This window comes from Bordetella sp. 15P40C-2 (assembly GCF_009763235.1).
In the GTDB taxonomy this organism is placed as follows: domain Bacteria; phylum Pseudomonadota; class Gammaproteobacteria; order Burkholderiales; family Burkholderiaceae_B; genus Bordetella_A.
Genome location: NZ_WSJA01000042.1, coordinates 173015 through 288357, shown reverse-complemented (window position 1 = coordinate 288357; position 115343 = coordinate 173015). Strand labels below are relative to the sequence as shown.

Below are 115343 nucleotides of genomic sequence, written 5' to 3'. Positions count from 1 at the left end.
GGTAATCGGCACCACGTCATCGGTCGCGCATTGCACCAGCTCGCCGCGCAAGATGTGTGGCGCGGCTAGTGACAACGGCAAATAACCGCAACCCAACCCGCGTATCTGCGCTTCGATCTTGTCTTGCATCGTCGGCATCACGATTTGTGGCTGCTGCATCAATAGCCCACGCGTGCGCGCCGACAGATCGCGTGATGTATCCGCGAGCACGACGGCGCAATAAGCACCGATATCCGCCGCAGTCAGCGGGCGACCCAGCTGCGCCAATGGATGGTGAGGCGCCACGCAAAAGCCGAACTGTAGCTCACCTAATGGATGCGACCAGTATGCACCGCTCGGAACGCCACCTGCATCAGCGCCGATCACCAGATCACAGCGCGCGCTCGCCAGCGCGTCCCACGTTCCGCTCAGTACCTCCGTGGACAATCGCAGCGTCGTGACGGAAGCCAATTCCCGGAATTCGGCAATCACGTCGTAGAGCGGATCCATGGGTAATGCGGCGCTCACCGCGACGCGCAGATCCAACTCCCATCCAGTCGCCACCCGTTTGACCCGGCCCGCCAGTGCGTCCAAAGACTGCAAAACTTGGCGCCCGTCCTGTAGCAAGGTCTCCCCGGCGGGAGTCAGCTTTGCCCGATGGCCGCTACGGTCAAACAGGAGCACGTCCAGCGTGTCCTCTAGCTTGCGAACGGAGTACGTCACGGCCGAAGGGACTTTGCCCAGTTCGCGAGCGGCCTTGGCAAAACTGCCATGTCGCGCGATGGCGTCAATCATGTAAAGCAGCTCGGGCGTGATGGTGTGCATGGCGGGAAAACTCGTTCAAAAAGTTTGAATGAGTTTATCAAAACGCCTTTATCACGGCCCTCCGGTTGAGAAGCACAATGTGTTTGTCTCATTACTGGCTGAGCCCGACCATTCAAACTACCGAAAGGAGATCATCATGCTGACTCTGCGCCGCAGCGAAGAACGCGGCCATGCCAATCATGGCTGGCTCGATAGCTATCACACCTTCTCGTTTGCCAACTACTATGATCCGGCGCATATGGGATTTGGCCCGCTGCGCGTGATCAATGATGATCGTATTGCCGCGGGACGTGGTTTTGGCACGCATGGACATCGCGATATGGAGATCATCACCTATGTGCTGGACGGTGCCATTGCACACAAAGACAGCATGGGCAACGGATCGACGATCCGTCCAGGCAATGTCCAGCGGATGAGTGCGGGCCGCGGCGTGATGCACTCCGAATTCAATCCGCTCGCGGATCAAAACACGCATCTGTTGCAGATCTGGATTGAACCGAATGTCGTGGGCATTACCCCGGAATACGAGGAAAAGCAGGTTCCGGAAGCCGACAAGCGTGGTCGCCTGCGCCAAGTGGCGTCGCCAGATGGCGCGGAGGATTCAATGCGCATCCATCAGGACGCACGGTTGTATGTGGGGTTGTTCGACGGCGATGAAAACGCGCAACTGCCCTTGGCGGTGGGTCGGCGTGCATGGGTCCATGTGGCGCGTGGTGAAGTGCGCGTCAATGGCGAATGGCTGACCGCCGGGGACGCGATCGCGTTGACCGACGAGGCCAATGTCCAACTGTCAGAGGGCCGTCAAGCCGAGGTCCTGGTATTCGATCTGCCGTAAGCCCCGCAATTTCATGCCTCGGATGCTCGGGCGTCCGAGGCATAGGGGCGGCAGTGACGTTATGGGTGATGCATAACGAACATAACCGCCCGCGAATGCCGTACAACGCTATTCATACACTTAAGGAGGCCCTCATGTCCCCGATCGAAACTCTCGTCGTGCCGCGTACCAGTGATCTGGGCGACGGCGTCAAAGTCCGCCGCGCACTACCTTCGGCGCAACGCCGCATGGTTGGCCCCTTCGTCTTCCTGGACGAGATGGGCCCCGTGTCCTTTGCGCCCGGACTAGGCATGGATGTGCGTCCTCACCCGCACATCGGCTTATCGACGGTGACCTATCTTTATGAGGGTGCGATGATGCATCGTGATAGCGCCGGGCACGTGCAAAAGATACGTCCTGGTGAAATCAACTGGATGACCGCTGGACGCGGTATCGTGCATAGCGAACGCAGCCCCAACATCGCGCGGCGCGACGGCCAACGTCTGGCCGGTCTGCAAATGTGGGTGGGTTTGCCAAATCGCCACGAGGAAACGAACCCGGGCTTTGTCCACTACGGCCTAGACGCACAGCCCATCGTCGAAGGCGAGGGCGTGCGCGCACAGGTCGCGGCCGGCTCCCTGTTCGGCAAAACCTCGTCGGTGCAAACGCTATCGCCTCTTTTTCTGGGCGACATTCAGATGCGAGCCGGCAGCACGTTCGAGCTGGCGGCTGAATATGAAGAACGCGCCGCCTATCTCAGCCGGGGTAGCGTCGAAGTCGATGGCCAGGTCTATGCTCCCGGACAACTCATCGTTTTCGCAGCCGGCGTACCTGTCACGATACGCGCCGTCGATGATGTCAGGTTGGCGGTGCTGGGCGGCGAACCGCTAGATGGCCCCCGCTTTGTCTGGTGGAACTTTGTCTCCAGCAGCAAGGATCGCATCGAGCAGGCCAAGGCGGACTGGGAACGTAATCGGTTCGATCAAACGGTGCCGGGCGACGAAACGGAATACATTCCCTTGCCTGCGCCTCGCGGTTGAGCCACGCGGCTTTCTGCCATGGCACTGTCGCGCAGCGGCGTCTTGAACGCTCCTGCGTTAATCACGCCGCAGCAGCGTGAGGCGCTTTATGCCGCTGCCACGCCGTCTATGTCAGCGACCTCGCGCGTAAGCTTGCTCGCGCTGCTCAACCAACGCCTCGCGCCGGATAAAGTCGCGCACGAAATCGTTGACCGGATGATGATGCAGGTTATAGGGCGTGTCCCACTGCACCATATGGCCTTTATTCATCACCCCGATCCGGTCGGCGATGGCGAAGGCTTCCGCCTGATTGTGGGTCACCAGGATCGCCGTATGCCCCGTTGAAATCAAGATCTCCCGGACTTCAAACGCCAGGCGCTCGCGCGTGTCCACATCCAGGTTGGAAAATGGCTCATCCAGCAACAACAGATCCGGCGAGGGCGCGAGCGCGCGCGCTAACGCGACACGCTGTTGCTGCCCGCCAGACATCTCGTGCGGATAGCTATCGGCGGCCGCCTCCAGTCCGACCAGCGCGAGCATCTCCCGCACACGCTCGGCACGCTCGGCCTTCTTCATCAATTTACGCAAGCCAAACGCAACATTCTGAGCGGCCGTCAGATGCGGGAATAACGCATAGTCCTGAAACATCATGCCTACCCGGCGATGTTCCGGTGCCACCTGCACGTCCGGCGACGAAATAATGTTGCCGTCCAAGGCGATATGCCCGCCACGCACTGGCTCAAAACCCGCGATGGCGCGCAATATGGTCGTCTTGCCACAGCCGGACTGTCCCAGCAAACAACCGATGTGGCCGGAGGGCAGCGTCAACGACAGCTCATCGACCACGGCTTTCGGTCCGCGCGGCGTGTCATAGGCCAGATGGATGCGATCGAGTTCAAGCAGATCGGCCAAGATTCAATGTCCTATTTTCAGATTGGTGCGTGCCAGCAGGATCACGGGTATCAGCCCCGCCACGACGATGGCCAGCGCGGCTACGGCGCCTTCTTCATAAGTGCCGCGTGCCGCTTCCGCATACAGCCACGTCGCCAGCGTCTCGAAATTCAGCGGTCGCAGCAACAGTGTCGCCGGCAACTCCTTCATGGTGTCGACGAACACGAGCAGCGCAGCCGTCGCTAGCGCCGGCCGCAGCAAGGGGAGATGAACACGGCGCAGCGTGCCACCAGCGGTTTCGCCGAGCATTCGAGACGCCTGTTCCAACGAGGGTGGGATACGTGAAAGTCCCGCTTCGATACCGCCCACCGAAATCGCTAGAAAACGCAGGGTGTACGCGCCTACCAGAGCGCCCACGGAGCCCATGATCAGCAAGCCTTGCATGCCCAGCAGCGCGCCCAGTTGCCGGTCGAGCCAGGTCAATGGAATCAGCAAACCAATGGCCAGGACCGTGCCTGGGACCGCATAGCCCAGGCTCGCAATGCGCGCGCAAGCGCGACCTGGATTCATGCGAGCACTTTCGCGCAGCGTGCGTCCGGCCCACGCAACGATTAGCCCGCACACGAGCGTGACCAGCGTTGCTATCAAGGCCACCGTGACAGTATTTCTTAGTCCGTTGATCAGCTGGTCGGATACGCTGCCCACGAGATGCAGCCGCTTGGTGGTCTCAACCACCAAGTACCAGGCCGGTGCCACAAACCCGATCAGCACTGGAATCCAGCCCAGCACAACCGCCACGGCAGCCGCCGTACCGCGCAGCTGCTTCGGCTGCATCGGCCGCATGCGTTGCGCGTTGGCATAGCGTTGGCGTTTACGCCCATGGCGTTCCAACAGGATGAGCGCCACCACGATAGCCAGCATGGTCAAAGCGATCTGCGCGGCGCTGGCGAGATCCGAACGGGTCACCCATGTCGTATAAACCGACACGGTCAGCGTTTGCACGCCTAGAAATTCCGACGCGCCGATATCATTCAGCGTCTCCAACAGGGCCAGACTCGCTCCCACGGCGATGGCCGGCCGAGCCAGCGGCAGCGCGACCCGGAAAAACACGCCGACCTTACCCGCGCCCAGCGTACGCGCGGCCTCCAGCAAGCTCGCGGCCTGCGTCATGAACATCACGCGCGTACTCAGATACACATAGGGGTACAGTACGAACCCCAGTACGAAAATCGCCCCATAAATCGAGCGCAAATCCGGCAGACGAAACTGCCGTGGGCTGTCATAGCCGAGTAGCTCTCGTATCGCTGTCTGGATAGGGCCAATTGGATGCAGCAGATCCAGATACGCGAACGCGATGATATAGGTCGGTACCGCTAGCGGCAGCAGCAGAGCCCAGGTCAGAATCCCCCGCGTGGGAAACTGATAGGCCGTCACCAGCCATGCCGCGCCCGTGCCCAGCAGCGTGACCAGCACACCCACACCGGCCAGCAGCATCGCGGTATTGGCCAGCGCTTGCGGCAACACATACCGTGCTAAATGTTCCCAGTGAGACAGATCGGCGTCGAGGGCCTGCCAGGCTAACGCGCCCAAAGGCGCTAATACCGCGATCGCGATCAGGACCGCGCCCAGCAGCCAACCGGCCCCGCGTTCGGGGCCGCGCAGTCGCCAGGGGCGAGGCAGAGATTCAGTGTGCATACATCAAGAATCAAGCCGCCCGGACGGGCGGCTTGGGATAGACGGGGGACGGAAATCCGGCCAAACCTCGCATGATGCCCGATACGGGCCGTCACCTCAACAACGATCAGTTATCAAAGCCCACCTTGTCCACCAGTTCGCTGGCTTGCTTGCGATATTTCGCGATCTCAGCGACGGGCAGCGAGTCAATCTTGAGTTCGCCAAAGCTGGCCACCACCGGATCGAGCTTGACGCCCTTGCGGATGGGGTATTCGTAATTCGCCTGGGCATATAGCGTCTGCGCAGGCTCCGACACCAGGAACTCCAGCAGCTTGACCGCGTTTTCCTTCTGCGGAGCATGGGCGGCCACGGCGGCGCCGCTGATATTCACGTGGGTGCCGTCTCCGCCGTTCTTGAACGTCGGGCGTACCACCTTGATCGCATCGCCCCATTTACGTGCGTCCGTGCCGGGCTGGGCGTTCTTCATATGGCCCACATAATAGGCATTGGCGATCCCGATATCGCAGATCCCGCCCAGGATATCGCGCGCCACGTCACGGTCGCCACCGGCTGCCTTGCGAGCCAGATTGGCCTTGACGCCACGCAGCCATTGTTCGGTCGCCTCGGCGCCGTCGTGAGCAATCATGGCAGCGACCAGGCCGGTGTTATAGGGATGCTGCCCCGAACGGATGCAGACTTTGTTCTTCCACTGGGTGTCGGCTAGGTCCTCATAATGGAAGGAGTCGAGTTTTACATCATTGGCCACATACAGCACGCGGTCGCGTAGCGACAGCGCGTACCATTGGCCATCCGAGCCGCGCAGGTTGGCGGGAATCACCTCGTTCAGCGTCTCGGATTGAATAGGTTGCGTAATGCCGCCATCCACCAGATCGATCAGATTGCCGATATCCACCGTCATCAGCACGTCAGCCGGCGACTGCGCGCCCTCGGCTTTGACCCGCTCGAGCAGACCATCTTTGACGAAAACCGTGTTGACCTTGATACCGGTTTCCTTGGTAAAGGCGTCCAACATCGGTTGAATCAACTTCGGTTCACGCGTCGTGTAGAGACTGACTTCCTCGGCGGCGCCAGCGGGCGCAGCCAGCACAGCGCCTGCCAAGGCAAGCGCGCCTGTCAGAGAGGAAAGGGTAAAGCGTCGGTTCCACATAGTGTCAGGTTCCGTGACAGTATCTAAAGGGGACGGGATCTTTGCATGTCGTGCGTAGCGAGGAGGATGCCAGCGCCATCGACAACAGCCGCCACTTGTTAACGAAAACTATTATCATCAAGCAGGAGCGACGATAACAGGAACCTGTCAGCTTCACAACTTGCATCAATGCCCCGGCTCGTCAATCACCCATTGAGTTATAAGGGCATTACAGATTAATGAGATAAGTTATCAACTCACCTTGGTAAAATCAGGAAAAACCCTGAGCCCGCTGCGCCGACATGTCTTTGGTCGCCACGCGCGGAAACCCACTCGGCGCACCTGTTGCGTTGCATTTTCTCGACGATATGGCAGCTTTTAACACCGAACGCGTACTGAGCGTGCGTCACTGGAACGACACGCTTTTCTCCTTTACGACGACACGCGACGCCGCCCTGCGTTTCCACAATGGCCACTTTGTGATGATCGGCCTGGAAGTCGAGGGCAAGCCCTTGATGCGCGCCTACAGTATCGCCAGCGCAAACTACGAGGAAAACCTGGAGTTCCTGAGCATCAAGGTTCAGGACGGCCCGCTCACCTCGCGCCTACAGCATCTGAAAGAGGGCGACACCATTCTCGTCAGCCGCAAGCCGGTTGGCACCCTGGTGGTCGATGATTTAAAGCCGGGCAAAAATTTGTTCCTTTTCGGCACGGGTACCGGGCTTGCCCCGTTCATGAGCATCATCAAAGACCCCGCTGTCTACGAGCGTTTTGAAAAGGTCGTGCTCGTGCACGGCGTGCGCTGGGTCAGCGAACTGGCTTACGCCGACTACATTGAAAACGAGCTGCCGAACAACGAGTTCTTCGGCGACATCGTGCGCGACAAGCTGATCTACTACCCGACCGTCACCCGCGAGCCGTTCCGCAACCAAGGCCGTATCACTCAGCTCATCGAGAACGGCAAGCTATGCGCCGACATCGGCCTGCCCCCCCTCAATCCGGAAACGGATCGGGCCATGCTCTGCGGCAGCCCGCACATGTTGGCTGACATCAGCGCCATGTTGAATGACCGTGGTTTCGTGGTCTCGCCCGGCGTGGGCGAGCCGGGTGACTATGTTGTCGAACGCGCGTTCGTCGAAAAATAAACTGTGAGCCGGCGGAGCACGACTGCCGTGCTTCGTCATCGCGCGCTCGGTAGATTTGATCGAGCGCTGCTCCCCCACGCCAGCCATCAAAGACACCGCAGGCGCATTCCCCGAATTCGCACAAGCCTGCGCCCCCAACGTGCCGACGTCCGTCACAAATCTCTTCCAGATTTGCATGGCGCGCTGAATAAATATTCCCATCCTGTCGCGCGCGGGCAAGAAAAAGACCATCATGACCGTAATCGCACCGGGCCCATTCCCCGTGCGCGTCCTAGTGTCACGCCTGTCGCACGTAGTTATACGAGCTTCCCCGTCTATCTGTTGCCGTTTAAACTTCGATCATCCAGCGTTCTCAACAACAATCAAGGAATCCGCCAATGAGCAAACAAATCATTCATACCGATGCCGCACCGGCCGCTGTGGGCCCTTATTCCCAGGCCGTCGCCGTGCAGGGTGGCAAGACCGTTTATCTGTCTGGCCAAATCGGCCTCGAACCGGGCACGGGCGACCTCGCTTCCGAGAACTTTGACGCGCAAGTCCGCCAGGCCTTCGCCAATATGACCGCCGTGATCGAAGCCGCGGGCGGTACGCTGAACAACATCGTGAAGCTCACGCTGTTCCTCACCGATCTGAGCAAATTCACCGCGGCCAACGCCATCATGTCGGAGCTGATTCCTCAACCGTATCCGGCACGTTCCACGATCGGCGTGGCTAGCTTGCCCAAGGACGCGCAGTTCGAGGTCGAAGCCATCCTCGTCCTGCCCTAATTTCATAGGATCCATTCATGCCACTATCCGCCGCCACCCGTGATCGTACTGGAGCGATACGTCGTTCCAGTACGGCGTCGGCCAAGGCGGGCAGTGAGCAGCACCGTGATCCGCCGCGTAGCAAACCGGGTGGCGGTAAATCGTTGACCGAGGTGCAACGCAAACTGCATAGCTTGGGCCTGATCACGCCTAACGACTGCATTCTGCATCTGCCGTTACGCTATGAAGACGAGACGCGGGTCGTGCCTATCGGCGCGCTGCGACCCGGCGCGCCGGCGCAAGTCGAAGGCGAGATCCTGCGTAGCGAGGTGCTATACCGCCCGCGCCGCCAGCTCACGGCGGTGATGGCGGATGATTCCGGCGAGCTGCAGCTGCGTTGGTTGAATTTTTATCCTAGTCAGCAAAAGCAACTCGCTCCTGGGCGTCGCCTGCGTGCCCGGGGCGAAGTGCGTGGCGGTCTGTTTGGCCGCGAGATGGTGCATCCTCGCATGAGCAGCGCCGACGCCGCGCTACCCGAGGCGCTGACACCCGTGTATCCCAGCACGGAAGGGCTCAGCCAGATCTCTTTGCGTAAAGCGATCGCGCATGCCTTGGATCACGCCGATTTACACGACACGCTGCCCGCCGAGGCGTTGCAGCGTTATGACTTGATGTCGTTCGAGCCGGCCATACGCTTTTTGCACGCGCCTCCTCCCGGGGTATCCGAAGCGGACCTGTTAGAACGTGCGCATCCCGCGTGGCGTCGTATTAAATTCGATGAGCTCTTGGCGCAGCAGTTATCGCTTGCCGCAGCGCGCGCGGCAAGAAGGAGAGTTCGCGCCGTACCCTTGCCGTCAGATGGCGCCGAGACTTCTGATTTGGTGGCGAGACTCTATGCCGCGTTGCCATTTTCCTTAACCGGAGCGCAACAGCGTGTCGTTGCGGAGATCTCGCGCGATCTCGCGCAGCCCTATCCCATGCACCGGTTGTTGCAGGGTGACGTAGGCAGCGGCAAGACCGTTGTGGCTGCCGTGGCCGCCGCGCAGGCGATTGCATGCGGCGCCCAGGTAGCGTTAATGGCGCCCACCGAGATATTGGCCGAGCAACATTTCCACAAACTGCTCGGTTGGCTGCAACCGTTAGGGGTCACGGTCGCTTGGTTAAGCGGCAGCCAGAGCGCGCGCGGGCGCCGCGAATCTATCGCGGGCGCTGCGGACGGCAGTATTCAGTTATTGGTGGGCACGCAAGCCTTGATTCAGGACCATGTCGAATTCAAGCAGCTCGGCCTATCCATTGTCGACGAACAGCATCGGTTTGGTGTAGGCCAGCGCCTGGCACTGAACCGCAAAGGCGAGGCGGCCGACGCCGCGATGATCCCGCATCAGCTCAATATGAGCGCCACGCCCATACCACGCACGCTGGCGATGACATTCTTCGCCGATCTCGACGTTTCGGTGATCGATGAGCTACCGCCGGGTCGCACGCCCGTCGTGACCAAGCTCGTGTCAGATAATCGTCGCGACGAAGTCCTGCTGCATATCGCAAGCGCGGTGCGGCAGGGCAGGCAGGCTTATTGGGTGTGTCCGCTCGTCGAGGAAAGCGAGGCCTTGCAACTGCAAACCGCTGTCGATACCTACGAGCTCATGCGCGCGGAGCTTCCGGATATCCGCATCGGCTTGGTGCATGGCCGACTGCCTCAAACCGAAAAAGCCGCCGTGATGCAGGCATTTCGCGATGGCGAAGTCGATTTACTGGTCGCCACGACCGTGATCGAAGTCGGTGTCGACGTGCCCAACGCATCGCTCATGGTGATCGAACATGCAGAGCGATTTGGCCTCGCCCAGCTGCATCAACTGCGCGGCCGCGTCGGGCGAGGCAGCGCCGAATCGGTATGCGTATTGCTTTATCAGACGCCGCTTTCGCAGATCGCTCGCGAACGGCTACGCGCCATGTTCGAAACCAACGACGGATTCGAAATCGCGCGGCGGGACCTCGAACAGCGTGGTCCCGGCGAATTCCTTGGTACTCGTCAATCGGGTACCGCATTGTTGCGCTTTGCCGATCTGGAAAGCGACGTAGGCATCGCCGAAGACGCGCGCGATGCCGCCGTTTGGCTTAGAGCCGAACACCCCGAAGCCGTAGAAGCGCATCTGGCTCGCTGGATGCGTGGACGGGAAGACTTTCTGCGCACTTAAAGGGTGGCGGTCATGGTCTCCGTGATCAGTCACGTTCCCACATATTATTTTTGCCGTTAGTGGCGACTTTTCTTAGGTAAGACTCTCCATGACTCTGACCGAACTTAAATACATCGTCGCCGTTGCGCGCGAACGCCATTTCGGCCGCGCCGCAGAAGCTTGTTTTGTTAGTCAACCCACGCTGTCCGTCGCCATTCGCAAACTCGAGGACGAGCTGGGCGTCACCTTGTTTGAACGCGGTGGCTCCGAAGTCGGCGTCACCGCGATAGGCCAGCGCATCGTTACCCAAGCGCAGAAAGTTCTTGAGGAAAGCGCCAGCATCAAGGAAATCGCGCGCCAGGGCCACGATCCTCTGGCCGGCCCGTTGCGGGTGGGAGTTATTCATACCATTGGCCCGTACCTGCTGCCTCGACTGGTGCCAACGCAGATTGCGCGCACACCCCAGATGCCGCTGCTACTGCAGGAAAATTTCACGCTGCGTCTGGTCGAGCTGCTACGCCAAGGCGAGATCGATTGCGCGATCATGGCCTTGCCTCTGCCCGAGGCCGGGCTGGTCACCCAACCGCTTTACGACGAACCTTTCATTGTCGCGGTGCCAAAAGATCACCCCTGGGCAGAGCGCGAATCGATCAGTTCCGAGGACCTGAAGCAGCAGACCATGTTGCTGCTGGGCACAGGCCATTGCTTTCGCGATCAGGTGCTTGAGGTCTGTCCGGAGTTGTCGCGTTTCTCCGCCGCGAGCGACGGTATCCAGCGCACTTTCGAAGGCTCGTCGCTGGAGACCATTCGCCACATGGTGGCGGCGGGAATCGGGGTTACCGTCCTGCCCCAAACTGCTATCCCAGAAGTGCCTTCAGACAAAGGCCTGATCCGCTATGTGCCATTTTCGGGCCGTCCGCCCGAGCGCCGTGTGGTACTGGCCTGGCGCCGCAGTTTTCCCCGACTGGCCGCGATTGAAGCCCTCGCCAAAGCAGTCTACGAATGTCAATTGCCGGGCGTGACGATGCTCGACCACGAGGTCGCGACAGAGCACTGATTTGGTGCGCGCGAGAGGGCGTATCCACCCGACGCAACTCGGCTGAATACGCCCCTTAACAGTGGTATTCTTGTCTTATGTTCAACGTGGATAAGGAGCACTACATGTCGAAGTCGTCTAACTCGGGTCTACACATCAGCATTGGCATCTCGGATTCGGACCGCGAGGCGATCGCGGCCGAGCTCTCCAAGGTGCTGGCGGATTCCTACACGCTCTACCTGATGACGCACAACTTCCACTGGAACGTCACGGGTCCGATGTTCAGCACGCTGCATCAAATGTTCATGACGCAGTACTCGGAAGAGTGGGCGGCACTTGATGACATCGCCGAACGTATTCGCGCGTTGGGCGTGCACGCACCGGGCACCTATCGCGAGTTTTCCAAGCTGTCCTCTATCTCCGAACCGCAGGACGTTCCGGACGCCATGGAAATGATCCGTCTGCTCGTCAAGGGCAACGAGGCCGTGTCGAAAACCGCTCGCGCTGCCTTCGAGAAGGCCGATGGCGCCAACGATCAGCCGACCGCAGACCTGTTGACGCAACGTATGGACATCCATGAAAAGAACGCCTGGATGCTGCGCAGCTTGCTCCAGTAATCGTCTCGGTATTATCGACCTGACACGCTGAAGCGGCGCCAGCGAAGTGCTCGCGCCGCCAAAGTTTCACCGGCTTCCTTGCGAGGAGGCCGGTGTTGTTTCTATTGAGCCATAATCCATATGCCGCGTCCGCCCATCTCCGACTCCGTTCCCGCCTGTGTGTTGATTACCGGCGCCACTGGTGGCATTGGTGGCGCTTTGGCATGGGAATATGCACGCGCGGGTAGCACCACGTTGATTCTGCAGGGCCGCAACAAAGATAGGCTCGACGAGCTGGCCAGTGAACTAGGCGACGTCGGCGTGCGTGTGATTACACAGGCGCTCGACGTGCGCGATGAGTCCGCGCTCCGCGCATGGTTGACCGAGATGAGCGAGACCGAGGCACCCGACCTTGTCATCGCGAACGCGGGCGTCAACATCAATGTTGGTGCCGATCAGCAAGGCGAACGTTGGGAAGACATGCATCGTCTGTTCGATGTCAACGTCAAAGCCACCATGGCTACCCTCCATGCCTGCTTGCCCGCCATGCAAGCGCGTCGCGGTGGGCAGATAGCGTTGTTAAGCTCCTTAGCCGCCTGGCGCGGGTTGCCCGAAACGCCGAGCTATAGCGCCAGCAAGGCCGCCGTCAAGGTTTACGGCGAGGCCATGCGTGACCTGGTGGCGGGGCAGGGCGTGCGCATCAATGTGATCATGCCGGGCTACGTGGAATCGCAGATGTGCTTCGACATGCCGGGACCAAAGCCATTCCTCTGGCGCGCCGATCGTGCGGCGCGCGTCATTCGCCAAGGTCTCGCGCGTAATCGTGCGCGGATAAGTTTTCCGTTTCCGTTGAACCTGGGGTGTTTCTTGTTGGCGGTGATTCACCCTTCAGTGTCGGGCTGGATATTGCGACGCTTGGGCTACCGATAACCCAGACCAGCTTAGCGTCGACGCCATATTGAACGGTAGTAGGCGTAGCGCAACGCCTGACTGGAGAGAGCCTTAAGGCTGCAGGACCAGGCCGGCCTCGCGATGCCCAGACGCATCGAGCTCTGGCTGTGAAGTGGAATGCCGCTCAATCGCGCGCTGGCGAAGCGTGTTCAGACGCGCTGAGTCATCAATGAGCCCGATTATTTCTTCTACCCAAAGGTCGGGATCATTAGCTAGTAAAAGACCATCTTCTCGGTCTTCAATCGCCGTTGCGTAAGTGCTGGGGTCGGAATAGATCCCTACCGCGCCGCAGCGGGTAATATCGAAAATCTTGCTATGCGACCGCCCCATGTTGAACGGAGAGGGCAACAAAGGGGCCAGCCCAATATGAGCGTTTAGCGTTCTGCAATGGCTCACATAATTCTGCCAGGACAGCGGATGCAATACCCGCGTACGGGGCAAATTTCTAAACTGCTGATTGACGCCATGACTGCCGATCAACTCAAAGTGCGCTCTCGGCCTGGCGTTCAGCACCTCTCGCATTACCGGATACAACCAATCCATCTCGGCTTGATGCGTGGCTGAGCCGTGATAAAAGATTTGTACGGGTCCTTTGGGCGACTGGGGATGCCAAAGCTCTTGCGTTTCCGCGTCCTCGGGTAACGGCCTTGGCGCGATGACCTGCGCGGCTTGGTACGGATAACGCGCGCGTAGTTCCTCGGTTGAAAACCAATAAACAGAAGCCAGGGCCTGAATATCGGGAGCAAAGGCCGCGCAATATTTATTTAGCTTCTTGATATAGACGTTCGGTAGTCCTGCCCAGTGTTCAGGATGTAGCAAATCGTCATCCATGAAATACGCAACTTCGCTCAGCTGAGCGCGATGTTGGCGCAGCGCCTTGGCCCAGCGCGTATTCATATATCGAACAATAACTACCCCGGTTCCCGGAGCCAAATCCCCAAACTGTGGATGGTCGGTATCTAAATCCTTGTAAACCACAGGCAGGCCTGTGGACCGAAGGAACGGGCGTATGTAATAGTCAGTAGAAGGATTATCTTTTTGTTGCAGAACCAGCCACCGCTCCACCTCCCGCTCCGGCCTGTGAGGCAAAGCGCGTGAATACCGCATTCGCGAGAGGAGGCGGGATAACGGCGTTAACACTGGATACTGAGAAATATAGAATTTCCGGAGATCGCAATGTTACATTACTCTGCTGCTCGTTGATACTGAGTGTCTACGATCAGGCTTAACAAAAAATGTCCGCTGCGGCACACTATGCCGTTGGGATTGCGCACAAGATCTCAGTTGGAAGAGCAGAACGATTCGAAATGACGATATTGGTGACAGGTGGGGCCGGATTTATTGGTGGCAATTTCGTGCTGGATTGGTTGCGACAATCGGACGAGCCGGTCATCAACCTGGATAAGCTGACCTACGCAGGGAATCTCGAAACCTTGGACGCGCTGCAGGGCGACGCCAGGCATCGATTCGTACGTGGCGATATCGCCGATGGTGGCTGTATTCAGAGTCTGCTTACGGCGTATCGGCCGCGTGCCGTCATTAATTTCGCGGCGGAATCGCACGTTGACCGTTCGATTGACGGTCCGGCCCCATTTATCCAGACCAATATCCTCGGCGTGTTCTCCTTATTGGAGGCCGCGCGCGCTTATTACGACACCCTGAGCGGTGAAGAGAGGCAGCGATTCCGCGTCCTTCACGTTTCGACCGACGAGGTGTACGGGTCCCTGGCCCCGACCGATCACCCCTTTACTGAAGCGCATCCTTATCAGCCTAATAGTCCGTATTCGGCTTCCAAGGCGGCGTCCGACCATTTGGTAAGGGCATGGTGTCATACCTATGGATTGCCGGTATTAACCACTAATTGCTCGAACAATTACGGGCCCTATCAGTTCCCGGAAAAACTCATTCCGCTCATTATCCTGAATGCCCTGGCGGGCAAAGCCCTACCTGTTTATGGCGATGGGCAGCAGGTACGTGACTGGCTTTATGTCAAGGATCATTGCCAGGCGCTAGCGACCGTGTTGCGAGCAGGACGAGTAGGGGAGACGTACAACATTGGCGGTAATAGCGAGCGCGCCAACCTGGACGTAGTGCATACGATCTGTGCGCTGTTAGACGAAATGCGGCCACGTGCGGATGGTCAACCGTATGCGCAGCAAATCGCGCACGTTACGGATCGCCCTGGCCATGATCGGCGATATGCCATCGATGCCAGCAAAATTACCCGCGAGCTCGGCTGGAGCCCATCGGAGACGTTTGAATCAGGGTTACGCTCGACCGTCGCTTGGTACCTAGACCATTCGCAGTGGACCGAGAGGGTATTGAGCGGCGCCTATCGCGAGCTGGCTTCAGCCCAGACTGGTTCGCCGGAGCTGCGCGCGTGAAGATTCTACTGGTGGGCAAGAACGGCCAGGTCGGACAGGCCTTGCAACAAAGTCTCGCGGCGCTGGGTCATATCGTTGCGGTCGATCGGCAGCGATGCGACCTGGGTGATCCGCAGACCGTGTTGGCGACTCTGGATGCCGAGCAGCCGGACATTATCGTCAACGCCGCTGCCTATACCGACGTCGATCGCGCGGAAACCGAGCCGGAATTGGCGATGAAAATCAACGCGCATGGACCTCGGCTATTAGCCAAAGAGGCCGAGGCCAGCGGTGCGATGTTGATCCACTATTCGACCGACTATGTCTTCAAGGGCGATAAAGATGCGCCCTATGTGGAGACGGATAGCACTGCACCGCAATCCAGCTATGGTCGCAGCAAGCTCGCCGGCGAAGAGGCCGTTGCTCAAGAATCCTCCCGTTATCTTTTACTGCGGACGAGCTGGGTACACAGTGGGATTGGTAAAAATTTCGTCAAAACCATTTTGCGGCTGGCACAGAATCAGGCCGCTTTAAAGGTCGTCGCGGACCAGATCGGCGCGCCCACTAGCGCCGCCATGATTGCGCACGTCACCGCCGACTTGATTAGTTTTTGTCAGAAATATGCGATGGCCGGGCTGCTGCCGAATCAGAAGATTCCATACGGCTGTTATCATCTCACCGCTCTGGGTCAAACCAGTTGGCATGCGTACGCTTGTTTAATCTTGGACCTGGCTCGACAAGCCGGTATGGTGCTGAAAGCATCGCCGGAAACTGTAACGCCCATTCCTACCGCAGCGTATCCCTTACCGGCCGCAAGGCCTGCTAATTCGCGGTTAGATACTACTAAATTGCGCCATGCATTTGGAGTGTCGCTCGATCAATGGCAGGACGGTGTTCAGCAAACTATTGCGCAATTAGCGCGGTGATATGGCAAGCGAGAGTTCAACTGCATGAAGAGTCGCAAGGGCATCATTTTGGCAGGAGGTTCGGGTACGCGTCTGTATCCAGCGACCTTGGCTGTTTCAAAACAGCTGCTGCCCATCTATGACAAACCGATGATTTATTACCCGCTCAGCGTGCTCATGCTGGCGGGCATACGCGACATTCTGGTGATTGCCACGCCGCAAGATATGCCGCGATTCCAGCAGCTATTGCTCGATGGCAGCCAATGGGGCCTCAATCTGCAATACGCGATTCAACCCGAGCCGCAGGGGCTGGCACAGGCCTTGGTCATTGGCGAAGCCTTTTTGGACGGCGCGCCTTCGGCACTGGTGTTGGGCGACAACATTTTCTATGGTCATGACTTTTCCAGGTTGCTGCATAGCGTCTCGGCAAAGGAAACCGGCGCGACCATATTTGCCTATCACGTGCAGGATCCTCAGCGCTACGGGGTAGTCGAGTTCAACAAGCAGGGCAAGGCGCTGAGTCTTGAAGAAAAGCCGCTGCGTCCGCGATCCCACTATGCGGTCACCGGCTTGTATTTTTATGACGAGCAGGCGCCTGAAATCGCCGCCACGATCAAGCCATCAATACGTGGCGAGTATGAAATCACCGACCTGAATCTGGCGTATCTCAAGCAGGATTCGCTCGAAGTCGTCACGCTTGGCCGGGGTTATGCCTGGCTCGACACTGGCACGCATCAGTCCATGTTGGAGGCGAGCCAGTTCATTGCGACCATCGAGGCACGTCAAGGTTTGAAGGTCGCTTCGCCCGAGGAAATTGCCTATCGTCTCGGGTATATCGATGCGAATCAATTGTTGGCTTTGGCTGAACCGATGAAAAAAAACGGCTATGGTCAGTACCTCATGAATATTGTCACGGAACGCTGAAGTACGATGAACATCATTCGCACTGCGATTCCCGAGATATGTGTGCTAGAGCCGCGCGTGTTCGAAGACGCGCGCGGATACTTTTTCGAGAGCTTCAATCAGCGTCAATTCGAAGAGGCGACTGGCCACGCGGTCACATTCGTTCAGGACAATCAGTCGCGATCCGTTAAAGGCGTGATTCGCGGCTTGCATTACCAATTGGCTCCGCGCGCGCAGGGCAAGCTGGTGCGCGCGGTCTCGGGCGAGATATACGACGTCGCGGTCGACCTGCGACGTGGGTCCCCCACGTTAGGAAAGTGGATTGGCGTCGTGCTGTCAGCAGAGAATTGCCGGCAGTTGTGGATCCCGGCGGGTTTCGCGCATGGGTTTATCGCGCTTTCTGAGACTGCCGATGTGCTTTATAAAGCCACCGATTATTGGGATAAGGATCTCGAGCGCGCGATCCGATGGAATGACCCGCAATTAAAAATCGAATGGCCTTCTGGTTCGGATGTCATCCTGTCGGAAAAGGATCAGCAAGCGGAAACATTCGCCCAAGCGGATCTTTTTGATGATTGACGGGGCGTCATGAAACGGCCCCGCCTCATTCTGTGTACGGCGGGCGTGCGCAGACACAGCACGCTTGCCGCGCTGCTAGATGATTTCGAACTTGTATACCCGCCACCGAGGCGTCCCGAGGCAGATGATTGCGTACTTGCCTGGGGGCAGCGGCCCAGCGCGTTGAAGGCGCAACGCTATGCGCACCGTCATGGGCTGCAGGTGCGATACATCGAAGACGGTTTTCTGCGTTCAGTCGGGTTGGGGCCGGATGATCCGCCGCTTAGCATCGTCATGGACGACCAGGCGTTATACCTGGATGCTGGTCAAGCGACCCGACTAGAGGCCCTGGTCAAGCGTCAGCTTGATGCGAGCGAAGCGCGGCGGGCGATGGCCTTAGTCCATGCCTGGCGTGACGGCATGGTCTCGAAATATAACCACAGTCGCGATGATGCATGCCCAGGACTGGAGCCAGGATTTGTCCTTGTCGTGGATCAAACCTTCGGCGATGCCTCGGTTAGCGCCGGAGATGCCGCCCCGGAGGATTTCCTTCGTATGCTCGATGCGGCGCTTGACGAGCATCCGGCTCGAACCATAGTCGTCAAAGTTCATCCCGACGTGGTGGCCGGCCGCAAACGCGGGCATTTCAACCTCGACCAACTGCGGGCGGAGCCACGGGTCGTGCTGCTTGATCGGGACGTGCATCCGGCGAGTCTATTGGCCAAGGCGCATGCGGTGTACACCGTCACGTCCCAGCTGGGTTTCGAAGGGCTACTGTGGGGGAAACCCGTCCGGACATTTGGCATGCCGTTTTATGCAGGGTGGGGGCTGACATCAGATGCGAAGCCCGCGCCGGCCCGGCGGCAGACAGTCTCGCTGCCGCAGCTCGCGCATGCGGTTTTAATCGACTATTGCCGCTATGTGGATCCAGAGACTGGCCAGCGCTGTGATGCGGAGGTGGTGCTGGCGTGGCTAGCGTTGCAGCGGCGCATGCGGCAGCGTTTCCCTGAACAAATCACGGCCATTGGTTTTTCCGGCTGGAAGCATGGGTATGTGCGCGAGTTTTTTAATGGAAGTCGCGTCAAATTTTCCTGGTTTCCGCGCAGGGTGTTGCACCACGACGGACTAGCAACATGGGGATGTAAGCGAGATGCTGTCCTTTCTCAGCGCTCGCCGGCCAAGCGGGTTATCCGCGTGGAAGACGGCTTTCTTCGTTCGGTGGGCTTAGGTGCTGATTTAGTCAGGCCTGTCTCATGGGTGCAAGACGACGTAGGTATCTACTACGATGCCACTCGACCGTCGCGGTTAGAAAGGATCCTTGCTGAGACGGATTTTACGGACGAGCTACTTGCGCGTGCCCGGGCCCTGCGCGAAGCCATATGTGCAGCCGGTATTACTAAATACAATCTTTCGACTCAGCGCGATTGGACGCGGCCCTCCCAGACTGCACGCGTGTTATTAGTCATTGGTCAAGTCGAAACAGATGCATCGATTCGTTTCGGTGCTCATGGGGTCCGTCGCAATATAGATCTGTTGCGCAGCGTCCGGCAAAGTAATCCTGATGATTATTTACTATATAAACCCCACCCCGATGTATTGGCGGGGTTGCGAGAATCTGGCGAGGGTGAAAAAGAGGCGCTGCAATGGTGTGATGAAATTGTCGATAATGTTTCGATCGAGCGCCTGCTCTCGCGTGTAGATGAGGTGCATACGTTAACCTCGTTGTCGGGATTTGAAGCCATCCTGCGCGAGGTACCGGTTGTCACCTACGGGCAGCCTTTTTATGCTGGGTGGGGCTTGAGTATCGACCGCGGGCTAACTGATACTGTGCGTGCAAGGCGGCAGCGGAAGCTGTCCGTCGACCAACTCGTCGCCGGTGCGCTCATCTTTTATCCCACCTACGTGAGTCGAACCACCAGGCGGTTCACCACGCCGGAACGGGTTCTCGCTGAATTAGTTTCCTGGCGTGAACAGCCTAGTCGTATAGGCTGGCGGCACTATATAGCGAAAATTTTCCGGGAAAAATGATCAATCAGCGGGCAAAAATGCTTTAATTGAGCGTTTTGCAACGTGGAATTATTAGGTTACTAACCTGATACTCGGTTGCACCCGCTGCTGTGCGTCTAGGCACAATGGCCGCCTTGCTCCAATTTTGAAAGATTTTTCATTCTCGCGCTTTTTTTGTAGGACGCTATGAAACCGATCCGTAAAGCTGTATTTCCTGTCGCCGGGCTAGGCACGCGCTTCCTGCCTGCGACGAAGGCTATGCCGAAAGAAATGCTTCCCGTCGTCGACAAGCCTCTCATCCAATATGCTGCTGAAGAGGCAGTCGCAGCCGGCGTGACGGAACTGATTTTCGTAACTGGCCGTAATAAGCGGGCGATCGAAGATCATTTCGATTCCATGCCCGAGCTAGAGGCCGAGCTGGAGGCGAAGAACAAGGAAGAGCAGCTGCGCGCTATCCGTGGGATTCTTCCTTCGCACGTGAATTGCGTATATATTCGACAGCCCGCGCCGCTGGGCCTCGGCCATGCGGTGCTCTGCGCAGCGCCTGTCGTCGGCAATGAGCCGTTCGCCGTGTTGTTGGCCGATGACCTCATTGATGCCGACGTGCCGGTAACGCGGCAGCTGGTGCAGGTCGCGCATTCATGCGGAGGCAGCGTGCTGGGTATTCAAAACGTCGAGCGTCGCGAGACCAACAAATACGGCATCATTTCTGGAAATCAGATTAATGAGGAAACGTGGCGCCTGGACGCCATGGTAGAAAAGCCCGCGCCCGAGGAAGCGCCGTCCACGCAGGCCGTGGTGGGTCGCTACGTCCTTGAGCCGGAGATTTTCGAGTATCTGCGCCAGACCGGAAAGGGCGCGGGCGGCGAAATTCAGCTCACCGACGGTATCGCGGCCATGTTGCGCGATCGCCCGGTATTTGGATACCAGTATGCTGGCACCCGCTACGATTGTGGCAATAAACAGGGCTTCTTCTCCGCTACTCTGGCGCTGGGTCAGAAATATCACGGCTTCAGTATCTGACCGCAGTTTGCTCTAACACCCATAACAACCATTTTGATCATCATCCTATGAAGTTTGCAGTGGGTGCGATTTTCAAGAACGAAGACGCATATGTATTGGAATGGTTGGCGTTCCACAAGGTTGTGGGGTTCAGTCGGTTTTTGATCGCCGATAATGGCAGCACTGATTTGACCCGACAGATACTGTCTACCCTGGAAAAGCACGAACCGATCACGGTCGTCGATTATCCGGATGAGCCGGACGTGCGCCCGCAGCTTGGGGCGTACAACCTGCTGACCAAAATGTGTCCGTCGGACGTGGACGCGATTGCGTTTATTGACGCCGACGAGTTCATCGCGCCTATGGGGGGTGCCTCATCGGTTGTGCCAAAACTGACAGAGCTGTTTTCCGACGCTGACGTGGGTGGTCTGGCGCTGAATTGGGCGTGCTTTGGATCCGCGGGGCATCGATTCTGGGAAGACGGCTTGGTCATCGAGCGCTTTCTCAAGCGTTCTTTGAATAAGTTTTCCGTAAATCAGCATTACAAGGCAATCGTCCGGCCGGAACATGTTGACCACTGGACGACGCCCCACCATGCGACATTAAAGCGCGGGCGCTACATCAACGCATTAGGGCAGGAGCTGGATTTTCGCGAGGGCCGTAAAGATAGTTTGAGCAAAACGGTGGTTTGGGACCACCTGCGTGTCAATCATTACGTCGTGAAATCATTCGAAGAGTTTGTACTGCGCAAAAGCCCGAAAGGCAGTGCTTCAAAGGCCGGCCGGGTCAAGCATAAGAAATATTTCGAACTGCACGATAAAAATAATGAAGTTTGCGATGCAATGTTGGCTCTGGTCCCCGCCGTCAAAGCGGAGATTGCCCGGCTCGAAGCGCTCATTGCGCCTATCGTGGACTCAGGTGACTCTGAACCGACCTGGAGACAATGGTTGCATAACCTCAAGTCAGGCTTGAAAAGAGGTTAATTCGGGGCGACATGTTTTTACAGACCAAGGTTTTCATACCACATCCCGAATCTAACTGGTCGGCGCCTGCTAATTCAGACAGCGGATCCGCTGCCGCTGGGAGGTACCTGGTACAAGGGCTGGCCACCGGGCACGACCGCGCCTACGGGGCCGTGCTGTCATTTAAGCTGCACGGTGGGCGGGTTGTCGACCTGGATATCCTTATACCCCGTAGCGGCCGTATCTTAGAGATCGTTTCCGTGCCGGACGGCATTGAGGCTGTAAAGCTTCAAGGTCCTTCCGATAAGGAGCAGGTGTTGGATCTGTCGATAGAACTTCGACGGCTGACCTGGATTGAATATCGCCTGCGCCAGTTACGGCGCGCGGTGCCGGTCTTTTTCCGCCAGCCCGTCGAACGACGTCTTCGTGCTGGCTTTCGGGTGCGTACGCTGATTACTGATCTTGATTACGCCTACGGAGTGGCTTGCCGCTTTCGCGCCAACGCCTACATGCGTAGCTACGCGGACTGGTACGCGGAGTTTTACCGCATCGCACCCGAAGACCGCCAGGCAATGCGCAGGCGGTTGGCCAAGTGGTCTAGCCCCCCCCGATTCCAAATCATATTGTTGACAAGGGAAGGGCGGGAGCACGGATCGGAGCTCTACAACGCCGGTTTGGATAGGCAAATTTATCCGCATTTCACTGCGGAAGTCTGGCGTGAAAACGGATGGTTGCCCAGGTTGGTGTCCGCTTCCCGCTCGGCGGATGCCATTGAGTCCGACTCATCCGGGCCTTCCGGGGAGCAGTGGCTGATTATCTTAAGGGAAGGCAATCGCCTTGCCGAAGCCGCCCTGTATTGGCTCGCCCATGTCATTGACCGAAACCAGAGGGTCAACGTCGTATACGCGGATCATGACGTGATTGGCGTCGATGGTCGACTGTGCGATCCGGTGTTCAAACCGGACTGGTCGCCCGAGCTCTTACTGGGAACCAATTATATGGGCGATGCTTTTGCATGCCGCTTGCGCGACGTGGCAGGATTCTGGGATAGCATTCGAGCGCAGCGCTACAGCGTGAACGGAATACTTCATAGTCTCCTATTAGCCCTGGCGGCCGAGGGTAAGGAACCCTTGCATGTACCGGCGCCGCTATGGCACATCCGTCACGACAACTGCTTGGCGGACCCTACCGACGGAGAAGAAACCCGCGAGATAGTGCAAACCCATCTGGCAGCCCAAGGGGTGGCCGCGAACGTGGCGGCAATGGGGCAGTATCGTTGTCGTGTTAGCTATGCCCTGCCGGATGCACGGCCGCTGGTGAGTATCATCATTCCTACCCGAGATGGCTTGCAGCATCTCCAACGCTGCATTGAAAGCTTGGTTACGCTGACATCGTACGAGCGATATGAAATTATCGTCGTGGACAATCAGTCTGTCGATCCGAATACGTTGAGCTACTTGGGGGAAATCGCCCGCTCACCAAATGTGCGCCTACTGCCGTTTGATGAGCCGTTTAATTACTCCAAGATCAATAACTATGCTGTGGCCCAGGCTAACGGGGAACTGATCTGCTTGCTGAACAATGATACGGAAGTCATTACGCCAGATTGGCTCGGTGAGATGGTGAGCCGCCTATTGCAAGAAGGTGTAGGAGCGGTTGGCGCCAAGCTGTTGTACGGGAATGGAACGGTCCAACACGGCGGAGACACGGTAGGGCCGGGTGGTTGTGCCAATCATCTGCATTCTGGAATTGGTCGTGATGATCCCGGCTACTGTGGTCGTGCATTAGTCGCCCAAGACCTGTCAGCGGTGACAGCAGCCTGTTTGCTTACCAAGAAATCCGTGTATCAAGCTTTGGGCGGCCTTAATGAGGTCCAACTGACCGTTGCGTTTAATGACGTGGATTATTGTCTCCGAGTGCGTGACGCAGGTTACCGAGTCGTGTGGACGCCTCATGCGCTGCTTTATCATCATGAGTCGGTTACTCGGGGGAAGGATACCAATCCTGAACAAATTGCTCGCGCGCGCGCGGAGGTTGAGTACATGCGTACGCGTTGGGCGCACTTAATGCATCATGATCCTTTTTACAATCCCAATCTGAACTACCAGCATCCGGATTTCGGTTTGAGTGGTATGCCTAATGTTCGATTTCCTTGGAGTGTGGTATGAACGCTTCCTCGGTAGTGGTTCTGTCAAGGTCCAACTTTTTGGAACAATCGGTCAGGGAAGAATTAATTGATCATCGGTATACTGCAACGCAGCACTATTTAGTCGAATCGCTTCCTAATGAAACGCCGCAGTCCTCTTGAAATTACCCGTGCCGTCGTATTCGCGTTGTTGCTGCGCGAGATGCGGGCGCGTTTCGGCCAGCGGCGAATGGGTGCTTTCTGGATGCTCGCCGAACCGGTAATTCAGCTCATAGTGATGACCGTGCTGATTGGAATCATACGTGGTCGGAGCGATATTCAGGCAATTCCCTTTCCCGTGTTTCTACTCTCGGGTATAGCACCATTTGTGATGTTTCGTGGGGTGGCCACGCTGATAATGGAGGGGCTTGCGGCCAATCGGGGCCTATTTGCCTATAAACAGGTCACACCCATGGATACGTTCGTCGCACGGACGATTCTGCAGTGTAGTCTCTCGTGTATTTCATACCTGATAGTGGCACTTGCGTTCGCGTGGTATGGGTACGACATGACGATCGCGCACCCCTTGGAGTGGTTGGCTCTACTCGCTGTGGGAGTCGGTTTGTCATTTGGCCTGGGAATGGTTTTGGCTGTCGTCATTGATTTGCTTCCAGAGTTGCGGACGTTTGTGCGGTTCGCATTCCTGGTACTTTACTTTTCTTCTGGCGCAGTGTTTCCGGTTTCTCGTTTCCCAAGTTATGTGCTGCCGTACGTGCAGTGGAATCCTTTCTTGCATTTAATTGAGCTTATTCGCGAGGCCGCATTTCCTTTTTACCGGGTGCTCGACGTTACATCTTTGGCTTACGTCCTCGCCTCTACAGCCATTCTACTGTGTACTGGTTTAGGACTCTTTAAGGTCAGGAAGAATCGGATGTTGGCAATCAAAGGAATCGTGTAAGGATGTTTACGCTCGAAAACGTCACGAAATCCTATTTGACCGCGAGCGGCCGAAAGTACATATTTCGTAATCTTTCCTTCTCATTTCCCGCCGATAAGAACATAGCGCTAATTGGTAAAAACGGTGCTGGTAAGTCGACGCTGATGCGGCTACTTTCCGGCGTCGACACGCCAGATTCGGGTGTGATTCGCACGGATAAAAGTATTTCCTGGCCGGTTGGTCAGGCAGGAGGATTTCAGGGCAGCATGAGCGCCCGCGACAACGTGAAGTTTGTGTGCCGGGTGTATGGGTTCGTCGGCGAGGAAATGCGCGCGAAGGTAAAGTACGTGCAGGAATTCGCCGATATAGGTGACTGGTTTGATGAGCCTATCCGAACCTACTCCTCAGGGATGAAGTCTCGGATCGCATTCGGCCTCAGTATGGCGTTCGATTTCGATTATTACTTAATCGACGAGGTCATGGCGGCAGGCGACAACACTTTCCGCCAAAAATGCGAGGAAGTTTTCGCCCAGAAGCTTGTAAAATCGAAGATTTTCCTCACCACGCATAATATGCGGGAGGTCGAGAGACTCTGCGACCTGGTGATTCTGGTTGATAAAGGCCAGCTTATCGTCTACGACGATGTGCAGCAAGGTATCGAAGCGTATCGAAAAAAATAAGGCATGGAAAAGCGATAATGAATAAAAGCTCTAAACGGCGGAATAGGCGATTGCAGCTCTGGATCATAGGGATCCCGATGCTGCTTGCGGCCATTTACTATGCAGTACTGGCCGTTGATCGCTATGCCAGCATCGCCCAAGTGGTGGTGGTGGACTCCGCTGGAGCGGCGGCCATGGCTCAGCAAAATGCCGGCGCCGCTATTCTTGCAACGTCGACACGTCAGATCTCCAAGGCGGAAACCATCTTCCTTTACGAGTACCTGACCTCCCCCGACATGCTTCAGCAGTTGGAGAAACGGCTACAGTGGCACGAGCATTTCGCAGACCAATTGACGGATCCGTTTTACTGGCTCAGTAAAACCGTTTCCAGGGAAGATCTGTTGAAGTTCTACGAGCGGGTTGTGACGGTCCATATTGATGAGATGACGGGCCTGATTTCGATCGAAGTCGAGGGCTTGACCCCGGAGTTCGCTCATAAGACCTTAAGTGTCATCCTGGACGAGAGCCAGAAATACATCAACGACGTTTCTCGTCAGATTGCGCGCAACCAAGTGCTGTTTGCAGAGGAGGAGCTTGCGAAAGCCCATGCGGACTACGAGCGCAAGCGAGAAGAGCTCGTCGAATTTCAAAGCAAGAACAGTCTGTTGGATGCGGAAGCCTCGGCCAAGTCACAGGCAGGCATCATCGCTGGGCTGGAAGCGACGATCGCCACAGAGAAAGCAACGCTGAAGAGCTTACAAGCGACGCTCAATGCAGACTCGCCCCAGGTTCGGCAGCAGAAGAACCGACTTTCGGCATTGGAGCGGCAACTGAACGCTGAAAAGGCGAATCTGGTTTCGTCGTCGCAGGGGGGCCACCTGAACGTCGTTGCCGCCGCCTACCGCAAGTTAAGCGTCGACGCGGAGATTGCTGAGCAGGCGTATCGCCTAAGTGTCTCGGCATTGCAGAACGCCAAGATCGAAGCGAATAAGAACGTGCACAGCCTTGTAACCGTGGTCCAGCCAAATCTACCCGAGGACCCGACCTATCCACACAAGCTATACAACTTAATTACGTTGTTCGTAGCTCTGCTTCTAATCTATGGAATTGTCCGCTTCGTAATTGCGAGCATTGAGGATCATCGTGACTAGCACAGCGTTTCCCCTGCGTAGTTCCTCCCGGCTGTTTATGTCGCTGGGTTTAGTGGTGCTGCTCTCTGGTTGTGCGGGGGGAATCCTCTCTGGCACCGGCCCGCGCATTGGCGCGATTGTAGAAGCGCCCGAAAAACGCACGATCCCCTATGAATTAGTGGATCTGGCTCCCACGAATATCGCTTCTTATGCTCGGCTGCGCGATGAGACTGTCGCGACGACGGTCTCCTCACCCAAAAGCTTTGAGGTGCGGTTAATCCCAGGCGACGTTTTGCAAGTAATGATCGCTGATATTGGCGCCGAAAGTGCGGTATTCGCGCCATTAGCTGCGGGGGGCACGAAGTTCGAGGCACGTGTGGATTCCGCTGGGAAGATCTCGTTACCCTATGCTGGCCGATTTTCCGTCGCGGGCAAGACACTGGTTGGGGTAGAGGAGGAGATTCGCCGTCGACTCAAGGGTGTGGCATCCGACCCGCAGGTTATGGTCAATCTGCTCGGGGATGTCTCAGGATCGGTGCTGGTGGCGGGTGCGGTGAAGCAACCTGGCCGCTTTTCTGCGCTGCAGGGGCCGTTAACCCTTCTGGATGCGATAAATCTGGCCGGTGGCCCGTTATTGGAGCCGCATTTAGTGTCCGTGACGGTGCGGAATGGCAAAGAGGCGCATGTTTATTCCTATCAGAGCTTGTTAAACGGTCTCAATCGACCTATTTCACCGCGTTCCGAAATAGTCGTGTCACGCGCGAAGAAACGCTTTGTTGCCATGGGGGCCGTGAAAGCGCCGGGGCTGCACGATCTGCCTTCAGATCAGCCGAGTCTATTGGAAGTACTCGGCCAGGCAGGATGGCTCGATGACGCGTCGGCTGATCCACAAGGAGTTTTTGTGTTTCGCCTGGAGCGTAAAGCCGGCGAGGCCGAACCAGTCCCAGAGGTTTTTCGGCTGAATATGCGTGATCCCGCCGCCATATTCTTGGCGAAGGACTTTCTCGTAAAGGCTGAAGATGCCGTATACGTAACCAACGCTGCTGTCCACGAATGGCAGAAGATCATTACGCCGATAGTTCAGGCGATGGCTTTTGGTAGGACTCTTCAGTCGGGGTTCTGACGACTAAGTGAGCACCCGATGGCTGTGACCTAAGTGGCCTCAAACAGTTAGTGAGGCACGAAGTACGGTGTGCCGCGTCGGTCCGCCGAGGCAAGCCAGCGCACATGGTGTATGTTGCTATTGATTCAGCCATTTTTTTTTCCGTTTGAAAGTGGCGGGCTTGGCTCGTTTTAATTATTAATCTTCCGATAACGCATTGAGGATATGCAATGAAAATCGCCATCGCAGGCACCGGATATGTCGGCCTTTCTAATGCAATATTGCTTGCGCAGCACAATGAAGTGATTGCACTAGACATCGATGAGCACAAAGTTGGTTTACTGACTAGAAAGATTTCTCCTATTGCAGATGCGGATATCGAACACTATCTGGCGAATGTGCCCCTAAATTTTAAGGCAACGTTAGACAAGAAAGAGGCGTACGGGAACGCTGATTACGTCGTTATAGCGACGCCAACAGACTACGATCCTGATTCGAATTACTTCAAAACCTCTTCGATTGAGTCGGTAGTGCGAGATGTGGTGGGGATTAATCCAAAAGCTGTAATGGTGATTAAATCGACCGTTCCGGTGGGCTATACAGCGCGCCTGCGGGAAGAGTTTCCGGGTGCGCATATTATATTTTCTCCCGAGTTCTTGCGAGAAGGAAAAGCCCTCCACGATAATCTGCATCCCGCGCGAATTATAATTGGCGATAGATCTTCGCACGCAGAGGGTTTCGCAGCTTTATTATTGCAAGCAGCGGTGAAAAAAGATGTTCCAGTGCTTTACACAGGTTCCACCGAAGCAGAAGCAATCAAACTGTTTGCGAACACGTATCTCGCAATGCGCGTCTCATTTTTTAATGAGTTAGACACATACGCAGCAATCCATGGACTTAATACGGCTCAAATTATCGACGGAGTTTGTCTGGATCCCCGTGTTGGTCCCGGGTACAACAACCCATCGTTCGGCTATGGTGGTTATTGCCTACCTAAGGATACTAAGCAGTTGCTGGCCAACTATAAGGTGGTTCCGCAAAACCTAATACAGGCCATTGTTGCTTCAAATACTACGCGAAAGGACTTCATCGCCGAGGATATTATTCGTCGCAACCCTCGCATTGTAGGTATTCATCGCCTCATTATGAAGAGCGGCTCTGATAATTTCCGCTCTTCGAGCATTCAAGGTGTGATGAAACGCCTGAAGGCCAAGGGGATCGAAGTAGTGATATATGAGCCGACGTTCACGGATTCCGAGTTTTTCCACTCTCAGGTCATACGTGACTTAAATCATTTTAAAGAGGTCTCCGACGTGATTCTGACAAATCGGATGAGCGAATCTCTCGCGGACGTTGTTGAGAAGGTGTATACACGTGACATCTTTGGTACAGATTGATGACTTAAACTGGCGCACTCCATGCGAGGTTTGCAGAAATTAGCTGCGACAAGTGGGGCACACTCGCTATGGCGTGTCGCAAGCACATTGCATACTGAGAGTTTCATCAGTCTCAACCAATATCTAGAAATGCAGGGTCATACCAACATGAAAGTCGGGGCAAGAAACAAGAAGCGTCCACATAGACCGTTGAGAGTGGAGGCATCATACGGCGAGCGCAATTGCTCGGCGACCGTACTGAGCGAAGGGGTTATGCCTGCCTGCGCTACGGATAGTGAGGTCCTTGCACCGCGACAGTCCGTATGCTCCAGTGATCTGCTGTGGACGTGGCTACGCACTTTCATGCTTTCACTAGACCAGTCAAAGCGCGCTTCGATACCGGAATACGAGAGGGTCCCATCGGCGGTCCAGTGGTTAATATGTCTACTGAGGCCGACCTGGATTTGGGATATTGGCGTTCATGACGATGAAATGTACTTCGCTTTGTGTAAAGCGATTGAAAGAGCGGGTTTGTCGGCGAATGTTCGGGGTATTCTGATAGATGAATGGGACGAAGGGCGGCAGAGTAGCTTCGAGTCTGGTAACTCGGAATTTAGCTTCTCTGAGTTGGCCACAGTTGATACGGCTGCCACGTATCTTGCCGCCGAGTTTGAGCTGGATATGGTGCATGTTCACGCTCAAGCGCTGGGCATGGATAAAACTCGAGAACAGGTGCTCACGTGTATAAGGCATCTTTCCGAGAAATCCTTGCTTCTTTTTTCCGGTGTTCCCGGAAAAATCAATTCGGGACCGGCTCAAGCCTTTTTACGCGAATTAAAAAATCGTTATCAGTATCTATCCTTCCCAGGACCGGGCGGTTTCACGATTTTTCTGACGGGCATTCCATCATCACCGGAGCTTGAGTTTCTTTACAGTGCTGCGGCTGAGCCGGCCAACGCAACTTTGCTACGCTTAATCTTTGAAAATTTGGAGGCGCAGAATAACCGTTTGACGAAGACAGTCCATGATGGGGATGATTTGAGAGCGGGCAAGACGGCAATTAAGTTGCGTTTAGAAGAGACTGATCGGCTTCGGAGCGAGATGGTGTCGTTGAGCCGTCAGCATATGGATTTGATGGCCAAGTATGAGGCGTTGATCTCGACAAATGCGAACAGCTTGCCGCACACGCGCGGGCTGGGCAAAAATGTTGCCGAAGGTAGGCCTTTAGCAAGCGCACCGCTGGAAGCGGCCGATTCCAGAAAGCTGGCGGGTGAGTCGGAGGATGCCTTAGCTCAGATAAAGGAGTTGCAGACACTTTTGGCTGCGAGCCAACGTCGGGAGCGGAAGCTGGTAGAAGATGTCGCTGCGCTGAGCAAGATGATCCTTACTGCTCATGTGACAGCAAGTGCTCCAGAGGGCGAATCTACGGCGAAGTCCGAGTGCGCCGCCCCAGCTAAAAAGGCGGAAGATGTACCGGCGGGAAATAACGGTCCTGTTCCCCCGGTGACCGTTCTTTCTAAACCTATCTGGTCGGCTCTGTTTTGGCGCAGAAAATCTAAGGGCCTAGCTCATGCTGACAGGCGGCTTATAGAAATTATCGAGGCCTCAGGTTTGTTCGATGCGCAATGGTATCTAGCTACTTATCCTGAAGTTACAGCCTCAAAAATGTCTCCCATTGAACACTATCTTAAACTGGGCGCGGCGCAAGGATACAACCCGGGGCCTCGCTTTGACGCAGCGTACTACCTAAATAAATATAGCGATGTAGCAAAAGCAAATATGAATCCCTTGATTCACTACATTAAGCATGGGCGCTTCGAAGGGCGTAAGCCTTCTGCGAACGGCGAAGTTATTTAATGAGGTTAAGTATGCTGAGTGATGTTGGTAGCGTTGTAAGACTGTTGGCACAGTCAGAGTTGTTTGACCGTAATTGGTATTTGGCCCAGTATCCTGATGTCGCATTGCTCGACATTGACGCCGTGGAACATTTCGTAAAATTAGGTTGGCGGCTCGGCCGTGACCCTAGTCCGAATTTTTCTACGGAGAAATATTTGGAGCGACATCCGGAATTGCGCGAATCTGCGATTAATCCGTTGGCTCACTATCTGGCTAATAAGTCCATCAGGACGGACTCCGAAGTCGATGGTAATAAAACGCTTCCCTCTGAAGCGGGTAAGCCACAGATCAGACGACTGGTTCCATCTGAGACATCCAAGCCACGAAAGAAGTCGGCGGCCGGTATTAAGTGGTCCGAGCAACAAACAGCCGACGCGAAGCTGAGTCGAATTGACGAGCTGTTTCGATTCCGACGATTTGCAGATATTTTTTATGTGGAGGAGGCGCTTCGCAGATCGAAGACGATTGAAGATAAGGTCATTCTTAGCTATCTTCGTTGTCGCCTCAACTCCAGTTTTCGGATTTTTGGCCGCGTTATACGCGCAGGCGAATATTTGTCGCGCTCCAAAAAGGCTGCAGCCATTCTTGGCGAGGCGCGTTGCCTAAATGTGTCGGTCTTATTTGCGAAAGCCCTAACTCGTTTAGGTTCGACTGATGCAGCATTGAGGGAGTTGGAACGTTGGGAATCGTCCTCTCCCCTAGCCATCACATTGGCAAAAATTGATATTCAGTTGAAGGCTTATCCGCAGGCTGCTCTGGAATCGCTGGCAGGCCTTGCTGATCGTGACGAAGTCCCGTTCTCCTACAAGATCCTCTACGCGGAACTTTTGTTAAGCCGCGACCAAGTAAAGTCGGCGATTGCATTTTTGAATAAATTAAATCCCGACAGCCCGGAAAAAGACGTAGAACGGTCTGTTGCGTTAATAAACGCTTACATCTCTGATAGGCAATCGGCAGCGGCCAATCAAACTGTCTGCAACTTGTATAGAAGCATGGAATTGCCGGTGCCAGAAGTTGGGTCTGGGCAGATCTTTTCTATCGCAAATATCAAAAACACAGTGGTTCCGACATTAGGCTCGGAACATCCGGAAATCACTGTGTTGATGACGACATACAATTCGGCAGCTGTCGTTGAACACTCAATCAACTCGGTGCTGGCCCAGACGTTCGACGAATTTGAATTAATAATTGTAGACGACTGCAGCTCGGATGGTACGCGCGAAATTCTACGACGCTATGCTTCTCTTGACGGAAGGATTAAACTCATATTTAACGATTCGAATATGGGTACCTACGCGTCTAAAAATAAAGGTGTCATGATCGCACGTGGCGCTTTCGTTACATGTCATGACTCGGATGATTGGATGCATCCCATGCGGTTGCAGCTGCATTTTGAGCTAATGCAAAAACGTCCAGAAATAGTCGCATCGCGCTCGAAATGGCTTAGGATTTCGGAAAGTGGCACATTTTCGCTCACCAGATGGCAGCGAGAGTATATGCACTTTAATCCTGCTTCGCCCTTTATTCGAAGGGAGGTATTCCAGGAAATAGGTCTCTTTGATGAGGTGCGCGCGGGAGCTGATTCGGAATTCTGGGCTCGGCTTACTGCGGAGTATGGACGGAAGAAACTCGCCGGCATCAGTAAGGCATTGACGCTCGGTCTGCACCATGCCAGTTCTTTGACCACTTCAGGCGCCACTGGCGTGAACGAGGAAGTGTACTCCCCAGTGCGGGAAACCTATGCTGAGCAGTGGCTTGCCTGGCACCGCCGTGCGCTTAGCCGCGGACGTCTATGTCTTCCACTGCAGGTGGCCGACAGAGCGTTCCCTGTTCCAGATGAACTTCGCGTACCGTTGGTCGAAGACCGATACAAGTGTGAGATTGTTCCAGTCCGCCTCGAGTCTGCCACCACGAAGAGCACACCGAATGTCGTGTTCGGGATATCGCTGGCTTCCGCCGTAGTGGGGAACTGGGAGCATACCTGTTACATGCTCGAGCGAACGCTGAATTCGCTGTTACGTCAGACCGACGGGCGCTTTGTCGTATTAGTATGTGGTCATGAAAGGCCGGATTTGGATGCATTTAGCGATCCTCGGGTACAGTTTATTGAGTCAGACGCAAAGCCGCCTAAAGACAAGGCGGGATACCGAAAGGACAAAATGTATAAACGGCTGCTGCTTGCGAACCATCTGCGTAAACTCGGTGGCGGTTACTTTATGCCACTTGACGCGGATGATTTGGTGCATTGCCGGTTAGTCGAACACATTCTGGCCGACGATAACCGCCGGGGTTATTCCATTCGCAAGGGCTATGCCCTTGACTGGAATAATAGAGTCCTTGGATCCGTTCCTGGAGTGTGGGACGCATCGTTTGACCAAGTTTGCGGCAGTAGTGGCATCTTTTATTTTTCTCCCAGCGAACTCCCTCACCTCGAAAAAGGCAAGAAGGAGTCGATTCTGGACGTTTTTGCACAGCACGGATATTGGCGTGTAACGTCGCAAGAGTTGGGGCGTCCGTTAGCCGACGTTCCGTTCGATGCGGCGATTTATGTCCTTAATCATTCACAGAATATCTCGTTTAGTTTGCAGCGTGGTGATATCCGTCAGAAGAATATTTTAGAGTCGGTGGCACGCCATAGCGTTCCTGACGGGGAATCCGTGCTCAAGGATTTCCTTGATGCCGAATTCAGATTTTGACGTGGCGCGATGTAGTCAGCGCAGGCCTATAAAGTGACCCTTAGGTCGACGTGTCTTAGAAGGATTTATATGCACAGTGTGCCGTTGTTTGACCATATCATGGTTCCGGAGCAAGTCCGAAGGTGGGGAAAGGGCTTGATACCGGAACAAGTGCGGAAAGTAATAGGGCAGCTTGATAAAAAACCAGTTGGTCGTGCGCTGGCAGAGAGCTTTGGCTTGAAGGTCCCACGTCTTTACCAGATGAACATCGGGCTATTTGATGCATTAGCATTGGCTAATTCGCACACGGATACGGAATTTGTTGTCAAACCAGTCCACGGTAAAAATAGCTGGTGCGTCCTTTTGCTGCGGCGGACGGACCACGGGGTTTTTTTTGACGTCATGGCGCAACGCGAGCGGTCAATTGAAGAGTTATGCACCGAGACCTATAAAAGCTACGTAAAAAGGCGTATTGGGGTGGCATCCAATACAGTCAATTTGTGGATGGTAGAACAGCTTCTTATTCCATCGCCCGAATCCTTCGTGCCTATCGACGACTTCAAGTTTTACGCTTTTTACGGCGAAGTCGCGCTTATCTTGCATAAACGGAATTTCTTCGTCGACGGGAAATGGAGCAGTCTATATCGTTGGTATGACTCGTCATGGAATCCTATCGGAACGGGCAAGTATGATGATAAGTTAGGGCTGGAGATGAGGCCACCAGCGAATAGTGACTCCCTAATGCAGGCTGCAGTCTCGACTTCCCTCAAATTGCTTGCCCCATTTTCACGAATCGATTTATATCTTTCCTGTGGCGCTGTGTATTTTGGTGAATTTACCATGCTGCCGGGCAATCCACGTGGATTTGATGATGAAACGAACTCCCGGTTGGGCCTGTGTTGGACATCTGCGGAAGATCGCCTTATTCAAGACGTGAAGGGCGGCGCGATTCCAGTCGAGTTGTATGAATGCTATGAAAAAGGTCTGGTCGACGGTTGGCGCAATTTACGGGTCTAGCGCGGGAAGGTTTACACCTGTTAAACATCATCGAGTAGGTGAGGATGATGTGCTGCTTAGTTTAATGTGCACCCCCAGATTATGACCTACCGTGTCGGCGACCTATATCTGGATTCGCTTCGCCAGTTCTTTGATGCAGATTGGTATTTGCATCAGTATCCCGATGTCTCGGCTGCACGAATTGAACCGTGGAAACACTTCTCGTCTTTTGGACGCCGAGAGGGGCGGCTGCCGTGTGACCTATCCGCCCGGCGTTATGAGATAAAGGCTCTAGCAGAAGGTTCAGGATCAATTGCGTCCTATTACCTGTTCGAAATTGCGATGGGAGGTGTGGCGGGTCCCGCGCGAACATTAGAGATTGCTTATGCAAATTGGGCCTTAGCAAAACTTCGGGTGGAAGAGGGGTGCTGGAGCGACGCGAAGTTCCATTTGAACCTCGCGAGTCGTTGTCCCGCGTTGGTTCAGCTAATTTCCCCAATTGACTTCGGGCTGATCCGTTTTACTCAAATCTTCTACCAGCACGGCCGCGATGCTGGGTTAGCCTTTGTCGAACAGCTGCCGGCGCCTTTGGGCGAGGACGCCAATTTCATGCTTGCGCGCGCAATGTGCGGAGAGACGTTGCGACGGCTAAATGAGATGTACGTGCGGTTCGGACTCTTGTCTCTAGAATGCCCAAGCGCGAATGGGTTGACGTATTTAGACGACTTGCGTTTTTGTAGGAGACGTATTGCAGAAGGGCGCCAACGTCGCCATGTAAGTCCCGTACTTAACCGATTTAAAATATCCGTAATTGTGCCTGCGTTTAATGCCCAAGATACGCTGGACCTAGCTGTGCAATCAGTTCTAAATCAGACTTGGGAGAATATTGAAGTTTTGATCGTCGACGATGCCTCGACGGATCGGACGGCGCAAATCGTTGCGGCTTTTCAGCAGAGAGATAGTAGAGTACGTCTGATCTCACACGACCGGACCGGCGGGGCGTATGTCGCGCGGAACAGTGCGCTAGCAGTTGCGGATGGCGACTTTATCACCGTACATGACGCCGACGATTGGTCTCATCCTGAGAAATTGGAGCGTCAAGTCTCGGCGATACTCGCTCATTCCAATTGCATGGCGAGCCTGAGTTTTTGGGTCCGGTGCACACCCGAACTGGAATTTCGCCGATGGAACATGACTGGCGGGTGGATCTACCCGAATACCTCGTCGCTGATGTTCAGGCGGGAGGTGTTTAATCGGCTTGGGTACTGGGACCGAGTTTCGGTCAACGCGGATTCCGAGTATCTTTTGCGGCTTAAATCTGCGTTCGGTGCCGGCGCCTGCATCGATGTACTTCCCAATGTGCCGCTTTCGTTTGGTCGCATCCTTCCTAACTCACTCACGAATGCTACGTCTACTCATCTCCGTACGCAAATAGCAGGTGTTCGAAAGGAGTATCAGGCCGCAGCTGGCGCGTGGCACAAAAGTGCTGTCGATTTTTTTATTCCCCGCCATCCGAGTTCCCGTGCCTTTCCTGCTCCCCCATCTATTCTCCGTGTCGCGCCGGTGACTTCTTTGGAAGTCGCCGAAGACAAAGACCTGCTCGGTCAAAGCGGTTTATTTGATCCTGAGTGGTATGTGCGTCGTTATCCCGACGTGAAAGGATTTTCTGGTGAGCTGATAGACCATTACCTGCGCCATGGTGCTAGCGAGGGTCGGGACCCAGGCCCTAATTTCTCTACAAGCGGATATAGATTCCAATACATGGAGGCGAGTACGCATAATGAGGTACCGGCGATTCATTACCTCCGTGCCTGGCCAGTTAGTGCCCGCGAGCCCTTTACGTGCCTTGATGGCAACTTAAGTGAACTTAAGGCCGACGCGCCCACATTTGTGATGGTAGGCCATTCCTGCGAGGAAAGAGTTTTCGGAGCGGAGCGCAGTTTCGCTGATACGCTAAGCATATTGAGCGAGCTTGGTCCCCGATTGGTCGTCATCTTGCCGTCAGCCAATAACGCTAGTTATGTTAGGAGCCTGTTGCCTTACTGTCACAAACTATACATAACACCATATGGGTGGTGGCGGGCTAGCAGCGCGCCAGATCGGTCCGTTATAGATAATTTTTCGAAGATTTTTAGGCTAGAGAATCCTCGTGCCGTTTACGTCAACACGGTTGTGCTCGGTGAGCCATCATTGGCCGCACGTTCCCTAGGCGTTGGGGTCATCACGCACGCGCGCGAGATGCCGCGCGGAGATCCTGATTTATGCCAGTGTCTAGACGAAAGTGCGGAAGATATTCGTACACGGGTCATTGAAACGAGCGACAGAGTGATTGTCCCTTCGAATTTCCTTGGCCATTATTACGCCGAAGGACATAGGGCTGCCGTCGTCATCCCCAACTTCGTAGATGTGACCGCCTTTTCGAAAATCTCTGTAAACAGGCGGGTCCCGGATCCTATAAGAATTGGTCTAGTGTGTAGTAACTCGCCAAAGAAAGGGGTCGAAGATTTTGTTACCGTTGCACGTGGGCTAGAGGCTAGGCAATCGAACGCAGTGTGTGTCATATTCGGCATGGACGCCTCAGAGGCAGCAGGTTTTGGAAAACTACCAAGGAATTTGCGGTTCTTTGGCTACGTTGCTAGCCCTACCCAGGCGATGGAAAGCATGGACCTTCTCCTCTGCTTGCCAAAATTCGATGAGCCGTTTGGGCGAGTCGCTATCGAGGGTATGGCCGCAAGGTTACCAGTCGTAGCTTACGCGCGCGGTGCATTGGGCGAAATTGTCGTTGATGGTGAAACGGGTTTTCTAGTGGAGCCCGATGACATGGAGTCACTGATGGACTACGTATGTCGCCTTGTTGAAGACGGTTGCCTTAGAGATGCCATGGGCACGGCGGCATATGTACGGGTTTGTGCACTCTTCGACAAGCGACGGGCTCTGAAGCTGTGGGGTCATGAATTGCAATCTTGGGTTTCGTTGACTGGCGGGCAACATCTTCGGTCGGAGGCGACATGGAAAGCGTAGTTGGTACGCGATTCGAGGGGCAATCAGGTGGGGCAATTGAGCTGCGCGTTACTACTTGGGCGATCGTGTGGACGCGTGCTTGCGCCATGTTTGCGCTGACTTGGATTGTTTGTGTTTTGCCCATTACGGCGCACTCCGAGGGTCTTGTGAGCAACTGGGACCGGGTTCCAGTAAAGTTGAACAGATCCGATCTTAGTTGTCCCACTGCGCCTACCCTCTCCCCGGACCTAAAAGCAAAAGGCTACTATGTGGATTCAGCTTTCTCAGTTGCTGATCCAGTTCGGCAAGAAGAGTATAAAGAAGCTACCGACAGCTACCGCAGCGCGGGCACGAAGGTTATGAAGCTAGCCGATTTATACCGAAACACCGGTGATGTAGGTGCCGCAGTATGCGCACGCAATTGGCTGAATCGATTTTCGCTCGATCGTGCGCTACTCGGAAAGATGGATGGCTCACAAGCACATTTTTATCGCGCGTGGATGCTCAGTGCTTTTTCGATCTCGTGGCTTAAGGTCAGAGACGCACGAATACCGATAGACCCGAACATGCAACAAGATATTTTGGGGTGGATTGATAAACTCGCACAGTTGACTATCCAATTTCAAGATCGCCGGTACAGCGGAAAAAAAGCGCCCAATAACCTGCATTACTGGGCCGGGCTTGGTGTCATGTCGGCAGGCATAGCATTAGACAATAGAAAATACTATGATTGGGGTCGAAAGGCGTTTACAAGCGGCGCGAATAGCGTGACCGATAAAGGATTCCTTCCGGCTGAACTCGCTAGAGGTAAACGCGCGTTAGGCTACCATATCTATGCTAGCGACCCGTTAGTGACAATGGCCGAACTCGCCGCAGCTAACGGCGACGATTTGTATAACGCTAATAACGGCGCCGTGAGACGACTTGTCGAGAATGTCGCTCGATGCATTTCAGATCCAGCCCTCATGACGAGCGAAACAGGCGTGAAGCAAGCCGGATTGGGACGGCGAGTCCATTTAGGTTGGGCCGTCCCGTATACCGTGCGATTCGGTAGCCCGGATCTAGACCGTCTATTAGACAAATATCCACTCCGCGCCCGCTTGGCGAGAGGAGGAGAAGCCCCTCCGGCCGTCTGCATAGAAAGTATCGCTGAATGTAAGCCGTAAAACGGCGATCATCGCGGCATTGTGGGTTGGACCTGTTCTGATCCGCACAAATGTTGCAGGAATGACGCCTAATATCGATTCCGGCTTATCGCAGCGCTATGATCGCCCGCGAGCGTTGTGCCGGCCATTTTTTTGCTTGATCAACCTTTGCACCCGCGCATACCGTCGCGGCGCCTTTCTTATTATTAGCTCTATATTAGCATTTATGCACATCAAACCACCCACTTCTGCACCTACAAAGGTAGGGGCATCGGCACTTCAGGATCTACCAAAGTTTATCGTCTCGCTGGAAGAGTTCCCAACGAGCCCAAGCCTAGGCCTTTATTCGTTCGTCGAACATAGCTTGTCATTTGATTTTATATATAGACCTGGGCAGGGGGACCGGCTTTTTGTTCTGTTTAGTGGTCACGCAAACCGCGAACGGTTAACACCGCCCATTTTTCAACGTTGGTCTTGGGCTCCTAATTTTCCTGGGCATTGTTTGTACATAGCAGATCCGATGCTTCAATACCATGACGACATGGGACTGGCGTGGTATTTCGGGTCCGAGTCAGTGGATATAACGCCAACGATTACCAAAATAGTGCGGACTGTTAGTAACGGTATAGGTCTGTCGGAGCGGGATATAATTTTTTATGGTTCGTCGGGCGGTGGATTTGCGGCGTTGAAGCAATGCCCTCGTATGCCACAAGCCACTTATGTCGTGATCAATCCGCAGACTGATATTACTAAGTATAAAAGTGGCCACGTCGAAACGTTTTTAAGAAATTGTCTAGGCGGACGCGGAAGAGACCAAGCCAGTGCGGAGTTTGGTGAGCGGTTGAGTGTCTTTCATGATGCCAAGTCGTTGACGGAAGCCAATATCGTCTACGCCCAGAACACTGGGGATCGGCATCATTTACGTTCCCATCTGCAGCCGTTGGCTGAGAAACTGGGCTTTCCTGCTGATAGCAGTGGTGTGCACGGAAAATTTGAGGTACTGCTGTTTGAATCAGAAGGAGGTCATCGTCGCGGCGAGCCGCTTGAGTTAGTGCCGACATTGTTGGGAAAGGCCGTACAAAAATCTAAGGACGTAGGTACCGCCATTTAAACTAGGCAACTGCGCGCCCGGCATGCGTATGCTGCGTCATCCGAGCGCGCCGATCATCCATGTAGGTGCATGAGATTGGAGGATCGCAATTCTTTCAACTCGATCTGCCAGTAGACCCGCTTTCGCTTATATTCCGGGCTTTTCGCATGGCTTTCACTTGCTTGAGGCTGTAAGTAAACTGTCGCGACAGGCCTAAAACGTCTTCCACGTATACCTCAATATTTGCTGTTTGGAGGACCCGCAACTGGCCGTCAGTGAGTTCTAGATAAGCGTCGCATGTGTCCGCGCCCATTAGATAGCCGGAATCAAAAAGCGATTGGCCGTTAGCGGATCTCAATCTATAGATGAGTTGATATCCCATGTAGAGACTTCTGATATTTGTGCTAATGCGCAACATCTTTCTGCTTGACGTCATGGAGATGACGGTGGCTCTGCAGGCGAGTTGGTGTGCTAGGGCATCGTTGTGAGTACGGAAATCGAGAACGGGTGGATGTGCTGTCTGGTGCCGCGCAACTATGTCTGTCAGCTGAAGGTCGCAAGAGAGTGCGCGGATCACTTCGATAATTGCATCCTTATCAGGCTGGACGTGGCCGTCGCCCCAATTGCCGATCACTATATTTGCCGCCGCTTGCTTCAAATAGCGTCGCACATGTTTTCTCAAGTGGGAATGATCGTAGCCGTTGATAAAAATTAATTGGCGATGAATATTGTTATCGCCTAGTTTATATGGAACTCCTGATCGCTCAAGTGCGAGGCGAATCTGCTGGATACTAAAGTCTGAGCCGGCATCGAAGCAAACTCTGAAATATCTCTTTAAATGCGCCGCGTTGTACTGCGTAATGTCAGTCTGAGGATTCCATGCAAAGCTAAGCGCTTGGTCAGCATGCCGCATATGGTTGTGTACGTTCATGCATGCAAATCCTCCGCCCGAGCCGCCGGCGAGGATCAACCGTTTACCTGTTGACTCGACCACTGCGTCCAGCAGGTGTGCGATCTTTGCTGCAATATTGGCATCTACTCGGTTCCATAAGTACCACGAGAGGTTCAACTCTTGTGACAGCCTGAGGCTGGGATCGGATATGGATATCAGTCCTACTTGTGCGGCATCTGCAACTCCGCGGAAGTAGAAGACGGGGGGCGTAACTTTGGTGCGGCTCACGAGGCCATGGAAGCCGACTAAAATATATTGTGCGTGTCGGTCAATATCGGTTAGATATAACTGCAGCGGGGTGCCTTCGACATCAACTTCGTGAACACCTTTATCTCCAAGGCGTGACAAGAACTCAGCAACATTATTGGCTCTGATTGTGTTCAATTTATCCCCTGTGTGCGGATTTGGGTGCTAAGAAAGCAACGCATATCTTAAAGGCTAGCGGACGCAGGCATAAGCCAAGCGGTGCGCTGGGTCGAGGGTATGGTCTCGCTCTAACAGTCGAGTTAATTTTTGAGATTCAGCAAGTCATCATAAATCTTTCCCAGTCTCAGGCTTATCAGCTTTGGGTGATCGGCGAAAGCGCGATGCAGATAGGCATCAGCGATTTCGCGGCGCGCCGCGTGGGAAGAATGCGCCAACTCCAAGATGGCTCGTTGCAAATCTTTGGACGACCTAGGGTTATACAAGAGGTGGTGTGTTGAAGGCGGAAACAGCTCGCGCATAGCTGGAATATTAGGTGCGACCGTTGGTACGCCAAGCGTTAGACCAAGTACCGCGACACCGGAGGTGATAATCTTGTGATATGGAAGTAATAGTCCAAGATGCGACCGCAATAGATCTGCCACAGCATGATTCGGGGTAGCTTCGAACGTGAGGGTGAGCTCCGGCCTCGCCTGTGCATATGACGCTAGTGTTTCCACTAATGTATTGGCTCTGACAGGCTTGCCCACGAATCTCAGCTTTAATTCATTCGGCACTAGAAAGCGTGATGGCAACTTATCCAGCAATTCGATCAAATTTTTATACTGTCGGACGAATCCGAAGCATAGGATTGTCTTCGAAGTGGTCGGCATTCCCGCACATTCGATACTTCTTTCTGTTGGCTCATATACATCGAAGTAGGCGGGATGAGCGAGTATGGTGACTGTCTCGAGTGAATCCAATGCACAATTCGACAGCAGAAAATTCGCCGATGCCATATTATGCACCAGTATACGGTCGGCCACTCTAGCAAGCTTTCTGCGCAGGCTGTTTATCAAAGTTGGATACGGGCATTCGTGCGGGAAGGCATTGTGCAATGTCCAGACGATCTTCCCCCCCACCGCTTTGTATTGTTCCAAGCGCTGAATGTACTCTTTACTCTTGGCCAGTGCTTGGGCCCTATTTTCGCACTTTGCAAAAAGGGTCTCTTCCCAGTGGATGTGAAAAATTGGCAGACTGCGTGGCCGTGCCAGCGCCTTATGTGAAGTCCCCGCAACTGGACGATAGCGTTCCCGAATCGACGAGTACAACAGTTGCTGATAGGGATTGCTATAGATTCGCGAGTTGAGAATCTGCGTGGACATTAAACTGCCACCTCTTCTATAGTCATGTTACTGCCGTTTAAAGATTGGAACACAGGTATATTACGGTGGAGAGCGCTTTGCAGCCTCGGAGGAGGATTGACAAACGCTTCGGGTTCATTGACGAGATTTCGCTTCACCCTATCAACAATTTCGCGACAGGCTGTGTCCCGACCCTTAACATGATAAAAAGAGCCATGGATTTGGATCGAATTTGCTATAGCTTGCACGAAGTCGTCGGTGAGTTTCTTGTCGACCGGTTGTGGATGAACCCAGAATGTTTCTAGGGCGCCTTGGTGCGTGAGTCCAGCAATATCATAAATTGCTATTCCCAAGGTCTTTACCGGAGTGCCGGCTCTCAAACTATGGAGTCCAACGGTTGAGTTGATAGTTATTACGCCGCGACTTCGTCGTATTAATCGTTTCAGATTACAACGGCTTACTGTGAGGACACGATTTTGGACACCATATTCTTTTGCTAACGCCCTTATTTTAGCTTCCCAACGCTCTAATCCATTGTCCAATGGATGCAGTTTTGCTACTAACATTTCCTCTGTCGACGCATTCCGTGCGAATGAATCAATAACTTCCCTTATCATGTCGATCTGTTTTCGATAAGGAGAATTGCAACGGATTTGATAGTCGGCTTGTAATTGCAGCGCTAGCATCCAATACCGCTGCTTAGATGCCCAAAGTTTGTTTATTGCGTCGACGCGTTTAGGTTCGGTAAAAGCGCTGTAAATTTTGTTGGGAATCCAACTGAGATAGTCAATGACCGGATGATAGTATTTGTCCGCTCGATAATAAGGGTACGGATAAGGGAATAAAGCGGTGATCAGGTTGTACACGACTTCGTTAGCCGCTTCGATGGCGAAGCGATGAGAAAACTGACTTTGAGGCGCTTTTGTTATATGGACCTGCTGAGCTATACGGCGAATTGCTTGCGGGTCGTTTGGAAAATGCGAGAGCGCTCCCATGCCGCCTCTTTCGAGAGTAAGCCAGTCCGGGCGTAAATATCCGAACTCCATAGCGTATGTTCTGATGTCTAATGCAGCAGCTACTTCGCGCGCGACGGCATGGTATGGTAGCCTATCGGCATAATATAGTATGTCAGTTATCCGCTTGTCGTTTAAATATTGCTTAAGAAATGCCGCCCAATTAGCGAATCGACCACGGTAATTGTCTGCGCCGCGTTTTCTCCAGTAGGCCCAGTCTCCCATTGACAAGTTGATTCGGTGGACGATGAACCCAGCCGACTCAAATTCCTCGGCCAGTTGCCTCCAGAACGTGGACGGGGGCCCTTGAAGAAAGAGGATTTTTCTGCGTGTATCGATTTTGTTCATGCGCTACGGGACGGCACTGATTCTCAAAAAAACGGTGATTGTACTTTCGGTCGTGGTTTTGAAACCATACGAGTCAAATTCGAAATACTCCTATGCCGTGAGTGGCACTCGTCTGCAGCATTTCTGCCGCAAGTCGTGCTGGGGGTACGTATCGTATCGAATTATGCACACAATAGGGTTGTGCTGCGGCATAATCTCCGAGTGAACAGAACGCGGTCAGAGAGGCTCGACGATGTACAGGACCCCTCGGTTAGCATCTTGAATGCGCCTTTGCCTGCCAACAGCGCTCCCGGCCACTTCCTTAAATAGCCTTTGTTTTACGAGTTCGTCGTCTGGTTCCTTGCACATGAAAGATTCAGCTCCCCTTATGCCCTCTGTTACTCCTTCAGAAGTGCCCCCGCTATCCAACATGCCAGAGTGGTCCACATTTCAGGAGTCCTTACAGGGTGCAGACTGCAGGGGAGAAAAGCTTCGGCTTATCGATGCGGCAGGCCTATGTGTCGACCTCAGCGCGCAACCCTGCTCTGAAGATCTGACCAGGGCTTCCGAGGCGCTTTTAAGTGCGCGAGATTTCACCCGGATGCGCCGGCGATTGTTGGAAGGCGGAGTGGTGAACCCCACTGAAGATCGCGCTGCGTGGCACTCCATGCTGCGCGAGCCTTCGCCCACCCCTGAAGTTGCCCACGAGCGCAATCGCTTGCTCCAGTTCGTCCAACGCGCAGACAATGAACGTCGCTGGCGTCACGTGCTGCACATCGGCATAGGGGGCAGCGACTGGGGCTTGCGTTTAACGGTCGCAGCATTCGGATACACGGGAACCTGGCGCGATATTCGTTTTGTGGCCAACATTGACGGTCATGCAATCGAAGGCGGGATTGCGGGGCTGAATCCGCACGAAACCGTCGTCGTAATCGCCTCCAAATCATTCGCGACGGCAGAGACCCTGGAGAACGCGCGCCGCGCTTTGGAATGGCTACGCGCATCAGGCGTGAAATGTCCTGAGCGCCAGCTCGTTGCCGTCACCGCTCGTCCCGCCTTGGCGCGCGAATTCGGCGTGCCCGAAGATCAAATCTTCCCATTCTGGGATTGGGTCGGTGGTCGATTCTCGTTTTGGTCGTCGGTCTGCGTCTCAACCGCGCTGACCGTCGGGACCGACGTCATGGCCGGGATGCTAGCTGGTGCGCATGCGATGGATGAGCACTTCCGCACCGCGCCCATCGAGCGCAATGCGCCGGTACAACTGGCTCTGGCCGGCGTCGCGAATCGCAGTGTCCTGGGGCTGAGCTCTTTAAATATCTCGGTATACGACTCTCGCCTGTTCCACTTGGTGCCTTATCTGCAGCAGCTGGAAATGGAATCGCTGGGCAAGTCGGTCACGATCGCTGGCGAACCAGTAGGTGTGCCAACCGGACCCGCCGTATGGGGCATGCCGGGCACCGACGCGCAGCACACCTTCTTCCAATGGCTGCACCAAGGCGATGGCGCTGCCGTTGACTTCATTGTCTGCCAGCAAGCTGATCATCGCTGGCCTGAGCATCATCAGCAGCTTATCGCCAACTGCCTGGCACAGCGCGAAGCGCTATTGCGCGGGAAGTCGTATGAAGAAGTGCTTGCGGAAATGGAAGGCACGGGCGACCCAGAGCACGTAAAGTGGTTGGCCAAGCACAAGGTATATCCGGGTGGTCGTCCGTCGAACCTGATCGTCTTGCCGCGTCTGAGTCCTTATACGCTGGGCGCTTTGATTGCCCTGTACGAGCATAAGGTATTCGTGCAGGCGCTTATCTGGGGTATTAATCCGTTCGATCAATGGGGTGTTGAGTTGGGCAAGACCCTTACCGCCCGCATTCGAAAGGATTGGGAATCGATGTCCGAGGGCAAATGTGATGCTGTGTCGAGCCACGACCCGTCGACGCAATACTGGCTGGAGCGTTTCGCGCCTTCGCGCAAGTGAATGCAGAGAGGAAAGCCGTGTCTTCACGGCTGGTACGGCAGGTGAGGATAGCGCGAACTCGCGCATCACCTGCCGTTTTTTATAGCAATTCGCTTAGCGCCGATACCGTGCGGCGCAACTGCTCTTCGGTGTGCATGCAAGAGACGAAAAAACGCAGCCTGGCCGATTTTTCCGGAACTGCCGGATAAAGAATCGGCTGCACATTGATGCCTTGCTCGAACAGCGCAGCCGATAGCCGCGCGGCTTTAAGAGAACTGGCAATAATCGCTGGCACGACGGCGTAACCGGTACTTGACCCGGTGTCGATACCGGCGGCTCGAGCCGATTCCAAGAAATACTTCCCGCGAGCTTGCAGCGTAGTGACTCGCTCGGGAAGCTCAAGCATACGTCGCAACGCGGCCAGAGAGGCGCCCGCCACGGCAGGTGGCATCCCCACGCTATACAGAAAACCCGGCGCCAAGAACTTCAGATGTTCAATCAACGCCGTCTCGCCCGCGATGTAGCCGCCGCATCCTGCAAGCGTCTTACTCAGCGTGCCCATCCATATATCGACGTCCGTGCCGGCCAGCCCGAAGTGCTCGCGAATGCCGTATCCACGCTTGCCCATGACGCCCAGCGAATGGGCCTCATCGACCATCAGGAAAGCCTTATGCCGTCGCTTGATCTCGACAAACCGCGGAAGGTCCGGAAAATCGCCGTCCATGCTGTAGATGCCTTCGAGCACAATCAGCACGCGTTCGAATTGATGGCGCTGTTCCGCGAGGATAGCGTCCAGCGCGGCCCAGTCGTTATGGGCGAATGATAAACGGCGCGCGCCGGATAGCTGGGCGCCTTGCAGAATGCTGTTGTGAATCAGCTCGTCATGCACGATCAGGTCGCGCGGGCCGAACAGGTAGCCGATCGTGGATACGTTCGTCGCGTGTCCGCTGACGAATGCAATGGCGTCATCGACTGCATACAGGTCGGCAATCGCGCGCTCTAGTTCGCGATGGATGGGGCGTTCGCCAGACACAAGGCGGCTGGCAGATACGGACGTGCCGTAGCGCTCCATCGCCTCGCGTGCGGCGGCCTGAACGACGGGGTCGTCGGACATGCCCAGATAGTTATAGCTGGCGAAGTTGATGTACGACTTGCCGCCGATTTGCGTCTCGGCGCCTGCGGCGCCTTCATGCAGTTTGAAAAACGGGCTGCGCACGCCCATGCGGGCGGCGCCTTCATTCATGATTTGCAGCTGGCGATAGCCTGGGTGCAGATCGAAGCGGTAGAACTCTTCGGGGATGGCGTTCTTCCGCGCAGACGATTGGAGCATTGTCCGCGGGGACGACGCCTGTCCGGCTTGACGCAGCTTGCGCTCCAGGGCCTGCTGGATGAGCTTGTCTTTGATGCTGGCCGATAAGCCGGGCAGGCCTTTTTTGCTACTGCTCACAATCAGTGAATCATCCGTTTATTGTTGAGGTTCCCTGATTTTAGTTCATCGGCAAATTTGGCCATGGCCTCGGCAGGGACCTCATCGGTATGCTGTGAGACGACTTGCTCGACCTGAGCCAGCACTGCGTCCTGACTGGCGTGATCACCATCCCCGCGCAGCATTTGAATGAGCTTGGCAGCCAGGCGGGATAGGGTGGGGCTTTCGTTTAAGGCCATGACGGGTAGGCGGATGCCAAACCGGTTCTCAAGCGCTACGACGAGTTCCACCCCCATCAACGAGTCCAGCCCCATGTCGTAGACGGACACCTCGGGGTCGATCTTGTCAGGCGATACGCGCAGGATCTCGCTGACTTCCGCTTTGATCATGTCCACGAAGATGGGATGCAAGGCTTCGTCATCCATGGTGGCCAACAGATGCGCAACATCGCGCGCGTCACCATCATCGTCGCCGCCGTCGCTGTACCGACGCGCTAGCAGACTGAACTTCGGCGAATTGGCGCTGGGCAGGAATCTGCGCAGGGCGCGCCAGTCGAGCTCCAGTACGCCCAGACCGCTGGCGTTTGCTTGCACCATGGCTTCCAGCACATCCAACGCGGCACCCGAGGCGAGCGCCGCGCCGCCCATGCGGCTTTGCAGTGCATCCTTGATCTTAGTGTTGCGGGCCAGATAGCCCACGTCGTCAATGGCGCCCCAACGTACGCAGGTAGCGGGTCGACCATGCGCGCGCCGCTGTTGGGCCAACGCCTCCAGCCACATGTTTGCGGCAACGTAGTTCGCTTGGCCAGGGTTGCCAAAAAGCGTCGTGCCCGACGAGTAGAGAATGAAGAAATCGAGGCTCAAGTCGCGGGTAGCGTCGTCGAGATTCTTCCCACCTACAACTTTGGGCGCCAGCACGCGTTCGATTTGTTCGGCGGTCGCGTTGCGCACCAGGCAGTCGTCGATCACCATGGCTGCGTGGACGACGCCGCGTAGGGGCGGCATATTGGCCTGGATATACTGCATCAGGTCGCGTACCGCATGCGCATCTGTGACGTCGCAGGCGGTCGCGTAAACGTTTACGCCTTGGTGCTGAAGCTGCGCGATCGCTGCTTGTGCCGTGTCGGAAGCAGGGCCGCTGCGGCTGACGAGCACCAGATGGCGGGCGCCTTGTTCCGCGAGCCATTGCGCCGTGCGTAACCCAAAGCCGCTAAGCCCGCCGGTGACGAGGTAAGTAGCTTCTGCCGGCAACGCCAAGCCATGGGGAGACGTCGCAGCAACAGCATGGTGTACGTGACGAATGCCGTTGCGATAGGTGATGACGATCTTCCCGATCTGGCGCGCCTGCTGCATGTAGCGGAAAGCATCGACCACGTTGTTGGCATCGAACTCTTGATACGGCAGAGGATGCAGCACGCCTTGTTTGAACAGCTCCATCATCTCGCCGAACAATCGATGCGTCAGCGCGGGGCGCTCCTGCATCAGTTGGTCTGCGTCAATGCCGAAATAGCTGATGTTGTTGCGGAAGGGACGCAAGCCGATACGGGTGTTCTCGTAGAAGTCCCGCTTGCCCAATTCGAGGAATCGGCCAAAGGGCTTGAGTACGCGCAGGTTGCGGTTGACCGCTTCGCCAGCGAGTGAGTTCAGTACGACGTCCACGCCTTTCCCGCCGGTATCGGCGAGAATCTCGTCCGCATACGCTAGGGATCGCGAGTCGTAGATGTGCTGAACGCCCATGAGGCGCAGGAAATCGCGTTTCTCTTCCGAGCCGGCAGTGGCGTAGATCTCGGCGCCACGCGCCTGAGCAAATTGGATCGCAGCGATCCCGACGCCGCCTGCGGCGCCGTGGATGAGTATCTTCTCGCCTTCTTCCAATTGCGCCAGGTGATGCAGCGCGTAGTACACCGTGAAGAAGGTGCTCGGGATCGTGGCCGCCGCTTCGAATGAGATTCCTTCGGGAATAGGCGCGATAGCGCTGGCCTTGGTCAGCACCCGGTTCGAGAAGCTGGCCGGGCCAAAGCCCACCACGGCGTCGCCCGGTTGATAGCCGCCTTCGGCATTGGGTCCAACGCGTTTGACGATGCCGGCGAATTCCAAACCTAGGGTCGGGCCGGCGAAGCCGTTTTCGATGGCTTCGTCTGACAAGAGGCCGAGGGCATACATCACGTCGCGGAAATTCAGGCCCGTGGCGCGGACTTCAATCTCTAACTGGTCGTCGGCGGGCTCCGTGGCCGCAGATGCCTGCCAGCGAAGGTTGCGCAGCTGTCCCGGGAACTCGAAGCCTAAGCTGATATGTTCCGCGCGTGACGCCACGTTCGTGGGCGCGGCTGGGCGCGCTACGGTACGTAGACGTGGCGCGTAACGATGCCCGTCTGCCGTGAGCGCGGCTTCGTACTCGGCGTCGGGATGCTGTAGTTCACGCACGAGAGCGTCTAGCAGCGTGTCGTTCGGTTCGGTATGCGGTAGATCCAGGAGACGCACGCCAAACTGGGCGGCCTCGTTCATCATGGTGCGCCCGTAGCCCCACAGCGGCGCATCTTTCAACATGCCGGTCGTCGTGGTGTCGGTGCGCGCCAGCGTCTGTGCGGCGCCTGCAGTCAGGAGCCAGAGCGTGGCTTTGCTGTGGCTGCGTTCCAATCCCTGCGCTACGGCGGCGGCGATGGCGCATCGGCGGACCTGGGTTTGCAGCATGGTTGCCGCGTCGTCGTCCTCCGTAAAGAGACCGTCCAGATGCAGGATGCCATGCAGATGACCGAGTTCCGCATTGGCCTGGGCAAGTACAGTGTCGATCTCTGCTGGGGCAGTGTCGTTGTGTACGAGGACGCGATGACCGGCGGCGGACAGCGAGGCGCAAAGGCGCTGTAGGAGCGCATGGCTGGCGTCACTCGCGCCGGAAAGCACTAGCCAAGCAGGCGAATCTTCCGGCGTGGGCGAAGTGCTGGGCAATGCGCAGGCTTGTGGCGCATCCGTTTCCGCAGCGACGGCGGTCAACAGATAGGGCCCGCTGAAGGATTCAGCAACAAAGTCCACGACAGGGCCGCAGTCGTACCCCTGCTGCGTCAGCATGTCACGCCACAGGTCGGCGGAATACTGGCACGAAGCAGGTTGACTGTCGGCATCAGTCGCTACCCACCATGAGGCCCGGCCGCCGGCGACAAAGTCCAGCCACGCAGCGGGATGGTGGCCAATCACAAGCAGTGACCCGTTTTGCTTAAGACGCGCGCGTACGTATTCCTGCACACGTAACGCGTCATCGGGATTGCATTCGTCAGCGTGCAGGATCACCAAGTCGACATCGCGCTGCAAGTCCGCAGACAGGTCTTCGAGCGTGCCACAGGAGGCGTCGGGATAGCCATCTAACAGGCGCTCGGCCTGTTCTACAGCGGCGGATTGTGTCGAGACGAATCGATAATCCGACACGTCGAAGTTCAATGACGTGCACGCGTGTACCGCGAAAGCCGGGGCTACCGCGCTGATTTCCAGCACGTTCAAACGCGCGCCTGGGGGAAGCTCTTCTTGTGCGCGTGCCAGTAGCGTCTGCAAGGAGGCGCCCATATGCTCGCGGGTGTGCGCGCCTAGAATCTGGCGCGCCAATGCCCCCAGGGAGGCCTCGGCAGGGGAGACGTCGTCCAACGACACCTGCCCTTGAAGCAGCTGCGACAGATGTAGACCGACTCGCCCAACGGCGTGCACGATCTGCGCGTAGTCAGGATACTCGCGCAGCAAACTGTTCCAGATATCGATGACATCGGGATCGTTATCGTCGTGTTCGGAAATCGTCCATCCGGACGGGCCGCGCTGCAGCAAGCCGGTGTCCGTGGCGCGCGCCAGCACGTGATCGAGCAGCGGCGCGGTTTCGGGCGAGGTCTGGCGCAGCCGTTCGATCGCCTCGTTGTATAGATGACGCCCATTCACTGCCAGGCTGCTCAGTGCGCGCACGGCGAAGTGGTCGCACAGGCTGTCGAGCAAAGGCTCGATTTCCAATGCGTAGCGTGCATGGGTCTGTTCCGCTGCCAGCGTCTCAGCCAACGCGCTGAAAGCCGTGCGCACGGCCGTGGAATCCAGCGCGCTGATATGGCGGCGCGGGTCCATGGGATGGGGGCTGGGCACACCGCTGTCGGCCACAAAGTCCAGCGCTTCGGCAGCCGTCTTGGAAAGGCGAATGCTCTTGAAGCGTGCCTCGCGCACCGCGGCGATTTGCTTACCATCGGCGTTGTATATCGCGAACTCCGCGGTGATGGAGTGGGGCGTACGCCGCAGCAGGCGGGCGCGCGCGTAGTGCGGGACGCCGCTCGAGGCGCGTACGGCGAGTCGGCCGATCTTGGCAGGGACGAAGGCCACACCCAGCTTCATCGCCGGGTCATCGCGCAGCAACTGGATGATGAGCTGAAACGTGCAGTCCAGCAGCGCGGGATGCAGATGCGTTTGCGCCAAATGGTCCTGTAACGATGCGGCCGGGTTCAAGACGGCCAGCACCGTGTCATCCGATTCTCTCCAGCCGTGCTGCACGGCTCGAAACGCCGAGCCATAATCCAACCCGACTGCTTCAGTCAGCAGCGCATGGCTATCGGTGGTGAAATCGTAAGCGCGTTCCGGCAGGCTGAGGGCGCCGTCCACCAGCAGCGCATCGCTGGCTTCGCGCAGGATGCGCGCGTTAGCGTGCAAGGTCCAGGGCTCAGTACTGCCCAGGTCTTTCGCTTGAATGCGTACCGCGCCGTCGGCGCTGTCTATGGTGATGCGGGTGCGCTTGGCCGGGGAGGGGCCGACTAGCAGGGGGGCACGGATTTCCAGCTCTTCGATTTCGAGCCATTCTCCGGGCTGCCACTGTTCTGCCGCCGCCAATGCGATCTCGGCGAAACCGCTGCCGGGAAACACAGTGGCGTCGCCCACCACGTGATCGGCGAGCCAGGGGTACAGATGCGTGTCGAGCTGGTTTTCCCAAATGCCTTCGTGTTGGCTTAGCGGGTAACCCAACAGCGGGTGCACCTTCGCGCGCTGTAGCTGACCCAGCGACTCGGCGGTGACAGGGTGCCAGTAGCGTTCGCGCTGCCAAGGATACGCTGGCAAGGCGACATGGCGCCCGGCCCAGGGGAACAGACTGTTCCAGACGACCTGGGCGCCGCTTAGCAACGCCTGGCCGGCGACGTCATGGATGCGAGCCGGGTCATCATTACCGCGGCTGGCCGTCATCAATACGCGGCCCTTGATGCCAGCTGCGTTAAGGCCATCGTTGACGTAGGAGCGCAGCACGGGATGCGGCCCGACTTCGATGTATACGTTCGCGCCGTCCGCGACGAGTGAATCGATGGCTTGATGGAAACGCACCGGTTCTCGCACGTTGCGCCACCAGTAGTCCGCATCGAGTTGGTCGCCGGACAACGCTTTGCGGTCCACCGACGAAATAAAGGGTATGCGGCCGGCGACGGGGGCAAGGGAGGCAAGCGCAACGCGCAACTCGCCCTCGATACCGTCCATCGCGTTGCTATGAAAGGCGTAATCCAGATCCAGGCGTTTATAAAACACCTGGCGAGTCGCGAGTTCGGCCTCCACCGTCGCCATGGCGTTCGGATCGCCAGCGAGGGTCGCGCCGCGTGCACTGTTGTAGCCGGCCACGCAAACGGCGTCGGTTAGCTGCAGCTCGGTTAGCAGGGCCAAGGCCTCGCCGCCGTCGATGCCGACCGCGGTCATGCAACCCTGGCCTTTGGTCATGCCCTGCAGGCGGCTACGGTGGAAGATGACGTTGACGGCATCGGCAAGCGTCAACGCGCCGCATGCCCAAGCCGCGGCAACTTCGCCTACGCTATGTCCAATCACCGCCGTTGGCACGATGCCGCGCTGTGCGAGCATGCGGGTGACACCGACCTGGATCGCGAATAAGGCGGGCTGCGCGATCTCGGTACGCGCGTAGCGGTTGGCGTTATCGCTGCGGGCCAGTTCCTCGCCGAGCTTATAGCCAGCCAGGGGCGAGAAGAGGGTATCGACCTCGTGCACGGCCTCGGCAAAGACGGGGTCGGCTAGCAGCTGACGGCCCATGCCCTCCCACTGTGAACCGTTGCCAGAGTAGACGAAGACCGGCCCTTGCGCAGCCGGGACCGCGCTGCCGGACGCCACGCTATAGCGCGGGGCAGTGCCATCGGCGAAGGCCAACAGAGCCTGAGCAATCTGCTCGCTATCGTTGCCATATACCACCGCGCGTTCGGCGTGCCATTCGCGTCGCATGACGGAGTGGTAGGCAATGTCATACAACGCGCGCGGCGGCTGCTGTTGCAGAAACTCGGCCGCATTGCGTGCCGCCGCCGCAAGCGCATCGCTAGTTTTGCCGGAGACGATAACGGGCACGGGTGCCGTGTTGGCGAGCTTGTCGGCCGGGTCGTTATTAATCGCGGGCGGGCTCTGCAAGATGACGTGGGCATTGGCGCCGCCAAAGCCGAACGAGTTCACCCCGATCGTCAAGGTACCGTTAGGGCGCAACCGGTGATTCTGCGTGGCGACCGAGATATTCCACTCATCGAACTTGATCGCCGGGTTGAGCGTTTTAATCCCGATGGTGGCGGGCACCGTGCGATGTTGCAGACAGTAGATGGCTTTGACGAGGCCCGCGACGCCCGAGGCGGCTTCGAGGTGGCCGACATTGCTCTTGATCGAGCCGATCAGCAGCGGAGCGTCCGTGCCGCGTGGGCGGCCCAAGGCCTCGCCAATCGCACGGGTTTCGATCGGGTCGCCGACTGCGGTGCCGGTGCCGTGGGCTTCGAGGTAATCGATTTCATCGACCGAGACGCCCGCGCGTTCGTACGCCTGGCGCATCAGGGAAACCTGAGCGTCCGCGTTCGGCACGGTCAAACCGGACTTGCGCCCATCGGTGTTGACCGCGCTACCGGCGATGACGGCGAGGATATGGTCGCCATCGGCGACGGCCTGATCGTAGTCTTTCAGTAAAAACAGCCCGCCGCCTTCCGAACGCACATAGCCGTCGCCGGAGGCGTCGAACACCTTGCATCGGCCTTCCGGTGAGAGCATCGACGCCTTGGAGAACGTGATGAAGCCGTAGGGATGCAGGTGCAGGCTGATGCCGCCTGCGATGGCCTGGGTGGTTTCACCCGTCATGATGGCGCGGCAGGCCTGATGCACCGCGACCAAGGCCGAGGAACACGCCGTGTCCACCGCCATGCTCGGCCCGTGCAAATCGAATACGTACGAGAGCCGGTTGGCCGCGATGCTGGAGGTGTTGCCCGTGGCCATGGAAGCATCCACAGCCCCCATGTCGTCGGACATCCGGTACGAATAATCGGCGCTGGAAATTCCGATATAAACGCCGCAATCGCTGCCACGCAGCCGCGAGGGCGCAATGCCGGCGTTTTCCATGGCTTCCCAGCACAATTCGAGCAGCATGCGCTGCTGCGGGTCCATCAGCGCGGCTTCGCGAGGCGAGATGCCAAAAAATTGAGCATCAAACCCTGAAACGTCGCCTAAAGAACCCGCGGAAAAGGTATAGGCGGTGCCTGGGTGATCCTTGGCGGGATGAAGGTAAGCGTCTTGTTGCCACCGGCTCGGGTCGACCTGCGTGACCAGATCGCGTCCGGCAAGCAGATCCGTCCAGAACGATCCAAAATCCGTTTGCGGAAAGCGGAATGAGAGCCCTACGACGGCAACACGCTTTGCCATAAATGTTTTTCCTTCGACAGCTGCTCGAAAAGCTGGTTACTTTGATGGTTACAGGCTTCGCGGCGGGGTTGGCCGCGCAACTGGGAAAGGGTCGTTGTGCTGAGGTTAAATCAACGCCGAACATCCCAGCCCGACTCAATTCAATATTGGCGACGTGAATCCGCAAAAGCAGTCAAACGACTAGGGCAAGCGCGGTCCGACAGAATATACGTAACTGGGGTTTGCGAACGTAGATCGACCATTATGAAATGATAAGCGTGGATAGCGAGTCCGAGATTCTACTGTGTGGTTGTTAATAGGTGATTGCAGATTACCGGTTTGTAATAAAAAGATACAAAGCCCAGGTAATAGCGGCGCATCACACGCGATCTGTCCTGCTGCCTAGCTGCGTGGGAGATCCGTTCCCAAATTCGAAAATGCGAAAAGGGAAGCGGATCTCGCGGACTTAAGTCGACAAAAGGTAATTATTTATACAGCGTCTTGCTGCCGTCCTTGTGCCAAGTAAATACTTGGAATTCAAAGTCGTTCAGGTCGCCCTGTTTATTCCACGAGGTTTTTCCGATCGGCGTATCGAACGAATTGGCGTGCAGATATTGCGCCACCTTGGTCGGGTCTGTGGTGCCCGCGCCCTTGATGGCATCGGCAATGACTTGCGTGGCGGCGTAGGAGGTTAATTGGAAGGCGCCGCTGGCATTGCGTTTTTTGCTTTCAAAGGCTTTGACGATTTCGGCGTTGGCCGGGTTTTGTGTGAAATCGGCCGGCAGCGTGAGCAGCATGCCCTCGGCGGCGGGGCCAGCAATGGCGTTGATGTCCGGATTGCCTACACCCTCGGGTCCCATGAATTTTGCCTTGACGCCTTGCTCGGCCGCCTGGCGCAAAAGCAAGCCCATTTCGGGGTGATAACCGCCGTAATAGACAAAATCCACGTTATTGGATTTCAACTTAGTAATGACGGCGGAATAATCGCTATCGCCGGCGTTAATCCCTTCGAAAACCACGACTTTCGTGCCGGCCTTTTCCAGGTCGTTCTTAACGGCGGTGGCGATGCCCTGACCGTACGATTGTTTATCGTGCAGAACCGCGACGGTGGTCGGTTTGATTTTTTCTAGAATAAATTTCGCGGCTGCCGGCCCTTGCTGGTCGTCGCGGCCGATCGTGCGGAATATAAACTCGTAGTTCTTTCCATCGGTCAACGCGGGCGAGGTTGCCGACGGCGTGACCATGACGACGCCTTCATTGTTATAGACGTCGGCTGCAGCGATAGTCGCGCCCGAGCATACGTGGCCAACCACAAACCCGATGTCGTCATTGACCACGCGGTTCGCGGCGACGGGACCTTGCTTGGGCTCGCAGCCGTCGTCGATCACCACGGCTTCGAGCTTTTTGCCGTCAACGCCGCCCGCGGCATTGATCATTTCGATCGCGGTATCAACACCTTCGCGGACCATGGCGCCGTATTGCGTAACGGGGCCCGTAGTCGGTCCGACGACGCCGATTTTGATGCTTTCTGCATACGCGCCCGCCGATGCGGCGATACCAGCGGCCAGCGTGAGCGCGCTCAGCACAGGGCTCAGACGAAATACGTGTTTCATGGTGGAACTCCCTCAATTCAACAATCGTAGTCAGACGGATGTGTACCGCTGCTTGAAAGCAAGGATACCCGAAACCTCACGCCGCTTGAGCCAGCGGCTCATCGGATTGGTACTAACACCACGGCTCTACGACCTGTTGCGCGCGTTTAGCGGCGATAAAGTGGCGCGGGTCGGTGTGCAGCGCGGCCGGGACACCGCCGTTGCCTAGTTTTATATCGAATTCCGTATAAACAAAAGGCAATTTATTCGTTTACGGTCTTTAGTGCGCGCGGCATGATGAACGACATGAAATTCCAACCGATTATCGTGCCGGGCTGGAAAAATTCGGGTCCCGGTCATTGGCAAACACGGTGGGCGCAATGCCTGCAGCATGCGCACCGCGTCGAGCAGCCGGATTGGGTGTATCCGGAACCGGCGACGTGGCATGCGACGGTGGCGCGCTATGTCGATCAAGCGGAGTGCCCGGTACTGCTGGTCGCGCACAGCCTGGGATGCCTGGCGGCGGTGTCATTGCCCGTGCCGCTGCGCGCCAAGGTGGCGGGTGCGCTATTGGTGGCGCCACCCGATGTAGAGCGTGCGACTGCCGCGCCGTGCATACGCGGCTTTGGCCCGGTCCCCTTGCATTCGCTACCGTTTCAATCCGTCGTGGTGGCGAGCGACGACGATCCGTATTGTTCGCTCGCGCGGGCGCGGGAGTTCGCGCACGCCTGGGGTAGTCGGTTGGAAATATTGAAAGGCGCCGGACATATCAACGCGGAGAGCGGCTTTGGCGACTGGCCGCAAGGCTTGAAGATACTGGCGGCATTGCGCCGCCGGGCGGTGTGGAGGGTAAACGCGCCATTGCCCCGCGTGGCAAAGGTGCAGGAAGTCGTGAGCCTGCCGTAGGGCTGGGGGTGCCTTCGGCACGCTGGCGCGCCGAAGACAAACCGCGCGGACTTAGTCGTCGATGCGTCGGCCGGTATCCTGGTCGAACCAATGCAGCGCATGGCGGCTGTCCGGGCCCAATTGGATCTGCGCACCCGGTGTAACACCGCGACTGGCGAGCAAGTGCGTCGAACAACGCACCACCAGCGCGGACTGGCCGCAGCGCGCGTGCAGCAGCTGTTCGGACCCCAGCGTTTCCACCATTTCGACTTCAGCGGTGATGCCGGGCTGGTTGAGCACGATATGTTCGGGACGCAGGCCCAGGATCACCTTGCGGCCGCGTACGCGGGCCGGCACTTGTTCAGCGCCGATTTGCAGGGCAATACCGTCCTCGGTGGTGATGACGCCGTCTGCCGAGGTGACGACGTTGATCAGGTTCATCGGAGGCGAGCCAATGAAGCCAGCCACAAAGATCGAAGCGGGCTTCTCGAAGACTTCCATCGGGGTGCCAATCTGCTCCGGCACACCTTGGTTCATCACGATCATGCGATGAGCGAGTGTCATCGCTTCGACCTGATCGTGGGTCACGTAAAGGCTGGTGGTGCCCAGGCGGCGATGCAGCTTCATGATTTCCAGACGCATGGCCACGCGCAGCTTGGCGTCCAGGTTCGATAGCGGTTCGTCGAACAGGAACACCTTGGGCTCGCGCACAATGGCGCGGCCCATGGCCACGCGCTGACGCTGGCCGCCGGAGAGCTGGCGCGGCCGACGGTCGAGGAGCTTCTCCAGTTCCAGGATCTTGGCCGCGGCCTCGACGCGCTGGCGGATCTCGTCTTGCGAGAACTTACGGATTTTCAAGCCATAAGCCATGTTGTCGAACACGCTCATGTGCGGATAAAGCGCATAGTTCTGAAACACCATGGCGATGTCGCGCTCGGCGGGTTCGAGTTGATTGACGACCTTGTCGTCGATCAGGATCTCGCCGCTGGTGACGGTCTCCAGGCCGGCGACCATGCGCATCAGCGTGGATTTGCCGCAGCCAGAGGGGCCGACGATAACGATGAATTCACCGTCTTTGACGTCCATATCAATGCCATGAATGACGGGGACGTTGCCGGCGTAGGTTTTCTTGACGTTGCGAAAGCTCAGGGTTGCCATGAGATGTATTCTGCGTAAGCGGCTGTCTGCTTGGGAGACAGCACGGTTATTTTTCGGTATCGACCAGACCTTTGACGAACCACTTCTGCATAAAGATCACGACCAGCACGGGCGGAATCATCGCGAGCAGCGCGGTAGCCATGGTGATGTTCCATTCCGTGACGCTGTCGCCGCCGCTGATCATGCGCTTGATGCCGATGACCACGGGGTACATGTCTTCTTTGGTGGTGATCAAGAGCGGCCAGAGATACTGGTTCCAGCCATAAATGAACTGGATCACGAAGAGCGCCGCGATGCTGGTGCGCGACAGGGGCAGCAGCACGTCGCGGAAGAATCGCAGCGGTCCGGCGCCATCGATGCGCGCGGCTTCGACCAGCTCGTCGGGCACCGTCAGGAAGAACTGACGGAACAGGAAGGTGGCCGTGGCCGAAGCGATGAGCGGCAGCGTCAGGCCCGCGTAGCTGTCAAGCATGCCCAGGTCCGCGACGACTTTGTAGGTCGGCGCGATCCGGACTTCCACCGGCAGCATCAGCGTGACGAAGATCATCCAGAAAAAGAACATGCGCCCGGGAAAGCGGAAGTAGACCACCGCGAACGCGGATAAGAGCGAAATCGCGATTTTGCCGATCGAGATCGCCAGCGCCATGATCAGGCTGACGTAGAGCATATTGCCTACGCCGGCGTTGGTCAGTGCCCGGGTGTAGTTCTCGAGGAAGTGCGCGCCGGGCAGCAACGACATGGGCGCGGAAGCGACCTCTTGGGCGGTTTGTGTGGAGGCGACAAACGTCACATACAGCGGAAAGGCCACCAATGCGACCCCGCAGATCAGAATGACGTGAGCGAAGATGTCTAGCCAGGGACGGCGTTCAACCATGATGCTTAGCCTTTTGGATCAGTACTGGACTTTGCGGTCGATATAACGGAACTGCACAACCGTGAGCGCGACGACGATGAACATCAGCACGACGGATTGCGCGGCGGAGGAGCCCAGGTCCAAGCCCTTGAACGCATCGCTATAGACCTTGTAGACCAGAATCGAGGTCGCGGTGCCCGGGCCACCTTGGGTGGTGGTGTCGATCACGGCAAAGGTATCGAAGAACGCATAGATGACGTTGACGACGAGCAGGAAGAAGGTCGTCGGCGACAGCAGCGGGAACACGATGGTCCAGAACCGGCGGGTGGGCGAAGCGCCATCGATCGCGGCGGCCTCGATCAGCGAGCGGGGGATCGATTGCAAGCCAGCCAGGAAGAACAGGAAGTTATACGAAATCTGTTTCCATACGGCGGCGATCAGCACCAGAATCATGGCTTGATTGCCATCCAGGCGCGGATTCCAGCTGACGCCTATCTCGGTCAAGGCCACCGCCAGAATCCCCACCGAGGGCGAGAACAGGAAGAGCCACAGTACGCCCACCACGGCGGGAGCCACGGCATAGGGCCAGATCAGTAGCGTTTTATAAAGGCCCGCGCCACGGATGACACGATCGGCCATGACCGCCAGCAGAAGCGAAACCGCGAGGCCAACAAAAGCAACCAGCACCGAAAACACCGCAGTGACGCGGAAGGAATCCAGATAGGCCTCTTGCTGGAAGAGATCGATAAAGTTGTCAAAACCCACGAACTCGCTGGACAGACCAAAAACGTCTTGCAGTTGCGTGGATTGCCAGACAGCCTGGCCCGCGGGCCAGAAGAAGAACACCAGCGTGATGAATACCTGCGGGGCCAACAGCAGGTAAGGCAGGGACTTGTGACGGAAGACGACGCGTTTTTCCATGAGGCAAGACCCGGTTAAAAGGTTGAAAGGGCGCGCGCGGGCGCCGACAAAACGTTACGGAAAGGTGCGCGTAAAGGCATGGAGATCAAACAAGCTCGGCGTGAGGGGCCCCGGACTGGGCAGCGGTGTGCGGCACGCGCCGGCGGCAATGCAGCACCCGGAAGCGATCGAGCAGATGAACGCTAGGGACAGAACATCCGGCGGTTTTCGCGAATCATCGGAAAACCGCCGGTCTAGGACTTACTTGGCGCTCTTCTCGAATTTCTCGAGGAGTTCGTTACCGCGCTTGACCATGGTCTTGAGACCATCTTCGGCGCTGGTCTTGCCGGAGACGATGCGTTCCATCTCTTGATCCTCGATCTCGCGGATCTGCGGCAGGAAGCCCAGGCGCAGGCCGCGCGAATTCGAGGTGGTTTCTACGTTGAGCTGTTCAACGGCGACTTCGGTGCCGGGGTTCTTGTCATAGAAGCCCGACTTCTTGGTCTCGTCGTAGGCGGCAATGGTCACCGGCACATAGCCGGTTTGCTGGTGCCAGCGCGCGGCGATTTCCGGCTTGGCCAGGAAGTGGAAGAACTCGGTCACGCCTTTATAGACTTCAGGCGATTTCTTGGCGAAGACCCACAGCGATGCGCCACCGATGATGGTGTTTTGCGGCGCACCCTTGACGTCGGCATAGTAGGGCAGGCTCGATACGCCGAATTCGAACTTGGCGTTCTTGGCGATGTTGGCGCGCATGCCGCTCGAGCCGGTGATCATCGCGCATTTGCCGCTGGTGAAAAGCGCATTGGGCTGGTCGCCACGGCCACCGTACATAAAGATCCCATCTTTGGCCATATTGGCCAGGTTCTCCAGGTGGCGCTTGTGCAACGGCGTATCGATAGCAAGCCGCGCACCGAGACCGCCGAAGCCATTGTCCTCGGTGGCGTACGGCACGTTATGCCAAGAGGAGAACGTTTCGAGCTGCGACCACGACGGCCAGGACGTCGTGTAGCCGCATTCCTGGCCCGCTTCCTTGAGCTTTTGACCAGCTTGAGCCAGCTCTTCCCAGGTCTTGGGCGGCTTTTCGGGGTCCAGACCCGCCTTTTTAAAGGCGTCCTTGTTGTAGTAGAAGACCACCGTCGAGCTGTTAAACGGCATGGAGATCAGCTTGCCGTCTTGCGACGAATAGTAGCCCGCCACCGCGCCGATGAAAGCCTTGGGATCGATCGGCTTGCCGGCTTCTTCGCTCATTTCCTGCACGGGTTTGACGGCGCCCTTGGCGTGCATCATCGTCGCCGTGCCGACCTCGAACACTTGCAGAATATCCGGCGCGTTTCCGGCCCGGAAGGCGGCGATACCGGCGTTCATGGATTCGCCGTAGTTGCCTTTATAGACGGCGTTGACGCGATAGTCGGGATTCGATTTGTTGAATTCCTCGACCAGCTCGTTAACGCGTTCGCCCAGGGCGCCTTCCATGGAGTGCCAGAACTGGATCTCGGTGGCGGCGTTGGCCGACGTGGCGGCAAACGCCGTGAAAATGGCGGCCAGGGTAAAAGCAAGACGTTGCTGTCTCATGTTTGGATTCTCCGGTTTGCGTGCGTAATAAGGGCCACGGTAATGGCCGCAGTGAACACGACACCTTATGTATGGCTTATGACAGAGGTGTGAACTTTTGCACCGACGGACTGCACTGTCAAATCACATTGATAACTGACGTTTTAACAGCACAGTTCGAACGAAAAGCGGTTAAGTAAAAACAATGCGTGAGTGGTTGTGACGGCTTATGTGTATCTTTGCTGTCATGGTTGTGGATCGTTAGGCGAGTGTGCGGTGTCCGGCGGGCGCGCGATATTCCACATCAGCGCGCGGAACGGTGCGAGCATGGTGAGATTGACCACGAGCTTGATCGCAAGATCGCCGAGCATCCATGTCACCCACGGCGTGCCGGTCGCGGCGAAAGCCACGCTGAAAAACACCGCTGTATCAAGCAGCGCGCCGACCGTGCCCGACATCAGTGGCGCGAGCCACCAGCGTTTATCACGCAGGCGGTCGAACACACGGATGTCAGCAAGCTGCGCACAGATGTAGGCCAGCCCCGATGCCAGTGCAATACGCGGCGAAGCCACCCAGACGGAAACAAGTAGCGCCAGGGCAAATCCAACCCATGCCACGCGGCGCGCCGCCTGCGGCCCAAAACGCCGGTTCAGTACGTCGGTGACGAGGAAGGCGACCGGATAGGAGAGGCCACCCCAGGTCAACCAGTCGTTGATCGGGAACTGAACCAGGATATTCGAGCCCACGACGATCAGGCCCATACAGAAGACCGCGACGGCGAAATGGCCGGCGGTCATGGGCTGAAAACGGTGGGGCATGCGTAGCGCGGGATCGGGCGATCGCTCAGTGCGAGGCTGAGCGGTTCGCATCATCATGACCTGCCGAACTCGTCAGCCAGCTCGCGCGATCGCTGTGCGGCGGCTTGCATCGCGTCACGCACCGTGTCGCGCAGATTGGCTTGATCGAATATCTGTAGCGCGGCCGCCGTCGTACCGCCTTTGGAAGTCACCCGCTCCCGTAGTACGGCAGGGGATTCCGTGGCCTGTTCGGCAAGGCGGGTGGCGCCGGCCAAGGTACCTAGCGCAAGCTGCTTGGCTTGCTCTTCGGTGAGGCCGACCGACAGGCCACCCGCGATAAGGGATTCCAAGAATAAAAACACATAAGCCGGGCCGCTGCCCGAGAGTGCGGTGACCGCATCCAGAGCGGCGTCGTCCGCGACCCAAACCACTTGTCCGACGCTAGCCAGCAGGCTTTCTGCGAGCTCGCGGCCTGCGGCGTCGACGCCCGGCATCGCGATCAGGCCAGTGACACCAGCGCCGACCAGGGCAGGGGTGTTCGGCATACAACGCACGAGGTTTTGCCACGGTGCGCCGGGTTCGCCCAGCCAGTTGGCCAAGGTATCGGCACGTATGCCAGCGGCGACGCTGATGATAAGCGTGTCTGGTTGCAGCCAGGGACGCGTGGCCGCGACGGCTTCACGCAGTTGCTGAGGCTTGACCGCATACAGCCAAACGTTACAGCGACGCAGCGTTTCGTCGGGTGCGCTCGCCGCGGTGCATCCTCGCTGACGCCAAGCTTCTTGAACGTCTGTGCTGGGATCCACAACATGAAGATTGCCAGCCGGGCAAATCTTTCCCGAAAGTCCGCTGGCCAACGCCGACGCCATGTTGCCGCCGCCGATAAATGCAATGGAGAGATGTTGATTCATGGCGCGATTGTAGCCCTGTGTGGCGAGGCTCGTCGCGCGGTTACATGTTCGTTCGCACAATTCGCGAATGCAAGCCTCGTGTAAGCAAGGAAAGGAATACTTGCGCCGCGTTTGTGTCTACCAAACCGAACAAAAGCGGTCATGGAAGCAAATTGAGGAAAACGTGCGCGCAGGTCTGCGCACGCGTTACCCGTGTGCTGCCTCAGCGGTTGAGAGCAGCTATCCCATCATTGGGGATTACACGCAGTGACAGGGTCACTGGCAGCTTCCAGAATACCGCCGACGTTCTACGTTTGCTCAAGAAGCCGGCAATGCGCGCGTTTGGCCATCGGATACCCTTCGACCGGATTTCAAAGCGCACAAAGCTGTCCATCCCTATAGCCGGAGAAATTTCAATGAAGCTTCTGCACCGCATTAATCCCATCGCCCTGGCTCTGGGCTCGATGTTGCTGGTCGGCGCGGCTCATGCCGCCGATACCATCAAGATCGGTATTCCCCAGCCCATGACTGGTCCCAATACTCAGTATGGGACGCAGATCCAAGCGGGCGCGCTGACTGCGATCGAGACGATCAATGCCCAAGGGGGTGTCAAGGGTAAAAAGCTCGAACCCATCCTGATTGATGACGGCTGCGAGCCCAAGCAGGCCGTGCCGGCCGCGAACCGAGTGGTGAACTCCGGTGCGAAGTTTGCCGTGGCGCACGCCTGCTCCGGCGTGACGGTGCCGGCCGTGAATGTCTATGAGCAAGAGGGCATTGTCGCGATCACCCCGGGCGCGACCTCGCCGCTGGTGACGGATACGACCAAGCCGCATTTCTTCTTCCGCACGATCGGGCGCGACGACCAGCAAGGACCGTTCGCCGCGAACTATATCGCCAAGACCTTGAAGCCCAAGAAAGTCGCGGTACTGCACGATAAGCAGACCTATGGCTCGGGCGTGGCCTCGCAGGTCAAGAACAGCCTGGAAAAAGAAGGCGTGAACGTGGCGCTGTACGAAGGCATCAACGTCGGCGACAGCGACTATTCGGCCGTGATTACGAAGCTGAAGTCCTCGGGCGTGGATCTGGTGTATTTCGGCGGCTATCACCCGGAACTGGGTCTGCTGCTGCGTCAGTCGCGCGAGCAGGGGCTGAACGTGCAGTTCATGGGCCCGGAAGGCACGGCTAACCAGGATCTGGTGGCGATCGCAGGCCCGGCCATCGAGGGTCTGCTGGTGACGCTGCCGGCCGACTTCACCAAGATGCCTGGCAACGAAGGCATTGTGAAGGCTTTCCACGACGCCAAGCGTGATCCGGATGGCGCATTCCAAATGCCCGCGTATGCGGCCGTGCAAATCCTGGCCAAGAGCATCGATGCGGTGGGCGAAGACCCCGCCAAGGTGGCCGACTACATGCACAGCAATACGTTCGACACCGGTATCGGCAAAGTCGAGTACGACGCCAAGGGCGACTTGAAGGACTTCGAGTTCGCCGTTTTCAAATGGGACAAGGACGGTAAGAAAACCCAGCTGTAAACAAGCGATGCCCCGATCTACCGGTCGGGGCCAGCACGTACGCCCAGGTTTCCGGCTCCGGGTTGTTGTTACCGGGGCCGGTGCTATTTGGAGCATAGGTAAATCTCATGTCTGACCTTATCCCTCAATTGACCCAGCAGATCTTTAACGGTCTGTCGTTGGGTGCGATTTACGCGTTGATTGCCATTGGCTACACAATGGTCTACGGCATCATCGGAATGATTAACTTTGCCCACGGCGAGATCTACATGATCGGCGCTTATGTGGGGCTGGTGACCTTGACGGCCATCGGCACAGGTAGTGGCATGCCGCTGCCCTTTGTCGTGGCCGCGATGCTGGTCGTGGCGATTCTTGTGACAGGGGTGTATGGCTTTAGTGTCGAGCGCGTGGCGTATCGGCCGGTGCGAGGCAGCCAGAGGCTGGTCGCGCTGATCTCGGCCATCGGGATGTCAATCTTTTTGCAGAACTGGGTGGCCCTGGGGCAAGGTGCGCGTGATATGGCCGTGCCGTCCTTGATCTCGGGCTCGGTGCAGTTTCACATGGGTTCGGATTTCGATGTGACGCTGCCGTATTCGCGCATCATGATCATTGTGGTGACCGTGCTGCTGATGGTGGCGTTGTCATTGTTCATCAAGTATTCGCGCATGGGCCGGGCGTCGCGCGCGTGCTCGCAGGATATGCACATGGCGAATCTGCTCGGTATCGATACGAACCGGGTGATCTCGTTTACCTTTGTGCTCGGTGCGATGCTGGCGGCCGTGGGCGGCGTGCTGATCGCCATCACGGTGGGCAAGCTCAATCCGTTTATCGGCTTTATCGCGGGCATCAAGGCGTTTACGGCAGCGGTGCTGGGCGGTATCGGCAGCATACCGGGCGCGATGCTGGGTGGCGTGCTGCTGGGCCTGGCGGAGACGTTGGCGGCGGCGTACATCTCGTCGCAATACAAGGATATTGTGGCCTTTTCGCTGCTGGTGTTGATTCTGCTGTTCCGTCCGACCGGGCTGCTCGGCAAACCTGAAGTGGAGAAAGTGTAATGGCCGCGAGTAATGTGAAAGGCGCCGTCATTGCAGCCGTGCTGACGGCGATCATTGTGATGCCGGTGTTTGGCGTGCAGTTGTTGCGTCAAGGCGCGACGACGTATCTGGAGCCGCGCTGGGATCTGGTGGCCTGGTCGGCGGCCGTGGTGTTTGTATTTCAGCTGGTGCGGCCGTGGTTGGCGATACCGTTTCGTCGACTCAAGACCAGTGTGCCGGAACTGCCCGCCGCGCCTACGAAGGGGCGCAAGTGGGTGGTTGTGCTGCTGGTCGCGGCCGCGATCATCTGGCCGTTCTTCGCGGGACGTAGCACGGTCGATATCGCAACGCTGGTGTTGATCTATGTGATGCTGGGCCTGGGGCTGAATATCGTGGTGGGCTTTGCGGGTCTGCTGGATTTGGGCTTCGTGGGCTTTTATGCGGTGGGTGCCTATACCTATGCCTTGTTGTATCACTGGGCGGGTTGGGGGTTCTGGGAGGCCTTGCCGTTCTCGGGCTTGATGGCGGCGATATTTGGTTTCCTGCTCGGCTTTCCGGTGCTGCGTCTGCGTGGGGATTATCTGGCAATCGTGACGCTGGGGTTCGGGGAGATCATCCGTTTGCTGCTGATCAACTTGAACACCTTTACGGGTGGCCCGGACGGTATCTCGGGTATTCCAAAGCCCACCGTGTTCGGCTATGAGATGACGCGTCGTCCTAGTCAGGAGGGCACGGAGACGTTCCATCAATTGATGGGTTGGACGTTCGATAACCAACACATGGTCAACTACCTGTATCTGATGGCATTGGCCTTGGCGTTGATCACGTTGTTCGTGTCGTCGCGGTTGATTCGTATGCCGGTGGGGCGTGCCTGGGAAGCTTTGCGCGAGGACGAGATCGCGTGCCGTTCGTTGGGGCTGAATCCCACGCGCATCAAGTTGTCGGCGTTCACGCTGGGCGCGATGTTCGCGGGCTTTGGCGGGGCGTTTTTTGCCGCGCGTCAGGGCATGGTGAACCCGGAGTCCTTTACGTTTATCGAGTCGGCGCTGATCCTGGCCATCGTGGTGCTGGGCGGCATGGGCTCGCAGGTGGGCGTGATTCTGGCGGCGATTTTGTTAACAGTGCTGCCTGAGGTGGCGCGTGAATTCGCCGAATATCGCATGCTGATGTTTGGTCTGGTGATGGTGTTGATGATGATGTGGCGTCCGCAAGGGTTGTTGCCCATGAAGCGTCCCCATGTGGAGCTGAAGCCATGAGCGAAACGTTGTTGAAGGTGTCGGGCCTGACCATGCGGTTCGGCGGTTTGTTGGCTGTCGATAGCGTGGCGTTCGAAGTCAAGCGCGATGAGGTGTTTGCGATCATCGGGCCGAACGGGGCGGGGAAGACGACCGTGTTTAACTGCGTCGGTGGGTTTTATAAGCCCACGGGTGGCGAGATCGTCATGGACGGGCAGTCCATCACGGGGTTGCCTAGCCATAAGGTGGCGCAGCATGGGTTGGTGCGGACTTTTCAGAACGTGCGGTTGTTCAAGCAACTCACCGTCTTGGAAAATCTGCTGGTGGCCCAGCATACGCAGGTGGAATCGCGCCTGTTGCCGGGGTTGTTGAAGCTGAAGTCTTATCGCCAGTCGGAGGCGGAGGCGTTGCAACGGGCGGCGCAATGGCTGGATTTCATGGGGCTGCGCGAGTATGCCAATCGTGAGGCGGGGAATCTGGCTTATGGGCATCAACGGCGCTTGGAGATCGCGCGGTGCATGATCACGAAGCCGCGTCTATTGATGCTGGATGAGCCGGCGGCGGGGTTGAATCCTCAGGAGAAGCGCGATTTGCAGGGGCTGATTGATCAGCTGCGGCGGGAGTTTGGCGTGGCGGTGTTGTTGATTGAGCACGATATGAGCCTGATCATGGGGATTTCGGATCGCATCCTGGTGATGGAGCATGGCAAGCCGATCATGACCGGGACGCCGGAACAGGTGCGTAGTGATGAGCGCGTGATTAAGGCGTACCTGGGGGAAGAATGATGCTGAAGCTGGACAATATTCATACCTATTACGGTGCGATTCAGGCGCTTAATGGCGTGTCGGTCGAGGTCAATCAAGGCGAGATCGTGACGCTGATTGGGGCGAACGGCGCGGGTAAGACGACGCTGTTGATGACGGTTTGCGGCAATCCGCGAGCGAAGTCGGGGACGATCACGTTCATGGGCGAGGACATCACGCACGTGGACACGCATCACATCATGCGTAGTGGGATTGCGATTTCGCCGGAAGGGCGTCGGGTGTTTAAGGATCTGACGGTGGCGGAGAATCTGATGATGGGGGGCTTTTTTAGCGACCGTCAGCAGATTGAGGCGGGGCTTGAGCATGTCTACAAGCTGTTTCCGCGGCTCAAGGAGCGGGCGGCGCAGCGGGCAGGCACGATGTCGGGGGGCGAGCAGCAGATGCTGGCGATCGGGCGGGCGTTGATGACGCGGCCTAAGCTGTTGTTGCTGGATGAGCCTACGCTGGGGTTGGCGCCGCTCATTATTGCTCAGATCTTTGAGATTATCCGGCAGATCCGGGAGGAAGGGGTGACGGTGTTCCTGGTCGAGCAGAACGCGAATAAGGCGTTGCAGGTGGCGGATCGGGGGTATGTGTTGGAGAACGGGCGGGTGGTGTTGCAGGATACGGGGGCTAACTTGCTTGTTAATGCGGATGTTAGGAAGGCTTATTTGGGGGCTTGAGAGGGTCTGCTGAGGCGCGCGTTCTTCTGGGGGCGTCGGTTTAGTTCGTTCTTGGTTGGGGGCTTTGTTGCTTTTGGGGCTCTGGGGTTTGAGTTCTTAAGGTTCAGGCCGCGCGCCTGGGAGCCGCACCGGCCCTGTCGCAGCGGCTCGGCCCACGAGCAGGGGCCTCGGTCGCCTTCGGCGACTTCCCGCCGCTCTACGGGCCGGTGCGGCTCCCAGGCGCACGGCCTGAACGGGAAGAGGCGCATTGTCAGGGGCTCGCTTTTGCGTTGCCCCTTTCTTGCGTCTGGTTTGGGTGCTGGGGTTAGCTTGTTGCTCTTAGCTCTTAGCTCTTAGCTCTTAGCTCTTAGCTCTTCGCTCTTCGGGGCGGGGCCTTACAGACCTTCGGCTTTCAAGGCGGCTTGTACGGCTGGGTCGGCTTCCATGCGGGTGGCGAACTGGGATAGGTTGTCCATGCCGGATAGGTCGATGTTTTTGGCTTTGGCCCAGCGTAGGACGACGAATAGGTACGGGTCGGCCAGGGATGGTTTGGCGCCAGCCAGGTAGGGTTTGTCGGCTAGCTGTTTGTCTAGGATGCCGAAGAGGTTGCGCAGCATGCCGGCGGCGGAGTTGCGTAGGGCCTCCTGTGCGGATTCGTCGGGGACGTAGCGCGGGGCGCCGAATATCAACGAGAAGGTTTTGTGCAGGTCGGAGTTGATGAATCCGAGCCAGCGGCGGACTTCGGCGCGCGAGGCGGCGCTGCCGTCGCCCAGCAGATTGAGTTCGGGGGCTTTTTCGGCCAGATACTCCAGGATCGCGGCGTTCTGCGTGAGCGTCAGGCCGTCATCGGTGAGCGCGGGGACGGCGCCCAAAGGATTGATCTTTAAGAATTCGGGCTGCTTGAGCGCGTCGCGGGCGACGGCTTCGGCTTCGTAGGGCTTGCCGATCCATTCCAGCACGATGTGCGTGGCCAGGGAGCACGCGCCGGGCATGTAGTAGAGTTTCATTATTGCTTGGTCTCCATAACAATAAACAGGCAGGTGTTTATATCAACTGGTTATGGTACGCCGGTTTGCGGGGTGTGCGTACTGGGAGCTTGCATGCGACAACTAGGGTTAAAAGTTAGGGCGTTGCCGTTGCTTGTGGCGCTGGGTACTGCGATGGGATTCGGCGCGGCCGGGGCCGTGGCTCAGGCGGCGGATAAGGTTACCGGGGCGAGGTCTGCTGATGCGGATGCGGTCGCTTTGCAAGCTCCGCCTATGCAAGCGGGGGACTTTAGCGAAGGCCGAGCAAAGGTCGATAAGATCGCTGATGGATTGGAGCATCCGTGGTCGCTTGCCTTTTTGCCTGATGGCGACATGCTGATTACTGAGCGGCCGGGGCGCTTGCGCAGAGTCGATGCTCAGGGGCGGGTGTCTGCGCCTATACGTGGTGTGCCTGAGGTGTTCGCGCAGGGGCAGGGGGGATTGTTGGATGTGGTGTTGTCACCGGGGTTCGCGCAGGATCGGCGGGTTTATTTGTCGTATGCGGAACGGGGTGGCGATGGAAAGGCCGGGACTGCGGTAGGTGTTGGGCGCTTGTCCGAGGATGGGCAGGGGCTTGAAGATTTCAGGGTGATTTTCCGGCAGGAGCCGAAGCTCTCGACGGGGAATCACTTTGGTGGGCGGATGGTTTTTGACCGTCAGGGTGATTTGTTTATCGCCCTGGGGGAAAACAATCAACGACCGACTTCGCAGGATCTGGATAAGCTGCAAGGCAAGATCGTGCGGGTCGGTGCGGATGGCTCGCTGCCTGGGGACAATCCGTTTGTGGGCGAGGGTAACGCGCGGCCGGAGATCTGGACGTATGGGATGCGCAATCCTCAAGGACTGGCTCTGAATCCTTGGACGGGTGAACTCTGGGAACACGAGCATGGGCCGCGCGGTGGGGATGAGGTGAACATCATCTACCCGGGGCGCAACTATGGTTGGCCGCTGGCGACGTATGGGATTAATTATTCCGGTTTGCCGATTCCAGAGGCCAAGGGCGATACGCTCAAAGGTGGGCAAGGGCCGCTGTATTGGTGGAAGAAATCTCCGGCGATCAGCGGCATGGCGTTCTATGACAGCGATGCATACCCACAGTGGAAGGATTCGCTGTTCATTGGAGCGTTAGCGGCTCAGGTGTTGATTCGACTCTCGCTGGAAAACGGCAAAGTCGTGAGCGAGGAGCGGTTGTTGTCGGATCTGAACGCCCGTATTCGCGATGTACGGCTGGGACCCGATGGGGCGATTTATGTGTTGACGGATGAGGGTAACGGCAGGCTGCTGCGCGTGACCCCCGAGTGAGAGTGGGCGACGACGCGCGATCACGCGGCGCGCCAGGCTGTCCACGCTACCCATGCCCAGGCCACCAAAAACGCCACGCCGCCGATAGGCGTGATGGCGCCGAGCCAACGGATTCCTGTCACGGCCAGCAGATATAGGCTGCCGCTAAACAGGATAATGCCTGCAAACATGATCAGCCCGGCAGTGCTCATGCCGGCGCCGTATCTGGCGGCGAGTAGCGCGATGATGAAAAGGCCCAAGGCATGTACCAGGTGATAAAGCACGCCTGTTTGCCATACGGCCAGCATGTCGCTGGTGAGGGATTGCTTCAGGCCGTGGGCGCCGAAAGCGCCGGCGCCTACGGCGGCGATCATGTTCAAAGCAGCCAGCACGATGAGGTGGCGGTCGGTCATGGGGGTCCTCATGGCAGATTCATGGAAAGTGGCATTATCCCAGTACTGCGGGGCTTGCTGGCGCTACACTCCTAGAACAAGTAACATCCGTATCCCTTCACGGCCCTGCGCCGAGTCACGTCGTTTTTCACCGGACCCCATGCACTTTAAAGACCAGCTCTTCTTAGCCAGCCAATACCTCGCACCTCATCATTTAGTGTCAAGGTTAATGGGTTTGGCTTCAGATTGCCGCACGCCGGCGGTCAAGAACTGGATGATCTCGCGTTTTGTGCGCCGCTATGGGGTGAATATGACCGAGGCGCTGCTCGAGGACCCGCTGGCGTACCCGACGTTCAATCAGTTTTTTACACGCGCGTTGAAGGCCGATGCACGCCCGTTGGATACGGAACCGCAAGGCATTCTGTGTCCCGCGGATGGGGCGATCAGCCAGTTGGGCCGTATCGAGCATGGTCGTGTGTTCCAGGCCAAAGGGCATTCATATGGCCTGACGGCATTGCTGGGTGGGGATGCGCATCGCGCGGACCCCTTCGTCGATGGCGAATTCGCGACGGTGTATTTGTCGCCGCGCGATTACCACCGTGTGCACATGCCGTGCGCGGGGACGTTGCGCGAGATGGTGCATGTGCCGGGGCGCTTGTTTTCGGTCAACCCGTTGACGGCCACGCATGTGCCCGAGCTGTTCGCGCGTAACGAACGCGTGGTGTGTATCTTCGATACCGAATTTGGCCCGATGGCGTTGGTACTGGTGGGGGCGATGATTGTCGCGTCCATCGAGACGGTTTGGGCGGGCCTGGTCACACCGCATAAGCGGCAAGTACGATCGACGCGCTATGACGCGGCCTCGCGCGCGCCGATCCATCTGGAAAAGGGCGCGGAAATGGGCCGGTTCCTGTTGGGGTCGACCGTGATCGTGCTGTTTGGGCCAAATCGCGTGCGCTGGACGGATACGCCTTCCGTGCGTGGGCCGGTGCGTATGGGCGAGTTGATGGCGCTGCCGGCTTAGGGACAGCGCCGGTTACCGCAGTCGGTCACCACGGGAAATCAATCAAATCGCCGTAGAGCGCGCGCAGTTTTGCCTTGACCTCGGGCGACTGTTGATAGATCTGGATGAATTCGAGCAGGCGCGGATCCTGCGCATGGTCGGGGGTCGTCACCCAGCGGATGGCGTACCGGCGCACGTTTTCCGGGTCGGTATTGTCAAACGCCAGACCGTCTTTTTCATCGATGCCCGCATGCTTGGCAAAGGTGGTGTAGGTGACGGAGGCGGTCACGTCGTCAAAGGTGCGCGCCGATTGGGAGCCCTCGACCTGGATAAGTTTGATGTTTTTGGGGTTGGCGACGATGTCTTGGATCGATGCACGGTGATCGGCGCCGTCGCGCAGCTGGATCAAGCCCATCGCGTTGAGCAGGAGTAACGCCCGGCCCGCGTTGACGGGGTCGTTAGGAATCGCAATGGTCGCGCCATCAGGGATGGCGTCACCCCGCTTGAGCTTTTTGGAAAACAGCCCAATCGTCGTGGAATAGCCGTACGCAATGGGCTGCAGCCGTGTGCCGCGGCTTTGGTTAAAGAGCTGCAAAAAGGGCTCGTGCTGGAAGAAATTCGCATCTAGCGCGCCCTCGGCCACGCCGGTATTGGGCATCACCCAGTCGCTGAATTCCACCAGCTCGACCTTCAATCCCCGCTTTGCGGCTTCGGCGATGGCAATCTCGGTAGCCTGGTTGGCCACGCTGGGGATCACACCGATACGCAAAGGCTTGTCCTGGGCCGCATGCGCGGCGCCGGGCAAGACAGCGGCGAGCGTGAGCAGGGTCATCACGCCGGCCAGAGACAGTTTCAGAAGACGGTTCATCGCGATCGTTCCACCCGTGGCAAAGGCAAAACCACCATTGTGCCGCAGGTGGACGCCGAGCAGGCGAGGATCCCTCGCGCGAACTCAGGTTTTATCGTTGGCCAACAGCGCCACCAGATGCGGTAGCGTGGTGTTGGGGGCGGCTTCCTTGGCGCCGCGCTTGAACAGCTGCTCGATGGCGTCCGCGGCGATGTGGGTCGCACCGGTTTCCTCGGCCATGGTGGTGTAGTAGCCCAGGTCTTTATGCGCATTCGATAGCGAGAAGCGCAAGCCCGAATCGTCGCCTGATTGGATGAAAGGACGCAGGCGTTCGAGCGCAACACCGCCGCCACCGCCGTTGGCGAGCACGTCGACCAGCACCGAGGCGTCAATGCCGGCGCGCTGCGCGCAGGCGGCCGCCTCGGCGATGACGGCCGCGCATCCGAGCGAGACGTAGTTGTGCAGCAGCTTCATGCGGTGTCCGGAGCCGATGGGGCCGACGTAGGTGATGTTTTCGGCGTAGCAGCGTAGCAGCGGCTGGCAGCGCTCGAACAGTTCGCGTTCGCCACCCACGAGCAGGTTCAGGCGGCCCTCGGCGGCCTCTTTAGGCGTACGCGTCATGGGGGCATCCAGAAACTGGCCGCCGGCTTCGGTGACGACCTGGGCGATGCGCACCGTCGACGACGGAATTGCCGTGGAGCAGTCGATGACGACGGTGCCGGGGCGTAGCCCTTGCAACAGGCCATTGGGGCTAAACAGCACGTCTTCGACCTGCGGCGTGCCGGTCACGCAGAGGATGATGATATTGGCCTGACGCGCCACTTGGGCGGGGCTGGCAACTTTCGCGGCGCCTGCGGCGAGCAGGCTGTCCATGGGCTGGTTGCCCGGGTGGTCGAGCAACACAAGCGGATAGCCGTGTTTGACGATGTTGCTGGCAATGCCGTGGCCCATGAGGCCAACGCCAATCATGCCAATAGTGTCTTTCCCGATAGTCATCTGTTCAGTTTCGCTAAGAAAGCCTCCGTGCCTCGCCTCGGGGCCTTGATGGGCGCCCGAGACGGCACGGCGGCGGATGTTGGGTGGCAAGACCTGCTCGCGGCGCCGCTAGGGTAACCACGGTTTAGTGATCATACAAGTTACCGAATTTTAAGTTTTTTGTAAGTATTCAGCTGAAAGGCGTTCAGGTTTCTGTAAGAAATGCTAAAACAGCGGCTTCGGTATTTCGTTTATACGGAGATTGCATGCTCGAGTTTTTGCAGACCCTTAGCTGGGCCGCGGTATTTCAGATCATTCTTATCGACATCCTGCTTGGTGGGGACAATGCCGTGGTCATCGCATTGGCCTGCCGGAACCTACCGGCCAAGCAGCGCATGCAGGGGATTCTCTGGGGCACGGCGGGCGCCATCGGCCTGCGTGTGCTGCTGATTGCGTTTGCGCTGACGCTGTTGACCATCCCCTATCTCAAGATCGTGGGGGCGTTGTTGTTGTTGTGGGTGGGCGTGAAGCTGCTCATTCCCGAGGAAGACGCGCATGGCAATATCAAGGGCGCGGTATCTATATGGTCCGCGGTAAAGACCATCATCGTGGCCGACTTTGTCATGAGCCTGGATAACGTGATCGCGATTGCGGGCGCTGCGCAGATGGCGGATCCCTCGCATCAGATCGGCTTGGTGATTTTCGGCCTGGTGGTGAGCGTGCCCATCATTATCTGGGGTAGTACGTTGGTGCTGAAGCTGATCGACCGTTTCCCGCTGGTGGTCACGTTTGGCGCTGCGTTGCTGGGCTGGATCGCCGGTGGCATGCTCGTGACCGATGTCGTCGTGGTTGAGCATTTCGGCGAGGTGTCGGGTACGGTGAAGATCGCGGCTGAAATCATCGGCGCGCTGCTGGTGGTGGGTTTGGGTCGCATGATCGCTGCTCGCCGCAAGCCGGCCGCCGCGTCGCAAGAGGTCGTGCGTCAAGGCTGATTGGTGCTGCGCAACGACTGAGCTGACGCGCGCGGCTTCGCACAGTGCGCGTCAGCTTTCATTCCCTGGCCTGTGCCCATGTAAATGTGGTGTGCGCATCGCGTGTTATTGCGGTTAAGATGCACGCGACTGCCGGAGGCCAGCATGGGAAAGCGTAGCGGCTACGCCATTCTGGACCATCAAGGGGTCTCGGTTTGTTCCGAGGCCCTTTTTGCTACCTGCAAGGCAGAAGCGTCTTGGTCGTGCCTCATGCAGTGCCTTTTCGACACGGCCGGGTATTCAAAAACGTACACCTTTACCTAGTAGGCGGTTGTCGCAGCATGCAGGAATATTCATCGGAAGTGCTGGAAAACGCGGATGCGGAATTGGCCCGGCTGGACGCCAGCGCGCGCCATCATGCCGTCCGGATGGATGGTCGAACGTTCGTATGGCGCGAGTGGGGCAGTGGGCCCGCGCTTGTGCTGATTCACGGCGGACATGGCTCATGGATGCATTGGGCAAAGAACGTCGAACCGCTGGCGCGGCACTTTCGCGTGCTCGCGCCGAATATGGCGGGGTTCGACGATTCCGACGATTTCGATTGCGCACCCCATGATCCGATGCGGTGGGAACGCCTGCTGGATAGCTTGAAAATGGGCGTGGAGCAGCTGGTGGGAGATGCGCCGCTCGGGCTGGTGGGCTTTTCTTTCGGGGGCGTGGTCGCCGGGACGCTCGCGCCGCGGCTGCCGCATTTGCAGCGGCTGGCGTTGCTGGGTAGCGGCGGTCATGGCACGGCGCGGCGTGAAAAGGAGCGGCTGTTGGATTGGCGCGCGGTGACCGGCCGCGAACGCCAGGAAGCGCTGGCGCAGAATCTGGGCGTGTTTATGTTGTCCTCGCGCGAGGCCATCGATCCGTTGGCGCTGCGTATCCATACGCGGTCTTGCGAGCGCACGCGTTTTCGCAGTAAAGCGATTTCGCGCGATCAACGCTTAGCCAAGGCAATGCAGAGCTTGAATGTGCCGGTCCTGTTGGTATGGGGCGAGGAGGACGTCACGGCCGAGCCTGCGCAAGCTGCCTCTGCGCTGACCCAAGGACATCCAGACAGGCAATGGCGCAGTGTGCCGCGCGCAGGCCATTGGGTGCAATATGAAAAGGCCGATGAGATCAATGCGTGCCTGATCGACTGGTTTCGGCAGTCTTAGACGGCTAGAGGGTGACGTGGGCGTGGGTGCCCGCGATCCCCGCATAACTTCATATCAAGTAAGTATTTTTCAGATGCTGGGCGGGCAGACAGAATGACCGGGTTCATTCAAATGGAAGCCACGCCTCACCATGAGCATCCTGACCCTGGCCGGCAGTCCTTCGCAGCACTCGCGTTCCACGGCCTTATTACGTTATGCCGCGATGCGTCTCGCGGCTCGCGGACTAAACAGCGACGAGCTTGGCCTGCGGGATCTGCCCGCAATTGATCTGATCGAAGGTCATTTCGACGGATCCGCAGCGCGTGCGTTGCGCGCGCGTGTAGCTGGCGCGCAAGCGCTCATCATCGCCACGCCTGTCTATAAGGCTTCGTTCGCAGGCGGACTGAAAGCCATCCTGGATTTACTCGACCAAAAAGCCCTGACTGACAAGATCGTGTTGCCTGTCGCCACTGGCGGCAGCACCGCGCACTTGTTGGCGCTCGAATACAGCTTAAAGCCGGTTCTTTCTGCTTTGGGTGCACGTCACATTCTGGCTGGCGTGTATGCCGCGGATCGACAGGTCTGGATGGGCGAGGGCGAGGTCCGCATCGACGCAGAGGTACGCGAACGCTTGGACGCAGCGGTTGAAAGTTTGGTGCGCCATCTTTATGCGACGCCGCTCTCACAAGGCTACGACTTGGGTTATCTGGCTCTTAACGCGCGATTCAGCGTGTGAGGCCATCCGCATTTCTATCAGGAGCACCCGTATGACCATTCCCTCCATCAACGCCCGCAATCAGTTCCGTGGCCGGATCAAAGAGATCATTCTTGGACCGGTGGTTTCCGAAGTCGATGTGGACACGCCGGCGGGCATAGTGACCTCGGTAATCACAACGCGGTCGGTGAAAGAACTGGATCTACAAGTCGGCACAGAGGTGCTGGCGTTCGTAAAGGCTACCGAAGTTTCGGTGGCAAAACTCTAGACGTGGAGCCGTCGCATGAGCATCGAACTGAACTGGTATCTGCCGTCGCACGGCGATTTTCATGGTCTCGCGAATAATCAGGTAGGGAGTTCGCGGACCTTTGCGCGCACGAACAGTCCGGCCTATCTGTCGGACGTGGCCCGCGCTATCGAGTATGCAGGGTTTAATGCGATTTTGATTCCTACCGGTCCCAGTTGTCATGATGCTTGGGTAGTGGCGGCTGCGTTATCCCGCGCGACGACTCGGTTGAAGTTCCTCGTCGCGTTTCGGCCGGGGTTCGTGTTGCCGGCGGTGGCAGCGCAGACCGCACAGTCATTGCAGCGTATCACTGGAGGGCGACTGTTGCTGAACGTGGTCACGGGAGGAAGCTCGACCGAGCAGCGCGGATATGGTGATTTTCTGGATCATGCGCAACGCTATGCGCGCACGGACGAGTTCCTCGACATCGTGCGGCGCCTGTGGTCGGGAGAGCAATTTTCTTATGACGGCGACTACTATCGCCTGCGCAATGCGCGCCTTCGGCGCGTCGAGCAATCAGCCCCACCGATTTATTTCGGGGGTGCCTCTGCGTCAGCCGAGGCCGTCGCGGCACGTCATAGCGACACGTATCTCTTCTGGGGCGAAACGCCAGACATGGTGCGTGAACGTATCGCGCGTGCCGACGCATTGGCGAGCGCGCATGGGCGTCGTCTGCGCTATGGCTATCGCGTCCACGTTATCGCGCGCGATACCGAGGAGCAGGCCTGGGCCGAAGCCGATCGCCTGCTGCGTGAGGTGCCGAAGGCGGACATTGAGAAAGCTCGACAGCAATTCGCGCTCAGCGAATCCACGGGGCAGGCGCGCATGACTAGCCTGCACGCCGGCAGGTCGATCAACACCGTGCGCGATCTGGAAGTCTCGCCCAATTTGTGGGCGGGTGTGGGATTGGTGCGAGGTGGCGCGGGCACTGCTTTAGTCGGCAGTCATGAGCAAGTGGCTGAACGCATTCAGGAACTGCATGAACTGGGCGTGGATAGCTTCATCTTTTCCGGCTACCCCAATCTGGAAGAGGCGCTGCGTGTTGGCGAAGAGGTCTTGCCTTTGCTGAACCAGGCGAATTCGGCCAACTCAGCGGCGCTGCGCGCGGTCGGCGCCTGAGATTTCACTGTTTCCCACCGGAGGATTCACTTATGACGGTTGAATTTAATTGGTTTTTGCCGACCAGCGGCGATGGACGTCATCTGACGGACAACACCAGTATTGCGGGCGTGAGGGATCACGCGCGTCGCGAACCCACGCCGGACTATCTCGTGCAGATAACGCGCGCGGCAGAAGCAGTGGGGTTCCATGCTGCATTGATTCCGACGGGTGCGGCGTGTGAAGATGGGTGGTTGACGGCTGCAGCATTGGCGCAAGAGACACAACGGTTAAAGTTTCTTGTGGCGTTTCGGCCCGGGCTGGAGTTGCCGGCCTATGCTGCACAGAAAGTCGCGACTTTGCAGGAGTTCACGGCGGGTCGTGTGTTGCTAAACGTGGTCACCGGTGGCGACCAGGACCAGCAAGAGGCCTACGGGGATTTTCTGGATCACGATACGCGTTACGCGCGCACGGCGGAATTTCTGAATGTCGCGCATCGCGCGTGGCGAGGGCCGGGACAGCATTATGACGGGCAGTATTTTCGGCTCGAAAATGGCGGGTTGCGTGAGCCCTTGAATGTCACGCCGGCGGTGTACTTTGGCGGGGCATCCGCGGCGGCTGAACAGGTCGCGGCGCAGCATGCCGATGTGTATCTCTTGTGGGGCGAGACGCCTGAGATGGTGCGCGAGCGTTTAGCGCGCATGCAAGCATTGGCAAAGGCGCACGGGCGCAGCCTGCGTTACGGTATTCGTTTACATATTATTGCCCGCCCTACGGATGGCGAGGCATGGGCAGAGGCTGACCGACTGTGGCGCGCATTGACGCCGCAGACAATCGAACGCGCGCGCACGGCATTGAGTGCCAGCCAGTCCGTGGGGCAGGCACGCATGTTGGGATTGAATGCAGGCAAGATCGTACAGCAGGTGCGGGATTTGGAAATCGCGGCGAGTCTCTGGGCGGGCGTCGGTTTGGTTAGGGGTGGTGCAGGTACGGCGCTCGTCGGCAGCTATCAACAGGTGGCCGATCGTCTGAGTGAATACCGGGATTTAGGGATTGATACGTTCATCCTGTCGGGCTATCCAAATCTGGAAGAAGCGTGGCGCGTGGGCGAAAACGTGATCGGTCGCGTGCACTGAGTGGCAATTGCCGGACAGCTTGGAGGCTAAAGGCCATTGCGTTAACGACGCAATGGCCTTTAGTGCAATACGCAATACGTTAGCCGTCGCAGTCATGCAGGTATTGCATGCGCGTGCGGCGCTTGGATCTCCATGGAGTCATCGCTTTCTACCCCCAGACTCGCGAGTAAGTAGGCGCGCAGTTCCGCCGCGCGGGTTTCGCGCGCGGGATGACTATCGGGCAGGTCCACATAGAGATCGACCACCAAACGGCCCTGATCTAACACCAGAATACGCTGGGCCAGATGAATGGCTTCATCGACGTCGTGAGTCACCATCAACACCGCAGGACGATGTCGTTCGCACAGGCGGCGCAGCAGGGTATGCATACGCAGGCGCGTCAACGCATCCAGGGCGCCGAACGGTTCATCGGCGAGAAGCAGTTGTGGATCACGCGCGAGGGCACGGGCGAGGGCGACGCGTTGCTGCTCTCCACCCGACAGTTCTCCGGGCCAGGATTTCTCGCGACCGCCCAGCCCGACTTCGGTCAAGATATCGGTGGCGCGCTTGACCGGGTCAGGGACGCTTAGGCCGAAAGTGACGTTGTCGATCAGCGACTTCCAGGGCAGCAGGCGTGCGTCTTGAAACACAACCGAAAGCCGTTGTGGCACGCGCAGGCGAGTGGCCGTGAAACCGTCCGGGTCTAGTCCGGCCAGCGCGCGCAGGAATGTGCTCTTGCCCGAGCCGCTGCGGCCGAGCAATGCGACGAACTGGCCGTCTGGGATATCCAGATCCACACCATCCAGCACGCTGCGTGGACCGAACCTGCGCGTGAGGCCGCGTATCGACACGACCGCATCGGAGGTAAGAGAGCTTAGTTGTCGATCGTTTTTCGCCATTTCAATACCTTTTTCTGTAGCAGTCGCACCAGCGCGTCGGAGCTCAGGCCCAGCAGGGCGTACAGCGCCAAGCAAACGATGATGATTTCGGTTTGGCCATAGGTGCGGGCAAGCTCGATCATGTAGCCGATGCCGCTGGTCGAATTCACCTGTTCGACGACAACGAGCGCCAGCCAGGAATACGTCACCGCGAACCGCAGTCCCAGCAAGAAGCCCGGCAATGCACCTGGGATGATGACGTGGCGGATGAACTGCCATCGTGTGACATCCAGGGTCTGCGCAAGCTCGAGGTAACGATTGTCGATGCCGCGCAGGCAATCGTGCGTCTGGATATAAATCGGCACGAAAACAATCAAGGCAATTGCCGTGACCTTCATCCCTTCGCCGATCCCGAGCCAGAGCATGAGCAAGGGCACGAGCGCGAGGCTCGGAATGGCGCGCTTGATCTGGACAGGGCCGTCGATAAGGTATTCACCAACGCGGCTCAAGCCCGCGATGACGCCCAGCGCCCCGCCAGTGAGTACGCCCCAGAAGAGCCCCTGTACCGCGCGCCAGAGCGAGGTTTCAAAGTTGCTCCACAGCCGCCCGGAGGTGATGAGATCATTGGCGGTAGTGACCACGACCCAGGGCGGCGACAAGGTGCGATGATCGATCAGACCAACGTACGAGCCGAACGCCCATAACGCCAACAAAAGCAGGGGGCCTATTGTCGGGCCGTAGCGCCAATGTCTGCCCAGGCCCAAACGTGGGCGGTTGGTGCGTTGTTGCGCGGCTTCTGAATCGACCGCGACCGCAGTGGGTGCAGTCACGAATTGGCGTGGCGTCGTGGATGCGAGTCGCTGCAGATCCGTATCCAATGAAGCAGCAGACAGGGTGCGGGTTTGGCTCATGGTGTCTCCAGCGCCTGGGCGGCGACGTTTTCATAACGACGATCGAACAGATCCTCGGCTCTCAAGCGCGGCTTGCCGGTTTCCGCGGCCAGCAAATCAATGGTGGCCTGTTGGCGCGCAATCGCATCGTTCCAATCGGCTGGAATGTCGGGTTCGCCAGCGGATTTCACCAGATGTTTGCCGTCGTCTGCGGATAAACCCTGTTGTTCCACGAAGTAGCCGGCTATCCACTCCTGCGGGTGCTCGTAAATCCAACGCGACGCACGCGCCCAGGCCTTTACGTACTCGCGCACTGCCGCGGCCTTGGCGGGGTCATCCAGCACCGATTGAAGGCCGTAGATGTACCACGGGTCATCGCGTAGACCGTGCGAGATTAGCTTGGCGCCGTCCTTGCCGTAATTGATGAGATAACGTGGCTGATTGGCTTCGGCGATGGGCGCCGCATCGACGAGGCGGCTGGCGAGTGCGCTTACGTATACGTCGCCGGTGCTGGGCATCTCAACCAGGGTCACTTCTTTTTGCGTGAGCCCCGCCTTTTGCAGCACGCGGAGCACCAGCGCGCCTTGCGCTTGGCCCGGGCTGTAGGCGATTTTCTTGCCTCGCAGGTCCTCGATGGAGTCGATCGCCGCACCCGGTGCGATACCGAACTTATAGATGGGATGATTGATGGGGTCCTTTCGGAAGCCGGCCGCGACGATCTTGACGGGCAATCCCGTCCACGTCGCATGTATAGGCGGGATGTCGGCGACCGCGCCTAAATCCAACGCCCTCGAGCGGAACGCTTCGGTGGTGCGCGGGCCACCACTGATGTTGGCCCATTCGACTTTGAAAGGCAGCTTGGCGAGCTCGCCCGATAGCTCCAGCGCACGTTGCGTCTTCGGGTCGCCAACGCGTAGTACGGTACCGGGTGGGACGGTGTCGGGGATAGCCGACGCAGCTGCGGCAGCGGCACTGTTTGTAAAGCCGCACAGCGCGACAACACCCAGCCACTGCGCAGCACGCAGGGTGCGCAACAAGGGCGAGCGCAAGGATAGCAAGGTCATCTTAAAAAGCTCCTGGATCGAAAGAGGATTCGCTGTCGCGTGTGGTGGGCGCCTTCACTATCGCGCGACATCCGGATCATTCTGGCCAATGAAACGTAGACCTCAAACGCATTAATTTTCATATTTTTATGTGCTCAAAATGCCGTGAATCGACGCTATCGATATACCTATTTGTTCATGCCTACACCGTAATTGACCGGGCCGACGGGCGCACGTACTGTCAAGGGTTTTGCCCAAAAAACGCGCGGCTTGGTGGCTACGCCGATCTGCGTGGGCTGGCTGGACACGCGCCAGGCGGGCGGTTGCCCGCGCCCAGTCAGGCATAGCGGTTGTCCTTTACGCCGGATGGCCTATATCATGGCGACAACGCCCCGTCTGTCGGGGCGTTGCGTTGTCGAGGTCCGCGCGTTCAGGGCCGACCCCCGTGCTGTCAAGGAGGCCGCTACGTGGCTTTGCTGAATTGTTCCGTCAACCACCCGCATATGACGAATCCTTCTGGGGCGTTATCAACGCTCAGGCTTCTGTTGCGGTGCAGGGCGCTATGGGGCGTTCTCGTGGTGTGGGCGATGTTGACGTTCAGCACGTTGGCGCACGCGGTGGGGCTGCCCGGCCTGAATGCAAGCACTGCGGCGCCTGCTGCCGAGAGCAGCGCCGCGACCGACTTCACGCCGGCAAAACTCGCCGACCTGCTAGAGGACCCCGCGACGCGCGACAAGCTCGTCGAAGCATTGCGCGCGCACACCCAAGGCAGTGAAGGCTCGGCCGCGCCCAAGGCGGAGCCCCAGGATGCCGAACCCTCATTGCCCACGCGTATCGCCGCCGGTGCGCAGCGTTTCTTGGCCAATATGAGCGCCAACGCGGAGACGGCGGTCGACGAGGTGAGCGCCGCGATCGAGCGGCATGGGATGACGCCGGAGCGCCGCGCGTTGGTCATCGACACGCTGACCGGCTTGGCGGTTGTCGCGGCGGCGACCTGGCTCGTTTTCTGGCTGCTGCGGCTGCTTGCGTCGTTTGCCTATGCTCGCATCGATCTTTGGGCGGCTCGTCCCGTGTTGTCGGCGGCGGGTCCACTGCGCTCGGCCGCGCGGGCCATGCTGTTGCGTCGTGCCGGTGCGATTGTGAGCGCGCTGCTGATTGACCTGGGGTTGGTGGCGTTGGCTGGTGCAGCGGGCTATGCAACAGCCATGTATGCGACCCAGCCATATGGAAATGTCACGACGGCGCAGTCCTTGTTCGTGAATGCTTTCGTCGCCGTGGGCTTGACGCGCGCGGCGATTCGCGGCGTGTTTGCCACGCGCTACCCTACCTTGCGCCTGTTCACGATGGCGGACGACGTGGCGCGCTACTGGAATGCGCGGCTGGGACATATCGCCGCCGTAATCGGATATGCGCTGCTGCTCATTGAGCCTTTGGCGCAGTCGCTGCTGTCGCCTGCGCTGGGCGAACTGCTAGGTTTCATCATCATGTTGATGGCCTATCTTTATGCGGTACGCATTATCTGGCGCAATCGCGCGCGCGTGGGTGCGCATCTAAAGACACGCGCCGAGCGCGCCACGATAGGTTCTTTTGGGACGGCATTGCGCCTGCTTGCCCGCACCTGGCATTTCCTCGCTATAGGGTATTTCACGGTGCTGTTGGTGGTCAGCCAGATCGACAATCAACGCGCGCTGCCTTTTATGATGATGGCGACGATGCAGTCGCTGGCGGCCTTGGCAGTGGGTTCCTTGGTCAGCCTGTTGCTAGAGTCGGCACTCTCGCGACGCATTCGTCTGCCCGAGGATTTGCGCCGCAAGCTGCCCATGCTGGAGGATCGCGTCAACGCTTACGTCCCCGCGGGCCTGCGAGGGTTGGGATTGCTCGTGCGCATCATGGTGGCGCTGTTTGTCCTCGATGCGTGGCGCGTCTTTGACTTGTCGAGTTGGATCGTGTCCGATGCTGGGACAGCCGCGGTGCGCGTGGTGGTCAATGTGATCATCGTGCTGTTCGTCGCGGCGGTGGTCTGGACGATCATCGCGAGCATCATCGAGCACCGTCTCAGCTTGCGCGAAGGGCGCGGCATGCCCACGGCGCGCGAGCGTACCTTGCTATCGCTGTTTCGTAACGCGGTATTGATTGTCATCGTCACGATGACGGTGATGGTGGTGCTGTCTCAGATCGGGGTGGATATCGCGCCCTTGATCGCGGGCGCCGGGGTGGTGGGCCTGGCCATCGGTTTCGGCTCGCAGAAATTGGTGCAAGACATCATCACGGGTATCTTTATCCAGCTTGAAAACGGGATGAATCAGAATGACGTGGTGCAGGTCGCGGGTATCTTCGGCACCGTGGAGAAGATCACCATCCGATCGGTCGGGATACGGACGCTGGACGGTGGTTATCATTTGATTCCGTTCTCCTCGGTGGATGTGGTGTCGAACCACATGCGCGATTTTTCTTATCACCTGGGCGAATACACGATCTCCCATCGCGAAAGCGTGGACGATGCCGTGGAACACCTGCGTCGTGCGTTTGACGAATTGATGCAGGACGAAGTCCTGGCGCCAGAAGTATTGGAAGAAATCAGTATTCCGGGCGTGACCGCGTTGAACGAGAAGGGCGTGACCATACGCGTGCTGATCAAAACCACCCCTGGTATGCAGTGGGCGGTGCAGCGTGGTTATAACCGTCTGGTTAAAAAGCACTTCAACGCCGCGGGCATCGAGCTGCCGTACCCGCATACCGTGCTGTACTTCGGTCAGGACAAGAACGGCTATGCACCGCCGGCGAATGTGTTCATGCAAACCGAGAGCGCACAGCGCACGGGCAAAGCGTTTGCTCCTGGCCATACGCCGCGCCACCTTTCGCGCGAGCAGGGCGAGGCATCCGAGGATGTGCTGGGTAATGAACTGGAGCGCGTGGTGGAGCCAGACGCCGATGCAGAGGCACCTGTAACCGCCACGGCAGCGCAGCCGCGCAACGACCGACAATCGTAGGGGAAGTCATGCAAGACGCATTAATGCAGCAGGCGATACAGTACGCCCAAGAACACGAAACCCTGTGGGACCGTTCGATCGATGGGGTGTTTGGCGTACACCAGCAGGACCCACCGCCCTGGAACCGGCTCCTGGGCCCCTTGCGCGATCGCGGTCCGGTCACGGGTGTCGTGGTCGTCGATGGTGAGACCGTTGCCTCGTGGGGCGAGCCCGAGCGGGCGGATTTGACGTTCAGCGTGGCCAAGATGTATTTGGCGTTGGTGGCGGGAGTCGCCCATGACCGAGGCCTGTTGCCCGATGTGGATGAGCCCGTGCGCGCACGGGTGCCAGGCATTGGCTTTGATAGCGGCAATAATGCGCTGATCACGTGGCGGCATTTGCTGCAGCAGACCAGCGAATGGGAGGGCGAACGTTTTGGTGTGCCGGATCAGGCGGATCATTATCGCGCCGTGACCTTTGGCGCACCGCCTGCGGGCGTCAAGGGGGAACGCCGTCCGCTGCAAGCTCCCGGCACCTATTGGGAATACAACGACGTCCGGATCAACCAGCTGTCCTATGCCTTGCTGCATCTGTTTCGCAAGCCCTTGCCCGAAGTGTTCCGAGAAGCGGTGTTGGACCCGATCGGCGCTAGCGATAGCTGGAGCTGGGTGTCTTATGACAACGCATGGGTCAATATCGATGGGGAAATGATGCCCTCGGTGCCGGGTGGATCGCACTGGGGTGGCGGCATGTCGATCAGCAGCCTGGATCAGGCGTTGATCGGGCAGATGCTCCTCAATGAGGGCCGGTCGCGCGAGCGTAAACAGATCATCTCGCAATCCTGGGTACGCGCGATGCGCGAGCCGTGCGCCCTGGCGCCATACTATGGTTATCTGATTTGGTTGAACGAAGGGCGTCGAATGTTCCCGAGTTTGCCGGCGTCCAGCTACTTTGGCGTGGGCGCGGGCAGCTCGTTTACCTGGGTCGAGCCCGAACGTCGTATGGTAGTGATCGTGCGATGGTTGAACGCCGCGCATGCCGATACGCTGTTCGCGAAAATTCTGGCCTCGGTCGACGCCAGATAAGAGTAGCGCAGGGCGTTTTGGACGCGTGATAAACAAGGCAGCAAAGGAATCCGGAATTGCATTGAAACCGCGTCTCTCCATCGCGGCGGTTTTTCGGCAAGTCGTGCCAGAATAGCGCGCTTTTCCGACGCGCTACCTGCTAAATCTAGTCGAGGTTTCAGGCTCGCGCGCCCCATAGACCTTTTTCGCGCGATGTTTTTTGCATGGGCAATGTGTTGTTCGGCGCGAGCGTGAGCACGTCGGCTTTTTCGACGCCTCATGATTCGGGCAATCTTGAAGGTTCCGTCTCGTTCGCCGATCTGGCGCGGGCGATTCGAGACGGAGATATAGAACGAATCAGGGATGCCATCGCGCATCCTCTCGCGGATATTACGGCGCACGAGGCTGAGCAGCATTCGCTTTTGCACGTGGCGATCGATGCAGGTTGCAGTGAGGCCGTCCAATTGTTGTTGGCCGCGAATAACGAATATGGTTTTGTCAATGCTGTGTCGCCGGCCGGCACGGCGTTGATGTGTGCGGCGCGTGCGTACGATATCGCTATGCTGCATGCGTTGATCGAGGCGGGCGCCGATGTCAACGCGGTGTATGACGGGTACACGGCATTGGGCATCGCGGCCTATCTGGGCCATGGGGATGCCGTGGAAGCGCTGGCGCACGCGGGCGCCGATGTAAATACCGTTCATGAAGGCATCCCGGTGTTGTCGCTAGCGGCGCAGGCCGGATTGGAAACGGCGGTAGCGGTGCTGCTGTCATACGGGGCGCAGGTTGATAGAGTATGCGAGGCAACGGGGCATACCGCGCTCATGCACGCGGCGGCGCGCGGTTCCCGCGGTATCGTGCAGCAGCTGCTAGCTCAAGGAGCCAACGTGGATGCGCAAAATCATGCGGGGGATACGGCGTTGCTGACTTGCGCGCAAAGGCGCGTCTTTCCCGCCGTGAGTCTTTTATTGCGCGGTGGCGCGGACGTTAATCTGGCGAACAGCCGGGGCAAGACGGCATTGATGCTGGCAGCCGAGGCCGGCGATATCTACACCGTGAAGGCGCTGTTGGCGTATCGCGCGAACGTCCTGGCTGTCGATCACGCGGGGCGTACCGCTATGATGCTGAGCATCGATGAAGAGGTGACGCACGCCTTGACGGACGCCGCCGAGCAGGCTACAGCGCTGACTTCGCGAGGCTGTAGGGGGCTGTAGCGCAGTTCTGACTCATGCTGACGCGCAGGGGCACATAGCGTCCTTGGCTATAATCGCAGGCTTGCCCTCTTGTCAGGGCGTTCTCTTTTTCTCTCTTTGTGTGCGCCTCGCTGCGCCTGAATCGATATGAAATCTCTGTCCGCTGTACTCTTGGTCTGCGCCACGTCCTTGCTCGCTGCTTGCGGTCAAAAAGACGAACCGTCACCTCAGGCGGCGTCGTCCGCGGCGCCGACGACCGTGGTGGTCGGCTTGGACGATAATTTCCCCCCCATGGGTTTCCGTGACGACAAGAACACCCTGGTGGGCTTCGATATCGATATGGCTCGCGAGGCGGGCAAGCGCATGGGTATCGTGGTCGAATTCAAGCCCATCGACTGGAGCGCCAAGGAAGCCGAGCTGAACGGCAAGCGCGTCGATGCGCTGTGGAACGGTCTGACCATCACGGAAGAGCGCAAGAAAAACATCGCTTTCACCGATCCGTACATGGCCAATCACCAGATTATCCTGGTGGCGGCTTCGTCGCCGATCCAGACCAAGGCCGATCTGGCCGGGCGCGTCGTCGGCGCTCAGGACGGCAGCAGCGCGGTCGACGCCATCAAGAAAGACGAACCCGTCGCGGCCAACCTGAAGGAAATGAAGCTGTTTGGCGATAACGTCACCGCATTGATGGACCTGTCGGCCGGCCGTCTGGACGCCGTCGTCGTGGACGAAGTGGTGGGCCGTTATCTGGCTAGCAAGCGCGAGGGTCAATACCGCGTGCTCGAAGAAAACTTCGGCACCGAGGACTATGGCGTGGGCGTGCGCAAGGAAGACACCGAATTGCTCAAGCAGTTGAACGACACGCTCAACGCCATGAAGCAAGACGGCTCGGCCGCCCGCATCGCCCAACAATGGTTCGGCGCCGACATCATCAAATAATCGACGCTGAACTGGCGAGCTGACGAGAGCACCGCATGGATTACATCCTCTCCCTGCTGGGGCCGATGGCAGAGGGCGCGAAAACAACGCTGTCGCTGTTCTTCGTGACCTTTGTTCTGGCCGTGCCCCTGGGGCTGGTGCTGGCGCTGGCGCGCATCTCGCATTGGCGAGTGCTCAGTCAGCTGGTGAACGCGTATATCTGGCTGATGCGGGGCACCCCGCTGATGCTGCAGATGCTGTTCATCTATTTCGCCTTGCCGTTCGTACCTGTGATCGGGGTGCGGCTGCCGGATTTTCCGGCTGCGGTGGTTGCCTTTACCTTGAACTACGCTGCCTATTTCGCCGAGATCTTTCGCGCCGGCATCCAGTCGGTGGATCGCGGGCAATACGAGGGAAGCAAGGTGCTGGGCATGACCTACCTGCAGACGCTGCGGCGCATCGTGCTGCCGCAGATGGTGCAGCGGGTATTGCCACCCATGAGCAATGAAACGATCACCCTGGTCAAGGACACGTCGTTGATTTATGTGCTGGCGCTCAATGACATCCTGCGCACGGCCCGTGGCATCGTTCAACGTGACTTCACCACCACGCCTTTTATCGTGGCGGCGGCGTTTTACCTGGTGATGACGCTGGTGTTGACGTGGTTGTTCCAATATATGGAAAAGCGCTATGCCAAGTACGATCAGTAATCCAGCGGAACTAGGCGAATCCGCAGGCGCCAGTGGCCGGGCAGTGATGATCGCTGCGCGCCACGTAGGCAAGTCGTTCAACGGCATGCGCGTGCTCGACGATGTGTCGCTGACGCTGCGCAAAGGCGAGGTGGTGGCAGTCATCGGCCCCTCGGGTTCGGGCAAAAGCACGTTTTTGCGCTGCCTGATCCACCTGGAAACCATCGACGAAGGCAGTATCGATATCGAAGGCGAACCCCTTGCAGAGGCCGTCACGGGTGGTGCGAGCCGCTATCCGCGCGATGCCGAGGTGCGGCGCATCTGCCGCAAAATGGGGATGGTGTTTCAGTCGTTTAACCTGTTCCCCCATAAAACGGTGCTCGAAAACATCATTGAGGCGCCGATTACCGTCAAGGGGGTGTCGCGCGATCAGGCCATCGCCAAGGCGGAAAGCCTGCTGCAGAAGGTCGGCTTGCTCAATAAGCGTGATAACTATCCGACGCGCTTGTCCGGCGGTCAAAAGCAGCGCGTGGCCATTGCGCGCGCGCTGGCGATGGAGCCGGATATCATGCTGTTCGATGAGCCGACGTCGGCATTGGATCCCGAGCTGACGGGCGAGGTCCTGCGTACGATGAAGCAGCTGGCCGACGAGCGCATGACCATGCTCGTGGTGACGCACGAAATGGGCTTTGCTCGCGAGGCGGCTGATCGCGTGGTGTTCATGGACCAAGGACGCATTGTGGAAGAAGCCCCATCCTCCGCGTTCTTTCAATCGCCCACGCATGAGCGTGCGCGGGCGTTTCTTGGGCAGATGCTCTGATCGATCGACCCTCGGGCACGCAACTTGCTCTGGTTCCGGGCAGGTGACGCAGACGAAAACTGCGTTGGCGCGTATCCTCAGGAATCGGACATGTCAGACCGCACTGCCGCACACTTCGCTCACGCCGATCTTGGCGTGGGCCATGAGCTTTCCCCCCGCACCGATCATTTCCTGAGCGAGATCGAAACGATATTTCACACGTTGGGGCGCGCTACCTTAGATCTCCAGTCGATTGTGATGGAAATGTTCACTGCCAGCGCAGCAGATGTAGATATTCCCGCCAATCGGTAGAAACATCATTAGAATGCGCGAAAGAACCCGCCCGCGCCCCACCGTGACGTCAGATGCTCAGTAACAAAGAACGAGTTCGAAACCCCTGGACCGATACCCTTGCGCGCCTGGAGGACGAGCGTGTGATGCTGCAACGCATCGCCGCTGGCGTTCCGTTGGCGGATGTGCTGTTGTACGTCTTGCACGCCGTGGAGGCTCAATCGAGCGTCCCGTTGCGTACGGCGATTGCCTTTGTGGACGAGGGTAAAAAGTGCCTGGTCCACGGCGCGGCACCGAGTTTTTCGGAATCGTATCGGCGTGCCATCAATGGCGTTCCCATTGGCCCTAACGTCGGCTCATGGGGCGCGGCCGCGTATTTCGGCACGGCGGTGTACGTCAACGACGTCATGACTGACCCGAATTGGGTCGATTGGCGCGAATTCGCCGTCGAGCAAGGCATTCGCGCATGCTGGTCTACGCCCATCAAAGGCACCGATGGTCAGGTGCTGGGCGTGTTTTCGAACTACTACGCGACGACGCGACTGCCATCGCCGCAGGACATCGACGCGATTGCGCTGGTCACGCGTACGGCGGCACTGGCGATCGAGCGCTGGCAATACGATCGGGAACTGGAAAAGCGGGTGGAGCTCGCCATCGCCGAGCGTGATCGCATCTGGCGCTTGTCGCCAGAGCTGTTGGCCGTGGTCAATGCCGAAGGTCGTTACGTCAGTGTCAACCCCGCGGTCAAGGAAATACTCGGTTGGACGCCCGAGGAATTCCTGTCCATGTCGCTTGCCGACCAGGTGCATCCCGACGATTACGCGATTAGCGTGCAGGCCTTTGTCCCGACGGGCCAAGGCGGCGTGCGGCATCTGGAAAACCGTATGCGCCATCGCAACGGGACGTACAGCTGGATCACGTGGAGTATTTCCCGGTCGGAAGGGGATGTGTATCTCGCCGGACGCGACGACACGGATTTGCGCGCGCAGGCCGAGGCCTTGCGCCAGGCGGAAGAGGCGCTGCGCCAGTCGCAGAAAATGGAAGCGGTAGGCCAGCTGACGGGCGGCATCGCACACGATTTCAACAACATGCTGCAAAGCATCTCGGGCGCGTTGTATCTGATACGCCGCAAACTCGCGGCTGGCGATGCGGCATCGGCAGAGCGTTTCATCGATACCGCGATGGAATCGACAGAGCGCGCGGCGCGGCTGACCCAACGCCTGTTGGCGTTTGCGCGACGCCAGCCCATTGCGCCGGTGCCCCTATGCCCGGTGCGGGTCTTGCAGTCCATGGAGGATCTGTTTCGTCGCTACACGGGCGAGCATGTAAAGCTGGTCGTGCACTCGGATCAAGTTTCCTGGCCGGTGTCGTGCGACGCGAACCAGCTGGAAAATGCGCTCTTGAACATGGTGATCAACGCCCGCGATGCCATGCCCGATGGTGGCCAGCTGGATCTGCGCGCGACCGATACGCAGCTGGACGCGGCGGCATTGCGCCAATATCCGCATGTGAAGCCGGGTGACTTCGTCGAGATCACGGTGTCGGACACGGGCTGTGGCATGTCCGAAGAAGTGATGAGCCGGGCGTTCGAGCCGTTTTTCACGACCAAGGCAATCGGCGAGGGCAGTGGCCTGGGCCTGTCGATGATTTACGGTTTTGCGCAACAAGCAGGCGGCTTGGTTTGCCTGGAAAGCAAGGAGGGCGAGGGCACGCGCGTGCGTCTGTTTCTGCCGCGTTATGTCGGATCGGTGCCCCCGATGGAGACCGATGCGCGACTGCTGCCCTCGATCACCGAAGAAAGCCTGCCCAATTTCGTGGTCGCGTTGGTCGAGGACGATGCCGCGGTGCGCCAGATGGTGTCCGAAACCCTTAAACAATTGCGCTTGGAAGTGGTGACCGCTAGCGACGGCTTGAGCGGTCAGGAGCTCGTGGGCGAGGCGCGGCGCATTGATTTGCTGTTAACCGATGTAGGGTTGCCAGGTCTCAACGGCCGCGAGCTCGCCGATGCGGCGCGCCGTACGCACCCGAATCTGAAGGTCCTGTTTATGACGGGCTATGCGCAAAACGCCATCGCCGGTGAAGGCTTTCTCAGCGAGGGGATGGAGCTGATCGTCAAACCTTTCCGTCTCGAAGTGTTGATCGAGCGCGTGCGGCGGATATTGGCGATTTAGGCGCCCAGCTATGGGCGGATATGCGAAGAGCGGCCTCGTACCCATTTCCACGGGTTAAGAATTGAAGGGACGCCGGTCGGCAGTCTCCTCCATCACGCCCAGCGCCCGAATTCAAGCGCGTGACTCAATGCCGGCGGCGTAGCTCCGCCGAGGGCAATTTCAGTTGCGCACGATATTTAGACACGGTACGACGTGCCACCACGATGCCATCGGCCGCAAGGCGCTCGGCGAGGGCTACATCCGACAGGGGATCGCGCGGATCTTCCTCGGCGATCCATTCGCGGATCAAGGCTTGTACCGAGGCTGCGGAGCAGGAGCCACCTGAGGCGGTGGCCAGTTCACGCGAAAAGAAGTGACGGAATTCGTACAAGCCTCGTGGTGTGATCATGTATTTATTCGCTGTGGCGCGCGATACGGTCGATTCGTGTATCTCCAACGCATCGGCGATTTCGCGCAGGAGCAATGGCCGTAGCGCCACCTCGCCATATTCGAAGAATCGTTGTTGACGCTGTACGATGGCCTCGGCCACCCGCTGAATGGTGCTGTAGCGCTGTTCGACGTTACGCACGAGCCAGCGCGCTTCTTGCAGTTCCTGCGCCAGCGGGCCACGGTCGTCGTGACGGGCGTGGCGAAACAGGTCCGCGTACACACGATCCAGCCGCGCGCGGGGCATGGCGTCGCGGTTGGGAATGACCAGCCAGCGGCCCTGGTCCTTGCGCACGATGACGTCGGGGATCACGTACATCGGGGCTTCTTGATCGTAGCGACGGCCCGGACGTGGGTCCAGCGCGCGGATGCGGTCGCAGGCCTCGCGTAGCAGCGCCGCGGTGCTTTGTGTCACGCGCAGCAGCGCATTCCAATCATTGCGGGCCAACAGGTCCAGATGCGAACGCACGATGGTTAATGCGAGCTGAGTGACCTCCGGCTCGTCGTCGTCGGCCGCGCGCAACTGCAGTTCCAGGCATTCGCTGAGATCGCGCGCACCGATGCCGGGTGCCAGAAGGTTCTGAACCAAGCGCAGCGCCGCGGTCCACTCCGACGCTTGGGGGGTGGGGTCAAAGTCATGCTGACCCGCCAGCGAATCCAGCGAGGTGCGCAGGTAGCCGTCCTCATCCAGCGCATCGATGATGTATTCAGTCAGTAATTCATCGCGGTCGCTTAGGGGGTAGGAGCACAACGCTTCGCGCAGGCGCGACTGCAGGGTTTGCTGAGCCGCCACCCAATGCGCGACATCGTGATCGCCGCCGTCGGATAAAGCGGCTCGACGCGTCGGATAATCCCCGGAATACGACAGGGATTCGCCCGAAGAAGGATGCATACTGTACTCTTGCAGCGACGGCTCGGTTGCACCCATCACGGGCGCTTCAGCCGTTTGCCCCTCGTGTGCCGCAGCATCGCCATCGTCCGCGTGCGTGCTGTCGTCTTCAAGAAAGGGGTTGGTATTTAGTGCGTTTTGTATGGCCACACTGAATTCCAGCGCTGACATCTGCAGCAGTTGCACAGATTGTTGCATTCTGGGCGCCAGCGTGGCGGTTTGACGTATACGCAATTCCGTCGCAGCGTAAGACACTCGCATTCTCCTCGTAGGTGTTCAATCGCCTTGGGGCGAATGGGTTATCCCAACTAGTTAAGCAAAGATCATGCCAATTGCGTTTGCCGGGCGTTGCGTAGGTGTAGCGAACAGTCAGACTGGGTTCGTGGCGATTTTTAACCCTTTCGAGAGGTAAACTTTACCTGGGTGTATCGGTATGCGGCATACATTCCGATAATTGATACAGTGTGTAATACTTAGGAATAACTTATCGCAGCATTTCGCCCGGGTTTTGTTGAATCGGGTATTCTTCTCTGGATATCACGATAATTCTGGATTATCAGCATGCCCCATTTACTAGTCGTCGATGATGACGACGCAGTGCGTAGTACGCTTGCCGAAATTGCCAAGGACTGCGGATATACGGTTTCTCAGGCGAGCAGCATCAAAAGCGCCATTATCGAGTGGGAGCGTCATGTTCCCGATCTCGTTTTCCTTGACGTGCGACTGCCCGAAGGCAGTGGGATGGACCTGTTTGAAAAGGTTCCCATCGACCGTACGGAAGTCATTGTGATCAGCGGTTATGGAACGATGGATTCCGTGATCGAGGCCCTCAGGTTGGGGGCAGCGGACTATCTTGTCAAGCCTATCAGCATGGATCGCCTTGAGCGCATCCTGGCGCGTTTCAGTGACGCAACTGCGGGTGTAGAGCAGGGCAAGCCTTTCAAGGAAGAAGGGCGGCTGGGCAAGATGGTGGGCAACTGCGAGCCCATGCGTCAGCTCTACGATCAGATTTCCCGGGTGGCTCCGACTAACCTGAGTACATTACTGGTTGGCGAAAGCGGCACGGGTAAAGAGCTGGCTGCGCACGCGGTCCATCAACTCAGCGCGCGACGCGACAAGCCGTTCATCGTGGTCAATTGCGGCGCCATTGCGCCGAATCTCATCGAGAGCGAGCTGTTCGGTCACGAGAAGGGCAGTTTCACGGGCGCTGACCGCATGCACAAGGGCTATTTCGAGCAGGCCGATGGCGGCACCTTGTTTCTCGATGAAGTCACCGAGATGCCAATCGACATGCAGGTGAAACTGCTGCGCGTGCTGGAGTCGGGCACGTTCATGCGCGTGGGTTCACATCAAACGCAGAGTTGCGACGTGCGCATCGTCGCCGCCACGAACCGCAATCCAGACCAAGCCGTCGAGGATGCCAAGCTGCGGCAGGATCTTTACTACCGGCTGGGGGTTTTCACCGTGGAATTGCCGGCGCTACGCGAGCGTGGCGATGACGTCCTTATCTTGGCCGACCGGTTCCTGGCCGGCTTGAATGCGGAATACAACACGCAGAAGGCGTTTAGCGCGCAAACGCGCCAGGCCATGCGCGATTATCACTGGCCCGGCAATGTGCGCGAACTCAAGAACTTCGTGCGGCGCGCGTTTATTCTGGCTGAGGGTAATGTGGTCAATGGAGCGCCGCTCTTGCGTACCACGGCGGGGGTCTCGAGTGACAACCGTGCGACATTGACCCAGCTGTCAGTTGGGATGTCGCTGGCCGATGCGGATCGCCAATTGATTCTGGCAACCTTGGAACGCTGCAATGGCGTTCGCAAGCAAACCGCCGCGGTGCTGGGCATCAGCGCCAAGACGCTCTACAACAAGCTCGAAGAATACGCGGCCGCGGGCTATCACGTGCCCGGCAACAGCCCGGCGTCCGAGGCAGCCGACACCAACTGATTTCGGGCATGACACTTGCGTCCTCCCTTCGGCATATCGTCGCGCAGGTTTGAACGGAAGGCCGAAATACCGATGCGGATTCGCTGGCGTCGGTGCGGCGTCCACCTGGCGATGGATTCAGGGAGGACAGCATATGTCAGAACAGGAACAGCGCAACCAGCAAGGCATGCCCGGCGCGCGCGCGCCAGAGGGCTCCGCGAAAGAAAAAGCCAATGAAGGCAAGAGCCGCGACGAGAATTCTCGCGACACTGGCCGTATGGGGGCCGACGAAGCTGATTATGGGCGCCCGCGTGGCGCTCGTCCCGAGACCGAGCCCAAGGGCGAGCCGAACGAAAAAGGCCCGCAGTATGAGGAAGGCGGGCGTTACCCAGGCACGCGTGACACGGCTGAAGGCGAATCGGTGAAAAGCCGCAGCGACGACCCTGGGCAAAGCAGCTACGGGGGTTTCAAGAACGAAGATCCTGGCTTTCAGCGGCAGCAGGATAACAAGTCCTGATCCGTTCCATCCTATTTTGGAGGAAGCATCATGTCTTTGATTGTCGCAGCGCGGTATGACACGTTCGATGATGCCGGGGCGGCTACCCAGTATCTGGCGCGTCATGGATTTACTGAGGATCGGGTTCATACCTTTTATGTGAATTCCGCCGGGGCGCACGATCGCTATCCGGTGGGTGGTGACCGACGTAATGACCCGGATGCCCGGGGCGGCGTGGGCGGCGTGTTGGGCGGCGCTGCGGCCTTGGGGCTGGTAGCGGCGGCCGTGGCGATGCTCACCGTTAACCGGTTCGAGTATTCCAGCCTGATCGTCATCGCGGCCGGTGGCGTTGGAGCCTATGTTGGTGCGTTGGCAGGCGCGATGCTAGCTGTGGGCCGCAGGCGTCGCCACGCAGCCTCGTCAGCGCCCGAGGAACGTTTGAATTCTGAGGGCCATCCCGCGATCCGACTCGCCGGCGTGCTGTTGGCATTGCAGGTGACACCGGAACAAGAAGGCGACGCCATTCGGCTTTTGCGGGAGACAGGCGGGTATGACGTCGAGCGCGCCAATGGCAGATGGGAAGGCGGGCGCTGGCGCGATTTTGATCCGCTGAAGCCGCCGCAGCCGGTAAGTATGACCGAGCCAGCCCACGTTCATATCGCTTAGTTCGTCAAGGGCAGAGCGATCTGGGTGTAGAGACCCACACCGCCAGAAATGCACCCAGTCAACACTACGATTATGATTCAAGGAGAAACGATATGACCCTGCGCATGCATGTGAATCCGCCGCCGCATCCGACGCCGGGTGAGCCGGGGCAACCTGGACAGCCTGTAGTGCCTCCTGATGTGCCTCCACAAGAGCCGCCTGTCACCCCGCCCGACGAGCCGCCCACGATCCCGCCCCAAGAGCCTCCGACCCAGCCTCCGGGCAGCCCGGATGTCGGTCCCGAGATCGATTTACCTCCCGATTCTCCCCCCATCCCGCAACGCACGCTGCAGGCCGGGGGCCGTATTTACCGAATCGTGGGTGGAAGGACGCGTGCCACATTATGGGTGAATGCCGAGGGTATTCCGGCCAGTAGACATTTGAACGCTTGAAGAAGCGGCGCGGCGACGGGCGCGCTTCACGCCCGTTTGATAACGCTGATATTGCCATCAGATTCGATGTAAGCCCGGCGCACGTCGTGGATGTCCTCGATACCTTGTTGGCGTAGCTCGCTCATCAGTTCGTCTTTCGAAATATATTCCTTGCGCATATTGCGGCGGCACATCTGGCCGTCGGCCACCAGACACACGCGGTCCGCCGTCAACCAACGACCCACCGGTTTGCAGAAATAAGCGACGCGGTCTATCGCGACGGTCCAGCCGATCAGGGTTGCTACCAGCACGGCCCCATTGGTCAACGACTTGTACTCTCCGGACATGCCATTGCCGGCCGCGTCGGCCACAAGCACCAGAACCAGCATATCCGCGACACCTAGCGACCCGACATCGCGCCGGCCGGCGAGCCGCAATGCGATGAAAATAAACCAGTACATGAAAGTGCCGCGCAGGAAGATTTCCAGCGGCTCGACTTCGGGGCTGAAGATCGATGACCAATCGAGATCCATGACGGGAGCCTCATTGTGATGAAATCCCGTGTCGAGCAATAAATGGGCCAACGCCGTCGCGATGCTTCGCATTGCGCGCGCTGCCGGGTGTTGGGAGCGCACCAGTTCGCGAGGGCCATCGGCCGGTTATTCCACGTAGCCCATTTGCTGGCTGATCGCTCGCGCTTCCCGCCGCACCGCCTGTGCTATAGCGCCGGTAGGGGAGGGGTCGAAGCCGCCGGAAGCGCCTAGCGCTGTCAGCACCGCGCGTGGCCGTCCCGTGTAATCGAGCAATGGCGCAGCGACGGCGCTGATGCCCGGTAGATTGGTATCTCGCACCGAAGCGCAACCAGCGCTGCGCACAGAATCGCGGATATGTCCTATAGGGTCCTTCGATTCAAGCATGGCGCGTTGTGTCGGCGTGGCATTCACGACTTCGTGCTCGGCCATGGCGAGCATCTGCTTGTCGTCGAGCGCGGCCAGCAAAGCGCGACCCGTTGCCGACCAGAGCAGCGGCAACACAGACCCCACGCGCACGTTCACAGTGACCGGCAGCGCGGGTTCTTCGAATCGCACGATGGTCGGGCCTTTATTACCCATGACCGCGATAAAGCAGGTGACCTCTAGTTCTTCGCGCAGGCGTATGAGGGAGGCCTCCGCCAGCCGAATCGGATCTGCTTGCCGCATCGCTGCAAGACCAAGTAACAGCGTTTCCAGCCCCAGGAAATATTGTTGAGTCACGGCATCCTGATCGACTAAACCGCCAGCGATCAAGCTGGCCAGATAACGATGAACTTTGGCGGGACTTTCGCCGATGTGGGTCGCAATAAGCGTCAGACTGGCTCGTCCACCCAGTTCCCCCAGGGCTTTCAAAATGGCCGTGCCCGTTTCAGCGGCTTGGACACGCTGACGGCGTCCGCGCCCTGAGGGCTCGGGAGAAATATTGGGGTCGCGAGGCGAAGGCATTTACAAATTCCGTAGAAAAACCCATTGCTGAATTACGCATAGCGTATAGAATTTACGCAAAATAAACCAGATGACAAGCCGGCCGCCGGCAACCTTGATGGAGACAACCATGACGATCGGACGCTTTACCCGCGCAATTACCTGCGCCTTGTTTGCCCTGACAGCCGCGACGCCGGCATTGGCCGATAACTACCCCTCCAAGCCTCTGCGCTGGATCGTGCCCTATGCCGCCGGCGGCGGTTCGGATTTCCTGGCGCGCACGATCAGTCAGGGCCTGTCCGGACGGATGGGGCAAACCATCGTGGTGGACAACAAGCCCGGGGGAAACACCGCCATTGGCGCATCCGAAACGGCGCGCTCGGCTCCCGATGGCTACACCATGTTGTCGGCCGATAACGGCACGCTGGTGTTCAACCCCGCGCTTTATCAAACTCTGTCTTACGACCCGGTCAAGGATCTGGCGCCCGTGACGCTGTTGGGCCGCTTTCCCATGATCCTGGTGGCCGGTCCTGGGTTGAAGGCTAACGATGTAAAGGGTTTCCTCGAAGAGGCGAAGGCCAGCGGCAAGGGGCTGGACTATGGGTCGGCCGGCGCGGGCAGCCCGCATCATCTGGCCATGGAACTGCTCAAGGTCGAGACGGGCGCGAACCTGGTTCATGTCCCGTATAGGGGTGCCGCGCCCTCGCTGGCGGATGTCGCGGGCGGGCAAGTGCCAGTGATGATGGTGGATCTCGCCGCCGGTGCCGGTTTCATCAAGGGCAACAAGGTGCGCCCGCTCGCGGTGGCGCATCCCACGCGTTTGCCGCAGCTGCCAGACGTGCCAACATTCGCGGAGCTGGGCTACAAGAACGTCGAAGCCGCCGCCCTGGTCGGCGTGGTCGTGCCGGCCGGTACGCCTAAGGGTGTCATCGATACCTTGAATCGCGATTTGGTGGCGACGCTCAAGGACAAAGAGATACGCCAAAAGCTGGTGGACTTCGGTATCGACCCTGTGGGCGATACGCCCGAGCAATACGCAGCCTTGCTCAACGATGAGCGTAGCCGCTGGCACAAGCTCATTAAAGATCTGAACATCAAGCTGGATTAAACGCCTCGCCCCTGGCGTAACGGAGCGACGTCATGTCATCACCCACCCAATCCTCACCATCCACGGGCTGCCCGGTCGCGCATCATGCCGCTAGCGCCGGCTGTCCCGCGCATGTCAGCGCGCGCGCTGCCGAGTTCGACCCGTTCGGCGACGGCTATCAGCAAGATCCTCCGGAGTACGTGCGGTGGGCGCGCGAGCAGGAGCCCGTGTTCTACAGCCCCAAGCTCGGTTATTGGGTGGTGACGCGTTACGACGACATCAAGGCGATTTTCCGCGACAACATCACGTTCAGCCCGTCGATTGCGTTGGAAAAGATCACGCCGACGGGTCCGGAAGCCAACGCGGTGCTGGAGTCTTATGGCTATGCGATGAACCGCACCTTGGTCAACGAGGACGAGCCGGCCCATATGCCGCGACGGCGCTTGCTGATGGAGCCGTTCACGCCAGAGGCGCTGAAACAGCACGAGCCCATGGTGAGGCGGTTGACCCGTGAGTATGTAGACCGTTTCATCAACGACGGGCGCGCGGATCTGGTGGATCAGATCTTGTGGGAAGTACCGTTGACGGTGGCGTTGCATTTTTTGGGCGTGCCCGAAGAAGACATGGACCTGCTGCGCCAGTATTCGATCGCGCATACGGTCAATACTTGGGGCCGGCCCAAACCAGAGGAGCAAGTCGCCGTCGCGCACGCCGTGGGTAATTTTTGGCAGTTGGCGGGCAAGATCCTGGAGAAAATGCGCCAGGACCCGGATCAGCCCGGATGGATGCAGTACGGGCTGCGCAAGCAAAAAACGCATCCTGATGTCGTCACCGATTCGTATCTGCACTCGATGATGATGGCAGGGATTGTGGCCGCGCACGAGACCACCGCGAATGCGTCGGCGAACGCGATGAAGTTGCTGTTGCAACATCCCGACGCCTGGCGCGAGATCTGCGAGGACCCTTCGCTGATTCCCAATGCGGTCGAGGAATGTCTGCGCCATAACGGATCAGTTGCCGCATGGCGCCGGCTTGCGACGCGTGATACCGAAATTGCTGGGGTGCCGATTCCGGCCGGATCAAAGCTGCTCATTGTCAGCGCATCTGCCAACCATGACGAGCGTCACTTCGCCGATGCCGACTTGTTCGACATCCGCCGCGAAAACGCTAGCGATCAGCTGACCTTTGGCTATGGGTCGCATCAATGCATGGGCAAGAATCTGGCGCGCATGGAGATGCAGATCTTCCTGGAGGAGTTCACACGTCGCCTACCGCATATGCGGCTCGCAGATCAGGTCTTTACCTATGTGCCGAATACCTCGTTCCGAGGGCCGGAGCACCTGTGGGTCGAGTGGGATCCTAGCCAGAATCCGGAGCGTGCTCGGCCCGAAATTCTTCAACTGCGTCAACCCGTGCGCGTTGGAGAGCCGTCTACGCATGCCATGACGCGCAGCGTCGAAGTCGAGCGCGTGGATGCGGCGGCCGAGGGCATTGTTCGAATCACATTGCGATCCCTGGACGGTAAGCCATTCCCCCGCTGGACACCTGGCGCGCATATTGATGTCGAATGCGGCGATACGGGGTTATCGCGACAGTATTCTCTATGCGGCGATCCCGATGATCGACATCATTTGCAGATCGCGGTGTTGCGTGAACCGGAAAGCCGGGGCGGCTCTGCATGGGTACATGGCGCGGTGCAGGTCGGACTGCGTTTGCGCATACGCGGGCCGCGTACTCATTTTCGTTTCGATGAAAGCGCGCGCCGCGCGATTTTCGTCGCGGGTGGGATCGGCATTACGCCGATCTCCGCGATGGCCCGCCGTGCGCGCGATATCGGGAGCGACTACGAGCTGCACTATAGCGGCCGCTCGCTCGCGTGCATGGCGTTACTGCCGGAATTACAGGCGTTGCATGGCGAACGCTTACGGGTGTATGTCAGCGAAGAGGGCGTGCGTAATGACTTCGCTGCCTTGCTCGCGCAAGCGGACGGTGACACCCAGGTTTATGCCTGTGGGCCGCAGCGCATGCTCGACGCACTGAAAGAGGCGTGCGCGCATTGGCCCGAGGATGCGTTGCGCGTCGAACATTTTCATTCGACGCTGGCCACGCTCGACCCGACAAAAGAACAGCCATTCGTTGTCGAACTGAAAGACTCAGGGCTGGTGATTAACGTTCCGGCAGACCAAACGCTGCTCGCGGCCTTGCGCGCGGCGAATATCGACGTTCAAAGCGACTGTGAAGAAGGACTCTGCGGATCGTGCGAAGTTGCTGTGCTCGCCGGTGACATCGATCATCGTGACCTGGTTCTAACACGAGCCGAACGTGAAGCTAATACAAAAATGATGAGCTGCTGCTCGCGTGCGTGCGGACAGAGGAAGATCGTGTTGGCGCTATAGGCGTAATCCCTGCCTTCCAGCAAAACAGGCCAGGCCCTGTCCCCGCATGCCTCGGGTAGGGGCCTGTCCTATGTGTACTCGCGGCGACCTCGGCCGTTCAATCGCCCGCGTTGCCAGTGATGGGCAGCACGATCCCCGTGATATAGCTGGAGCAGCAAGGCGCGGCCAGAAACACATAGGCGGGCGAGAGCTCTTCCGGCTGCGCTGCGCGGCCCATCTGCGTTTGCGCGCCGAACTTCTTCACGCCCTCGGCCGGCCGGTCCGCCGGATTTAACGGCGTCCATACCGGCCCCGGGGCCACGGCGTTCACGCGTATCCCTTTATCGATCAGATTCGACGCAAGCGATCGCGTGAATGCGTGGATGGCGCCTTTGGTGGACGAATAATCGAGCAATTGTGGGCTGCCACGAAGACCTGTCACGGATCCCGTGTTAATGATGCAGCCGCCCTCGGGCAAGTGGGGCACCGCGGCGCGGGCCATGTAGAAGTACCCGTAAATATTCGTGCGCAAAGTCTCATCAAGCCGCTCGTCGGTGATGTCTTCGATAGACGCCGCATGCTCCTGAAACGCCGCGTTATTCACGAGGATATCGAGCTTGCCAAAGGCTTTGACGGTGTCTTCGACGGCTTGATTGCAAAACGCCGAATCGCGCACGTCGCCGCTGATTGTGATGCAACGCGTGCCCTCAGCCTCGACCGCTTTCTTTGTATCGCGCGCGTCCTGGTCTTCGCTGAGATAAACGATAGCCACATCAGCGCCCTCGCGAGCATAGAGCACGGCAACGGCCCGGCCAATGCCGGAATCGCCACCTGTAATGAGCGCGACTTTGCCTTTTAGCTTGTCACTGCCCCGATAGCCCGGGGCGCGGTAGCGCGGCGCGGGGTCGAGGTCGGCTTCAATGCCGGGTTTTTCTTGATGCTGGGGAGGCTGCGGGGGTTCAGGCTGCTGGGGGTCGCCGGCTTGCACCGGCGACTTGGAATCCTTTTGCTGGGACTGCTGAGCGTCTTTACGGTCTTGCTCGCGTTGGATGTCCTTTTGCCGGCTGGCGGTGGCATCGGCCTGCTGTTCATGAGATCGATCGGTCATCGGGTTCTCCTCAACGTATCGCGACACGCCCGCGCAAGCGCACGCGGGCTGGGCTCCTCGCTTCAGCAACTGCTGTTCCTAATGCGGCCGAGGCTCAGGCATGCAGATTGCTCAGAGTCGGACGAGTCCGACGCGGTCGGATTGATTCGAAGGAGAAGAAAACATCATGTCTACGATATTGCTAGTGCTCTTGATTTTGCTCTTGGTTGGCGCCATTCCCGCCTGGCCCTATAGCCGCAGCTGGGGCTACTACCCCAGCGGCGTCGTGGGCGTGCTGCTGATCATCCTGATCGTTATGCTCGTGACGGGTGGGATATAGCGCTAATCGCCTCGCTGGTGGCGCATAGCGCCACCGGCCAATTTTCTAGCAGATCTGCCAACTCGATGTGACCGTCCGGTCCAAGTGACAGCCCCCGTTCCGCCAACAAATCGTGCCACACCATACCTGGTAAATGTGGCAATCGTAGACTCGTTCCTTCCCAGAAATGTCGCGCTGCTTGCGCATCGCCGCGGGCGTAGCCAGCGATTTGCCACGCGCACAGGCGCGGGGCCACGGCGAGAGCTACGTGCCGCCCGGATCCGCGCAAGAACGCCACCACATGGGCCGCGCGAGGGCCCACTGCACATAGCGGACGATAGGGCCCCCGGAATATGGCGGGGTCCGCCGCACGCAGCTGTAAGGCACGATGAATCAAAGCTTGTTTGACTGCACCTGTTTGCCAGTGCCGTGGCGAGGGTTCCGCGAGACTCCCGGTAGTAAGCAGGGCGCGACGTAGCCCGTAGTCCACCGGTCGGCGGTTGTCCGGATCCACCATGCTGTAGTCCCATAGTTCCGTGCCTTGATACAGGTCCGGGACGCCGGGCGTCGTGTTGCGCAGCAGCGTCTGAGCCAAGCTATTGATATGGCCGGGTGCGATTAACGAGGTCGCCAAGCGCGCGAGGGCTCGGAGTGCATCGGGATCGCCGGATTCAGGGTCCAAGATGTCGATGCAGGCTTGTGCGGCCGCTTCGTATTCGTTGTCCGGATCTGTCCAGGTGGTGTGCTGTTTGGCTTCACGCAAGGCCTTGCGCTGCCAGGCGCGCACACGCGTCAACCATTCGTCGAGCTCTTGCGAATCAATGTTGTCTATGTCGTCGCTGGCCCAGTGAGCCGGCCAGGCGCCCACCAAGGTCTGCAGCAGCATGTACCGATCCGCCTGCGTATAAGCGTTCTCGGGCAGTAACGCCAGGAATGTATCCGCTGCGGCGTGCCAGTACTGCGGGACCTCGGTGATCACCGCGAGTCTCGCGCGAGCGTCCTCGCCGCGTTTATGGTCGTGCGTGGCGGTGGCCAGCATGGTCAATGGCTGATGTCGCGCGCGCCATCGGTTCCTTGCGTGAAAGCCGCCTGCTCCAAGCGCAAAGCGTTGAGGCCATGCGCCGACTTCGTTACGCGAGAGCAGGGCGCCATGGCGATACCACAAGGTGTCTTCAAGTGACTTCGCGGCGAGTGCTGGCGTTACTTGTTGCAGGCGCTTGAGAGCGCTGCGTCCGTCCGGGGCGGGCGGGGTAGCGAGCCAGGATAGAAATTGCGCCAGTTTAGGGCGATCGGATTCAGGCAGTAGCGCGCGCGCGCCGCGAGCGGCTTCATCCCAGTAGCTATGGTCGGATGTACTCGCCCCGCCATCCTCGGCGTAGCTCCGATAGACAGGGAATGCGGCGAGCCAGGCTCCGATAACACGGTCCCAGTCGGCTTCGTCAGCGCTTGACAGGGATGTCAGGCGGTTCCATGCGCGCATCAAGGTGCGCCGCTCGCTTACGAGATTGTGGCTAAGCAAATGCGCGCGGATGTCCTGCAGTTGGCGTTTCAGGCGGGTGGAATCTCCGCCATACTGCTGCCATTGCGCCTGCAACGGTCGGCAGGCAGCCGGGTTGTGCAGCAGCGCGCCCACATCGTCCATGAAGTCATAACCGGAAGTGCCCTCCACCGGCCAGCGCTGGTCCACCGCTTCCTGCGGGGCGAGGATTTTTTCCACGACGATATACGGTTCGCGATCAAATACGGCCTCGCGCATCGCGTCACGCAACTGCCGCAAATAGGCGCCCGGCTCGGCTAACCCGTCCACATGATCAATGCGCAGGCCGTCCACCATGCCTTGTTTGTAGAGCGAAAGGGGCAAGGCATGGACGGCTTTGAAGACCGTGGGATCTTCGACCCGCAGGCCCACGAGTTCGGTCACTTCGAAAAAACGACGCCAGTTGAGTTCGGCCGCGGCCCGACGCCAATAGGCGAGTTCATAATGTTGTTGCTGTAGCAACGCATCGAGGAATGCGAAACTCTCCGGACTATCGGGCGCGCTGGTGTAGCGCACCAGTTCCAAGGGATCTGGCATTCCGGAGACAGGCAGCGCTTGCCCACCCGCCAGTACGACTGGCACGCCATCTTGTTTGCCCAGGCGAATTTCACCCGCGCGCAGTGCGTCTTCATATGGCTGGCCCAAAATCGGCAGTAGCACCTTGCCTGAATACACAGACCAATCGATATCGAAGAAGGCGGCATACGCGCTGCCACGGCCATGGCGCAATACATCGCGCCACCATGGGTTGCGGGCGTCGGCAGCCATATGATTAGGGACGATATCCAGTATCAGCCCCATACGCCGCGCGCGCGCGGCTTCGGCCAGGCGTTGCAAGGCGGCGTGGCCGCCGAGTTCGGGACTGACGCATGTGGGATCCAGCACGTCGTAGCCATGGTTGGACCCGGGGCGCGCCTGCGTGACCGGGGACAGGTACAAATGGCTGATGCCCAAGGCGGCGAAGTAGTCGATCTGCGCGCGTGCCGCGTCCAAGGGGAAATCGGCATGGAGCTGTAATCTGGCGGTAGCGCGTGGTGTCATGGTGGTTGATATCAAGACAAGGGTTCAAAGGCTGACGCGCAGGACGGGGCTTTGCCCCGACCGTGCGCCCATCACCATTTCGGTAATCCAGTTGACCAGCACCGAGGTATAGGCGCGTTGCGCAGTTTTTTCAGTCAGGGCGTGATCGGCGCCGTCGATGATTCGATGCGTCATGGAATGCGCGCGCCGGAACGCCGAGCGATAGCTCATGATGGTCGAATGGGGGATAAAGTCATCTTTCTCTGACTCGACAATGAGTACGTCGCCCGCAAACGTGGCGCATGCCGCCAGCGCGCGATTTTCCTCAGGGCTGACGTAGCTGCTGCGATAGCTGCGTAACACCTCGCGATTAAGCTGATGTTTGGGCTTGAACCATTCGTCGTCGCGATACAGTGCGGGCACATGCAGGGCCAGCCACCGCACTTTACGCAAACCCGTGAGGATGGCCCCCAAGTACGCGCCATAGCTGCTGCCAACCACGGCAATTTCACCGTTCTCGACGGCCGGGTGTGCCGCGAGGCGATCGTACGCAGCCATGATGTCGTGGAGATTGTCGTCGCGCGAAACGAGTTCGCGCTTGTCTTCAGTAGCCGCATGGCCCCGCAGGTCGAAGGTCAAGCAAACGCAGCCCAACCCCGCAATACCGGCCGCGCGCTTGAGGTCAAAGGTCTGACTGCCACCCCAGCCGTGGATGAACAGCACCCCTGGAATCTTGCTGCTAGGCGTGAGCAGGGTGGCATCGAGCCGCTCATCGGCCACCGGGATTTGGATTACATCACTGTGCGCCATCCGTGCCCCCTTTACCAATCCCGCCGGTTTTCGTGATCCAGCCCACGCGGCTATCCTCGCCCGAATAGACCAAATGGGTTTCCGCAAACGGGCGTGGATGTGGTCCATATTCCTCGCACGTGTAGGCATAGACCTCGCTCGCGGAGGCATTTTGGGCGAAGTACAACATCGCGGATAGCTCGGCGATACTTGCGCCGCCGGCGCGCCATGATTGCTCGAGCACCCCGAGGCGCGTTTGGCCATCATAATCGCGCCCGATCACCACGTCATAATTCCGACGAGAAGCAATCAGGGCTGGATACGCCCGGTTAACGGCCGCATCGTATTGCACGGCCAGTTGCGCAGCGCGACGCATGTCAGCATCGGCCGACATGCCTGCGAGCGTGTGTACGTCGCCTCGTACACATCGCAACGACGACCCGCCATAGACGAGTTCGCCCTGATTGTCCGGCGTCAGGCACTGCGTACCGGTATACGCGATATGGTGTGGCCCGACGCGGCACCAGCCGACACTGAACGTGCGCACGTTTGTCAAATTCTCTTCGAGCACGAGGCCGCCTTCAGCGTCCGACGCTTCAATGGCACGCTGCAGAGCGGTCGCGTCTTCCACCACACACTGCCCGCGGCCCGCGTTCGCATAGATGGGCTTAAGCCGGACTGGCCCGCGTTGCAGTAGCGCGCGTCCGGCCGAGAGCGCGTCGTCTCGAGTAAAGACCGTGTAGCCGGTCAGAACGGCATCGCCCAAGTCCCCACCAAGAAGCGCATTCCATCCCGCCGGTGCCTGCGACGACGCTTGCCACAATCCATGCGTTACAGCCTTTGTCGCGACAAAACCGTGTGGAACGATCCCGCCAAAAAGCCGGGATTCATCGGATATCTCCACGTCGTCGAGGTTGGCGACCAGGGTATGGTCAGGCACGTAATAGGTAGAGTCCGGCAATGCAGGCTCCGCCGACTCGCGTACAGCGCAGCCTAGTAGCGATGCAAGCAGTGAGGCCATGCGCGACTGCGAGGCGACCTCATGTTCGGAGGCTTCGGCACGTCGCGGATAGGCGAGCACGCAGGCGGGAGATTGTTTGAGTGTAGGTGTCATGACACTCCCCATAGCAAGGCCTATGCCTGTTTAGATCAGCCGACAGCGCGACGCGATCGGGCCTTCTGAGCGCTCCATTTCATTTCGAGCACCCCATAGGCAATCAAGGCGATGACCAGAGGAATGAGAAAATACACGGCGCGATAAACGAGCACGGCCGCGATCACTTCCGAGGCGGGCATGAATTTGCTCAACGCCGCCGCGGTGAGCGCTTCCGTGGTGCCCAGTCCTCCGGGTACGCGAACAATCAGGGCGGCGACGCTGCAGTACAGCAATACCCCCAGGACGGCGGCATACGGGATTTTGCCTTGCAACACCACATAAAAAACCAAGCCCATCAGACCCCATGACATGGCGGACGCGATACATTGTCCCGCCGCCATCTTCACCGTCGGCAGCACGACGCGCCAGCGCTTGATCGTCCAGGCGCGACCGGGATGACGCCAGCACGCCCAAACATAAAACGCGGATACCGCCAGGAGTATCGCGCCGACGACACGTAGCCCCGCCTGACCCCCAGGAGTACCGGCAGGCAAAGGCACAAGGCCACTAAGAAACACGGCGCCAGCCAACCACCCAAATCCCAGCCAGTTTGAAATCGCCGAAAACAGGGCTACCCGGGTCGGCACGGATTTGCGATAACCCAGGCGCAAATAAAAGCGCAACCGCGCGCCAAAGCCTCCGATGATCGTGCCCAGGTTGATGTTCAGCGCGTAGCTCAGCATCGCAAAACCCAGCACCTTACGGTTGGGCATGTCATGCTTGACATAGCGTTTGCCCAACAGGTCCATACTGGCATAGGCGAAATAGGCCGCGACGGCGACGCCCAGCGCGAGTGCGATGAGGCTTTTGGGCATCTCGCGCACGGCGCGCCGGACGTCCGGCCAGTCCACATCGCGTGCCAAGAAATAAAGCAGCCCCACTACGACAGCCAGCAGGCATAGAGCCAGTCCACGCCGCACTAACCGGCGCGTCCGTTTGGGCAGCTGTGACCAGCGTCGCCCGACATTGTTCATCGTGAGTGCTTGCATGGAGAGTCCTTTATTCTTGTACTGTTTCTTGCACGGTCTCGACGGGCATGGGCTTGACGCGCTGCAGTTTCGGCTTGTGGGCCGGCAGACTGCCTACCCAGGCGGGGAACCGCCTGAGAATGTGAAAGACCACCACGCCCACCCACATGCGTCGTAGCCGGCGCGTCGCCATCGCGGCGCGGGGAATCAACGAGCAGTCTTCCTGCATCAACCGGTCGACGCGCTGCCGTAACGCGGTATTGAGTTTGCGATCCCGCACCACCACATTCGCCTCAAGGTTCAAGGCCAAGCTGAACGGATCGAGGTTGCTCGATCCGACAGTTACCCAGTCGTCATCGAAGCAGGCGACTTTCGCGTGCAGCGGGCGGCGGCAATACTCATAGATTTCCACCCCGGAGTCGATCAAGTAGTCGTAAAGCATGGTGGCCGCGAACCGCGCGATGCGCATGTCCGGCTCGCCTTGTAAAACGAGGCGCACACGCACCCCCCGGCGAGCGGCTTTGGCCAATTCGCGCAACAATCGATAGCCGGGGAAGAAATAGGCATTGGCGATCAGCACATCGCTACGCGCGCCACGCAAGCAGGTGCGATACATCCGCTCGATATCCTTGCGATGCTTTTGGTTATCGCGCACGACCAGCCGTCCGGCTCCGTCTTCCGTCGGCAGGGGACCCAGCCCGCGCGCGATAGGCAGGCGTTTGCCCTGTACCGTGGCGCGCATAAAGGCCGCAATGTTTTGACTTAAGGGCCCGCGAATGCGGACCGCATAATCCTGCTTGGCTTGGTCTCCATATTCGACCAAATGGTCTTCGGAAAAATTAATTCCTCCAACGAACGATAGCTCGTCATCGATGACCACCAGCTTGCGATGCATGCGGCGAAACAGATGCACGCGCATGCCCATCAACCGTGGCCGGGGATCGAATACGTGAACACGTACGCCCACCCCGACAAGCTCGTCGATGAACTCTTTCGTCAGCGGGTCGCTGCCATAACCATCGATCAAGATCACGACCTTCAGACCGCGCTGCGCCGCGGCAACCAGCTTTTTCTGCAGCGACCGTCCGACAGGGTCGTCATAGAGAATGAACGTCTCTAGAAGTACTTCGCGCTGCGCCTGGTCGATTGCGGCCTCGACAGCTGGATAAAAGGCGTTGCCATTTTCAAGCAGATCAAATGTGTTTCCTGTGTACCAACCTGTATTCATAACGAGATCTCCGCAGTCAGCGGAACATGGTCCGAGAGCCGGGCCCAGACGCGCGAGGTCTGGGGCTCCGGGCGCGAGGCACGCACGCCTCGCACGTAAATCCGATCTAGACGCAATACCGGGCAGATGGCGGGGTACGACCGGGCAGGGCGGCCATAGTGCATCGTGAACACCTCGCGGACATGGCAGCGAGCCAGCGCGCGGTCGGCGCGTTTGCGCCAATCGTTGAAGTCGCCCGCGATCACCAGCGGCTCGTCTTTGGGGACATGCAGCTGGGTGAGTTCGCACAGCTGCTTGAGCTGCCGCTGACGATGGTCTTCGCGCAGTCCCAGATGGACGCAGACCGCGTGCAGGGGCTGCTGCAATTCCGGTGGACGCAAGACGCAGTGCAGGACGCCGCGAGGCTCTTTGCCCGAGACGCTGACGTCGTGGTTGTTCCAACTCTCAATTGGGTAGCGCGAAAGAATCGCGTTGCCGTGATGACCCTCCGGATAAACGGCATTGCGTCCGTAAGCGAAATCCGACCACAGCGTATCAGCCAGGTATTCATATTGTGATTGCGCGGGCCAGTCAGGCAATCTGCCCGCGTGCCCTTCGTGCGCGCCGACAATCTCTTGCAGAAACACAACGTCCGGCGATGCTTCGCGCAGGGCCTCTCTGAGGTCGTGCAACATGAACCGCCGATTGAAACTGGTAAACCCCTTGTGCGTGTTGACTGTCAGCAGCCTCAGTGTGAAACCGCTGGCGTCGCGCTGTGGTTGCATGCTGTCTCCTGGTTTGATCGCGCACCATGCAGAGCAAGCTGCGTGCCCGGAGGAAACGAGGCCAATATGTGGGGTGGAACGCCGTGGCTGGCTTGTACCGGGCAAATGTCCGGGCCAGCCCGCAACCTGTCGCCCGCCGCATCCATTCGGGGCGGAGGCCGCGCATAGCGCTTCCCTAGGTACACAAGTTGCGGCCCCTGAACATCTCGCAATTCGCTCATGGGGGCTCAGATGGCTAAAACCGTAGCAGATTTCGTGCTGGACAGACTGGCGGAGTGGGGGATTCAACGAATCTTCGGCTACCCGGGTGATGGCATCAATGGACTCATGGGCGCGTTCGAACGCGGCGATCACGGCATCCGCTTTATCCAGTCGCGCCATGAGGAGGAGTCGGCCTTCATGGCATGCGGCCATGCCAAATATACGGGGCAAGTCGGTGTGTGCCTGGCCACCTCCGGGCCGGGCGCGATCCACTTATTGAACGGACTCTACGACGCCAAACTGGACCATCAGCCAGTGGTAGCTATTGTGGGGCAGCAGGCACGGGCGAGTCTGGGTGGCGATTATCAGCAGGAAGTCGATCTGACCGCCTTATTTAAAGACGTCGCGCGCGATTTCGTGCAAGTCATGACCACTGCGGAGCAGGCGCGGCATCTTATCGACCGCGCCATGCGCATTGCGCTTGAGCAGCGTGCGGTCACGTGCATCGTGATTCCCAACGACGTGCAGGACTTGCCGGCGGTGCCGGCTCCCCCGCACAAAAAAGGCATGATGCACACGGGCATTGGGGCGATCTCGCACTCGCATGTGCCGAACGAGGACGCCTTGCACAACGCGGCGGCCGTGCTCAATCGCGGCAAAAAAGTTGCGATCCTCGCCGGCGCAGGCGCGCTGGGCGCATCGGACGAGCTGGCCGCGGTGGCGCAACGCCTGGGCGCCGGCGTGGCAAAAGCCCTCTTGGGCAAGGCAGCCCTGTCTGACAATTTGCCGTACGTCACGGGCAGCATCGGCCTGTTGGGCACCGTACCCAGCTGGCGCTTGATGCAAGACTGCGACACCTTGCTGCTTGTCGGTACAACTTTTCCATACACGGAATTTTTACCTCCAGAAGGGCAGGCCGCTGGCGTTCAGATTGACCGGGACGGCCGCTCGATCGGCCTGCGGTATCCGGTGGAGGTCGGACTAGTCGGTGATGCGAAGCAAACCTTGGCCGCATTGCTGCCGTTGCTGAAACAACAAACCGACCTGGACTGGCGCCACGGCATCGAGAAAGAAGTCGCCCACTGGCGGGAGGTTGTCACGGCGCGCGCGCAGACGCGGGGCGATCGCATCAACCCGCAGTTGCCATTCATGGAATTATCCAAACGGCTGCCGGAGAACTGCATCGTCTCCTGCGACTCCGGCTCGGCAACCAATTGGTATGCGCGGGATGTGGATGTGCGTCCCGGCATGCTGGGCTCCGTCTCGGGCGGACTAGCGACCATGGGCTGCGCCGTGCCATACGCGTTGGCAGGCAAGCTAGCGTATCCGCAGCGACCCGCCGTAGCCTTGGTGGGCGATGGTGCGATGCAAATGAACGGAATCAACGTATTGATCACCGTGTCGTCGCGTTGGCGAGACTGGGATGACCCCCGATTCGTTGTGCTCGTTGTCAATAACGGCGATCTCAACCTCGTGACTTGGGAACAGCGCATCATGGGCGGCGACCCGCGCTTTGCGGATTCTCAGTGTCTGCCGGACTTTTCCTATGCGGAGTATGCGAAGCTGCTGGGGCTGGAGGGTATCCGTGTCACCGATACGGATCAGGTCGCGGCTGCGCTGGATCGCGCCTTTGCCGTTGATCGACCGGCTTTGGTCGAAGTCGTGTCTGATCCCGAAATTCCGCCATTGCCTCCACACATCACGCCCAAGCAGTTCAGCGCGTATATCAAGGCATTGAGGAAGGATGCCGCCGGTGGGGCCGCGTTGCGCGCCACGCTCAAACAATGGTGGGCTGGTTAGTCGGGAAGCTTTTCCCGTGGCGAAACTCGCGAGCCGGGGAAGCGGTGTTCGCGGCCGGGCACGCAGCTTGCGGCCTCGTGGCGCGCACCGCATTTTGCGCGTGTCGCGACAACGCTGGAGGCTATATGCACAGACACCACGACAAAGACCACGAGGGCACATTGAGCAGGCTGGTGCAATCCACGGAAGAATTGCTGCGCCGTACCGCCTCGGTGGGCGGCGCCGAGATCGAGGCCAAACGCGACAGCCTCAAGCGGCATTGGAACGAAGTCAGCTCAAGCGCGTCCGATTGGCAGGAAGCCGCGGGCACGGGCTTACGAAATCTGTCGCGCGCCGCTGACAAGTGCGCGCATCGGCATGCGTGGGAATCGATCGGTATCGCTGCGCTCGTCGGCGCGGTGGTCACCGCCTGCCTGCTCACGCGGAATAAGCGTCGGTATTGAGATGAGGTGTGGCCCGGCTGCTTGCACCCGGCGTAACGGCAGTGGGCGTAAGGACGCGATGGCAGGCTGAACTGTCGGCCCCGGGCCAGCTCATATTACGGTGATATAAAAAAGCCCAGACTCGCTAGTTGGAGTCTGGGCTTCTTCTTCTGCAGAGGAGATAGTCGTTTGGATGAGGATTGCACGGATTCCGCTCGGACTTTCTACTCTGCATAGCGAACAGCCGGCTAGCGCATAGGCAAACCGGCTAGGCTCTGCCGATCATCGAATAGATGACCAGCCCCTCTTTTTATTTGGCCGCCTGCTTGACCGCCTTCGCGTTGGTCTGGCTCAACGCCAGCATGCTCAGTTTTTCATCTGTGGCTTTCTCTTCCGCCATCGTTTCTTTCAGCAGTTTGGCGGCTTCTTTTTGACCCAACTGCTCGGCCATCACGCAAAGCGTGCCATAGCTGGCGATTTCGTAATGCTCGACTTTTTGTGCAGCAGCAATCAGCGCGGCGTCGCGCACCGGGCCTTTTTCCACTTCATCGATTACCTCTTTTCCTTCCTCGACCAGGCCTTCCATGGCCGCGCATTTAATGCGCTTCAAACGGAAGCCGGTCAGCTCCACCACTTGATCAATACGTTCGATCTGACCCTGGGTTTCTTCCAGGTGCATGGTAAAGGCCTCGGCCAGTTTGGGATCTTCCGCAGCGCGGGCCAGCTTCGGCAGCGCCTTGGTCAGTTGCTTTTCAGCACTGTAAATGTCCGAAAGCTCGTGAATAAACAGATCTTCTACGGTTTTTACGCTCATGTGGTTCTCCCTATAAAGTGCCACACCATCGCGGCGCCTCACCAGGGTAAGCAAGTCGCGTGCCGTTGGACGCGCGGGCTTGCCATCTATCGCACATGACTATTCTTCATCGAGCAGATATCCCGCCTTGGACGATAGCGCGGCACCGGCTCGGTGATAGCCAACCACGCTGGCCACACTGGCATGATTCGTCATCGCCATGATTTCGCCAAGTGGTCTGCCTTGGCGCCCAGCTTCGGTGACAAAGCCTGATCGCAGGCTATGCGCGGTGTAGTCGCCCTCCAGCCCCGCCAACGCCGCCCGCGCCTTGACGATGCGACGCACGGCCTCGGCGCTTAAGCCTTCGCCAATCAATCCGCCACGACGCACGCGCCGGAATATTGGTCCGCTGGTAATGCCCGAAGCAGCAAGCCACGCCTCCAATGCCGCCGCGGCCTTGCCCACGACGGGCTTGTAGCTGTCCGCGCGTTCTGCTCCTTCTTGATTGGTTTTTGAATAGCCGAGCGTGTACAGAAATCCCTCTGGCACCCGGCGCGTGTTCTCGATGGTCGCGCGCACCACTTCGGAACGGCGGCGGCCGCCACTGGCCCAGGCGAATAGCAGCATGGCGCGGTCACGCAGCCCGATCAGCGAGTCGTCGCAGGTAGCGAGGATTTGTTCTAGAGGCGCTTTCGTCAGCGCATCCTTGCGGGCTGGCCGCAGGCCGCGTTTCGCGTATGCGGTGCGTACTCGATCCAACAACGTCTGTACCGCGCGATGACGGCAGGGGTTCGGCAGTTGTTGCGTCTCGTGTGCTTCGGAAAGGACGGCGAGGCGATGCCGGACAGTGGCCAGCTTGAAAGGGCCGAGTTTCTGTTTGACCTTCGCTCGAACCAGCGCCGCGTCTACCTCGGGCGGCAGGTCGTGTTGCAAGCCGTCGGGGCCCATGTGCTCTACATGGTCAGCAATGAACTGGAGCACGGTGTTGACCGGTACGGGTAGCTGCATAGGTCCGCCCATGCGCAGCGCATGCCACGACATCCAGTACTGAATGGCTGACCGATAAGAGGCGAGGGTGTTGTCTGAACTTCCCTCGCGCAGCAGCGCTCGGATCGAGGCCTCGCTGGGACCAAGATCCTTATAAAGAACCGCCGGCTCCGGATTTTTCCCGGGCGATA

Annotated in this window: 95 protein-coding genes (1 of these 95 cut by a window edge); 59 read left to right on the top strand and 36 right to left on the bottom strand. The window is 58.3% G+C overall.

All coding sequences use genetic code 11. The features are described 5' to 3' along the window. Nucleotides 1-804, bottom strand: the 5' portion of a protein-coding gene (locus GOQ25_RS17465) for a LysR family transcriptional regulator (protein WP_160351745.1). 117 nt of this gene lie to the left of the window's left edge; only the first 804 of its 921 coding nucleotides appear in the window; the start codon lies at nt 802-804; its stop codon lies off the left edge, out of view. A 136-nt stretch (nt 805-940) separates the two neighbouring features. Between GOQ25_RS17465 and GOQ25_RS17460 the strand changes: the two genes are divergently transcribed. Together GOQ25_RS17460 and GOQ25_RS17455 are read left to right on the top strand one after the other, a co-directional pair. Further along, nucleotides 941-1639: a pirin family protein gene (locus GOQ25_RS17460; RefSeq protein ID WP_160351744.1), complete on the top strand. Its 699-nt coding sequence runs from the start codon at nt 941-943 to the stop codon at nt 1637-1639. A 134-nt stretch (nt 1640-1773) separates the two neighbouring features. Continuing rightward, complete coding sequence (locus GOQ25_RS17455) at nt 1774-2658, top strand: pirin family protein (RefSeq protein WP_160351743.1); 885 nt, start codon at nt 1774-1776, stop codon at nt 2656-2658. 111 nt (nt 2659-2769) lie between these two features. On the opposite strand, the gene GOQ25_RS17450 is transcribed toward GOQ25_RS17455, so the two are convergent. The 3 genes from GOQ25_RS17450 to GOQ25_RS17440 all read right to left on the bottom strand — a co-directional run bounded on the left by GOQ25_RS17450 (nt 2770) and on the right by GOQ25_RS17440 (nt 6370). After that, on the bottom strand, nt 2770-3549 hold the full coding sequence (locus GOQ25_RS17450; RefSeq protein ID WP_160351742.1) for an ABC transporter ATP-binding protein: 780 nt from the start codon (nt 3547-3549) through the stop codon (nt 2770-2772). 3 nt (nt 3550-3552) lie between these two features. Beyond that, complete coding sequence (locus GOQ25_RS17445; RefSeq protein WP_160351741.1) at nt 3553-5223, bottom strand: iron ABC transporter permease; 1671 nt, start codon at nt 5221-5223, stop codon at nt 3553-3555. A 106-nt stretch (nt 5224-5329) separates the two neighbouring features. Further along, nucleotides 5330-6370, bottom strand: a complete 1041-nt coding sequence (locus GOQ25_RS17440; RefSeq protein WP_160351740.1) for a Fe(3+) ABC transporter substrate-binding protein — start codon at nt 6368-6370, stop codon at nt 5330-5332. A 347-nt stretch (nt 6371-6717) separates the two neighbouring features. On the opposite strand from GOQ25_RS17440, the gene GOQ25_RS17435 reads away from it, so the two are divergent. The 6 genes from GOQ25_RS17435 to GOQ25_RS17410 all read left to right on the top strand — a co-directional run bounded on the left by GOQ25_RS17435 (nt 6718) and on the right by GOQ25_RS17410 (nt 12976). After that, a complete protein-coding gene (locus GOQ25_RS17435) occupies nt 6718-7494 on the top strand; it encodes a ferredoxin--NADP reductase (RefSeq protein WP_160351779.1) in 777 nt (258 codons plus the stop codon). A 377-nt stretch (nt 7495-7871) separates the two neighbouring features. Next, on the top strand, nt 7872-8261 hold the full coding sequence (locus GOQ25_RS17430; RefSeq protein ID WP_160351739.1) for a Rid family detoxifying hydrolase: 390 nt from the start codon (nt 7872-7874) through the stop codon (nt 8259-8261). A gap of 17 nt (nt 8262-8278) precedes the next feature. After that, nucleotides 8279-10435 (top strand): ATP-dependent DNA helicase RecG, encoded by a 2157-nt coding sequence (recG, locus tag GOQ25_RS17425; protein ID WP_160351738.1) that lies wholly within the window; start codon nt 8279-8281, stop codon nt 10433-10435. 88 nt (nt 10436-10523) lie between these two features. Next, entirely contained in the window at nt 10524-11471 is a 948-nt protein-coding gene (locus tag GOQ25_RS17420) for a LysR substrate-binding domain-containing protein (RefSeq protein WP_160351737.1), read from the top strand. Nucleotides 11472-11575: 104 nt separating this feature from the next. Continuing rightward, nucleotides 11576-12067, top strand: a complete 492-nt coding sequence (locus tag GOQ25_RS17415) for a Dps family protein (protein WP_160351736.1) — start codon at nt 11576-11578, stop codon at nt 12065-12067. Nucleotides 12068-12187: 120 nt separating this feature from the next. Beyond that, the gene (locus GOQ25_RS17410) at nt 12188-12976 is read left to right on the top strand and encodes an SDR family oxidoreductase (RefSeq protein ID WP_160351735.1); all 789 of its coding nucleotides are present in this window, start codon (nt 12188-12190) and stop codon (nt 12974-12976) included. Between the two features lie 72 nt (nt 12977-13048). Here the strand turns inward: GOQ25_RS17410 and GOQ25_RS17405 are convergent, their stop codons facing one another. Next, nucleotides 13049-14062, bottom strand: coding sequence for a glycosyltransferase family 4 protein (locus GOQ25_RS17405; protein ID WP_160351734.1), 1014 nt, complete (start codon nt 14060-14062; stop codon nt 13049-13051). A gap of 242 nt (nt 14063-14304) precedes the next feature. On the opposite strand from GOQ25_RS17405, the gene rfbB reads away from it, so the two are divergent. From rfbB to GOQ25_RS17310, 19 genes are all read left to right on the top strand, one after another. Then, nucleotides 14305-15381 (top strand): dTDP-glucose 4,6-dehydratase, encoded by a 1077-nt coding sequence (rfbB, locus tag GOQ25_RS17400; protein WP_160351733.1) that lies wholly within the window; start codon nt 14305-14307, stop codon nt 15379-15381. 11 nt (nt 15382-15392) lie between these two features. Next, nucleotides 15393-16286: a dTDP-4-dehydrorhamnose reductase gene (gene rfbD, locus GOQ25_RS17395; protein ID WP_370519980.1), complete on the top strand. Its 894-nt coding sequence runs from the start codon at nt 15393-15395 to the stop codon at nt 16284-16286. Between the two features lie 24 nt (nt 16287-16310). Continuing rightward, the gene (gene rfbA, locus GOQ25_RS17390; protein ID WP_160351731.1) at nt 16311-17189 is read left to right on the top strand and encodes a glucose-1-phosphate thymidylyltransferase RfbA; all 879 of its coding nucleotides are present in this window, start codon (nt 16311-16313) and stop codon (nt 17187-17189) included. 6 nt (nt 17190-17195) lie between these two features. Continuing rightward, entirely contained in the window at nt 17196-17747 is a 552-nt protein-coding gene (rfbC, locus tag GOQ25_RS17385) for a dTDP-4-dehydrorhamnose 3,5-epimerase (protein ID WP_160351730.1), read from the top strand. Nucleotides 17748-17756: 9 nt separating this feature from the next. Beyond that, nucleotides 17757-19754 (top strand): capsular polysaccharide biosynthesis protein, encoded by a 1998-nt coding sequence (locus GOQ25_RS17380; protein WP_160351729.1) that lies wholly within the window; start codon nt 17757-17759, stop codon nt 19752-19754. Nucleotides 19755-19919: 165 nt separating this feature from the next. Further along, complete coding sequence (galU, locus tag GOQ25_RS17375; RefSeq protein ID WP_160351728.1) at nt 19920-20756, top strand: UTP--glucose-1-phosphate uridylyltransferase GalU; 837 nt, start codon at nt 19920-19922, stop codon at nt 20754-20756. A gap of 47 nt (nt 20757-20803) precedes the next feature. After that, complete coding sequence (locus tag GOQ25_RS17370) at nt 20804-21718, top strand: glycosyltransferase family 2 protein (RefSeq protein ID WP_160351727.1); 915 nt, start codon at nt 20804-20806, stop codon at nt 21716-21718. Between the two features lie 152 nt (nt 21719-21870). Beyond that, the gene (locus GOQ25_RS17365; RefSeq protein WP_370519978.1) at nt 21871-23865 is read left to right on the top strand and encodes a glycosyltransferase; all 1995 of its coding nucleotides are present in this window, start codon (nt 21871-21873) and stop codon (nt 23863-23865) included. Between the two features lie 117 nt (nt 23866-23982). Next, nucleotides 23983-24780: an ABC transporter permease gene (locus GOQ25_RS17360; protein WP_160351726.1), complete on the top strand. Its 798-nt coding sequence runs from the start codon at nt 23983-23985 to the stop codon at nt 24778-24780. 2 nt (nt 24781-24782) lie between these two features. Further along, nucleotides 24783-25439 (top strand): ABC transporter ATP-binding protein, encoded by a 657-nt coding sequence (locus GOQ25_RS17355; protein WP_160351725.1) that lies wholly within the window; start codon nt 24783-24785, stop codon nt 25437-25439. Between the two features lie 17 nt (nt 25440-25456). Beyond that, complete coding sequence (locus GOQ25_RS17350; RefSeq protein WP_160351724.1) at nt 25457-26569, top strand: ABC transporter permease; 1113 nt, start codon at nt 25457-25459, stop codon at nt 26567-26569. A gap of 37 nt (nt 26570-26606) precedes the next feature. After that, nucleotides 26607-27671: a polysaccharide biosynthesis/export family protein gene (locus tag GOQ25_RS17345; protein WP_160351723.1), complete on the top strand. Its 1065-nt coding sequence runs from the start codon at nt 26607-26609 to the stop codon at nt 27669-27671. Nucleotides 27672-27880: 209 nt separating this feature from the next. Then, complete coding sequence (locus tag GOQ25_RS17340; protein ID WP_160351722.1) at nt 27881-29047, top strand: nucleotide sugar dehydrogenase; 1167 nt, start codon at nt 27881-27883, stop codon at nt 29045-29047. 471 nt (nt 29048-29518) lie between these two features. Further along, on the top strand, nt 29519-30883 hold the full coding sequence (locus GOQ25_RS17335) for a FimV family protein (RefSeq protein WP_160351721.1): 1365 nt from the start codon (nt 29519-29521) through the stop codon (nt 30881-30883). Nucleotides 30884-30894: 11 nt separating this feature from the next. After that, nucleotides 30895-33618, top strand: a complete 2724-nt coding sequence (locus GOQ25_RS17330; protein WP_160351720.1) for a glycosyltransferase family A protein — start codon at nt 30895-30897, stop codon at nt 33616-33618. A gap of 69 nt (nt 33619-33687) precedes the next feature. Further along, nucleotides 33688-34614, top strand: coding sequence for an ATP-grasp fold amidoligase family protein (locus GOQ25_RS17325; RefSeq protein WP_160351719.1), 927 nt, complete (start codon nt 33688-33690; stop codon nt 34612-34614). An 81-nt stretch (nt 34615-34695) separates the two neighbouring features. Next, the gene (locus tag GOQ25_RS17320) at nt 34696-37614 is read left to right on the top strand and encodes a glycosyltransferase (protein ID WP_160351718.1); all 2919 of its coding nucleotides are present in this window, start codon (nt 34696-34698) and stop codon (nt 37612-37614) included. Next, a complete protein-coding gene (locus GOQ25_RS17315) occupies nt 37602-38759 on the top strand; it encodes an alginate lyase family protein (RefSeq protein WP_160351717.1) in 1158 nt (385 codons plus the stop codon). Before GOQ25_RS17320 ends, GOQ25_RS17315 begins: the two co-directional genes overlap by 13 nt. Before the next feature lie 61 nt (nt 38760-38820). After that, nucleotides 38821-39849 (top strand): hypothetical protein, encoded by a 1029-nt coding sequence (locus GOQ25_RS17310; RefSeq protein ID WP_160351716.1) that lies wholly within the window; start codon nt 38821-38823, stop codon nt 39847-39849. Nucleotides 39850-39943: 94 nt separating this feature from the next. Here GOQ25_RS17310 and GOQ25_RS17305 read toward each other — a convergent pair whose 3' ends face one another. The 3 genes from GOQ25_RS17305 to GOQ25_RS17295 all read right to left on the bottom strand — a co-directional run bounded on the left by GOQ25_RS17305 (nt 39944) and on the right by GOQ25_RS17295 (nt 43688). Next, entirely contained in the window at nt 39944-41164 is a 1221-nt protein-coding gene (locus GOQ25_RS17305; protein WP_160351715.1) for a hypothetical protein, read from the bottom strand. Between the two features lie 122 nt (nt 41165-41286). Then, nucleotides 41287-42348 (bottom strand): glycosyltransferase, encoded by a 1062-nt coding sequence (locus tag GOQ25_RS17300; RefSeq protein ID WP_160351714.1) that lies wholly within the window; start codon nt 42346-42348, stop codon nt 41287-41289. After that, entirely contained in the window at nt 42348-43688 is a 1341-nt protein-coding gene (locus GOQ25_RS17295) for a capsule biosynthesis protein (protein WP_160351713.1), read from the bottom strand. The genes GOQ25_RS17300 and GOQ25_RS17295 overlap by 1 nt, the downstream gene beginning before the upstream one ends. Nucleotides 43689-44034: 346 nt before the next feature. Here GOQ25_RS17295 and pgi point away from each other — a divergent pair, with 346 nt between their 5' ends. Further along, nucleotides 44035-45639, top strand: coding sequence for a glucose-6-phosphate isomerase (gene pgi, locus GOQ25_RS17290; protein WP_370519977.1), 1605 nt, complete (start codon nt 44035-44037; stop codon nt 45637-45639). Nucleotides 45640-45718: 79 nt separating this feature from the next. On the opposite strand, the gene GOQ25_RS17285 is transcribed toward pgi, so the two are convergent. From GOQ25_RS17285 to GOQ25_RS17275, 3 genes are all read right to left on the bottom strand, one after another. After that, complete coding sequence (locus tag GOQ25_RS17285) at nt 45719-47065, bottom strand: aminotransferase class I/II-fold pyridoxal phosphate-dependent enzyme (RefSeq protein WP_160351711.1); 1347 nt, start codon at nt 47063-47065, stop codon at nt 45719-45721. A 2-nt stretch (nt 47066-47067) separates the two neighbouring features. Continuing rightward, nucleotides 47068-54705: a type I polyketide synthase gene (locus GOQ25_RS17280; protein WP_160351710.1), complete on the bottom strand. Its 7638-nt coding sequence runs from the start codon at nt 54703-54705 to the stop codon at nt 47068-47070. 464 nt (nt 54706-55169) lie between these two features. After that, nucleotides 55170-56297, bottom strand: a complete 1128-nt coding sequence (locus GOQ25_RS17275) for a branched-chain amino acid ABC transporter substrate-binding protein (protein ID WP_160351709.1) — start codon at nt 56295-56297, stop codon at nt 55170-55172. Between the two features lie 285 nt (nt 56298-56582). Between GOQ25_RS17275 and GOQ25_RS17270 the strand changes: the two genes are divergently transcribed. Beyond that, the gene (locus GOQ25_RS17270) at nt 56583-57182 is read left to right on the top strand and encodes an alpha/beta hydrolase (RefSeq protein WP_160351708.1); all 600 of its coding nucleotides are present in this window, start codon (nt 56583-56585) and stop codon (nt 57180-57182) included. Between the two features lie 51 nt (nt 57183-57233). On the opposite strand, the gene GOQ25_RS17265 is transcribed toward GOQ25_RS17270, so the two are convergent. From GOQ25_RS17265 to proC, 6 genes are all read right to left on the bottom strand, one after another. Continuing rightward, nucleotides 57234-58319, bottom strand: a complete 1086-nt coding sequence (locus tag GOQ25_RS17265) for a sn-glycerol-3-phosphate import ATP-binding protein UgpC (RefSeq protein ID WP_160351707.1) — start codon at nt 58317-58319, stop codon at nt 57234-57236. A 46-nt stretch (nt 58320-58365) separates the two neighbouring features. Further along, nucleotides 58366-59193 carry a sn-glycerol-3-phosphate ABC transporter permease UgpE gene (ugpE, locus tag GOQ25_RS17260; protein WP_160351706.1) on the bottom strand — a complete coding sequence of 276 codons (828 nt, stop codon included), beginning with the start codon at nt 59191-59193 and terminating at the stop codon, nt 58366-58368. Between the two features lie 18 nt (nt 59194-59211). After that, complete coding sequence (gene ugpA / locus GOQ25_RS17255; protein ID WP_160351705.1) at nt 59212-60093, bottom strand: sn-glycerol-3-phosphate ABC transporter permease UgpA; 882 nt, start codon at nt 60091-60093, stop codon at nt 59212-59214. A gap of 240 nt (nt 60094-60333) precedes the next feature. Continuing rightward, nucleotides 60334-61647 carry a sn-glycerol-3-phosphate ABC transporter substrate-binding protein UgpB gene (gene ugpB, locus GOQ25_RS17250; protein ID WP_160351704.1) on the bottom strand — a complete coding sequence of 438 codons (1314 nt, stop codon included), beginning with the start codon at nt 61645-61647 and terminating at the stop codon, nt 60334-60336. A gap of 224 nt (nt 61648-61871) precedes the next feature. Next, the gene (locus GOQ25_RS17245; RefSeq protein WP_370519976.1) at nt 61872-62423 is read right to left on the bottom strand and encodes a queuosine precursor transporter; all 552 of its coding nucleotides are present in this window, start codon (nt 62421-62423) and stop codon (nt 61872-61874) included. Between the two features lie 74 nt (nt 62424-62497). Beyond that, nucleotides 62498-63334, bottom strand: coding sequence for a pyrroline-5-carboxylate reductase (proC, locus tag GOQ25_RS17240; RefSeq protein ID WP_160351702.1), 837 nt, complete (start codon nt 63332-63334; stop codon nt 62498-62500). Nucleotides 63335-63729: 395 nt separating this feature from the next. On the opposite strand from proC, the gene GOQ25_RS17235 reads away from it, so the two are divergent. The 5 genes from GOQ25_RS17235 to GOQ25_RS17215 all read left to right on the top strand — a co-directional run bounded on the left by GOQ25_RS17235 (nt 63730) and on the right by GOQ25_RS17215 (nt 68579). Beyond that, nucleotides 63730-64845, top strand: coding sequence for a branched-chain amino acid ABC transporter substrate-binding protein (locus GOQ25_RS17235; RefSeq protein WP_160351701.1), 1116 nt, complete (start codon nt 63730-63732; stop codon nt 64843-64845). 107 nt (nt 64846-64952) lie between these two features. Further along, the gene (gene livH / locus GOQ25_RS17230) at nt 64953-65879 is read left to right on the top strand and encodes a high-affinity branched-chain amino acid ABC transporter permease LivH (RefSeq protein WP_160351700.1); all 927 of its coding nucleotides are present in this window, start codon (nt 64953-64955) and stop codon (nt 65877-65879) included. After that, a complete protein-coding gene (locus tag GOQ25_RS17225; protein ID WP_160351699.1) occupies nt 65879-67114 on the top strand; it encodes a high-affinity branched-chain amino acid ABC transporter permease LivM in 1236 nt (411 codons plus the stop codon). Before livH ends, GOQ25_RS17225 begins: the two co-directional genes overlap by 1 nt. Beyond that, a complete protein-coding gene (livG, locus tag GOQ25_RS17220) occupies nt 67111-67878 on the top strand; it encodes a high-affinity branched-chain amino acid ABC transporter ATP-binding protein LivG (protein ID WP_160351698.1) in 768 nt (255 codons plus the stop codon). Before GOQ25_RS17225 ends, livG begins: the two co-directional genes overlap by 4 nt. Then, nucleotides 67878-68579: an ABC transporter ATP-binding protein gene (locus GOQ25_RS17215; protein WP_160351777.1), complete on the top strand. Its 702-nt coding sequence runs from the start codon at nt 67878-67880 to the stop codon at nt 68577-68579. Before livG ends, GOQ25_RS17215 begins: the two co-directional genes overlap by 1 nt. Nucleotides 68580-68953: 374 nt before the next feature. Here GOQ25_RS17215 and GOQ25_RS17210 read toward each other — a convergent pair whose 3' ends face one another. Next, complete coding sequence (locus GOQ25_RS17210) at nt 68954-69565, bottom strand: glutathione S-transferase family protein (RefSeq protein ID WP_160351697.1); 612 nt, start codon at nt 69563-69565, stop codon at nt 68954-68956. A 93-nt stretch (nt 69566-69658) separates the two neighbouring features. Here GOQ25_RS17210 and GOQ25_RS17205 point away from each other — a divergent pair, with 93 nt between their 5' ends. Continuing rightward, the gene (locus GOQ25_RS17205) at nt 69659-70885 is read left to right on the top strand and encodes a PQQ-dependent sugar dehydrogenase (protein WP_370519975.1); all 1227 of its coding nucleotides are present in this window, start codon (nt 69659-69661) and stop codon (nt 70883-70885) included. A gap of 20 nt (nt 70886-70905) precedes the next feature. Here the strand turns inward: GOQ25_RS17205 and GOQ25_RS17200 are convergent, their stop codons facing one another. After that, the gene (locus tag GOQ25_RS17200; RefSeq protein ID WP_160351696.1) at nt 70906-71277 is read right to left on the bottom strand and encodes a DUF423 domain-containing protein; all 372 of its coding nucleotides are present in this window, start codon (nt 71275-71277) and stop codon (nt 70906-70908) included. Nucleotides 71278-71416: 139 nt separating this feature from the next. On the opposite strand from GOQ25_RS17200, the gene asd reads away from it, so the two are divergent. Then, on the top strand, nt 71417-72280 hold the full coding sequence (asd, locus tag GOQ25_RS17195; protein ID WP_160351695.1) for an archaetidylserine decarboxylase: 864 nt from the start codon (nt 71417-71419) through the stop codon (nt 72278-72280). Nucleotides 72281-72305: 25 nt separating this feature from the next. Here asd and GOQ25_RS17190 read toward each other — a convergent pair whose 3' ends face one another. Further along, nucleotides 72306-73091, bottom strand: a complete 786-nt coding sequence (locus GOQ25_RS17190) for a MetQ/NlpA family ABC transporter substrate-binding protein (protein WP_160351775.1) — start codon at nt 73089-73091, stop codon at nt 72306-72308. Nucleotides 73092-73211: 120 nt separating this feature from the next. Next, nucleotides 73212-74102: an NAD(P)-dependent oxidoreductase gene (locus GOQ25_RS17185; protein ID WP_160351694.1), complete on the bottom strand. Its 891-nt coding sequence runs from the start codon at nt 74100-74102 to the stop codon at nt 73212-73214. A 245-nt stretch (nt 74103-74347) separates the two neighbouring features. Between GOQ25_RS17185 and GOQ25_RS17180 the strand changes: the two genes are divergently transcribed. The 6 genes from GOQ25_RS17180 to GOQ25_RS17155 all read left to right on the top strand — a co-directional run bounded on the left by GOQ25_RS17180 (nt 74348) and on the right by GOQ25_RS17155 (nt 79468). Further along, on the top strand, nt 74348-75073 hold the full coding sequence (locus GOQ25_RS17180) for a TerC family protein (protein WP_160351693.1): 726 nt from the start codon (nt 74348-74350) through the stop codon (nt 75071-75073). 320 nt (nt 75074-75393) lie between these two features. After that, nucleotides 75394-76254 (top strand): alpha/beta fold hydrolase, encoded by an 861-nt coding sequence (locus GOQ25_RS17175; RefSeq protein WP_160351692.1) that lies wholly within the window; start codon nt 75394-75396, stop codon nt 76252-76254. A 130-nt stretch (nt 76255-76384) separates the two neighbouring features. Next, nucleotides 76385-76969: an NADPH-dependent FMN reductase gene (ssuE, locus tag GOQ25_RS17170; protein WP_160351691.1), complete on the top strand. Its 585-nt coding sequence runs from the start codon at nt 76385-76387 to the stop codon at nt 76967-76969. A 31-nt stretch (nt 76970-77000) separates the two neighbouring features. Next, the gene (locus GOQ25_RS17165) at nt 77001-77216 is read left to right on the top strand and encodes a molybdopterin-binding protein (protein WP_160351690.1); all 216 of its coding nucleotides are present in this window, start codon (nt 77001-77003) and stop codon (nt 77214-77216) included. A gap of 15 nt (nt 77217-77231) precedes the next feature. Beyond that, a complete protein-coding gene (locus tag GOQ25_RS17160) occupies nt 77232-78353 on the top strand; it encodes an LLM class flavin-dependent oxidoreductase (RefSeq protein WP_160351689.1) in 1122 nt (373 codons plus the stop codon). A 32-nt stretch (nt 78354-78385) separates the two neighbouring features. Beyond that, nucleotides 78386-79468, top strand: a complete 1083-nt coding sequence (locus tag GOQ25_RS17155) for an LLM class flavin-dependent oxidoreductase (protein WP_160351688.1) — start codon at nt 78386-78388, stop codon at nt 79466-79468. A gap of 92 nt (nt 79469-79560) precedes the next feature. Here the strand turns inward: GOQ25_RS17155 and GOQ25_RS17150 are convergent, their stop codons facing one another. From GOQ25_RS17150 to GOQ25_RS17140, 3 genes are read right to left on the bottom strand one after another with little or no spacing between them, the layout of a single operon-like run. Next, nucleotides 79561-80346 carry an ABC transporter ATP-binding protein gene (locus tag GOQ25_RS17150; protein WP_160351687.1) on the bottom strand — a complete coding sequence of 262 codons (786 nt, stop codon included), beginning with the start codon at nt 80344-80346 and terminating at the stop codon, nt 79561-79563. Further along, nucleotides 80322-81236, bottom strand: coding sequence for an ABC transporter permease (locus tag GOQ25_RS17145; protein ID WP_160351686.1), 915 nt, complete (start codon nt 81234-81236; stop codon nt 80322-80324). Before GOQ25_RS17145 ends, GOQ25_RS17150 begins: the two co-directional genes overlap by 25 nt. Then, complete coding sequence (locus tag GOQ25_RS17140) at nt 81233-82279, bottom strand: ABC transporter substrate-binding protein (protein ID WP_160351685.1); 1047 nt, start codon at nt 82277-82279, stop codon at nt 81233-81235. Before GOQ25_RS17140 ends, GOQ25_RS17145 begins: the two co-directional genes overlap by 4 nt. 1184 nt (nt 82280-83463) lie before the next feature. Here GOQ25_RS17140 and GOQ25_RS17135 point away from each other — a divergent pair. From GOQ25_RS17135 to GOQ25_RS17100, 8 genes are all read left to right on the top strand, one after another. Continuing rightward, a complete protein-coding gene (locus tag GOQ25_RS17135; RefSeq protein WP_370519982.1) occupies nt 83464-85248 on the top strand; it encodes a mechanosensitive ion channel domain-containing protein in 1785 nt (594 codons plus the stop codon). Between the two features lie 8 nt (nt 85249-85256). Then, on the top strand, nt 85257-86312 hold the full coding sequence (locus tag GOQ25_RS17130; protein ID WP_160351683.1) for a serine hydrolase: 1056 nt from the start codon (nt 85257-85259) through the stop codon (nt 86310-86312). A 203-nt stretch (nt 86313-86515) separates the two neighbouring features. Next, nucleotides 86516-87505 carry an ankyrin repeat domain-containing protein gene (locus GOQ25_RS17125; RefSeq protein ID WP_160351682.1) on the top strand — a complete coding sequence of 330 codons (990 nt, stop codon included), beginning with the start codon at nt 86516-86518 and terminating at the stop codon, nt 87503-87505. Nucleotides 87506-87631: 126 nt separating this feature from the next. Continuing rightward, complete coding sequence (locus GOQ25_RS17120; protein WP_160351681.1) at nt 87632-88423, top strand: amino acid ABC transporter substrate-binding protein; 792 nt, start codon at nt 87632-87634, stop codon at nt 88421-88423. A 35-nt stretch (nt 88424-88458) separates the two neighbouring features. Next, nucleotides 88459-89112: an amino acid ABC transporter permease gene (locus GOQ25_RS17115; protein ID WP_160351680.1), complete on the top strand. Its 654-nt coding sequence runs from the start codon at nt 88459-88461 to the stop codon at nt 89110-89112. A 46-nt stretch (nt 89113-89158) separates the two neighbouring features. Further along, a complete protein-coding gene (locus GOQ25_RS17110) occupies nt 89159-89911 on the top strand; it encodes an amino acid ABC transporter ATP-binding protein (protein WP_160351774.1) in 753 nt (250 codons plus the stop codon). 90 nt (nt 89912-90001) lie between these two features. Next, entirely contained in the window at nt 90002-90202 is a 201-nt protein-coding gene (locus GOQ25_RS17105) for a hypothetical protein (protein ID WP_160351679.1), read from the top strand. A 53-nt stretch (nt 90203-90255) separates the two neighbouring features. Beyond that, on the top strand, nt 90256-92352 hold the full coding sequence (locus tag GOQ25_RS17100) for an ATP-binding protein (protein WP_160351678.1): 2097 nt from the start codon (nt 90256-90258) through the stop codon (nt 92350-92352). A gap of 124 nt (nt 92353-92476) precedes the next feature. Here GOQ25_RS17100 and GOQ25_RS17095 read toward each other — a convergent pair whose 3' ends face one another. Next, complete coding sequence (locus GOQ25_RS17095) at nt 92477-93928, bottom strand: RNA polymerase factor sigma-54 (RefSeq protein ID WP_160351677.1); 1452 nt, start codon at nt 93926-93928, stop codon at nt 92477-92479. A 300-nt stretch (nt 93929-94228) separates the two neighbouring features. Here GOQ25_RS17095 and GOQ25_RS17090 point away from each other — a divergent pair, with 300 nt between their 5' ends. From GOQ25_RS17090 to GOQ25_RS17075, 4 genes are all read left to right on the top strand, one after another. Further along, on the top strand, nt 94229-95611 hold the full coding sequence (locus tag GOQ25_RS17090; protein ID WP_160351676.1) for a sigma-54 dependent transcriptional regulator: 1383 nt from the start codon (nt 94229-94231) through the stop codon (nt 95609-95611). 133 nt (nt 95612-95744) lie between these two features. Beyond that, nucleotides 95745-96107: a hypothetical protein gene (locus tag GOQ25_RS17085; protein ID WP_160351675.1), complete on the top strand. Its 363-nt coding sequence runs from the start codon at nt 95745-95747 to the stop codon at nt 96105-96107. Nucleotides 96108-96137: 30 nt separating this feature from the next. Further along, complete coding sequence (locus GOQ25_RS17080) at nt 96138-96752, top strand: hypothetical protein (protein WP_160351674.1); 615 nt, start codon at nt 96138-96140, stop codon at nt 96750-96752. Nucleotides 96753-96844: 92 nt separating this feature from the next. Continuing rightward, complete coding sequence (locus tag GOQ25_RS17075; protein ID WP_160351673.1) at nt 96845-97183, top strand: hypothetical protein; 339 nt, start codon at nt 96845-96847, stop codon at nt 97181-97183. Nucleotides 97184-97209: 26 nt separating this feature from the next. Here GOQ25_RS17075 and GOQ25_RS17070 read toward each other — a convergent pair whose 3' ends face one another. Both GOQ25_RS17070 and GOQ25_RS17065 read right to left on the bottom strand, forming a co-directional pair. Beyond that, complete coding sequence (locus GOQ25_RS17070; protein WP_370519974.1) at nt 97210-97767, bottom strand: DUF421 domain-containing protein; 558 nt, start codon at nt 97765-97767, stop codon at nt 97210-97212. 54 nt (nt 97768-97821) lie between these two features. Next, the gene (locus GOQ25_RS17065) at nt 97822-98640 is read right to left on the bottom strand and encodes an IclR family transcriptional regulator (RefSeq protein WP_160351672.1); all 819 of its coding nucleotides are present in this window, start codon (nt 98638-98640) and stop codon (nt 97822-97824) included. A gap of 109 nt (nt 98641-98749) precedes the next feature. Here GOQ25_RS17065 and GOQ25_RS17060 point away from each other — a divergent pair, with 109 nt between their 5' ends. Continuing rightward, complete coding sequence (locus GOQ25_RS17060; protein WP_160351671.1) at nt 98750-99727, top strand: tripartite tricarboxylate transporter substrate binding protein; 978 nt, start codon at nt 98750-98752, stop codon at nt 99725-99727. Between the two features lie 32 nt (nt 99728-99759). Continuing rightward, a complete protein-coding gene (locus GOQ25_RS17055; protein ID WP_160351670.1) occupies nt 99760-102102 on the top strand; it encodes a cytochrome P450/oxidoreductase in 2343 nt (780 codons plus the stop codon). A 97-nt stretch (nt 102103-102199) separates the two neighbouring features. Here the strand turns inward: GOQ25_RS17055 and GOQ25_RS17050 are convergent, their stop codons facing one another. Beyond that, the gene (locus tag GOQ25_RS17050; protein ID WP_160351669.1) at nt 102200-103189 is read right to left on the bottom strand and encodes an SDR family oxidoreductase; all 990 of its coding nucleotides are present in this window, start codon (nt 103187-103189) and stop codon (nt 102200-102202) included. 166 nt (nt 103190-103355) lie between these two features. Here GOQ25_RS17050 and GOQ25_RS17045 point away from each other — a divergent pair, with 166 nt between their 5' ends. Next, nucleotides 103356-103508, top strand: a complete 153-nt coding sequence (locus GOQ25_RS17045; RefSeq protein ID WP_160351668.1) for a DUF3309 domain-containing protein — start codon at nt 103356-103358, stop codon at nt 103506-103508. On the opposite strand, the gene treY is transcribed toward GOQ25_RS17045, so the two are convergent. From treY to GOQ25_RS17015, 6 genes are read right to left on the bottom strand one after another with little or no spacing between them, the layout of a single operon-like run. Further along, complete coding sequence (gene treY, locus GOQ25_RS17040) at nt 103483-106065, bottom strand: malto-oligosyltrehalose synthase (protein WP_160351667.1); 2583 nt, start codon at nt 106063-106065, stop codon at nt 103483-103485. The two genes, GOQ25_RS17045 and treY, sit on opposite strands and share 26 nt — an antisense overlap. Nucleotides 106066-106089: 24 nt before the next feature. After that, nucleotides 106090-106854, bottom strand: coding sequence for a S9 family peptidase (locus tag GOQ25_RS17035; RefSeq protein ID WP_160351666.1), 765 nt, complete (start codon nt 106852-106854; stop codon nt 106090-106092). Then, complete coding sequence (locus GOQ25_RS17030) at nt 106841-107947, bottom strand: DUF3182 family protein (RefSeq protein ID WP_160351665.1); 1107 nt, start codon at nt 107945-107947, stop codon at nt 106841-106843. Before GOQ25_RS17030 ends, GOQ25_RS17035 begins: the two co-directional genes overlap by 14 nt. A gap of 35 nt (nt 107948-107982) precedes the next feature. Next, entirely contained in the window at nt 107983-108978 is a 996-nt protein-coding gene (locus GOQ25_RS17025) for a lysylphosphatidylglycerol synthase domain-containing protein (RefSeq protein ID WP_236844622.1), read from the bottom strand. Between the two features lie 10 nt (nt 108979-108988). Further along, entirely contained in the window at nt 108989-110185 is a 1197-nt protein-coding gene (gene clsB, locus GOQ25_RS17020) for a cardiolipin synthase ClsB (protein WP_160351664.1), read from the bottom strand. Next, nucleotides 110182-110949: an endonuclease/exonuclease/phosphatase family protein gene (locus GOQ25_RS17015; protein ID WP_160351663.1), complete on the bottom strand. Its 768-nt coding sequence runs from the start codon at nt 110947-110949 to the stop codon at nt 110182-110184. The genes clsB and GOQ25_RS17015 overlap by 4 nt, the downstream gene beginning before the upstream one ends. 231 nt (nt 110950-111180) lie before the next feature. On the opposite strand from GOQ25_RS17015, the gene GOQ25_RS17010 reads away from it, so the two are divergent. Further along, on the top strand, nt 111181-112950 hold the full coding sequence (locus GOQ25_RS17010) for a thiamine pyrophosphate-requiring protein (protein ID WP_160351662.1): 1770 nt from the start codon (nt 111181-111183) through the stop codon (nt 112948-112950). 125 nt (nt 112951-113075) lie between these two features. Next, a complete protein-coding gene (locus GOQ25_RS17005; RefSeq protein ID WP_160351661.1) occupies nt 113076-113393 on the top strand; it encodes a YqjD family protein in 318 nt (105 codons plus the stop codon). A 289-nt stretch (nt 113394-113682) separates the two neighbouring features. Here GOQ25_RS17005 and GOQ25_RS17000 read toward each other — a convergent pair whose 3' ends face one another. Together GOQ25_RS17000 and GOQ25_RS16995 are read right to left on the bottom strand one after the other, a co-directional pair. Next, nucleotides 113683-114186, bottom strand: coding sequence for a ferritin-like domain-containing protein (locus tag GOQ25_RS17000; RefSeq protein WP_160351660.1), 504 nt, complete (start codon nt 114184-114186; stop codon nt 113683-113685). 99 nt (nt 114187-114285) lie between these two features. Continuing rightward, a complete protein-coding gene (locus GOQ25_RS16995; RefSeq protein ID WP_160351771.1) occupies nt 114286-115269 on the bottom strand; it encodes a site-specific integrase in 984 nt (327 codons plus the stop codon). Between the last annotated feature and the right edge of the window lie 74 nt (nt 115270-115343).

Excerpts from the sequence above, each read along its gene's own strand:
- GOQ25_RS17460 (WP_160351744.1), top strand. The coding sequence starts at position 941 with ATGCTGACTCTGCGCCGCAGCGAAGAACGCGGCCATGCCAATCATGGC.
- GOQ25_RS17455 (WP_160351743.1), top strand. The coding sequence starts at position 1,774 with ATGTCCCCGATCGAAACTCTCGTCGTGCCGCGTACCAGTGATCTGGGC.
- GOQ25_RS17445 (WP_160351741.1), bottom strand. The coding sequence starts at position 5,223 with ATGCACACTGAATCTCTGCCTCGCCCCTGGCGACTGCGCGGCCCCGAA.
- GOQ25_RS17440 (WP_160351740.1), bottom strand. The coding sequence starts at position 6,370 with ATGTGGAACCGACGCTTTACCCTTTCCTCTCTGACAGGCGCGCTTGCC.
- GOQ25_RS17435 (WP_160351779.1), top strand. The coding sequence starts at position 6,718 with ATGGCAGCTTTTAACACCGAACGCGTACTGAGCGTGCGTCACTGGAAC.
- GOQ25_RS17430 (WP_160351739.1), top strand. The coding sequence starts at position 7,872 with ATGAGCAAACAAATCATTCATACCGATGCCGCACCGGCCGCTGTGGGC.
- recG (WP_160351738.1), top strand. The coding sequence starts at position 8,279 with ATGCCACTATCCGCCGCCACCCGTGATCGTACTGGAGCGATACGTCGT.
- GOQ25_RS17420 (WP_160351737.1), top strand. The coding sequence starts at position 10,524 with ATGACTCTGACCGAACTTAAATACATCGTCGCCGTTGCGCGCGAACGC.
- GOQ25_RS17415 (WP_160351736.1), top strand. The coding sequence starts at position 11,576 with ATGTCGAAGTCGTCTAACTCGGGTCTACACATCAGCATTGGCATCTCG.
- GOQ25_RS17410 (WP_160351735.1), top strand. The coding sequence starts at position 12,188 with ATGCCGCGTCCGCCCATCTCCGACTCCGTTCCCGCCTGTGTGTTGATT.
- rfbB (WP_160351733.1), top strand. The coding sequence starts at position 14,305 with ATGACGATATTGGTGACAGGTGGGGCCGGATTTATTGGTGGCAATTTC.
- rfbA (WP_160351731.1), top strand. The coding sequence starts at position 16,311 with ATGAAGAGTCGCAAGGGCATCATTTTGGCAGGAGGTTCGGGTACGCGT.
- rfbC (WP_160351730.1), top strand. The coding sequence starts at position 17,196 with ATGAACATCATTCGCACTGCGATTCCCGAGATATGTGTGCTAGAGCCG.
- GOQ25_RS17380 (WP_160351729.1), top strand. The coding sequence starts at position 17,757 with ATGAAACGGCCCCGCCTCATTCTGTGTACGGCGGGCGTGCGCAGACAC.
- galU (WP_160351728.1), top strand. The coding sequence starts at position 19,920 with ATGAAACCGATCCGTAAAGCTGTATTTCCTGTCGCCGGGCTAGGCACG.
- GOQ25_RS17370 (WP_160351727.1), top strand. The coding sequence starts at position 20,804 with ATGAAGTTTGCAGTGGGTGCGATTTTCAAGAACGAAGACGCATATGTA.
- GOQ25_RS17360 (WP_160351726.1), top strand. The coding sequence starts at position 23,983 with ATGAAACGCCGCAGTCCTCTTGAAATTACCCGTGCCGTCGTATTCGCG.
- GOQ25_RS17355 (WP_160351725.1), top strand. The coding sequence starts at position 24,783 with ATGTTTACGCTCGAAAACGTCACGAAATCCTATTTGACCGCGAGCGGC.
- GOQ25_RS17350 (WP_160351724.1), top strand. The coding sequence starts at position 25,457 with ATGAATAAAAGCTCTAAACGGCGGAATAGGCGATTGCAGCTCTGGATC.
- GOQ25_RS17345 (WP_160351723.1), top strand. The coding sequence starts at position 26,607 with ATGTCGCTGGGTTTAGTGGTGCTGCTCTCTGGTTGTGCGGGGGGAATC.
- GOQ25_RS17340 (WP_160351722.1), top strand. The coding sequence starts at position 27,881 with ATGAAAATCGCCATCGCAGGCACCGGATATGTCGGCCTTTCTAATGCA.
- GOQ25_RS17335 (WP_160351721.1), top strand. The coding sequence starts at position 29,519 with ATGTACTTCGCTTTGTGTAAAGCGATTGAAAGAGCGGGTTTGTCGGCG.
- GOQ25_RS17330 (WP_160351720.1), top strand. The coding sequence starts at position 30,895 with ATGCTGAGTGATGTTGGTAGCGTTGTAAGACTGTTGGCACAGTCAGAG.
- GOQ25_RS17325 (WP_160351719.1), top strand. The coding sequence starts at position 33,688 with ATGCACAGTGTGCCGTTGTTTGACCATATCATGGTTCCGGAGCAAGTC.
- GOQ25_RS17320 (WP_160351718.1), top strand. The coding sequence starts at position 34,696 with ATGACCTACCGTGTCGGCGACCTATATCTGGATTCGCTTCGCCAGTTC.
- GOQ25_RS17315 (WP_160351717.1), top strand. The coding sequence starts at position 37,602 with ATGGAAAGCGTAGTTGGTACGCGATTCGAGGGGCAATCAGGTGGGGCA.
- GOQ25_RS17310 (WP_160351716.1), top strand. The coding sequence starts at position 38,821 with ATGACGCCTAATATCGATTCCGGCTTATCGCAGCGCTATGATCGCCCG.
- GOQ25_RS17300 (WP_160351714.1), bottom strand. The coding sequence starts at position 42,348 with ATGTCCACGCAGATTCTCAACTCGCGAATCTATAGCAATCCCTATCAG.
- GOQ25_RS17295 (WP_160351713.1), bottom strand. The coding sequence starts at position 43,688 with ATGAACAAAATCGATACACGCAGAAAAATCCTCTTTCTTCAAGGGCCC.
- pgi (WP_370519977.1), top strand. The coding sequence starts at position 44,035 with ATGAAAGATTCAGCTCCCCTTATGCCCTCTGTTACTCCTTCAGAAGTG.
- GOQ25_RS17280 (WP_160351710.1), bottom strand. The coding sequence starts at position 54,705 with ATGGCAAAGCGTGTTGCCGTCGTAGGGCTCTCATTCCGCTTTCCGCAA.
- GOQ25_RS17275 (WP_160351709.1), bottom strand. The coding sequence starts at position 56,297 with ATGAAACACGTATTTCGTCTGAGCCCTGTGCTGAGCGCGCTCACGCTG.
- GOQ25_RS17270 (WP_160351708.1), top strand. The coding sequence starts at position 56,583 with ATGAAATTCCAACCGATTATCGTGCCGGGCTGGAAAAATTCGGGTCCC.
- GOQ25_RS17265 (WP_160351707.1), bottom strand. The coding sequence starts at position 58,319 with ATGGCAACCCTGAGCTTTCGCAACGTCAAGAAAACCTACGCCGGCAAC.
- ugpE (WP_160351706.1), bottom strand. The coding sequence starts at position 59,193 with ATGGTTGAACGCCGTCCCTGGCTAGACATCTTCGCTCACGTCATTCTG.
- ugpA (WP_160351705.1), bottom strand. The coding sequence starts at position 60,093 with ATGGAAAAACGCGTCGTCTTCCGTCACAAGTCCCTGCCTTACCTGCTG.
- ugpB (WP_160351704.1), bottom strand. The coding sequence starts at position 61,647 with ATGAGACAGCAACGTCTTGCTTTTACCCTGGCCGCCATTTTCACGGCG.
- GOQ25_RS17245 (WP_370519976.1), bottom strand. The coding sequence starts at position 62,423 with ATGACCGCCGGCCATTTCGCCGTCGCGGTCTTCTGTATGGGCCTGATC.
- proC (WP_160351702.1), bottom strand. The coding sequence starts at position 63,334 with ATGAATCAACATCTCTCCATTGCATTTATCGGCGGCGGCAACATGGCG.
- GOQ25_RS17235 (WP_160351701.1), top strand. The coding sequence starts at position 63,730 with ATGAAGCTTCTGCACCGCATTAATCCCATCGCCCTGGCTCTGGGCTCG.
- livH (WP_160351700.1), top strand. The coding sequence starts at position 64,953 with ATGTCTGACCTTATCCCTCAATTGACCCAGCAGATCTTTAACGGTCTG.
- GOQ25_RS17225 (WP_160351699.1), top strand. The coding sequence starts at position 65,879 with ATGGCCGCGAGTAATGTGAAAGGCGCCGTCATTGCAGCCGTGCTGACG.
- livG (WP_160351698.1), top strand. The coding sequence starts at position 67,111 with ATGAGCGAAACGTTGTTGAAGGTGTCGGGCCTGACCATGCGGTTCGGC.
- GOQ25_RS17215 (WP_160351777.1), top strand. The coding sequence starts at position 67,878 with ATGCTGAAGCTGGACAATATTCATACCTATTACGGTGCGATTCAGGCG.
- GOQ25_RS17210 (WP_160351697.1), bottom strand. The coding sequence starts at position 69,565 with ATGAAACTCTACTACATGCCCGGCGCGTGCTCCCTGGCCACGCACATC.
- GOQ25_RS17205 (WP_370519975.1), top strand. The coding sequence starts at position 69,659 with ATGCGACAACTAGGGTTAAAAGTTAGGGCGTTGCCGTTGCTTGTGGCG.
- GOQ25_RS17200 (WP_160351696.1), bottom strand. The coding sequence starts at position 71,277 with ATGACCGACCGCCACCTCATCGTGCTGGCTGCTTTGAACATGATCGCC.
- asd (WP_160351695.1), top strand. The coding sequence starts at position 71,417 with ATGCACTTTAAAGACCAGCTCTTCTTAGCCAGCCAATACCTCGCACCT.
- GOQ25_RS17190 (WP_160351775.1), bottom strand. The coding sequence starts at position 73,091 with ATGACCCTGCTCACGCTCGCCGCTGTCTTGCCCGGCGCCGCGCATGCG.
- GOQ25_RS17185 (WP_160351694.1), bottom strand. The coding sequence starts at position 74,102 with ATGACTATCGGGAAAGACACTATTGGCATGATTGGCGTTGGCCTCATG.
- GOQ25_RS17180 (WP_160351693.1), top strand. The coding sequence starts at position 74,348 with ATGCTCGAGTTTTTGCAGACCCTTAGCTGGGCCGCGGTATTTCAGATC.
- GOQ25_RS17175 (WP_160351692.1), top strand. The coding sequence starts at position 75,394 with ATGCAGGAATATTCATCGGAAGTGCTGGAAAACGCGGATGCGGAATTG.
- ssuE (WP_160351691.1), top strand. The coding sequence starts at position 76,385 with ATGAGCATCCTGACCCTGGCCGGCAGTCCTTCGCAGCACTCGCGTTCC.
- GOQ25_RS17165 (WP_160351690.1), top strand. The coding sequence starts at position 77,001 with ATGACCATTCCCTCCATCAACGCCCGCAATCAGTTCCGTGGCCGGATC.
- GOQ25_RS17160 (WP_160351689.1), top strand. The coding sequence starts at position 77,232 with ATGAGCATCGAACTGAACTGGTATCTGCCGTCGCACGGCGATTTTCAT.
- GOQ25_RS17155 (WP_160351688.1), top strand. The coding sequence starts at position 78,386 with ATGACGGTTGAATTTAATTGGTTTTTGCCGACCAGCGGCGATGGACGT.
- GOQ25_RS17150 (WP_160351687.1), bottom strand. The coding sequence starts at position 80,346 with ATGGCGAAAAACGATCGACAACTAAGCTCTCTTACCTCCGATGCGGTC.
- GOQ25_RS17145 (WP_160351686.1), bottom strand. The coding sequence starts at position 81,236 with ATGAGCCAAACCCGCACCCTGTCTGCTGCTTCATTGGATACGGATCTG.
- GOQ25_RS17140 (WP_160351685.1), bottom strand. The coding sequence starts at position 82,279 with ATGACCTTGCTATCCTTGCGCTCGCCCTTGTTGCGCACCCTGCGTGCT.
- GOQ25_RS17135 (WP_370519982.1), top strand. The coding sequence starts at position 83,464 with ATGTATGCGACCCAGCCATATGGAAATGTCACGACGGCGCAGTCCTTG.
- GOQ25_RS17130 (WP_160351683.1), top strand. The coding sequence starts at position 85,257 with ATGCAAGACGCATTAATGCAGCAGGCGATACAGTACGCCCAAGAACAC.
- GOQ25_RS17125 (WP_160351682.1), top strand. The coding sequence starts at position 86,516 with ATGGGCAATGTGTTGTTCGGCGCGAGCGTGAGCACGTCGGCTTTTTCG.
- GOQ25_RS17120 (WP_160351681.1), top strand. The coding sequence starts at position 87,632 with ATGAAATCTCTGTCCGCTGTACTCTTGGTCTGCGCCACGTCCTTGCTC.
- GOQ25_RS17115 (WP_160351680.1), top strand. The coding sequence starts at position 88,459 with ATGGATTACATCCTCTCCCTGCTGGGGCCGATGGCAGAGGGCGCGAAA.
- GOQ25_RS17110 (WP_160351774.1), top strand. The coding sequence starts at position 89,159 with ATGATCGCTGCGCGCCACGTAGGCAAGTCGTTCAACGGCATGCGCGTG.
- GOQ25_RS17105 (WP_160351679.1), top strand. The coding sequence starts at position 90,002 with ATGTCAGACCGCACTGCCGCACACTTCGCTCACGCCGATCTTGGCGTG.
- GOQ25_RS17100 (WP_160351678.1), top strand. The coding sequence starts at position 90,256 with ATGCTCAGTAACAAAGAACGAGTTCGAAACCCCTGGACCGATACCCTT.
- GOQ25_RS17095 (WP_160351677.1), bottom strand. The coding sequence starts at position 93,928 with ATGCGAGTGTCTTACGCTGCGACGGAATTGCGTATACGTCAAACCGCC.
- GOQ25_RS17090 (WP_160351676.1), top strand. The coding sequence starts at position 94,229 with ATGCCCCATTTACTAGTCGTCGATGATGACGACGCAGTGCGTAGTACG.
- GOQ25_RS17085 (WP_160351675.1), top strand. The coding sequence starts at position 95,745 with ATGTCAGAACAGGAACAGCGCAACCAGCAAGGCATGCCCGGCGCGCGC.
- GOQ25_RS17080 (WP_160351674.1), top strand. The coding sequence starts at position 96,138 with ATGTCTTTGATTGTCGCAGCGCGGTATGACACGTTCGATGATGCCGGG.
- GOQ25_RS17075 (WP_160351673.1), top strand. The coding sequence starts at position 96,845 with ATGACCCTGCGCATGCATGTGAATCCGCCGCCGCATCCGACGCCGGGT.
- GOQ25_RS17070 (WP_370519974.1), bottom strand. The coding sequence starts at position 97,767 with ATGCGAAGCATCGCGACGGCGTTGGCCCATTTATTGCTCGACACGGGA.
- GOQ25_RS17065 (WP_160351672.1), bottom strand. The coding sequence starts at position 98,640 with ATGCCTTCGCCTCGCGACCCCAATATTTCTCCCGAGCCCTCAGGGCGC.
- GOQ25_RS17060 (WP_160351671.1), top strand. The coding sequence starts at position 98,750 with ATGACGATCGGACGCTTTACCCGCGCAATTACCTGCGCCTTGTTTGCC.
- GOQ25_RS17055 (WP_160351670.1), top strand. The coding sequence starts at position 99,760 with ATGTCATCACCCACCCAATCCTCACCATCCACGGGCTGCCCGGTCGCG.
- GOQ25_RS17050 (WP_160351669.1), bottom strand. The coding sequence starts at position 103,189 with ATGACCGATCGATCTCATGAACAGCAGGCCGATGCCACCGCCAGCCGG.
- GOQ25_RS17045 (WP_160351668.1), top strand. The coding sequence starts at position 103,356 with ATGTCTACGATATTGCTAGTGCTCTTGATTTTGCTCTTGGTTGGCGCC.
- treY (WP_160351667.1), bottom strand. The coding sequence starts at position 106,065 with ATGACACCACGCGCTACCGCCAGATTACAGCTCCATGCCGATTTCCCC.
- GOQ25_RS17035 (WP_160351666.1), bottom strand. The coding sequence starts at position 106,854 with ATGGCGCACAGTGATGTAATCCAAATCCCGGTGGCCGATGAGCGGCTC.
- GOQ25_RS17030 (WP_160351665.1), bottom strand. The coding sequence starts at position 107,947 with ATGACACCTACACTCAAACAATCTCCCGCCTGCGTGCTCGCCTATCCG.
- GOQ25_RS17025 (WP_236844622.1), bottom strand. The coding sequence starts at position 108,978 with ATGCAAGCACTCACGATGAACAATGTCGGGCGACGCTGGTCACAGCTG.
- clsB (WP_160351664.1), bottom strand. The coding sequence starts at position 110,185 with ATGAATACAGGTTGGTACACAGGAAACACATTTGATCTGCTTGAAAAT.
- GOQ25_RS17015 (WP_160351663.1), bottom strand. The coding sequence starts at position 110,949 with ATGCAACCACAGCGCGACGCCAGCGGTTTCACACTGAGGCTGCTGACA.
- GOQ25_RS17010 (WP_160351662.1), top strand. The coding sequence starts at position 111,181 with ATGGCTAAAACCGTAGCAGATTTCGTGCTGGACAGACTGGCGGAGTGG.
- GOQ25_RS17005 (WP_160351661.1), top strand. The coding sequence starts at position 113,076 with ATGCACAGACACCACGACAAAGACCACGAGGGCACATTGAGCAGGCTG.
- GOQ25_RS17000 (WP_160351660.1), bottom strand. The coding sequence starts at position 114,186 with ATGAGCGTAAAAACCGTAGAAGATCTGTTTATTCACGAGCTTTCGGAC.